Raw genomic sequence first — 115,343 nt, 5'->3', positions numbered from 1 at the left:
TAAGGCAGCACAACAAGCAATAACCGTTTGTGCGAGATCGGGGCACTCCTTGAAATTAAAGAAGCGCTCGCCACCAGTCGTACTTACTTTTTCCAGTGTTACGCCATTATTTTCAAAACGGGAACTTACACCAAAATGCCGCATGATATCCACAATTGCCCGGTCTCCCTGTAGGCTATTGTTTTTTAAACCCGGTAAAAATATGGAACTTCCTATAGGCGATAGGGCAATAACCGAATACCAATAAGAAGCGGCACTCCAATCCGGCTCAACTGTTAAAACCGACTCTTTGATTTCCTGGTGCTTGATGGTAATATTGTTTTCTTCCCAAAGGTAATCTACGCCAATTTCTTTCAGCATATCTAAAGTCATGCTTACATAGGGTTTCGATGTTAACGGACTGGATATCGTTAAAGTAAGGCCGTTGGGGAGAAAAGGTGCAATAAGCAGCAATGCCGAAAGGTATTGGCTGCTTACATCACCCCTAATAGTTATCTGATCGCTTATTTGGCTAAAAGCACCTTTAATGTCCAGTGGGGGATAACCAGCTGTGCCTGCATAATTTATGTTGGCGCCGATACCTGTTAAGGCATCAACCAAAATTCCAATGGGGCGTTGTTTCATCCGCTCGGATCCGGTGAGCAAAAAATGCCCCGGGATTAAAGAAAGGTAAGCCGTCAGAAATCGCATGGCCGTACCAGCTGGCCCAATATCTATTGTCTGTAATGTATCGATACTTTTAGTAGCGATTTGTAAGGCCTTTTGTAAGGTCGTTGTATCATCTGCATGCGATAAATTTTGAATGCGGACTTTCCCTTTACTTAATGCATTTAAAATAAGGGCCCGGTTACTTTCGCTTTTGGAACCTGTTAATGGAATCGTTGCCTTTATACAACCTCCTTGATGAGTTAAGCTTAAGATTTCCGTATCCATTAGGCCTCCACAGAAGGTTTGGCATTCATAATCAAATTTTGCTTTCTAATCGATTCACCGTGTATAAGTTCTAAAAGTTTTACGGTGAATTCCTCATCAAGATTTAATGCTTTAGCCAATTTGCTGCGTTGCTCAATAATTTCTTCCCAGCGGTTAACTTGTAAGATCGTAACTTTGTTATCCCGTTTGTATTCGCCAATCTTCTCACTGATTTTCATGCGATCGGCCACATTTTTAATAAGTTGTACGTCAAGGGCATCTATCTCTTTCCGAAGTTCGGCTAATTTATCTTCAAATGCAGGATCGTTTGACTCGGCTTTTCGAAGCGATAAGTTGTTGATGATTTCTGCTAAAGCCGCAGGAGTTACTTGTTGTTTGGCATCTGTCCAAGCCACAGAAGGATCGATGTGTGCTTCAATAATAAAGCCTTGCATATCTAAATCGACTGCCTTTTGTGCAACATATGGAATAAGCTCACGCGTTCCACAGATATGACTTGGATCGTTAATAATAGGGAGTTCTGGAGCAATGGTCTTGAGTTGAATGGCTAGATCCCACATTGGTTCATTACGAAAAGCTGTTTTTTCATACGAAGAAAATCCACGATGTATGGCTCCTAATTTTTTGATACCTGCACGATTGATCCGTTCCAACGCGCCGATCCATAAGGAAAGATCTGGATTGACGGGATTTTTTACGAAAACTGGAACATCAATGCCTTTTAACGCATCTGCTATTTCTTGAACGGTAAATGGATTTGCTGTTGATCGCGCACCAACCCATAGGATATCTACTCCGGCGGCCAAGGCTTCTTCCACGTGTTTAGCTGTAGCTACCTCAGTAGCCGTAAGTAAGCCCGTTTCTTCCTTAGCGCGCTTTAGCCATTCTAGACCAATGCTTCCTATACCTTCAAATTCGCCTGGACGAGTACGGGGTTTCCAAATACCCGCACGTAATACAGAAATTTTACCTGTGGCCGCTAGCAGATGTGCTGTTGCCACTAATTGTTCCTCCGTTTCTGCGCTGCAGGGACCTGCTATTACTAAAGGTTCTTTTCCTGTAGCTAACCAAGAGCTTAAAGGCTCGATGTCTAAATTCAATTTCATTGTTTGTTTTTTTAGTTTGTATGAAATATCCAATGGCAAGCTTGCTTTTGAAAGATATTTCCTGTGTATAAATGTTTGTTCTTATATTGTTTTCTTGATTATACTTTATCGTTCTTTACATACTCCCCTAGAATATTGAAGTTGATGGTATGCTTTAACGTTTTTCGGATAGCTGCATCGTAATTACTTTGTTTTTTCCATTCAATATCTACATAGAAATCGTATTCATTGCGTTTTCCGAGTACAGGCATGGATTGAATCTTACTCATATTGATTTGCTCTTCTGCAAAGAAGGTAAGCACTTTGGCTAAGGATCCGATGCTATTGTCTGTTTGAAACAATAAGGTAGCTTTATTTGCTTTCGGGTTTTCGGTTTTTTCTTTGGATAGGATGAGGAAGCGCGTGTAGTTCTTTTTATTGGTTTCGATGCGCCTGTCGATAATCTCTAATCCATATAGTTTTGCCGCCAGCTGATTGGCAACCGCAGCCGTATCGGTTAATTTATTTTCGGCAATTTTTTTTGCGCAGGAGGCCGTATCAGTGCCTTCCGAGACTTTGATGGTCGCATGTTCTTCTAGATAATCGGCACATTGACGTAGTGCTATAGGATGAGACTCAATTTTTTTTATCTCTTCTAATTTTACGCCAGGTAAAGCGAGTAGGTGCAGCTGTATACTGAGGTAAATTTCTCCTACGATAGGAAAGTGATAGTCGTGCAGTAAGGTATAATTAGGTAGTAAACTGCCGGCAATCGAATTTTCTATTGCCATAACTACGTAATCGGCTTCGTTTTTTCTTAATGCCTCACAGGTATGTTTAAACGTTTCACATTCAACTGTTTCAATGTCTTTTCCGAAATATTTGAAGGCTGCCTCTTCATGGAATGAAGCTCTTGTACCTTGGATTGCTACTCGTATTTTGCTCATTTTTAATTTTAAAAAAAAAGTCCCGGTTACTCACCGGGACTTTCTTATACATTTTAATTCTTTATATATGCATATTAATCCCGGCCCTTACTGCTAAAGTAAAAGTAACCAAAGAACCAATATGCACCTGTGTTTTTCATTTTTTCCTTTTGATAAGGCAAATATATGCAAGAATTATTGTGAAACAAGAAAAAAAATAAAAAAAATATATTGAAGCATTACAGAGTACTTCGTTTACGCACTAGGCGAACTAATCAAGGTTCCTTGTGTGTAATGTTCATTATGTTGTGTGGTATCTAATCCAAGATCTTCTTCTTCAGAAGTAACACGCAATGGCTGGATAAGGTTAATGATTTTAAAGATAATGAATGATACCACAAAGCTAAAAACAACGACAATTACCATTGCTTTTAATTGAGTAAAGAAAAATTCCAGATTACCATAAAAGAGCCCATCGTTGCCTGCTCCATTGACATCTTTGGTCGCAAAGATACCGGTCATTAACATACCAACCATGCCCCCTACACCATGACAAGGGAATACGTCCAAGGTGTCATCTAAAGCCGTTTTTGATTTCCATTGTACAACTAGGTTAGAAATGATAGCCGCAATGGCGCCGATAAAGATACTCTGTGGGATAGCAACGAAGCCTGCTGCTGGTGTGATAGCAACCAATCCAACAACGGCTCCTATACAAAAACCTAATACGGACGGTTTTTTTCCTTTAATAACATCGAAAAACATCCAGGATAAACCGGCTGCGCCAGCGGCGGTATTGGTAGTCCCGAAAGCAGATACAGCAAGATCTCCTGCAGATAAAGCAGATCCAGCGTTAAAACCAAACCACCCAAACCATAGTAAGCCTGTACCTATTAATACATAAGGAATATTTGCAGGCGGAACTTCTTGATGCTCCAAATGTGATTTTCTGCGCTTCAACACTAAAGCACCAGCTAATGCAGCACAGCCTGCAGAAATATGCACTACCGTTCCACCAGCAAAGTCAAGTACACCCATTTTGGCTAAAAAGCCATCAGGATGCCAACTCCAATGCGCTAGTGGCGCATAAACAAATAGGCAGAATAGCACAATAAATAGGATGTAGGAGGTAAACCTAATCCGTTCAGCAACAGCTCCGACGACTAGTCCAGGAGTAATAATAGCAAACATTAATTGAAATAGTGCAAATAAAGAAAGTGGGATGGTTGGTCCTCCTGGCCATGGTGCTCCAGAAATAACGTTGTTAAAGAATAGGTATGTTTTAGGATCGCCGATGAAGCCACCGATAGAATCACCAAAACAAAGGCTAAATCCGACGATGATCCATAAAACACTTACTATTCCTGCTGCAACTACACTCTTAATCATCGTAGAGAGCACATTTTTACGATGAACCATACCGCCGTAAAAAAAAGCTAGGCCGGGTGTCATTAAAAATACTAAGGCCGCCGCCGTGATAATCCAAGCGATATCGGCGCCATTATAAACACCTTCGCCATTAAATGCAGCTACTGGCTGAACAAAAATTGAGGCAATAGCCAATACGATCAGGATTAAAAATGGTGCTGATCGTTTAATTGAATTTGTTTCCATAATTATATATTAAGCGTTATTTTATTTTTTATATTGATGGTTTAAAATGCGTATACAGCTGCTATTGAAAACTGAGAGGCATTTTTAGTAGGGCTTAGATCTTTTTTCATAAACATTTCGCCAGATCCTTTGTCAAATCGTACTTCTGGTATTAGGGTTAATGGGCCAGCTTTTATATTACCGCTAAGTGTTACCGCTTTTACAGAACTTCCTGCTACCGTTACTTCATCCTCTTTGGTGTCCTTATTTTTAAAATATTCTCCACGAATACCTAAGCTCGCTACATCTGAAAAGGCATATTGAGCGTAAAGTGCCCCACCATGATAACCTCCTTCTTCGTCCGATATTTTGTAATTGGCGCCATTTAAGCCCAATTTGAAGGCTTCAGTAATCTGGTAAGAAGTTGTTAAATCGAAGATTGTTCCTGTTCCGCTTGCTTCGGGGGCGGAATGTCCACTAAGGAAATTAAAATAAGCATCCCATCCATCCAATGGCGAAAGGTGTAGCTGTGCGCCTACGTGTGAAACGCCGTTGAAATCTTCGTATTCATTCCAATCGTTGAAAAGTCCAACCATCAGGCTTACCTGATCAGAGAATGTGTAAGTACCTTTTATGCCCGCATTTTGAAAGGGACCCATAGAAAACAGGTAGGAAGTGGAATAATTGAAGTTTCCGGTTGGAGAGATGATTTCGTAGCCGATAAATGTGCCCATAAACCCTGCGGTCATGGAAAATTTATCTGTGAAATCATAACTTACATAAAGATTTTGTAAATGAAAGGAATCTCCACCTTTTCCGGCAAGCAAAGATTGTTCTTGTCCCCTTGGGCCGAAAGCAACCTCTCCAACGAAAGATGCTTTATTCACTTTTTTACTGATTGCTAAGTCTAGCATACCCAACGATATAGAATTCTGTTCGTTGGCAAAGGCTGTAGGGATGTTAGAAGTACCATCTTCCGACCGATAACCCGAGAAATCGTATTTGTAATACAAATCAGCAGAACCGGTAATGGTTAAGGTATTATTGTCATCGTCTTGTGCATTTGCGCCTAAGGCAGCGGCACAAAATAATAATGTTGAAGAGATTTTGGTAATGGATTTCATTTTTTGAAATTGGTTTACAGTGTTTGGATAATTTGATAATGGTGATAATGGTTTTTAACATGTTTAAATTGTCGTCATAGGCAGTTTTTTTAAGTGTTGAATTTTGATTTTTATTGATTTTGGTGATTATTTTTTAATGTTATGCATTTTTTTGGTTTGTTTTTTTGTATATATATACATATTTTTTTGTCAAATCTATAATAGTTATATCATATTTCAAAGAAATATATATTTTTTATGCTTTTTTTTTAAAAAATGCTCTTTTTATTGTTTTTTGACTATATTTTATTTTGTTTTATTATTCATTATTGGTTTTTTTCTATAAAAAATATTTTAAATATGGTGTTTTGTTGTTTTTGTTTCTTTTTTTGTTATTTTTTTTAGGTTTTAGTGTTATTTGTTGGCGGACACCTTGTATTTCGTTGGTCTAACACGGTTTGCTAAACCTGTTTTAGTCTATCCGACACCGGCTTGAAAATAATGGGGCTTTTTGGATTTTTTTCTGTATGCATGAACTTGCTATATCTTGGATATAAAAGCGAATTTGCGTAAGTTTGATACGCAGCGATAGGGTGGGAGCTTTCCTTGTACTATGTTAAACTAAGATTAATACGAGATGTTGAATTTTGTAATGTTAATCGTTGTAAGCTTGTTCACAGATGGAAGAGAACAAGAGCACGGAGGGGATTTTTTAACTGATCAACGAGGGAAATATGTCGTTATGCACGAAAGCGACTATGAGATAACGCAAGGCTATGATTTTTCTGTAGCTATTCGTGATTTCTTTAAGGAACAACCAATGGTCTTGGAAAAAAAAGATCAGCTGTTTGTTAATGGTAAGGCAAAACTGAAAAGCCATGCTGTTATTGGGAATTATGTGGCTGGTGAGGTGCTTTATCGTTTGGTCTTTGAAAAAACAACCGTTGGGTACCGATACTGGTTTACTGATCTCGCTTATCAGCCTTATGTGAAAGATCGCTATGGCAAACTTGTAAAAGCGGCTATAACACCTATTCCCTTAGAAAGGAAGTTGAGTAAGATAAACCAAAGGGTTTGGGAAAGACAGCAGGCATCTGCTTATGAAACGATCCAACTAGTATCAGAAAAATTAGATCGTTACTTACAGCAGGTGGGACAGCCGAAAACCGTTGAAATCCCTTAAGAGTGTAGAACGGTTAATGGACAAAAAAGCCAGGTACAAAATTGTGCCTGGCTTTTTTGTCAGTATTCGCTGCCATACTGACGTTTGGCAAAGCTTTGGAACACTGCTTGTTGTTGACTTATACAAAACAGCAAAATAAATTAAAATAAAATTACTATGCAGGAAAAGGGAAACATCTCAATTCATACCGAGAATATATTTCCGGTGATTAAGAAGTTTTTATACTCAGATAACGAGATATTTTTACGTGAATTGGTATCTAACGCGGTGGATGCGACACAGAAATTGAAACGATTATCATCTTTAGGCCAATTTACAGGCGATTTAGGTGATACGACCATTGAAATTTCTTTTGACGAGCAGGCTAAAACCATTACCATAAGTGATAAAGGAATTGGTATGACTGCCGAAGAAGTGAAAAAATATATTAACCAAATTGCGTTTTCTGGTGCCACTGAATTTGTAGAAAAATTTAAAGAAGCCAAAGATGCCAATGAAATTATTGGTCGATTTGGGTTAGGTTTTTATTCTGCGTTTATGGTTGCTGATAAGGTGGAGATTCAAACCCTATCCTATCAAGAAGGTGCACAAGCAGCTAAATGGATATGTGATGGCAGCACATCTTATGAAATCAGCGATAGTGATAAGACGACTAGGGGTACAGACGTTATCCTTTACATTAACAAAGAATCAGAGGAATTTTTGAATAAAGCCAGGCTTGAAGAAATCCTTGCTAAATATTGCCGATTCTTACCGGTTCCGATAAAGTTTGGTACGAAAACAACGTCTGAACCCGATGGGGAGGATGAAGAGGGAAAGCCTAAATACAAATCGGTAGAGGTAGATAATATTATTAATAATACGAATCCGGCTTGGACTAAGGCACCTGCTGATCTTAAGGATGAAGATTATTTGGCCTTTTATCGAGAGTTATATCCCTTTGCCGAAGAACCTTTGTTCTGGATTCACCTCAATGTAGACTATCCATTTAACTTAACTGGAATACTATACTTCCCTAAAATTAAAAACGATTTCGATCTACAACGAAATAAAATTAAACTTTTCTCTCGGCAGGTTTTTATTACCGATGAGGTGAAAGATATTGTTCCCGAATTTTTAATGCTATTGCATGGGGTGATCGATTCGCCTGATATCCCGCTAAATGTATCACGTAGTTTCTTGCAAGCGGATAGCAACGTTAAGCGAATCAGTAATTATATCACCAAGAAAGTAGCCGACAAATTAGGCGAATTATTTAAGACCGATCGTAAAGCTTTTGAAGAAAAATGGAAGGACATCGGTCTTTTCGTGAAGTATGGTATGGTGAGTGAAGATAAATTTGCAGAGAAGGCTAGCGATTTTGTACTACTCCAAACAGTTGATCACGAGTTTTTTACCTTAAAAGAATATGCAGAAAAGGTAAAGGATATTCAAAAGGATAAACATGATCATGTTATCTATCTTTATGCCAGTGATATGACTAAACAGGATAGTTTTATCACAACTGCCAAGGATAAAGGTTACGATGTATTGCTTTTCGATTCTCCAATAGATGGACATTTTGTAAGTTATTTGGAGCAGAAAACGGAAAAAACTCAATTGAAACGGGTTGATTCTGATGTGCTAAATAAACTGATCCAAAAAGAGGATGATAAGCAGCTGGCTTTAAGTGAAGAAGAAAGTGGGGCCATAAAAACCTTGTTCGAAAAAGCTATTCAAAAAGAGAATATGAAGGTTGAGGTGGCAGCTTTGGGAGAAGATGAAATGCCTGTAACTGTTACTATGGACGAGTTTATGCGGCGCATGAAAGATATGGCGCAGCAGGGTGGTGGAATGGGTTTTTATGGTGCTTTACCTGATAATTATAAAGTATCTGTCAATGGAAATCATCCATTAATTAAACGGATTCTTACCTCAACGGATGAAGCAGAAAAAGAAAATCTTGCGAAGCAAGCTTTTGATTTGGCTTTATTATCTAATGGTTTACTAACAGGTGCTGAATTGACTCAATTCGTGAAAAGAAGCGTCAGTTTAATTGATTAGTCCAAAGGACAATTTCTCAGCTATCATTTAGTTGATAGTGCATTCTTAATAGGTTGGGCGAGCTGGATTACCCGCTCGCCCTTTTTGTAGGTTGATCATTTTTTTGCGTTCGGTTAATGGTAAGAAACTAGTTTTAATACTACTTATGTCTGAACTCAAACGGCTTAATATTGTCATTGTAAAAATTACCTTGATTTTTTTATCAAATTTAAAAAATACAAATGTTATTTTTCTTCTTTTTTGAAGAAATAATAATTTAATTGGAATGGGAATATCTTGGTTAGAGAAGTTTAAGTCAGTGCAAAAAAAACACCCATTTTTTAAAATGAGTGTTTCGTATTTGTTCAGAAATGTCTTGAGGTTTTTATCCTAGATAAGACTTCAATATCTTACTTCGTGAAGTATGACGCAAACGTTGTAAGGCTTTGTCTTTAATTTGTCTAACCCGTTCTCTGGTTAAGTTGAAAGTTTCTCCAATTTCCTCCAAAGATAGTGGATGATTAGAGCCCAAACCAAAGAATAACACGATAATTTCGCGTTCTCGTTCGGTTAAAGTAGCTAAAGAACGTTTAATCTCCTCCGAAAGCGATTCGTCAATCAAATTGCTGTCGGTATTTGGATCATGGTTCTCGAGAACGTCCAACAAGGTGTTTTCTTCGCCTTGAACAAATGGAGCATCCATGGAAACATGACGACCAGAATTACTTAGCGTATCGGAAATTTTATCAACAGTTGTTTCTAATATATCTGCCAATTCTTCAGGAGAAGGTTCGCGTTCATATTCTTGTTCCAAGCGCGAAAATGCCTTGCTGATTTTACTTAATGAACCTACCTGATTTAATGGTAAACGTACGATACGTGATTGTTCTGCAATAGCTTGTAAGATCGATTGACGGATCCACCATACCGCATAAGAAATAAATTTGAAACCCTTCGTTTCGTCAAAACGCTTTGCAGCTTTAATTAAACCTAAGTTTCCCTCGTTGATGAGATCCCCAAGGGTTAACCCTTGGTTTTGGTATTGTTTGGCTACAGAAACGACAAAACGTAAGTTAGTTTTAGTTAAGCGTTCTAATGCGGCTTGATCGCCTTCTCTTATTTTTTGAGCTAATATTACTTCCTCTTCGGCGGTAATTAGATCTACTTTGCCAATTTCGTGCAAGTATTTATCTAACGATTGCGATTCACGGTTAGTAATCGACTGTGTTATTTTGAGCTGTCTCATTAATTATTTATGTGCCCCTTTCTTTAATAAAGTGTGCAAAATTACAAAATTTTTTATCTTATTAACGATTGAAAAATAAAAAAGTTGTCTGATTTTGAAGGTTTTATCCAATTTTTTTTGCAGTATCCCTATAGCAAAAAGTGAGCCAAATAATGGGTTGTTGCGTGTTTAAAATCGTGGCTCATTTCGTTTAGCTGGTTTTGTGAATTGGAAATGACAAATAGAATGTTTTGTCACTTAATTCGTTACATTGATAGTTTATTATTTTCATATAGCGCAGAAATAATGGTAAAGCAGAACTGCCAACATGTCTATTCAACATTAGGGTATGCGTTATTTTGCTTGTTTATGTTTAAATATTGCATTTTCACTAAGTAATGTTTACTTTTATTGATCATAAGCAAAAAGTTGGGGCTAATCAATGATTTCTACCAATAGGATGAACCAGCGTTATTATTCATTAGACGTTTTTAGAGGTGCTACCGTAGCACTAATGATTTTAGTGAACAATCCAGGGACCTGGAGTTATGCCTTTTCTCCACTTAAACATGCTCCCTGGCATGGATGTACACCTACCGATCTAGTGTTTCCATTCTTCCTTTTCGCTGTAGGTAATGCGATGGCTTTTGTTATACCCAAATTACAAGCAAAAGGGGATGCCTTTTTTTGGCGTAAAATTATCAAACGGACTTTTTTGATTTTTTTCATTGGTTTGCTGTTGTCCTGGTATCCCTTTGTTAGCTGGTCTGATGGTGAACTGATAGCGAAACCTTGGGTAAGTTCCTTACATCCAAACAGTGGTATTCGTATACTAGGAGTTTTACAACGAATTGCGCTGTGCTATGGTATTGCCTCCCTATTAGCTTATTTCTTTAAAACGAGAACCGTCATGTATATAGGTGCTGGTATCTTAATCGTGTATTGGCTAGCTTGTATGCTTTTTGGTGGGAGTGATCCTTATAGTTTAGATGGCTGGTTTGGAACTGCTATTGATATTAAATTGCTTGGTATACCTCACCTATATAAAGGCGAAGGCGTTCCTTTTGATCCGGAGGGACTTATCAGTACGTTTACTGCTATTGTGCAAGTAATTATCGGATACTTGGTTGGTACATACATTCGTTCAGCAACGGGCGAAGGGGTAAGGCTTGATAAATTGTATGGTGTGGTAAGTCGATTGATGGTTACAGCCGCTATATTGACCCTTGTAGGATTGACTTGGGGGCTCATATTTCCGATTAATAAAAAAATATGGACCAGTTCGTATGTGTTGTATACCAGCGGATTGGCTACTACTACACTTGGTGTATTGATTTGGTTCTTAGAAATTAGGGGGATAAAAAATAGCATAACCCGTTTTTTTGATGTATTTGGTAAAAACGCTTTATTTATTTTTATCGTGAGTGCCTTGATACCCAAAACACTTGCTCTGATAAAAATCAGCCAGGGAACCGATTCGGAAGGAAATCCAGTCTATACATCACCGCTTCGTTGGTTTTACTCAGAAATATATGCCAAAATTCCGGGACCGCCTGAGCTAGGCTCTTTCGCATATGCAATTTGTTTTCTTGCTGTACTTTGGGTGATCTGTTATCAGCTAGATAAGAAAAAGATATATGTTAAGGTTTAGATGTGAGATATGAGATATGAGAGACGTGGTCGTCATTTTTATTTTAGCGCGATTTACTTTATGCTAGTTATTTTTCACTTTTACTTGTAAGCTGCAACATTAACCATGTGATGAATCCATTGATCACAATCAATTCGAAACCTACGATATAACCTAAGCTGTGATTTAGCCAGTATTCAACACCGTATGAAAGAAATGGCGATAGTACACATATATAAGGTACCCAACGATCCCTAACTTGGCGTTTAGAAAGCATGCCAAATGCAAATAAGCCCAGGAGCGGACCATAAGTATAACCGGCAGCAACAAATATGGCTATAACGACCGAATCGTTGTTTATCAGGCGAAAAAGGAGAATGACCAATAACATTAAACAAGAAAAGACAAAATGTACCTTGTTTCTTGTTCTAACGAGCTTTTTGTCGTTAGGATTTGTTTTTTTATTAAAATTTAAAAAATCAACGCAGAAAGACGTTGTTAGTGCTGTAAGTGCAGAATCTGTGGTGGCAAATGTCGCTGCAGTTAAACCGAGCATAAAAATAATACCGGGAATTAATGCCAGATGATTTAAGGCTATTTCGGGATAAAGATGATCTGGCGTTCTCAACGCGTGGACATCTAAGTGATTATTGGCTGCATACAGGTAAAGTAAAGCACCTACCGACAGAAAGAAGAGGTTGATGAAAATAAAGATGCCGGTAAAGGTCAGCATGTTCTTTTGCGCTTCACCAATGGTTTTCATGCTTAGGTTTTTTTGCATGAGGTCTTGATCCAATCCGGTCATGGCTAGTGTGACAAAGATGCCACCTAAAAATTGCTTCCAAAAGTTAGCTTTGCTCTCCATAAAGTCTTCCCAAAAGAAAATTTTGGAATAGCTGCTGTTTTTGACTGTTTCGAAAGTTTCAGCTAAATTAAGGTGTAAGCTATCTGCAATAAAGTAAATGGACAATACAACCGATAATAATAGAAAAAAAGTTTGCAATAAATCTGTGATAATAATGGTTTTTAAACCTCCTTTATGGGTGTATAACCAGATCAACGCCAAGCAGATAATAATGGTGATAGCAAAGGGTATGTGCCATGCATCGAAGATAAAGCGTTGTAGTACAATGGCCACCAAGTAAAGTCGAAATGCTGAACTAATGGTTCTAGAGATTAAAAAAATCATAGCACCGGATTTGTAACTATAAAAGCCAAGGCGATGTTCGAGGTAGGAGTAGATCGATACCAAATGTAGGCGATAGTACAATGGCAAAAGTACTAGCGCAATAAGAACAAAGCCTACTGCATTTCCCAATACGAATTGAAAATAACCGAAACTTCCATTTCCCACTGCTCCAGGTACTGATATAAAGGTTACACCGGAAAGTGCTGTTCCAATCATTCCAAAGGCAACCACATACCACTTAGAACTTTTATTGGCAATAAAAAAAGTAGCATTATCGGACGACTTTCGAGAGGTTACATGTGCAATCAGGAATAGTACTCCAAAATAGATCAACAAGAAACTTAACAAGATAATTGGGGACATTTGGCTCGTGTTTAAAAGTTAACTCATTCGGATTTTTAAATATTAAGACGCATGTAACAAGCTAGAAGACATAAATAACACGTATCAACGCGCATTTGGTTGTGTGCTGCCAGCGTTGGGTGCAAATTGGCAAAGCATAACCAATAATAAGCTCTAATACACCAGTTTTTTACTTGATAGCTTTTATTTGCTGTATATGCTCAATAGCTCTACGTACACTACCGTATTTTTCTAGTAATTCATTCGCTTTTTCCTGGTTTACCCCAGCTTCTTCCATAATGATCCGTGTGCCTCTATTGAATAATTTAGTATTAGTCAGTTGCATATCAACCATTTTATTTCCTTTTACTCGTCCTAACCTAATCATGATCGAGGTGCTTAGCATGTTCAATACCAGTTTTTGGGCAGTACCGGCTTTCATGCGCGTCGATCCGGTTACAAACTCAGGGCCAGTAATCACCTCAATAGGAAATTGAGCAATTTTGGACATCGGTGTCTGCGCATTGCAAACTAGACAACCTGTTGTTATTCCTACTTGGTTGGCTGCTTCCAATCCGCCAATGACATAGGGCGTAGTACCTGAAGCTGCAATACCAAGCAATACATCTTTACTGTTGATGCTATGTTCTGATAAGTCTTTCCAAGCCTGTTGCTTGTCGTCTTCTGCAAATTCAACTGCCTTTCTAATTGCGGTATCACCACCTGCAATGATGCCTATGATCCAATCAAAAGGAACACCAAATGTCGGCGGGCACTCAGAGGCGTCCAATATCCCCAATCGTCCACTTGTGCCGGCACCTATATAGAATAATCGTCCGCCGTCTTCCATTTTCTCAACTGTAACTTTTACAAGCGCCTCGATTTGAGGAATCGATTGTTTAACAGCCAGTGATACGGTTTGATCTTCTTTGTTAATGTTTGTTAATAGATCATTAACAGACATTTTTTCTAAATCATTGTAATAAGATTCCTTTTCAGTAGTGTTGTCCATCTTCTTCTATGTGTCTAAATCACATCTTACCTTTTGCTAAATTAAGATATGCACTTTTTTGCGTTTTTATTTTTGTTTTATTATAAACACGCATGTCAAACTATTTGAGACACTAATTTTATTTTGTGGGTTCTTGCAGAAACAGATTCCCTCAATGTCGCTAGCGTTCCGGCCGTAAATTTAATTATTTCATCTATAAAAATAAGTGCTTAATAATTGATAGGTAAACGAAGAGCAAAGCTTTTCAAAATACGCCTATGTAGCTAAACACCTATGAAGAATTGCTTTTCCATTTTCGTACCCCTCACCTGCGATTAAGATTATTCAAAATCGGGATACAATAGGTACTTTTTGCGCATTTTTTTATAGGTTTCTAGTTCAGGCTTCCAGCTATCCATAATTTGTTGCTCGGTCATTCCTGCTTTAATCTGCTGAAGTAATTGGTTGTTTCCCGCTAACTTATTGAAAAAATCAGGTCGGGTAAAGAATTTGTCGCCTAGGCCTTGCTGTTTTGCGATGTGGTAAAAATCGATTAAATATTTTAGAGTGAATGTGCTTTTAGCAGCGTCTACTTGACGTAAGTCTATTCCGTAACAGCGGTTGTTTTGTTGTTCAACATGAGCGCTCATGCCTGGTTTGGTGCCTGGGGTAAAGATGAATTTACCAAAAGCCCTATTCGGGTAACCGATTACCTGAAAAGGCCAATCTGTTCCTCTCCCAATACTGACGTCCGTTGCCTCAAAAAGGCATAAAGACATATATAGACGAACTGATGTGTAATTGGGAAGGCTGGGTGACGGAATAACTGGCAACTGATAAGGTGTTTTATGATCCCAGTTTTTTAGCTTAATAACAGTAAGATCACATTTTTTATGGCCATTTAACCAACCCTCGCCATTAATCATTTGTGCTAGTTCGCCTACGGTTAGGCCATGGATCATGGCAATTTTGTGGAAACTGATATTAGATTTGAATTTGTCATCTTTTCTGACGGGACCATTTACCTGATCTCCATTGGGATTGGGTCGATCCAATATAATTATTTTCTTATGGTGGTCTGCACAGAGTTGCATGACCCGATGCATGGAAGCGATATAACTATAGAATCGTGCGCCTACATCTTGTAAATCAAAGAGCATAACATCTACGGTGTTCACGATGGAGTCTGCTTTTTCATTTTTACCGTATAAGGAATACAAAGGAAGTCCTGTTTTTTCATCCCGATCGTTGGAGACCTTTTCGCCACGTTCAATATCGCCTCTAAAACCATGCTCTGGAGCGAAAGCAAAGGCTAGATTAATTCTATTTTCAAGCAGTACATCTACTAGATGTTTTTTATCCGGACCAACAATTGATGTTTGATTACCCATTAAGCCTACTTTCTTACCTTGCAGTAAAGGTAAGTATGCATCAAGCTGGTCGGCACCAGTAAGTATCGTATGTATACTATCAGCTGTAGAAGTATTTGCGGCTATCGAACGCTTTTGAAGAGGTGATGTATTGCTTACAGACGATAGGGTGACTAAAGCAGTGCATACACCTATGAAGATGGATTTGATCATGATGGTTCAATTTGTTCGATGTAAGATACTAAAACTTCTATAAAGCCTCACATTTCTATTGGTTTTCTTAGGCGTCATAGATTTAAATCCCAATAATTTGATTTCTTTATTTATAGATAGGCACTGCGTTAATATGGAGGTCTTTAATGTGTTTTCGTATTCGTTTCATAAAACGTTTTCCGGGATCCGTTTTTTCAGTACGATAGGTCGTATCCGTCTCCTTCCACAAGGGATGCTTTCTAAAGTCATTATATTCATAATGGCCAATCACATATTCAATGGGATATTTTTTTTGGAGATATCGAATAAGTTGTTCGTTTGCTTTTAGTTGTGCTTTTGTCAATTTGGCCTTATTGCTTCCAACATTTTCAATGCCTATAGCGCAATAGTTGAGTCCAATAACATGTCTAGCAAAAGCGGTATCGGGCAGTTGTCGAAAGATAGTTCCATCCCGATCAATTAGAAAATGGGAAGAAACATTTAAAATACTGGCGTTTGTTAAATCCTTTCGAGTATTACGCAAAGTAGGGGGATTCATGGCATCATAGGATGCCTCCAAAGATGGTATTGCTGTCCAATGCAATACAACAATTTTCGGATTGATTGTGGCAGAATCAGTTGTTATCCCATGTCTATTTTTCAAGTAGTCTATGCTCAATAACCGACGTTCTTTGTTCCAAACAATCGGTTTATCGATTATTCTAAAGGTTTTTTGGGAACATCCGATACATAAAAACAAACTCAAAGGTAGAAGAAAGTAAGTTGATTTCATGCTATCAATCTTAGTTTTATTCAGTAACATTCCACCAAAGTGGGGTTAACAGTCTATATTTCTCCGTATTATCACCTACTGCATCCGGATTTCTAGTTTGTTCATTGTTTTCATAAACCATGGCCTGTATCCATTGATTTTCATTGTTCTGATCGAAAATAACCGTATTTAAATTAGTTGGCCGGGTAAATGATGGTCCGTATATTTCCTTACTATAATCCATTCTACGCATATCTACCCAAGTTTCTGGATGAAGGCAGAGTGCAATATATTTTTGACGCATAATATGGCTTAAACCTTTGTTTAAATCATTAAAATGACCGGATAAACCATCGCTAAGCTGTGCCTGCCAATATTGGTTAATAGCAGAAGATTCAACACCTAATTTTCTCATGTTGGCTTTGACACCTTCTTCGTAAGCACTCAGCGCACCTGCAACATCTGCATTCCGTAACCTTGCTTCGGCTTCAATGAATTTTACTTCTGCATAGGTAATGAACGGAAAAGGGGAAGTCTCATTCGTATAAAAACCGCTATTGCTGAATCTACTATATAAGGTAGAATCCTTCAACAACGGATCACCCGCGGATCCATCCGGTAAACGCCCTTGTCCTCCCTCCAGGCCGGCACCGGGGGAGAGCCCTCGGTATACATCATCTTTCCCAGGCTTCATGATTTTTGATATCCGTGGATCCTGATAGAGCTTGTTAGTGACCGGAAAAGAAGAAAGCATATTAATAAAGAACTGGGACCATGTCAGGTAGCGGGGGTCATCCGTGCTCGAGAAGCCTCCCCAGCTCGACCATGGGTTGCTATTGATATCGTCAACTCTTTTCGCAGCAAGGTATGGAAATTCGGCATCCATTCCATCGCCATCAAAAGCATGCTGACAGGCATCAATGATAGCATCCGGATTATATAAACCACTTTTTTTACTCAAATGGTTTAAATAACGCGCTTTAAGTGCCCAAGCAAATTTTTTCCATTTTTCAATGTCGCCACCATATATAATATCCCCGTCATTGGCATTGATGTTAATCTGGTTTTCCCCATCAAATGCAATTAAAGCTTCATCTAGTAAGGTTTGGATGCGTTCGTATACTTCCTGTTGGGTATTGAACTTAGGGGTCAGCTGGATGGGGTTAATTCCGTCATAAAAATCATCTACGACTATTGATCCGTACTGATCAGCCAGCAGGCCAAAGTTTAAGGCCATCAACGTTTTACCCACACCTACAAAGTGAAGGTTTCCTTCTTCATTGCCTAAAACAGTTAAATCTACGCAATTTGGCAAGGTATTCACATAGGTGTTTTGCCAAAGGAAATAGGAAGATGTGAAACGCCAGGTTTCCGCATTTCGATTGCTACCTGTTGTTTTTCCCGTTAAACCATATTGTGTCACACCCGCAATTTCCCTGCTTCCACGCCATTGAGCAGCACCGTTAGAAGTGGTAATGGCACCGATAATACGACTGGCTGCAGGAACTTTGGTTGGATTTTCGGGGTCAATATTGACATCTAAGTATTTTTTGCAGGCGGTCAATGCGCTTACAAGGATAATAATTATACCATATTGGATATAGCTGATTTTCATGTTGTTCTTGTTTATGTACACTGATTAAAAGATCACCCGTAATCCCAAATCCACTCCCTTCGTCGCCGGAACACCAAGGTTATCAAAACCAAAAGAACCGGAACCGCCAACACCGGCACCACTTCCCGATACTTCGGGATCAACGCCCGAATAAGGGGTAAACAATAAAAGATTCCGACCGGTAAGCGTGAACGATAGGTTTTGCAGACCGATATTATTTATTACTCTTTTTGGTAAACTATAGGTTAAACTGGCATAGCGTAATCTTGCCCAACCTCCATTTTCAACAAAAAACCGGCTGTTGTTTACGTAGAGTGTCTGGTAGAAGTCCTGATTAAGCTCAATTGCTTTTGTATTCTGTTCTCCTGTGCTCTCGATAATGCCGTCGAAAACTTTCGTTCCCCGGTCTAGGGTTTGTGTGCTTAAGCCTGAGAAAGTCATTGCCGCATCAGTTGCATTAAATACTTTGCCGCCTACGCGGAAATCCCACATAAAAGATAGTGTGAAATCTTTGTAACGGAATGTATTGGTAATGCCTGCTAACCAATCCGGATTGCGGTCACCAATCTGCGCATATTCCGCTGCAATTTGAGGTTTTCCGTCATTATCCAGCAATAACTGCCCCTGTTGATTTGTTTTCCATACACTACCATTGATGCCAAATACAGAATTATCCAAAAAAGCTGCCCCTTGTGCATAATTGCCATAAACCCAGGCATCAGACAATTCTACCCGATCCAAGTCTCCCGGTAAGGAAAGTACGGTTGCTTTGTTTTTGCTGAAGTTGATATCCGCATTCCAACTGAAATCCGTTTTCTGTATAGCCGTGATATTGAGGATACCTTCCACGCCTTCGTTTCTGATGGCTCCGCCATTCAAATAGATCAGGAATGCACCTGAAGAAGGAGGTGTCCGTGTACCCAAAATCTGGTCATCGCTTGTTGTTCTGTAGTAGGTTAGGTCTAATCCTATACGATTATTCAGAAACCTGACTTCAGCTCCATATTCATAAGAATTTGTAAATTCAGGTTTTTGGTTAGGATTACCATAATAATCGTTTACATATAATATATAACCTCTGGGATCGATCGTAAAATCATTTATATAGGTTCCCAAAATCGAATATAATTTATGTGGGAGAGCGTCTTTGCCCACTTGTGCCCATGCCGCGCGCACTTTTGCGTACGAAATAAATGCGTCGTCCTGATACGAGCCCAATTCTTTTAATAGATCGGTAAGGATTACGGATCCGCTGACAGATGGATAAAAGAAGGAATTGTTTTTCGTCGGAAGGGTAGAAGACCAATCATTTCTTCCCCTCACATTTAAAAAAGCTATTTTCTTCCAATCGGCGTTAAAATCACCAAACACCCCGATTATTCTTCTTCTGATCGTGGATTTACTTGTTCGACGATTCTCTTCCTTTACATTGTTGATGCTGGCAAGCGTGGGATCAACAAATTCAGTTCCGTTAAGATTGGCTGTTTCTCTAAAACTGGTTTCTAAGTTATGTCCAGCTGTAAAGCTTAGGTGAAAATCATCCTTAATATCTTTTTTAAATGTCGCCAAAAAAGTGGATGTCGTAATCTGATTCGTGGTGGCAGCTTCAGTAATATAGCCATTTTGGTAAGCCTGAACAACAGTTCCCGGCATGGTAATACTCTTGAATTTTTCACTATAAAAATCAGTACCTGCTCGATAAGTCAAATTCAGCCATTCTACCGGATCGTAACTGATATTACCACTGGCAATGACGCGGTCAACGTTACTTGTGATTGGTTTATTGTGAATGGTCCAATAAGGGTTATCGTTTCCGGATTCTGTTACATCCAGTCGTCTTTGTGAACCGTCTGGATTGAGGTAGTTTTTCATATCGTCACTTACGGGCCAGTTGTAAACACCCATTGCGCCATTGAAACTGCCCTGTGTGAAATACGTTCGGTCGGATTTGACATAGTTGGCTGTACCACCGACCTTCAGTTTTTCGCCGATTTTTGTATCGCCACTAAGGCGGAATGATTTCCGGTCGTAGTCATTACCTTTTATGATACCATTTTGTTTGTACCAAGCTGCCGACGTATAAACCGAACTTTTTTCGTTACTTCCACTAACAGAAACATCATGGTTTTGTGCAAACCCATTTTTAAAGAATTTGCCTAGGTTATCGTACAGCGGTTCGCTGGAACTAAGAGATGGTCCCCAGGATACCTGTACATTATCTGCACTTTCGCCTTGCTCACCTTGTTTGTACCGGTGTTGCATTTCCGGTAGTTTATTGACATCATCCAGAGAGAATGTATTCGTATAGTTTATCGTTGCATTTCCGCCAGCTCCTCTTTTGGTCGTAATGACAATGGCACCGGAGGCAGCCCTAATGCCATAAAGTGCCGCTGCCGCAGGTCCTTTTAATACCGTTAAATCTTGGATATCTTCAGGATTAATATCAAAACCACGGTTGGTTGCTGGTGCTTCGGTAGCTGTTAAACCACCTTGCGCTACAGGGGTTGTATTATCTATCGGTATTCCATCCACCACCAAAAGTGGTTGGTTGTTCCCACTGAGTGATGTCGCTCCCCGAATCATGATGTTAGCTGAAGAACCGGGAGAGCCGCCAGAGTTGGTTATTTGAACACCGGCAACTTTCCCCTGGATGGCATTGACCAGGTTAGGCTGGTTTGATTCGGAAATCTCTTTCGGTTTAACATTTTGGGTAGCGAATCCAAGACTCCTAACTTCTCGTTGAATACCGAAGGCGGTAACGGCAACTTCTTCCAATACCTGTTCGTTACCCTCTAATTCAACTGTAATGGACATTGAAGAGCCTATGGTAATTTCCTTGTGTTTGAAACCAACATAACTGAATAGCAGAACTTGATTGGGTTCAATCTCTAGTTGAAATTTCCCTTCAGCATCAGAGCTTGTCGCCACAGAGGAATCTTTTATTTTTATGGAGACACCCGGTAAGGGAGTTTTGTCTTTAGCGGATATTATTTTCCCGTTAATCAACCTTTTTTGCGCCAATAGCGGTAATGATGCAAAAAGCATTCCTGTGAAAAATAGTAGTAGTTTTTTCTTCATGTCTGGAGATGATTTTTTGGTAAATCCTGTTTAAACAAAAGCTTATGTACTGCAATGCCATCGGTAAATTCCCACGTTTACCTGTTTTCCTGAATTAAATGCCCTACAGTATTGGTTATAATTAGCTCAGCACGCCCTTTGCAAGTTGGCTGCTTTTTTTTACAAGAATATTGATAATTTAATGATTATGCAAATTTGTGCATTTTTTTTATAGGTAATTCGCATAAAAATGCTGATTAAAGGAATGAATCTGCTTTCATTGACTTGTATTGTGCCGATTATTGCTTGATTATATGGCCGCTTTTAGCACATATCGCTTTTTTATGTTGTTTATTTTTTGTGATGTATTTAGATCGCTATTGGCTAATACAATCGCTTGTGTTTTCCGGTAATCAATTGGATAATTACTGCTGACTACATTATATATTAAATAGGACCTTATTCGGATAAAAGCGAATAATATCCTATTTATCTCCTACTTTTTTTACTAAGAATTCCATTTTAATAGTATTGTTAATACAAACTTAAAGACAATAAAGGCATAAGACTTGTCAAAAATGAGCATTTGTGAATGAAGAGCGATTTATCTAAGTTTACAACCTAAACAGCGCCCGTCTATAGAGTTGGTCTGGAGATGTTGCATGCTTTCAAAGATGCTCTTTTACCAGCTATACTTACGATTTGGCACTGTATTGATGAACAGATTCTAATCAAAATATAAATAACGTTATGCTAAAAGAAGAAAGACAGGCTTTTATTATGCGCGAAGTAAATTTGCACAATAAAGTTCTATCGTCAGATTTAAGTGTGCAACTCAATGTATCAGAAGATACTATTCGTAGAGATCTCAACGAACTGGCAGAAAATGGAAAGGTACTAAAGGTTTATGGAGGAGCCTTATCGAAATCTTTTCAATACCCTTTTCAGGATAATGAAGTGTATGCACGCGAATCTAAAAAAATAATCGCTCAGAAAACACTGACTTTAATCCAAGATGGAATGACGGTGCTATTAGGAGGGGGGACTACCATGTTAGAGTTAGCCCGTATGGTGCCTGAAAAGATGCAATGTACTTTTTTTACTATTAGTCCGCTTGTTGCCTTAGAATTAGCAGAACGATCAAATGATGATGTTATTTTAATTGGAGGAAAATTAGCAAGAAGCACTAACGTAACCATTGGTTCTCAAGTAATTAATCAATTGTCTGAAATTAGGGTAGATCTTTGTCTACTAGGGACAAATAGTTTATCGGTGGAAGATGGTGTCACAGATTCTGATTGGGAGGTTGTACAAATTAAAAAAGCGATGCTTCGATGCTCACAAAAAACAGGTATTCTCAGTATTGCTGAGAAACTAAACTCTGTACAGAAAATGAAGGTTTGTAATATCAATGCGATAGATTATTTAGTCACTGATTTGGATCCAAAACAGGAAAGTTTAAGCCGGTTTGCACACGTTGTTAACGTGATTTAGCTTTTCTTTCTTCATTTTTGTGTCAATTATTCCCATGAATAACCAAAATGACTTCTGTAACAGCTTTATTTCCTCAATACTATTGAACTTATGTTGGCAATTGTTTATTATTGCTATAACAAACCAAAAAACTAAAACGAATTTGTATGAGTACTATCATTGCCGATTTAATTACAAAAGAAGAGATAAAAAATTTTAGAATAATTGACGCTCCGGAAAGTCACGCAAATGAATTGAGATACAAATTGCAAAGCGCTGTACGATTAGGTAATGAATTTAAGTCAAAATCTGAAATCATTTTTAATACAACCGAAGGGCCTAAACGGGTAGAAACTACGGTATGGATGCTTACCGATAGCTATATTCAATTGAAAAATGGAATTATGATACCTTTGAGTAGTTTGTTGGATATCGATTATTAATGTTCTTCAAAAGAGGTATATTGGATTACGAAGGAAATGTTAAGTTATATTAAATTTTCATGGTGTTGTCCTAAACTTCCATACTTGTTGTATATTGCAAAAAAAATGCAATAATGACAGGGTATGAACAATAAGTTTATCAAATCAATTTGCCAATTATTCCTCTTATCCCTTTTGTTAATCAGTGCGTGCAAAAAGGATAAATCGGCGGATGAGCCGAAAGATGAAGAATGCGGAAATACGAAGCAAACCGCCACTTCAGATAGAGTTGAATTAACTAATGATTCGATTTTTTTATACGCTAAACAGATCTATTACTGGAACGATGAATTACCCTGTTATGATCAATTTGAACCTCGCCAGTATACTTCCGGAAGCAATCTCACCAAATATGAAAACAATCTTTTAGCGATAGCACAATCCACTCAAGAAAAATATGATGTGTATACCTATCAAGATAATTCGGGTAATACGCTTTACACTAATAAGTTTTCGTATATTGAAGATGTGTCTAACGCCAATGGAATAAGTGCGGGAGTAAAAAATTTAAGTAGTAGTGTTAACTTGCAAGGAAAAGGTAATGATATTGGTATCTATGATATCAGTGCTTATGGACCTAGCGATAATGATTTTGAGCTTTTTATCAAAGCCGTTTCTCCGGGCTCACCAGCAGCTCAAGCCGGACTGACTAGAGGTACACTGATCACGAAAATTGGGAGCGAAACAATTGGTGATGATTGGGATACCGATATCCAATCGATCAATTTGTTATTCAATGACCCTTCCAGCGTACACTTGGAAGGGAAAAAGGCTGATAGTACGGCCTATTCCGTGAATTTAGAAAAGAAAGCCTATACTAGTAGTCCAATATATAAAGACACTATTTTATCCATCAGCGGAAAGAATATTGGCTATTTAGCTTATGCCCGTTTCTCGGATAGTGATAATTCTGAGGAGGCGCTGGATGACGTATTTCAAAAATTTTCTATTAAGAACATTGAAGATTTAGTTGTCGATTTGCGTTACAACGGTGGAGGCTATGTCACTACGGCCGCCTATTTAGCTAACTTAATTGTTCCTAATGGAACTTCGGGTACTATGTTTACGGAATATTATACCCAAAGCTTACAAGATGGACAGGTAGATATTTTAAAAAATCAACCTGTTCGGAATAGTAAGGGAGATATTGTGGGGACAAGTACCTATGCCGATTACGATTATACGCCCAATGGTCAGGGGAATACAACAAAATTTTCTAAAAAAGGCAATTTATCTGGTGTGAAAAATATAGTCTTTTTAGTCACGGCAAATACGGCTTCTGCCAGTGAGCTGTTGATTAATTCGCTGCGGGCTGTTCCCTCATTAACGGTAAAATTGGTAGGGACTACTACGTATGGTAAACCTGTTGGATTTTTTCCGGTGCGCTTGGAAGGTATTTATGACTTGTACTTGCCGAGTTTTACGACAAAAAATGCAAATAATGAGGGAGATTACTATAAAGGATTTACGCCAGGGGATGAGATTTCCGGTAAAAATATGGTAGATGAGATGGGACAGGATTTGGACAATTTTAGCGTTTATGATTTTGGCGATAAAAAAGAATCGTATCTGGCAGAAGCGCTAAATCAACTTGGCGTCAATACCACCATATCGACAGCGAGTCGTATCATGAGTATTCGTAGCAATCAAAATAACCAAAATGCACCAATTAATTTGTTGAAAAATAAACCTGAAAAAAAGGTATTTAAGGGCATGATTGAAACCAGAATCGGTAACTAAAACATTACCTTGTTTTTATCGATTTGAATTTGACTGGAAAGTTTACTGTCAATCGTTTTTATAATTTCCAAAATACCATCAACAGCTTGTACATAAAACGTTTGATTTATATTTTCGTAAGTATCAGTAGGTTGATGGTAATCTTTATGATCTTCCACGCCAAAATACAAGAAAGGTATTTTTTTGGCATGAAAAGCACCTTGATCACTCTGATTCGTCCAATCATCATGCCCCATAGAAGGGTTATCATGCCCCAAAAGAATTTTGAGGCTCGATTGGTTGCTATTGATGTATTTTTTTAGTTGGGGATAATAATAGGTACCGCAAGCGTAGAGTTCGCCTGTATCGTTATGGGCAATCATGTCCATATTGATATTTAGCTTTATACGCTCCAAAGCAAGTGGTGGATCGGCAACAAAAGCTTTTGCCCCCTTTAATCCCATTTCTTCAGCGTCAAAAGCTGCAAATATTAAGGTGAAATTAGGCTTGTTTTTAGCGAAATACTGCGCAAATTCCAGTAGGGCCGCTACACCTGAGGCGTTATCGTCGGCACCGGGATAAAGTTGGCTGCCTTTTTTTCCTAAATGATCATAATGTGCAGATAGCACGATGGCTTCTTTTATTTTTCCCGGGATATAGGCAATTACATTTTCGCCGATGTGACTTGAATCGCTTTTTTCACTCAACGTAAACGATTGGATATAGTCTGTAAAAGAAGGAAAAGACTGAAGATCTAAATTTTTAAATCGTTCGATAATGAATTTCCGGGCTTTTTCAGCACCAGCTGTTCCCGTACGCCTTCCTTCAAATTCGGTTGACGAAAGCGTTTTTACATCTTTCAAAACTTGCGACTCATTTTGTGCACCCCGTTGTTCTTTTACGCTGGCACAGCAACTCACACAAAACAATACAATCAGGAGCGGAAGCTTTTTAAATAGCATGTCCATACTGGTGTTTTTTTAAAACAAACATACGAATTAAGTTATAGGTTTTACGTTATAAGTTTTACGTTTAAATAGATAATCAGTAACGAGTAATCAATGATCAGTACCCGCATAGTTTTTTCTCATTCATCATTTCATCACTACTTAACCACTTAACCATTATCACCTCTAGCTCCATTAACTAATTGGCTAATTATTTCATTGGCTAATTAGACTTCCCGCATATCTACCGCAACGACGCGAGAAATGCCTTGTTCCACCATGGTTACACCATAAATAATGTCTGTACTGGCAATCGTTCGTTTATTATGGGAAACAATAATAAATTGGGATTGATCTGAAAATTTACGGATGATCTGGTTGAATTTATCAATATTAGTGTCGTCTAAAGGTGCATCAACTTCATCAAAAATACAGAAAGGGGCTGGTTTTAGCAGATACAGGGAAAATAGGAGGGCGGTAGAGGTAAGTGTTTTTTCTCCTCCCGAAAGCTGGTTAATGGATAGTGGCCTTTTCCCTTTCGGCCTGGCCATGATTTCGATATCGGACTCTAGCGGTAAATCGGGATTACTGAGTACCAAATCGCATGAATCTTCTTCGTTGAACAGTGATCGGAATACATGGATAAAATGATCGCGCACTTGCGTAAATGCTGCCATAAATTTGTCACACGCAGTATCATCGATTTCCTTAATGGTTTCTAGTAAAGAGGTTTTGGCGTCAAAAAGGTCCTGTCGCTCTTTCTGTATGAAGGTATAGCGTTCATTCATTTCCTGAAAAGCCTCCAAAGCCATGGAATTAATGGCGCCAAATTCTTCAAGCTGCCTTTTGAGCTTCTCGGTGCGATGCTTTAGCTCTTCTTCACTTTCTGCCGTTGGTGCTTGCGCTTCATCCAATAGATCATTAATATCGACATCAAACTCTACCGAAAGCCGCTCTTTTAACGTATTCAGATCAAGTTTAAGACCAGTTTTTTTGTCTTTGATTGCTGTTGCCAATATATCGATGTGTTCTTTACGTTTACGTAAAGAGGCAATCTCTTCTTCCTTTTTATGAATGGCTCCCCGCATAGCATAGTATTGTTGCTCGGCTTCCTGCAATGCTTTTTCAAATGCTTCTTTCTGCGCATACATTGCTATTAAATCTTCGTCAGAATGATCTACATGCTGTAGGGTATCTTTAATGGCTTCTTTTACAGCTTCATATTCAGCGGTATACTGTGCAATACGTTTTTCTAAGTTCTCTTGTTGGCTTTCCCGGTATTCCAAATCTTTCATTATCCCTGAAACCCGATTTTGCTGTTGATGAAATTGGATGTTTTCCTGGTTATAGGCAGAGGATAGTGTCGTTAGCCGTTCAGATAATTCATTGAAATTTTCCTGAAAGGAATGTAGTGCTTCTGCCCGGGCTTTCTGCTGTTCTTGTAACCGGACTAACTTGGGCTCTGCCGTGGCTAGCTCATCGCGAATAGCATTAATTTTCTCTTCAATAGCTACTTTCCGGTCTTTACTAGTGTTAATAAAGGAAAGGTATTGTTCTTGTTTGGTCTGTACAGACACCAATTCATTACTCAATCGGTTCAATTGCAGCTTACTTTCTTCTAAATAAGCTTTTTTAGTCGTTGCTTTTAAATCATTCAATAATCTCGTCTCTTCCTCAATCAGTTGTTGGGTTTTTTCCAGTTGCTGACTTAATTGTTTGATTTCTTTATGAAGATTATCTAGGTTTTTTGCTCTGCCAATGCGTTTACCTTCGAACAAACCAACAGAACCACCGCTTAAACCGGTATGGAATTTGGCAAATTTACCCGTCCGATGAAGAATGGTCACAGGTGCTTTGGGTAAAGGGGTCTCTAATTCGTGCTCATCTTCCGTGTCTAATATATACACTTGATGGAGTAGACGTTGAATCAACGGTTGATAAGGAGTGTCGGTGTCTACCACTGCTAAAGCGGGGATAAGCTTTTCATCTCTTAGGTCGTCAACCCTTGTCGTTGGTGCTTCCAAACCATCTAAAATAAAGAAATTGGCACGGCCTCTTGAAGCACTTCCTAATAGTTGGATCGCCTTTATTGCTTCTTCTTGTTTATTAACCACATAATGGTTCATCACCGGCTCTAAAAAGTTTTCGATGGCTACTCTATAGGCTTCTTTACAGAATAAAATATCCGATAATAAGGGATAAGATTTGGCCCAACCGGCATTCTTACGGAGAAACCGTATAGATTCTGGATAACCCTCGAGATTGTCTACCAATGACTTGGTTAGGTTGTATTCATTCTGTTTAGCGTCTAATATCCTATTATCCCGTATGACCGTTTCTTTGAGAGATTGTATATGTAACGTTTTCTGCTCTATTTGTTGCTGTAGCGCTTCTTCAAAAGCGAACGTTTCTTGATAGTTGTCCTGTAGGCTAGCGACACGAGCTTCCAGGTCAACGACAACCTTGGTAAATTCATTGAGCTCAATTTCTTTAGCTTCTGTATCTACAATATTGCGTTCACTTTCTTGGGATAAAGCATCTTTTTGAATATGCAAAACGGCGATTTCCTTTTCTAATTTATAGCTTTCGTTTTGCAAATGATTGTTTTCACGGATAAAATCATCTAGCTTGACCTTCGCTGTTTGTTGTTGCCCCCTTAACTCATCTACATTTGCTTTTTGATCCTGCAAAACATGTTTTATGGCATCCAGTTTTTCCTGTTCCAGCAAATGCTCTTCATGGAGCCTTTTCATGTTATAAAGAACATGGTTAATCTGCTGTTTATCATTAGCCAGTTCTTTACTCAATCGTTGCTCCTTATCGTTTAGATTGCGTAGTTGTTCGTTTTTGATCTTCTTTTCACTCTCATAGGCCCGTATTTTTGACGTATATTCATTGGCTGCTTTTTGCTGAACCGAAAGATTTTTTTCTTCGGTTAAACTTTCTTGTTTTAATTTTTGTAAAGCAGCTTCTAAGGTGTCTAGTTGTGCACTAACTTTATTCCGTTCATCTTCCTGCGACGCCTGTTGCTCATCTAATTCGCTTAGTGAAATTCGGAAGCCACTTATTTTAAATGAAGCAAGGGCTATACTGAGTTCTTTATATTGCGCTTTTAACCGGTAGTAGCGTTCTGCTTTTTTCGCTTGGTTCTCTAGGGTTTTTAAATTTTTCTCAATTTCAAATAATAAATCCTCGACGCGACTTAAATCGGTCTCCGTGTCTTTGAGTTTAGTTAAGGTTTGCTTTTTTCTAACCTTATATTTGGAGATGCCTGAGGCTTCTTCAAAAAGTGCTCTTCGTGAATTTTCTTTGTTGTTGATGATCTCGTCAATCATCTTCAATTCGATAATGGAATACGAATCATTGCCAATTCCCGTGTCGAGAAACAAATCGGTAATATCCTTTAATCGGCATTGCACATCGTTTAACCGGTATTCACTTTCTCCAGAGCGGTAGAGTTTTCGCGTAATCGTTACTTGAGAGAACTCGGTGGGAAGAATGTTTTTAGTGTTATCAAAAGAGAGGGATACTTCAGCTAAATTAGCAGCTTTGCGCGTTTTAGTACCGTTAAAGATGATGTTTTCCATCTTTTCGGAACGTAAATTTTTGGTTTTCTGTTCACCCAGAACCCATCGGATAGCATCCACAACGTTTGATTTTCCACAACCGTTTGGTCCTACAATGGCTGTTACTCCTTCGTTGAAATTAATGGTAATCTTATCGCCAAAACTTTTAAAACCTTTAATTTCTAAGCGCGTAAGTTGCATTCGATTATTAAAATTAAGGTTGCGAATTTAATGAATATTCTTATCTTTAACCTTATGGAAACTGTTTTACCCTTTATTATAGCCGCCTTGGTGTTTGGATTTCAGGTATATTCCAATTTTAAGAAGGAGCAGGAAAAGGCAAAAAAGCGTGTCCAAACTCCACCAAAACATAAGTCTATAGCAAAAGGTCCTGTTAGCTCCCCGACGCAACCGGTAAAAGAAAAGCATCCGGTGTACGTTCAAACGATCGACGTGAAGGATGAAGCGGAGGAAGTCAAACGTGCCCGAAAAATTCATCAGGCACATGCCCACGCTTTTAAGCGTTTGGACCCTTTTATGCTGGATGAGCAGCAGGAAGAAAATGCCGATTTTGATCTACGCGATGCGGTGATCAAATCGATCATTTTGGAAAGACCATATAAGTAATACAAAGTAGATCGTCCCAGTATTTAGATAAGTGTATTCAGTATGCCAAATAGCCTTATAGCTAATCTATCATCACAAATTTATCTGCGTCTTGTATAAAAGGGAGTTTTTCCCTGATCTGTTTTAGATCGTGTGGATAAAGGGTGAATGTATATAAATCTTCATCCTCTGGCTTATAGTAAACCACACCACCATCTGGTGCTACACACATAGAGGCACCGGAATGATAAACCTGATTGCCGTCATAACCTACACGGTTTACACCGATAACATAGGACTGATTTTCGATAGCCCTCGCAGGTATCAAAGCCCGCCAATGTGCAATTCTTGCATCTGGCCAACTCGCGATGTACAGCAAGATGTCATAAACATTATTTAGGTTTCTACTAAAGGCTGGAAAACGGAGATCATAGCAGGTTTGTAGGCAAACTCGCCAACCATTGATCTCTACAATTACTCGTTTTTTCCCCGCTGTAAACACTTTTTCCTCCCCAGCCATGGAAAACAGATGCCGCTTATCGTATTTATGAAAAGAACCATCCGGTTTCATCCAAATAAAACGGTTGTAATACTGTCCTTGGTCTTCGATAATTAAACTTCCAGCCACGGTGCAATCGTATTTCTTCGCTTGCTCCAGCATCCAATAAATGGTTTTCCCATCCATCTTTTCTGCACATTTCGCTACGTTCATGGTAAAACCAGTATTGAACATTTCGGGTAAAATGATAAGATCGGTTTTTTCTTTTAATGAAGACAGTCTGAGTGCTAAATTTGATAAGTTTTTTTCCGTATTTTCCCAAAAAAGGTAAGCTTGAAATATCGTTATTTTTAGAGGTTTCATCTGTTTATATTTTGTTTTTATCCATGGAATACAATTTTCTTCTCACTGGTTTATTCTTTATATCTATGGATATTTCATATCGTATATGTTATAGGACATTATTTATCATATATAATGCACCGTATTTGATTTGTAGAATATTATAAATATTTGTGTACTAACGATTAACGAAAATCACTTGTACTAAAATAGCTAAAGTTTATCAATAACATTGCCAAATATGTAATCTTTTTTGTTTATGATTTCAGCCAAATGATTCATTTACTTTGGTTAAACGAGCAATTGCTTGTTCTAACGTTTCCTGTTTTTTTGCGAAACAGAATCGTATAAAGTGCTTATCCAATCGGTTTTTATAGAAAACCGAAAGCGGAATCGTTGCAACACCATGTTTAATCGTCAGTTCTTTTGTAAATTCGATATCGCTTTTTTGACTAATCCTGTCGTAATTGGCCAGTAAAAAATAGGATCCACCGGAGGGCAATACCTCAAAAGGAGTTGTAGCCAGTGCGTCGGCGAAATAATCTCTTTTTTGCTGGAAAAAGTCTGCTAACGATAAATAAGCGTCTTCATGCCTCAAAAAATCGGCCAATGCATATTGTATGGGGGTATTGACACTGAAAACGAGGTATTGGTGCACCTTTCTAAATTCAGTTGTAAGTTTAGTTGGGGCTAAACAATATCCTACTTTCCAACCCGTTATATGGAACATCTTTCCGAAAGATGAAATGACAAAGCTCCGTTCTTTAAGTTCAGGATAATTGGCCACACTAATATGCTGTTTATGATCAAATACGACCTTATCGTATACTTCATCACTGACAATAAAAATGTCGGTACCACGGGTGAGTTTGATGAGTTGCTGCATGTCCTCATCGCTGAATGTGCGTGCCGTCGGGTTATGCGGCGTATTCATGATAATCAGCTTCGTTTTATGTGAAAATACTTTTTTAACGTCATCCCAATTAATCGAGAAATCATTTGGTAGTAAACTTACTGTCTTTACTAGACCACCGCATAAATCTACCGCTGGCGCGTAACAATCATAAGCTGGATCAAAACAGATGACTTCATCATCAGGGCGTATGATACATGCAATAGCGGTAAAAATGGCTTGGGTAGCCCCGGCAGTCACCGTTATTTCGTTATCTGGATGATAGACGGATTGTTGTTGTTTCTCCACCATTTCTGCAATGCGTTCTCTTAGCTGTTGTACACCGTGCATGGGTGCATATTGGTTATACCCCTTCTTCATGTAACTATAGGTTAGGTCAACCAATGCTTTAGGACAATCAAAGTCGGGGAAGCCTTGCGAAAGATTGATAGCTTGGTGTTGATTGGCCAAGGCTGTCATGGTACTGAAAATAGAGTTATTTAAATTGGGCAGCTTGGAAATAATATTAATCATAAATATTTAGATATGCTATAGGGCGATGTTTGCTTTATTTTTTTAAATTAGTTGCTGATATAAAGATAACATTGTTTTAATGAATATTTCTAATGGATTATAACAGATTTTTAGTGTTATTATTGTTGGTGCTTGGATTTACATCGTGTAGTAATCCGAAGAAAAATAAAGCAATACCTACCGTGGGTTTTATCGAAGCTTTTGAAGATGCTACCATAGCGGATGCACGCAAGGGCTTTGTCGATGCGCTCACAGCAGCTGGATATGATGAAACCAAAGGAACAGTCCGCATTTTATATAAGAATGCGCAGGGTGATATGAATACCATGAATCAGATTGTCAGCTACTTACAGACAACGGATGTTGATTGCATCGGTACAAGTACTACGCTTTCTACTTTATCTGCCGTTCAACGTATTAAAGACGTTCCTATCTTTATGTGCGTAACAGCCGTTCCAGAGATATTAGGCCTGAAAACCAAGGATAAAGAAACACCTAAGAATCTCTTTGGTGTAGGTGAAGATTTGAATTATATCGATACCTCTTTTGCCATTATCCAACAGGTTGTACAACCAAAAAGCCGGCACAAACTTCGTATAGGTATGATTTACAACCAAGCCGAACAACAATCGGTAACAGCTTATAAGCGATTGGACGGATTGGCTAAACGGTATGGTGTAGAGTTGGTTGCTTTACCCCTTAACACGTCTGCAGATGCTCAATTAGTTGTTAGGGGATTACTAAATAGAAAGATAGACGCCTTTTTTGCTAATCCAGATAATACCGTTTTTGCAGCATTTGAGACCATTTTAAATAATTGTAACACGAATAATATTCCTGTATTTACCAGCGAAATCGGTTTGGTAAAGCGGGGAGCGGTTGCTGCATATGGCGCGGATATTTATCAATGGGGTTATCAGGCAGGAACGCAAGCAGCTCTTTTTCTAAAACAACACCAAACGAATGCCTTGAAGATTGAAAAGGTTAAAGTACGTAAACGAGTATACAATGGTGTTGCAGCAACGCGTTTTGGATTTAATTTTCCTGCTACTTTTGAAAGGCTTTAATTAATTGCTGTTTACGTAATGGATTTTTATTTAGCGGCTATTGTTCAAGGGCTTTGTTTGGTTCCTATGGGATTAGGGATTTATATTACCATGAAAATTTTTAACTTTCCGGATATTACTACAGATGGAAGTTACACCTTAGGAGCGGTTATCTGCGCTGTTGGCTTAACCCACCATGTTCCACTATCGATCTTAATACCTTTGATTTTTTTTGGTGGGGCTATTGCTGGCACCTTGACAGCGTGGGTGCATACTCGGTTAAAAATAAATGCTTTGTTGTCCGGTATTTTAGTAATGACTGGTTTGTATTCGATAAATTTAACGCTGCTTGGACGATCCAATATCCCCTTATTAGCCTATACTAATTTGTTTACTCCCATTTTTGATATCAATCCGCTTTTAAACCAACTGGTGATTACGGCGAGTATGGTTCTTTTGCTCATTTGCGGATTAAGTTATCTCTTGCGTACCGATTTTGGTATAGCCATGCGAGCAACTGGGAATAACGAAGTAATGGTTCGCTCTTTAGGTGTTAATACAGCTACTATGAAATGGATCGGACTGGCATTGACTAATGCGATGGTTGCATTTAGTGGCTCACTAATGGCACAATTTCAAGGCTTTACGGACATTAACATGGGGATCGGAATTGTTATCAGTGGCTTAGGATCTGTCATGATCGCAGAAGCAATCATTCGTTGGTTTGCTACGGAAAAAATAGGGATTCATTTACTTTTTGTTGCGATGGGGGTTATTATTTTTCAATTAGTGCTTGCATTCACGTTAAGTATAGGTATAGATGCTACTTTGCTCAAACTATTGACCTCCTGCTTTGTACTACTCATCGTTGCCTTACCTACTGGTAATTGGTTTAGTTCATTAAAACGTTTTTATTAATTATGCTAAACATACAACAGGTAACCAAAACTTTTTTTTTGAATAAACCCAATGAAATTAAAGCGTTGGATAATCTAACGCTAACCATTAATTCAGGAGATTTTGTGGTAATCGTGGGAGCCAATGGTTCAGGTAAAAGTACATTACAGCATGTAATCTCCGGTAACCTTGAAGCAGACGCTGGTGCGTTAACTTTAGATGGTCAATCTATCGGTAATTTGCCTGATTATAAACGCAGTAAATGGATAGCAAGGGTTTTCCAAAATCCGCTACAAGGTACTGCACCAGACTTATCGATAGTAGATAACTTTAGGTTAGCCGCCTTGCGGGGAGAAAGGAAAAAAGTTAAAATCGGTACCGATCAGGTGTTTACGCATCGGGTTCAGGAACAGGTGCGTTTATTAGGTATGGGATTGGAAGATAAAATACATCAACCGATGGGTTTATTGAGTGGAGGGCAACGACAAGCATTAACTTTGCTGATGACTGTTATGAACGATGTCAAGTTGCTATTGTTGGATGAACCAACAGCAGCCCTCGATCCACGTTCTGCAAAAAAAGTAATGGAACTAGCACACGAATTAATCCAAAAATACCGCTTAACCGTATTGTTTATTACCCATAACATGAAAGAAGCGTTAACGTATGGCGATAGGCTTATTCAGCTAGCTAACGGACGGATTAAAAGGGATTTAACCAAGCGAGAGAAGGATATTTTAAAACCACAGGATTTGTATGAATGGTTTAATGAGGATTGATTGCTAGTATTGGCTCCATTGGTCTTTCATGGCTATTGTGGATAATGCATTTCATTATAAATCCCAGCGTAGAATCCAAGTTAAAATTGGTATATTCGCGTCATGCTGAGCGCTCATGGTATTTATAAGTCTTACGGGACGCTTCAAATTTTAAAGGGAGTAGACCTCGAAGTACAAAAAGGAGAGATTATTAGTATTGTCGGAGCTTCGGGTGCTGGTAAAAGTACTTTTCTCCACATTCTCGGTTCTCTAGATATGCCCGATAAAGGTACCGTTCTATTGAATGGTACCGATCTGTCCAAACTGTCTACAACCAAGTTAAGCGCTTTCCGTAACGCACATATTGGTTTTATCTTTCAATTTCATCACCTCTTACCTGAATTTACTGCTTTAGAAAATATTTGTATCCCAGCTTTTATAGCGGGGGAGGACAAAAAAGCAGCCGAGAAGCGTGCTAAAATGCTGTTGGAGATGCTTAATATTGGCAGTCGCGCAGATCATAAACCAACTACATTATCAGGAGGAGAGCAACAGCGGGTTGCCGTTGCTCGGGCGTTAATGAACAATCCGGAAGTTATTTTAGCTGACGAACCTTCAGGAAATTTAGATTCTGAAAATGCAACAGCTCTTCATCACCTTTTTGTTGAACTTAGAAACCAACTGCAGCAAACGTTTGTAATCGTTACCCATAATGAACACCTTGCTGAAATCTCTGATCGTACCGTGCACATGAAGGACGGCTGCGTGATTTAATTTTTTTGAAAATGAAGCTATTGATCACTGGGGGAATGAGTGCCTTTGCACAACGCGTAGCCCGTTCAATTCCGGAAGGTAATGAAATCATTTTCGGAGATGCTATTGCGATACCGGAAGTATTGGTAAAAAGCGGAAAATACCAGGTCATTCCCTTTTACCGTAGTCCAACCTTTAGCCACGAATTATTGAAGCTGGCGCTAAATGCTGATATCGAGGTTATTGTTCCGCTAAGGAAGGAAGAAATTAGATCATTGGCCGAAAGCAAAGTGCTGTTTGAAGAGTATGGTATACAAGTGGCTGTTCCTTCATTAGAAGCGTTAAAAGAAGTCTCGTTCGTCGCAAATCCAGATAAAGTCATGCAGCCTGTATTGGTTTTGAGAGGAAAGCGTTTTCAGTCGGAAAAAGAAGCTATTGCTTTAGACGATCGATCAGGAGTGTGTTTGGTCGCTGATTCAGGGGAAGACCTATTTTTTTGTTGTCTTGAAAGTGATTAAATGGAGATACTAACATATAAGGAATTAGATTCGCATAAAAAGGCATTTATTTTTGAATTGGACGATGTATTGTATCCCGAACGTGATTATCTTTTACAGGTATATTATCTCTTTGCCCATTTGTTGGAATATACCGAAACGGTACCACCAGCAGAGGATCTAGTCGCTTTTTTTCAAAAAGCTTATACATACCATGGTGCCGCAGGTATTTTTGATCGAGCCGCAGACGCCTTTGGGATTGATGCTAACTATCGGGCGCAATTTAATCGCTTACATGTCCAGGCAAAATTACCTTTACCCTTACTTTTATTTGGAGAGGTAGAAAACCTTTTAAAAGCAATTGTCTCAGCAGGGAAACGGGTGTTTATTTTAACTAAAGGAAATCCGCTGATGCAGCTCAATAAACTAAAACAACTGGCTTGGGGTGAACTTGCTAAAGCTATTAAAACGTATTTTTATGATGAATTGGTTATTCAAGGATATCAGCAGCCATTAATACCTATATTACAGGAAAATCATCTTGAATTAGCAGATGTACTTCTTTTTGGAAAGGAAGATACGATAAAAGATACAGATTTAGAGCATCAGGTAGATTACTTACCTATACAAAAATTCCTTAATTCGAAGCATAACCACATCGGTTAAGATGTGTGTATTACCTTATTTAACGACAGTGGTTTATGGAATATATTTACGCTCCTGCTTGCTTGGTAGATAATCTTCGTTCTGCTTAAAAACCGCCTTAGCGTTTGCGGTTTGCATTGGGAGGCACTACCTTTGAAGCAATTCTCTATCGCGAGAGCTTTTATGAATAAAATGGTTTTTACTTTAGGGTATTATTCGTGTTTGCTATCAATGGTATTCATGAACTCGGTTCACTCGGTTCATGAGCTCATCGCTGCGCTCTTCGGTTTTGTTACCTTTTTTCGCGGTGAAAAAGTAAAATAAACAGGTTCTATTTTAAAAAATACAGTTAGTTAGCTTGCATAATTCTTAGCATTGCGATATTCAGTAAAAGATTTCGTAACTTGCTATTAGATTTTAATATGTTTATATTACAATCGCTGTTCTGCCTGATAATAGGGCGTTTAATTCTTGATATTTATGAATAAAGGCAAACAACCAACTATTAAAGAAATCGCCAAACGATTAAAAATTTCTACATCAACGGTTTCCAGGGCCCTTAATGATCATCCAAGTATCGGTTTGGTAACCACTATGCGTGTTAAAAAGCTAGCAGAGGAATTAAATTATGAACCGAATAGAACAGCTATCTTCTTTAAGCAGCGGAAAACCTTTACCATTGGTGTCATTTTACCTAGCCTATCCGAAGCTTTTTTTTCTGCAGCGATCAGCGAAATTGAAAATTTAGCCAACAGCAATAACTATACGGTCATTCTTGGCCAGTCTTTAGATGACCCTGAACGCGAGCTGCGCATTATTAATACGATGAAAGGACATCGTGTCGATGGCATTATTTTATCATCTGCAAAGAATACTCGTGAATTTGATTATATAGCTGTCTTGCAGCAAGCAGGAATACCCGTTGTTTTTTTCGATTGCGTACCCGATTTGGTCCATACGAATGCTATTGTAAGCAATTTAAAAACGGGTATGCATGAAGCAATCGATACCTTTGTTTCATGTGGTCATCACGCAATTGCATTTATTAACGGTCCGGCCCACTTACCAGCAAGCAAAGAACGCGAAGAAGCCTTTGTCGAAGCGTTAGCTAACCATAATATCTCTTTAAACAAAGATTATATCGTATATACCGATCTGTCTGAAAAAGGTAATGAACAAGCTGTACTCGAATTGCTTAATCTGAGCACTAGGCCATCTGCTGTCATTTCTTTTAATGATTATGTTACCTTAGATGCCATGAATGCTGTTAGAAAAAAAGGATTAACGGTAAATCAGGATATTTTCTTTATTAGTTATGCTAACTATCCCATTTGGAAATATATGGAAAATCCGCCGATGGCTTCCATAGAACAGTTTCCCGGAAAGCAAGGTGCTTTGGCGTTACAAATGTTGTTCGACTTAATCGACAAAAATGTAGCAGGTGGAACAGAGGATACGAGTTTAACAGACGGACAACGCATCGTTTTAGAATCTAAATTGGTTAATCAACACCTCTAATAATCCATTACAAAAAGGACAATGGCCAAAAAATAGATACGCTATCGGCCTGACGGATAGAGGACTCAATATATCGATTATGAACCTTGATTTTAATAAGCATGAAGATGCTAATAAGCAGGCTGTTTATAAGCTAAAAAGTCGTTTAAAGCAAGTTTTCTTAGGCGGGGGGGCGGAGGCTGCTAAAAAGCAACAGGAAAAAGGCAAACTATTGGCAAGAGAACGTATTGCCTATTTACTCGATCGTGATAAACCTTCATTGGAAATTGGAGCATTGGCTGGCGAGGATCTTTATCCAGAACAAGGTAGTTGCCCTTCTGCTGGTGTTGTTGTAGTGATAGGGTACATTGCAAACCGGCAATGTATTGTCGTTGCGAATGACGCTACGGTAAAAGCGGGTGCATGGTTTCCAATAACCGCAAAGAAAAATCTTAGAGCACAGGAAATAGCCCTGGAAAACCGTTTACCGATTATCTATTTGGTCGATTCGGCTGGTGTTTATTTACCCCTGCAAGATGAAATTTTTCCGGATAAAGAGCATTTTGGACGAATCTTTAGAAATAATGCACGCATGAGCAGCCAAGGTATCGTGCAAATAGCAGCTATTATGGGAGCTTGTGTGGCTGGCGGAGCCTATTTACCGATTATGAGTGACGAAGCCATGATTGTCGATGGAACGGGCTCTGTATTTCTGGCGGGATCTTATTTGGTGAAATCGGCTATTGGTGAGGACGTGACGAATGAAATTCTTGGTGGGGCAACGACGCATTGTGAAATATCGGGTGTCACGGATTATAAATGTCCGGACGAGAAAAGTTGCTTGGATAATATTAAAAATATCATCTCTAAAATCGGAGCACCGCTTACTGCTGGATTTAATCGTGTAAAACCAGTCTTACCCGCTTTGGATAGCGAAGCAATTTATGGGTTACTTCCCGATTCAAGGGAAAAGCCTTATGATATGTTGGATATCATTTTGCGTTTAGTAGATCATTCCGACTTTGAAGAATATAAAGCCCTATATGGTAAAAGTATCATCTGTGGTTTGGCCCGAATTGATGGTTGGGCAGTAGGCATTGTAGCCAATCAGCGGAAAGTGGTTAAAAGCAAAAAGGGGGAAATGCAAATTGGTGGGGTGATTTACTCTGATGCGGCCGATAAGGCAACTAGATTTATAATGAACTGTAATCAAAAAAAGATTCCCTTGGTCTTTTTGCAAGATGTAACAGGTTTCATGGTGGGTAGCAAATCCGAACAAGGAGGTATTATTAAAGATGGGGCCAAGATGGTAAATGTTGTGGCCAATTCGGTAGTTCCGAAATTTACATTTATCGTTGGCAACTCTTATGGAGCAGGTAACTACGCCATGTGCGGAAAGGCTTATGATCCGCGTTTAATTTATGCTTGGCCATCGGCCAAAATAGCCGTAATGGGAGGAGAACAAGCAGCCAAAACGTTATTGCAAATACAGAAAGCAACTTTAAAGTCGCGAGGGGAACAATTGAGTGAACAGGTAGAAGAGGAACTTTTAAATGATATAAAAGCTAAATACCATAAACAAACGACACCCTATTACGCTGCCGCGCGTTTATGGATAGATGGCATTATTGACCCGTTGGATACCAGGCAGATTGTATCGATGGGTATTGAGGCGGCCAATCAATGTCCAGTAACAGAGCCCTTTAACGTAGGGGTAATACAGACGTAGGTATTAGCTAATGAAATGATTGGCCAATTTTGATAATTAGTTAATGAAAATGAACATAGAGCGAGTGTTGACGCACAACCCGCAACTCAAGTGGCAACGCATACCTAAAAACAGCAGTTAAAGAGCGCTAGGAAATTTACAAATGATAAACGCAAGGCTTTAGGAGAATCCGTATCTTTGCATCAAAAAACACAAATTACATGGCTGAAGAAATAGAACACGTTAAGTGCTTAATTATAGGTTCGGGCCCAGCGGGTTATACTGCAGCAATTTATGCGGCACGTGCTGATTTGAAACCGGTATTGTATACCGGAATAGTTCCTGGAGGGCAATTGACGCAAACAACTGATGTAGAGAATTTTCCAGGTTATCCGGCCGGTATTATGGGACCGGAAATGATGGAGGATTTTAGAAAACAAGCAGAACGGTTTGGTACGGACATCCGTTTTGGATACGCAACGGCGGTAGATTTTTCTGGTCCGATCCATAAGGTTACCATTGATGAAATCAAGATTATCTATGCTGATACTGTAATTATAGCCACTGGTGCTACAGCAAAATGGCTTGGTCTACCTAGTGAACAAAAGTATAACGGTTTTGGTGTCTCCGCTTGTGCGGTGTGTGATGGTTTCTTTTTTAAAGGGCAGGATGTTGCCATTGTAGGCGCAGGAGATACAGCTGCTGAAGAAGCGACTTATCTCGCAAAACTTTGTAATAAAGTACATATGCTGGTAAGACGGGATGAATTCCGAGCTTCTAAGGCTATGCAACATAGGGTATTCAATACACCAAATATTGAAATCCATTACAATACAGAGGCAGAGGAAATCTTAGGAGATGGTAAAACTGTCAATGGTTTACGGGTGATGAATAATCAAACGAAGGAGCAACGCATCCTCAATATCACCGGATTTTTTGTAGCTATTGGCCATAAACCAAATACAGAGATTTTTGCTGGATGGTTGGATATGGATGAATCTGGCTATTTATTGACAAAAGCGGACAGTACCCAAACCAATATAGAAGGAGTGTTTGCTGCAGGCGATGTACAAGATCATATTTATAGGCAGGCTGTAACTGCTGCAGGCAGTGGTTGTATGGCTGCTTTAGAGGCAGAGCGATATCTGTCTGCAAAAGAACATGCGCTTGTAGAAACGGCTAACTGATATTGATTTTGATGACTATCGGGGAGTTCACCTAAGAAACGTAACACTTCTCGTTATATTGAGTGAAGCGCCTCATTCGTCATATCGAGCATAGTCAAACCGACCGTAGGGAGCTCATCAATGCCTTTAAAACGAATACTAGTAGATAGACAGTTGTTTGTTTAATGGGTCTTCCGCTGCGGTTAAGATGAGGTGTTTAAACTCCTCTTGGTGATTTGTCTGATAGTCATTTTAATTTTTAAATACCTCGTAATATCTTCCGATTTATTTTGCTACAACCTTTAATCCAATAATAGAGGCGATCAGGGTAAAAATAAAAAACAATCGCCAAAAATCAGCAGGTTCCTTATACCATATTATGCCTACAATAGCTGTTCCTACGGCCCCAATACCGGTCCAAACAGCATACCCCGTACCGATAGGAATATGTTGAATAGCTTTATTTAGTAACAGAAAGCTACATATGATACAGACAAAAAAACCAATAGACCACTTCACATTACTAAAATTATTAGACAATTTTAAGCAAGAAGTAAAACCGATCTCAAACAGTCCTGCAATTACAAGGTAAACCCAAGCCATAGTGTTGTTTTTTAGGTTATGGAATATTCAAATATTTATGTGTTTGTAATGATATTTCCCATTGAGGATGAGCCTTTACATAGTCAATAATCAATGGTGTCATTTGCTGGGCTTTTGACCATTCTGGTTGGAGGTATAATTTCTTTCCTGCAGGCATTTGCTTCGCATAGGTTTCCCCCCAAGCGAAGTCGCTTTTATTGAAAACAATGACTTTTAATTCACCGGCAGCCTCGATTACTTCAGGTAAGGGGGCTTTAAATTTTTTAGGCGATAAGCATATCCAATCCCATTCACCACTCAATGGATATGCTCCAGAAGTTTCCATAAAGGTTTTTATACCCGCTTTATGCAAGCCCTTGGTTAGATAATCAAGATTATAAATCAACGGTTCTCCACCAGTAATAACCACTGTTTTTGCAGGATATTGTGCCGCATGATCGATGATGGTATCGGCCTTTGTCAAAGGATGTACATTGGCGTCCCAACTTTCTTTTACATCACACCAATGGCAGCCTACATCGCAGCCCCCTAAACGTATAAAATAAGCTGCCTTCCCGGTATGGTAACCTTCACCCTGAATGGTATAAAATTCTTCCATCAATGGAAGAAGAGAGCCATCTGTTGGAACCTCATTCGAAATCATGCGGCAAAGGTAACTAATTTTTGAGTTTCCCTTGTCAATTGCTCGTAATCAATAAATCATCAAGATTAGACGAAATAAAAAAGCTGTGGAACCTTTGCTCCACAGCCAACCAATTATCCAAACACCATGACTTCTTTTTAGAAGCCACTATCATCTAATGCGAACACATCTTTGCGTTCTTTCCATTTTCCATTCGTAAAATCAGGAATTTCAACTGATTTATTTCCTTCAGCTAAAGATTGGGTAGACAAAGGTGTAATGACGCTCATCGAAACGGAATCGTAGACATCAATTGGCGTTTGCCTATTTTGTTTAACCGCTTCAATAAAACCGTTAAACACAAACCAATCCATTCCACCGTGTCCAGCTCCAGCTGCATCATTGGCGTATTTTGCCCATAGGGGGTGATCATACTTTTTTAACCATTCGTCAGCATTATCCCATACATCATCCTTAGCCGATTTTCCTTCAATATAGATGGTGTTACTTACATCCATCCACAGTCCGTCAGTTCCTTGTACCCTAAAACCTAGTGAATAGGGCCTAGGTAAATGGACATCATGTGATAATAAAAGGGTTTCTCCATTGGCGCAATTGATCAATGTCGTAGTGACATCCCCATTTTTATAATGGATTTTCGCATTGGGATGACCTGGCGACTGTTTTTGCACATAATCAGCCAATCCTCTTGCTTTGCTTGAAAAAGACACCATATTCGTCATGCGATTACCGTGGTTGATTTTTGTATAGTGCATGAGCGGGCCTAAACCATGAGTAGGATATAGATCCCCATCTTGATCAATATTAAACTGGGTACGCCATTGTGCTTCACTAAAAGCCTTTGGTCCATATTCCACACCCCCTCCATAAGGTTGTGTGCCATTATTGAACAGTACTCCTCGTAGATCATGCTGGTAACCACCTTCTAAGTGAATCAGCTCACCGAAAAGCTGCTGCCTCACCATGTTAAGAACGGCCATCACATCGCGGCGATAACAAACATTCTCCAACGTCATATAGGGCTTTCCGGTTTGTTCTGATGTTTTTACTACTTCCCAGTGATCGTCTACCGTCAAACCAGCAATTACTTCGCAGCCAACATATAAACCTGCTTTCATGGCATCTACTGCTTGAGGCTTATGAAATTGCCAAGGTGTAGCGATGACAACAGCATCTAATTTCTCCTGATCGAGCATTTTCTTATAGGCGTCTTCACCTCCTGTATACTCTTTAGGTAATTTTTTATTTGCTTTTTGGAATTGTTTTCTACAGCTTGCCAGCGAACTTTCTTGTGTGTCACATATTGCAACAACGTCGATATCATCTCTTCTAAGCGCTAATGCTACATGGTTTCGTCCACGCATGCCTACACCTATAAAAGCTAAACGAATCTTGCTTTTCCCTTGTGCCAGAGCAGTCGTGTGTGATAAAATGCCAGTTGCTGCGGCGGCCATTGATCCTGATTTAATAAAACTCCTTCTATTCATTAGGTATTGTTTTGATTATTAGGTACTAACGCGTGGGCTTTCTTTATGAAAAACACATGCACTGAACAAACATATAAAAAACAATCCAATAAAAAACCATGCAACCGATTGCTCTATTTTCAAAAAATTGCGCAATCGGTTGTGTTTTTAATTATGTATGAAGTTGTTTTTCATTTTTGCATATTGCAGAAAATTACAAAAACTAGCCGTTTGTTGTAATTTTAATGATTATCAGCTTAAAATTTTAAACGTATATTAATGACCAATACAAATAATAACGCGTTAGCATTTTTACCTATAGTGAATTTTTTTGCGATATCGGGTAAACCTGTCCAGATCATGCCTTTTGGTACAGGGCATATTAATGATACGTATAAAATTGTTACCGATACGAATGATGGGCCAAATTATATGCTTCAGCGAATTAATAACCATGTATTTAAGGATATTGATCATCTAATGAAGAATATTGCAATGGTATGTAAGCATATTAAGGAGAAATTAGCTTTGGATGGCGTACAAGACATTGAACGTAGGGTATTAACGCTTATTTCGACAAAGGAAGGCAAGTTATACCATAAAGATGAGGACAATCGTTATTGGAGGATCTTCATTCTTATTGAAGATACGAAAACGTACGATATTGTAGAGACAACCCAACAAGCTCGGGAAGGTGGGAGGGCATTCGGTCAATTTCAAGCGATGCTGGCCGATCTCAACCCGCGTGATATTTACGAAGTCATTCCCAACTTTTTAAATATTGCCAGCAGATTAAGGGACTTTAGGGAAGCCTTGCACAAGGATGCAGTGAAGCGGGCGTCTAACGTCGACCAAGAGATCGATTTCATTTTAGAGCGGGAAAACAAAATGAATACTGTCCTTCATATGGCTGCGAAATCACAGATTCCTTTGCGTATAACCCATAACGATACCAAGTTTAATAATGTGCTGCTCAATCGTCAGGATGAAGCACAATGTGTCATCGATTTGGACACGGTGATGCCGGGTTATATTGCTTATGATTTTGGCGATGCTATACGTACCATTATTAATACAGCTGCAGAAGATGAGGAAGACCTCAACAAAGTGCAATTAAATATTTCCTTATTTCAAGCCTATACGGAAGGTTATTTGGAAACAGCTCACCATTTTCTCTATCCTATGGAGGTGAAATCGCTAGTAGATGGCGTTTTATTATTACCTTATATGCAAATGGTACGTTTTCTGACCGATTATTTAAATGGGGATACCTATTATAAAATAAGTCATTCAGAGCATAATCTTCAACGAACAAGGGCACAGATGAAATTGGTCAGTGAAATTGAGCAACACGAATCTTTATTACGAAATATTGTAGAAAAGGAAGCGAACGTTTACCTTACTTGAAATACTTAATCATGCAGTTGATCATTCCTTACGTATCGGACATTAACCTAAATTCATCGGGGGTAGCGCTTCGAGAAAGCCTGCGTAAATTTGAAAGTCACCCTATAGCTCGTGTAAATTGGCAAGTATACCCTTATACACCGGCAGTGGTTTTTAAGATAGCTCATAATCTGGATGGCATTATACTCCAATATCAGGTTAATGAACGCTGTTTTAAAGCTTGTTATACAGGGATTAATGAACCGGTTTATAAAGATAGTTGTGTAGAGTTTTTTATTTCATGGGATCAGGAAAACTATTACAATTTTGAGTTTAACGGTATAGGCACTGTCTTGGCAGGCTATGGCCAATCAGACAAGGCTTCCAGAATTTTTTTGCCCGAGGTGCTTATTGAAGCTATTGAAACGGATGCTACCATCCACGGCAAGAAGGGAGATTTTACGTGGGATCTATTCATTCATATTCCGTTTAATACTTTTGTTTATGATCAATTAGAGACGATTAAAGGAAAAAAATGTACGGGAAACTTCTATAAATGTGGTGATGATTTACCTGTCCCGCATTTCCTTTCTTGGAATGCCATTGACGCACCAGAACCAAACTTTCATTTACCCGAATTTTTTGGCGAATTGGTTTTTGGGGAATAGAAGAGGTGATGAATCGTTATGTTGCTGGGTATTGAGTAATCATAATTTATTAGCCTCTTGCTCAAAAACGGTATCGATTTGATGACGCTGTCTATCTTGTCCTGCTTTTACCGCTAGCTGATCGCAGCGTTCATTTTCCGGATGACCAGCATGACCTTTTACCCAAACAAATTTTACCTGATGTAATTTATATACCTGTAAAAAGCGCAACCAGAGATCACTGTTTTTTTTTCCTGCAAACCCTTTATTAAGCCATCCAAACACCCATTTTTTTTCAACGGCATCTACCACATATTTTGAATCGGAATAGATCGTGACTTCATTTCCAGGTTTTTTTAAGGCTTCCAAACCTTTGATAACGGCTAGCAGTTCCATGCGGTTATTGGTTGTTTTTCTAAACCCTTCTGCTAACTCTTTATAGTATTTTCCGGCTTTTAAGATAACCCCATATCCTCCCGGCCCAGGATTGCCACTTGAAGCGCCATCGGTAAATATTTCGATCATCGGCGCAAACTTAATAAAAAGGGGCGATACTCATAGCTCATCACTCCACAAATTGATCTTTTAAATCTTTTAATTTATTGATAAGTTCTTGTAGCTTTTCACTTTCCTTTCTAATATATACTTTCATCAATACAAAGTAGCAGATGAGAAACCAAATGACAGTTGCTACAACAAATATAATTAAGGTCATTCGAGAGACATAGAAAGACATTTCTATGAGGTATAGTGCAAATGCTACGGATAGGCAAACGGTATAAACCGTATAATTTTGAGTGTTGAGTTTGTAACGATGTTTTTTGTATGCTTGTAAATAGGAAATATAAACTTCCGGTTTATTTAGAAGATTTTCGCTGTTATGGATAGCACGATAATCCTTTATTTGAATAAGCATGTAATAAACTAAACATATGAGTACAATCAGCATAGAAAGTTGGGTGGTCCAGGTATAAAATGGTATAGTAATAAAAATATAAAAGGTTATCAGTACGATGACTGCAACACTAATAACATGGCTCAAAAGTTTTGCCGTATATTTATTCTTTGTTTGTTTTATCGTATTTCGGATAGCATTGTAGCTAACACCATCATGTTCCTGCTGCACATGCCAAAGCTGTTTTAATTCATTAAAATCTTTCATGACGATTATAAATTTCAGTTAGCTTATTTTTAATGCGATGTATTTTTACCCGAAGATTCCCCTCGGATATCCCGGATATGTCGGCAATTTCTTGATAGGGTATCTCATCTAATACCATAGTGATAATAATCCGTTCATTTTCTTCTAATTGCGAAATGCATTTATAGAGTTGATTGACTTGTTCCTGTTTTTCTGAAACATCTTCTGCTTTTGTTTCGATAATCCGCTCGTTGATCTCATCGGTTGCTTTTCTTTTTTCAACGCGTAAATAAGATAGACAAGTGTTTACGGCAATACGATAAATCCAAGTAGATAATTGCGATTGATTTCTAAACTTATCAAGGTTTTGCCAAACCTTGATAAAGGTTTCCTGCATAAGATCATTGGCCGAGTCACTATCTCCGGTATAACCATAACAAAGGTGATAAACCTTCTTGCTATTTTGATCAAAAATTTCCTTAAATAGTGCCTCTTTTTGCGCCATTTTTACTTTAACTAAACGATTAGACTACGTATAATGGGCGATGTTACAAACTTACTTTATTTCAAGTGTTAAGTGAAAATTAAAAAGAAAAAATAGAAAGCTAAAGCACAGAAAGGGTACTTGAATGTGCAATGCTTCATCCTAAAGTTTGCGTAGGGGCTTCGTGAATGTCAAGCATTTTATCTAAGTTTGCGGAATTCCGCAAAGTAAAACGTATTATATGAAGTCAAGAGCCACCGTAATATTCCTGCTATGTACCCTTAGTATCGTTGCCATATTATACGCTGTAGATTTTATTTTTCATGTGATTCCAGAAAGTGTACTGTTCGTTTTCAGGTGGCTTGCTGTTTTAGGATTAATCGTTTATGGCTTTAAGAAAAAAACATTAACTGCGTGGATTTTGATCGCGTTGGTTATTGGTGCAAATATAGGTCACGATTGGCCGCATATAGGTATAGGCATGCAGGTGGCTAGTAAAGCTTTTTTAAAATTAATAAAAACCATTGTTGCGCCTTTGATTTTTGGAACGTTGGTTTATGGAATAGCTGGTCATTCCGATATTAAACAAGTGGGTCGGATGGGATGGAAGTCGCTCCTTTATTTTGAATTGGTCACCACCATTGCGTTATTCATTGGCTTGGCCGCCATTAATATTAGCCAAGCGGGTATGGGAATTAAACCGCCAAAGAATCAACATGAAGAGCTAACTAATGTTAAACCGCAAACGGCGGCCGATATTATCTTGCATATTTTTCCTGAAAATATAGCTAAATCAGTAGCAGAAGGAGAAGTGTTACAGGTTGTGATTTTTAGCGTAATATTCGGACTTGCATTAATTATGGTACCCGAAAAAAAACGGGCGCCCATGGTAAATTTTGTAGAAAGTCTTTCCGAAACGATGTTTAAATTTACCAACATCGTCATGTATCTCGCCCCAATTGGTGTAGGTGCAGCAATGGCTTATACGGTAGGGCATATGGGCCTAGGCGTACTCGTTAATCTTTTCCAGCTTTTAGTCACACTATATGCATCTTTGATTGCTTTTATTTTATTGGTATTTCTGCCGATAGCACTTTTAATTGGATTACCTCTAACGCGTTTTATAAAGGCCGTAGGAGAGCCCATCTCCATAGCATTTGCTACCACCAGCTCTGAAGCGGCGTTGCCCAGGGCTATGGAAGCGATGGAAAGTATTGGCGTACCTCGAAAGATCGTTGCTTTTGTTATGCCCACCGGTTATAGCTTTAACCTCGATGGTACGACGTTATATCTTTCGTTAGCAAGTGTATTTGTAGCGCAAGCTGCCGGCATCCATATGTCTTTTGGAGAACAGCTCTTAATGGTTTTTACACTCATGATCACCAGCAAAGGAGTGGCTGGAATTCCTAGAGCCTCGTTAGTGATATTGATGGGTACTGCCGCATCTTTTCACTTACCCGTTTGGCCTATCTTTATTATTCTAGGTATCGATGAATTAATGGATATGGCAAGAACATCGGTTAACGTACTGGGAAATTGTTTAGCCTCAGCAGTCATCGCTAAGTGGGAAAATGAATTTGACCCCAATGCACCGACCAACAAAACGCTTTTAGAAGTAAAAGTACCTCATAATGATAGTCGTACACAACAGACTGAATAAGTATTAATCGCTAATAACAAAAGTGTCGTAAACTATAAATTTGTAAATTGTTGACCATATGAGTGATCGCGCAAGAAAAATTTTTCTGTATATCTGTATTATTGTGCCTTTTTTAGGTTATTGTATATTTTACTATAGCCAAATGATTAAAAATGCACCTTTCCGGTTTTCAGATTTTGAATCCATCACCTTTAGTTATGGACCGCCTGATCGGATGTTCACCACTTTTGATTCGAAAACGACCAATTATCAATACGTTAATAAAAGCGATTCTGTTGTTAAAACAACCTTAAAATTGAGACAGGATGATTTACTTTATTTACACCGGAAAGCGGTAGAATACGGTTTCTGGAATTTTCCCGATGATATGACCGTTCCTGGAAATACAGATAGCACAGCAAATGTGATGCGTTTTTTATTAAAGTTTACCTATAAGGAAAAAAGCAAACAAATGATTTTTGATACCAATTATCCTGGCGATCCAAAATTACGCGATGCCGCAAAAACGATGATTACTGAAGTTCAGGGCATTTTAAAAGATGCTGAGGATCGAAAATAAGTTGTGCGAAATCCGTTTGTATCTTTCAATTATTTGATATATCTTTGCGCTTCGAATTTTTAACATAAATTAATTTTTAAACAATTAACAATGTACGCAATAGTAAATATAGCCGGACAGCAATTTAAGGTTGCAAAAGACCAGCATCTTTTTGTGCACCGTCTACAGGGAGATGAAGGCGCTAGTATTGAATTTGACAATGTACTGTTAGCAGAAAATGGTGGCAAGTTTACAGTTGGAACTCCAAGTGTGGCTGGTGCTAAGGTTTCAGCTAAGATTTTGTCACATTTAAAAGGGGATAAAGTAATCGTTTTCAAAAAGAAACGTCGTAAAGGCTACAAAAAGAAAAACGGACATCGTCAACAATTTACGAAAATCCAGATTACGGATATTACGTTATAAGATTATTTTAAATGAATAGGGATTCCCTGTTATAAATAAATTAAGATATGGCTCATAAAAAAGGTGCGGGTAGTTCGAAAAACGGCCGCGAATCACATAGCAAAAGATTAGGAGTTAAGATTTTTGGTGGTCAAACAGCAATAGCTGGTAATATTATTGTCCGCCAAAGAGGTACAAAACACCACCCTGACAAAAATGTAGGTATCGGTAAAGACCATACGCTTTTTGCTTTAATTGACGGAAAAGTTGTTTTTCGCAAGAAAGCAGACAACAGATCATACGTTTCTGTAGTGCCAGTAGAGGCTACAGGAGAAGCTTAAATATACCGTTAGCAATAAAAAAGGGCTATGTGCATTCGAGTGCACATAGCCCTTTTTTATTGTTGGCAAAATTTTATCTTACTAAGCGACTTGTCTATTTTACTTCCTGATTAATCTTAGACGGAAATAACTTAATTTGATATTCGTAAATACCAGGCATTTTGTCTAAGTTTGTACTAATTTTATGATGACTAATCATTCTTGGCAGTAATCGCCGCTGCTCTGAAAAAACCAATACATACAGTTTTGCAATTTCGAATTTAGTAAAGACTTGCTGATAGCCAGTGTTTTGTGATTTTTTTAACGTAAACCGGTTTTTCGTAACAGTTTGCTGTTGTGTGTTTTTTCAAAGAATTGTAATATATGTTATTAAAATTATTAAAAAATATGTTAAATCTTGCAAATATTGAATAATATTTCTTTAATTTGTAAACATTTATAATTTGTTAAAATTTAGCTAGTAAAAAATAAATTTATGTGTGGAATTATTGGTGCATTTGATTTAAAAGTTAAATCGCAAGATTTACGAGCTCAAGTGTTGGAAATGGCGAAGAAGATTCGTCATCGTGGTCCGGATTGGTCGGGTATTTTTAGTTCGGATAAAGCGATATTAGCTCATGAGCGATTGGCTATTGTTGATCCACAATCTGGAAAACAGCCATTATATAGTGAAGACGGAACGGTTGTTCTTGCCGTTAATGGTGAAATTTACAATCACCGTTTGCTTCGTCAACAACTTCCAAATTATAATTTTTCCACTAATTCTGACTGTGAAGTTATCTTAGCGCTTTATAAAGAAAAAGGTCCAAAGTTTTTAGAAGATTTGAACGGCATTTTTGCATTTGCACTTTATGATACCGTAAAAGACGTTTACCTCATCGCCAGAGATCATATTGGTATTATCCCCTTCTACATGGGATGGGATAAGAAAGGCAATTTCTACGTTTCTTCGGAATTAAAAGCACTGGAAGGCATTTGTAATAGTATTCAGGAGTTCAAACCGGGGCATTACATTTATAGTGAACAGGGTCAAGGGCTACAACAATGGTATAAGCGTGATTGGGAAGACTATGAAAATGTTGCTACGAATGTCTCCGACATAGCGGTATTGAGAAAGGGATTGGAAGATGCTGTTCACCGTCAAATGATGTCTGATGTGCCTTATGGTGTATTACTATCTGGAGGGCTAGATTCATCGATTATTGCAGCTATCACTAAAAAATTTGCTTCCAAACGCATCGAATCTAATGATACCGAGAATGCATGGTATCCTTCTTTACATTCATTTGCCGTTGGATTGAAAGGTTCGCCGGATTTAGCTGCTGCTCGAAAAGCTGCCGATCATATCGGAACCATACATCATGAAATTCATTTTACTATCCAAGAGGGTTTAGATGCGATAAGAGACGTTATTTATCACTTGGAAACCTATGATGTTACCACTATCCGGGCTTCTACACCCATGTATTTATTGGGCAGGGTCATTAAGTCTATGGGCATAAAAATGGTATTGAGTGGAGAAGGGTCAGATGAGTTATTTGGAGGCTATTTGTATTTCCATAAAGCACCTGATGCAAAAGCTTTCCATGAGGAAACGGTTCGCAAATTGGGTAAACTTCATCTATACGATTGCTTGCGGGCAAATAAGTCTTTAGCAGCGTGGGGTATTGAGGGTAGGGTGCCCTTTTTGGATAAAGAATTTATGGATATTGCCATGCGCCTTAATCCGGCGGATAAAATGGCGGGCAATGGGAAAATGGAAAAATGGATTTTGCGTAAGGCTTTTGAAGATTATCTTCCCGAAAGTATCGCCTGGCGTCAAAAGGAACAATTCTCTGACGGGGTAGGTTATAGTTGGATCGATACTTTAAAAGAACAGGCAACAAGATCTGTGTCGGATGAAGAGTTGGCTAATGCTAAATATCGTTTCCATATTAATCCGCCAATGTCTAAAGAGGAGTATTTGTATCGGAGTATTTTTAGTGAACATTTTCCTTCTGATTCTGCTGCGGCATGTGTACCTTCAGTGAAATCTGTGGCGTGCAGTACACCTGAGGCATTAGCTTGGGATGCTTCTTTCCAAAATCTCAACGACCCGTCTGGTAGAGCTGTAGCGAGCGTGCATAACGAAAGCTACAATAAAGAAAAGGCTTTAGCGGAATAGCTAAGTAGTGATAGTAGTTGTTGAGTAGTGATATAGTATTTTATAACTTAACTACTCTACAACTTGACTATTTAACTCCATCACTAACCATAAAGCTCTTCAATTGCCTTGGCATATAGCTTTTCAATAACCCGTCTTTTGGTCTTTAATGTTGGGGTTAGTTCTCCGGTATCTATACGGAATGGCTTTCGTTTCACCTTAAAAGACCTAATACGTTCAAACTTGGCCAATTCATTAGAAAGTTGCTTGATATCGTGTTCAATCCAGTCGATAATGGCGATGTCTTCAATAAAAGGATTTATTTGCTCGAAAAAGCTGTCTTTCAGATTGAATGTTTCTTTAAGTAATTCCTGTTGTGGTACAATAATGGCTGTTATGTATTCTCGGCCATCTCCAATAAGGAAAATCTGTTCAATTCGCTTACTTTTCAAATAGGTGTTTTCCACCGGTGTGGGGTAGATGTTTTTGCCATAGGCATTAACCAGCATATTTTTTAACCGATCGGTAATCTTGAGGTTTCCTTTATAAAATTTACCAATATCACCGGTATGGAACCAACCATCCTTATCGATGACATGCTTTGTCTCCTCCGGTTTATTCCAATAACCTTTCATCACACAATGTCCCTTGATGATAATTTCGCCTTCTTCACTATCATAGCTTGGATCAAAATGTTCATGCGTCTGTTGCGTATAAATTTGATTCGTATCGGTATCTTGAATACCAACGGTTATTCCCGGTAGAATTCGTCCTACTGTTCCGTATACTTGTCGATTAAATTCCGTGACAGCTACTACCGGTGAAGTTTCCGTTAAACCATAACCTTCTAAAATTTTTATTCCAATATCGCCGAAAAATTCACCTACATTCTTTGGAAGGGCTCCTCCGCCAGAAATCATGAATTTTAACTTTCCTCCGGTTTTATCTTGTATTTTAGAGAAAACCAGTTTTTTTGCCAATCTAAATTGAGCATTTAACAATGGTCCTGGCGCTTTATTTGCTACTTTTCTTTCCCGGTATTGCTTTCCTTTTTTTAGTGCCCATTTAAATATCTTCGCTTTCGCTAAACCACTTTCTGTTCCATTTTTGATAGCCTTATCGTGAATTTTTTCCAGCAAACGAGGAACAGCACAAATGACGGTAGGTTTTACATCAACCATGTTTTTAGCAAGCAAATCGATGCTTTGGGCAAAGGCTATTTTTGCGCCTGTAGCCATACAAACATGGTAAGTGGCTGTACGTTCAAAGACATGCGATAGAGGTAAGAAGGAAAGAAATGTTTCGTGTTGATCAACTTCTACGATTTGATCTAAACAGGCGCTTACATTTTTGGTTAAATTGGCGTGGGTCAGCATAACGCCCTTTGGGGTACCTGTGGTTCCGCTAGTATAAATGAGGGTGGAAATATCGCTTATTAAAATCCCTTCCCGTGCACTAGTAATATCGTTAGCATACTGTTTGGTAAGCGATTTACCAGTTTTAAGTACCTCATTGAACGGAATGACCCCCGCTTGGAGCGCTAATCCGTTCAGGTATTTCCCGTATCCGTCAAAAGTAGGTATAATGCGGATGAGCGATGGACAGTTATTGGCAATCTTTATTATTTTCCTAAAGAGAAAAGGTGTATTGGTAATAATGGTGCGTGCACCAGAATCATTCAAAATGTATTCTGTATCGGCTTCTGGGAGGGTAGGGTAAATGGATACATTAACAACACCGATTTGTTGTATTCCTTGATCAAAATAGACGTAATCGGGCCCGTTTTCTAATAATAGAGCTGCGCGATCACCCTTTTTTAAACCAATTGAAAGTAAATAAGCAGAAACGGCGTGAATATGTTCAAAAGCTGTACGATAACTGATTTCGCGCCACTTGCCTTCATAATAATGAATAAGAAATGGATGCGTTTCAGGATGAATGTTTTCTACTACGTTCCTGAGCAAATCAGGAACGGTCATGTCACGATTAATTGGATTCATGTATAGGGTTTAATTAGCGCTTCTGCTGGTATTATCGTTTAACCATGTATTTTATGGTGAAGCAAACATAACTAACTTTCGCTTTTTTCACAAGGAGCTTTTACTTTTATAGGTACTGAATCGCTGATTATTCGATAAATTGTATATACCATATCCATGAATATCAAATAATACATAGAAGATAAATTGCTTATAACAGTTAATCATGCGCCGTGAAGTTTTATTATTACTTTAGGTTCGTGAATGCAAAGCATTTTATCTAAGTTTGCTATCCAAAAAAATAAACAATGGTAACATATAACCAATTTACGGTAAAAAATGGTTTGCGGGTGCTTATTCATGAAGATCATTCGACCCCTATGGCCGTACTTAACTTATTGTATGATGTTGGTGCGAGAGATGAAGCTCCAGATCAAACTGGATTTGCTCATTTATTTGAACACCTCATGTTTGGGGGGTCAGTAAATATTCCACAATTCGATTTACCTTTACAACGTGTTGGTGGTGAAAGTAACGCTTTTACAACGAACGATCTCACTAACTATTACATGACGCTTCCAGCCATCAATTTGGAAACAGCTTTTTGGCTGGAAAGCGATCGTATGCTTAGCTTAGCTTTTAGCGAAAAGAGTTTAGAAACACAGCGACAGGTGGTATGTGAAGAATTTAAACAGCGCTACCTGAACCAACCATATGGTGATGTATGGCTCAAATTACGGCCCTTAGCTTATAAAAAACACCCTTATCAATGGGCAACCATAGGGAAGGAGCTCGCTCACATTGAGCAAGCCACCATGGATCAAGTCAAGACGTTTTTCAAAAAGCATTATACCCCACAGAATGCCATTATGGTCGTTGCAGGAGATGTGCATACCGATGAAATTAAAGCGCTAACAGAAAAATGGTTTGCCGATATTCCGGCTGGGGAGAAATACCATCGAGCGATTACTCCAGAACCCAAACAAACAAAGGCTAGAAGAGAAATCGTTGAAGCTGATGTACCTGTGAACAGCATTTATATAGCTTTTCATATGGGAGATAGACGATCTAAGCAGTATTATATTGGTGATTTAATTTCGGATATCTTATCAAGAGGTAAATCTTCTAGGCTTTATAGAAGACTGATAAAAGAGCAGTTGCTATTTAGTGAGATAAATGCGTATCTGACGGGTAGTATTGATAATGGATTGTTTATTCTTGAAGGGAAACCGCTGCCTCATGTAACACCTGAACAGGCTGAAGAAGCAATTTGGGATCAGTTGATCGATTTACAACGATTTCCTGTATCCGACTATGAATTGGAAAAAGTCAAAAATAAAATCGAATCAACTATGGTATTTGCAGAATTATCGATATTGGACAAAGCTATGAACTTGGCTTATTTTGAGTTACTTGGTAATGCCGATTGGTTAAACCAAGAAATCGGAACATACCTAAAAATTGATGCGTCGGCTATACAGGAAGCAGCAACTGCATTATTTCAAAAAGAAAACTCCTCTACTTTATTATATTTAGCGAAGACAAACGATGGAACGAATAACAGCACCAACATTTAAGAATATAGAACAAGTTAACTTATTAAATCCTCATGAAGAACGGCTAGACAATGGTATAGCTTTATTTGCGTTTGAAGCGTGCGAACAGGACTTAGTCAGAATAGAGTGGGTTTTTAACAATATCAGTTTTGATCATTTAGTTAACCCTGTACTTAATATGGGTTTAGCAGGGATGCTTTTGGAAGGAACGAAGCAACATTCAAGTGCTGAAATAGCTGAAAAGATTGATTTCTATGGTGCATTTCTCCAGCCAGAGTATTCTTTTGATCATACGGCGCTTACACTATATGTACTGCACAAACATATTAATCATGTGCTACCGCTCATTAAGGAAATTCTAATTGATAGTATTTTTCCAGCACATGAATTGGACACATACATTCGTAATAACAAGCAAAATCTTTCGGTATCACTTAAGAAAAACGATTTTATCGCCAGGAGGACATTCAATCAGGCTATTTTTGGAAGCGGTAGATACGGGTTCAGTCCAGAACTAAACGATTATGATACCCTTTGTCGTGAAGATTTGCAAAGACTCTACACACACCAGATTTGTCCGAGTCAATGTACCATATATATTGCTGGAAAAGTAACATCAGAAACGATTTCATCAATAAATAGATTATTTGGACAGGCATGGAAGGATGAACCCATCGTTGATGTAAGTACCTATGCTATTCCTCAGGTAAACACGGAAGATAAAGTGATCCTCATTAAAAAGCCAGATGCACTACAATCTGCCATCCGGATTGGTTGTGCTAGTATTAATCGCGCACATCCGGATTTTTCGGCTTTGCAATTGGTCAATACGATTTTGGGGGGATATTTTGGTTCTAGACTAATGACTAATATTAGGGAAGAGAAAGGGTATACCTATGGCATTGGTTCGGGAATCGGTGCTTTAAAACACGGTGCTTTTTTTACCATAGCTACCGAAGTGGGAGTGTCTGTTACCCAAGAAACCCTGACTGAAATTGAATCAGAAATTAACCGATTGAGGACGTCACCTATCGAAAATGAAGAGTTAGATTTGGTCAAGAACTATATCGGTGGAACCTTTTTAGGCTCATTGGAGAATGTGTTTTCGCATGTAGATAAATTCAAAAATGTACATACCGTAGGCCTTGACCTGACCTATTACAAAAACCATTTAGACGTTATTAAAAGGAGTACAGCTGATGACATTTTGGCTATAGCCAATAAATATTTAGATTATAAAAAAATGGTTAAAGTAGTTGTTGGCCGCTTAGAGTATTAGCAATACAAATGCTTGTTACTTACCTCTCAATTGGTTTGGCGATTTTCCATATCGTTTTTTAAAAGCTGTAGAAAAATGGTTATAATAGCGATAACCCATCCTGTTTGCAATATCTTCAATGGTTAAATTGTTGTTAGCAACGTCTATTAATAAGTCATATGCAGTTTGTAACCGAAGATCTGTAACATATTCGTGTATGGTTTTACCAAATAGCAACTGAAAGCAGGACTGCAATTTGGTACGATTCATAAAAGCTATAGAAGACAGCTCGTCAATGGTATAAGAACAGGATAGATCGTTAGCCAGCATTCGTTTTATTTTATGTAAGCTTTCGGTATCAACAACAGAAATACACCTGTTCAGCACATCCTTTTTTGTATTTACCTGATGAAGCGTCAGACTAAGCAATTCCAACAGCTTACACTCGACATAGATTTTCTTAATATCTCCTTGGGTTGGCGTTTGATACAATTGATAAACTGCCCTAGAAATTTCAGTGGTAATGGGATAACTTCTATGTCCTAACATAGCTGATTGATTGTTTTTAATAGCATCTCCAAATTCACCAAGTACCGATAGCTGTTTACCCACATTTTTTTCTAACCAATACCTCGAGATTTCTATATGAACACTGAAAGCATCTTTGCAAATTGGAGAAGATAAGCTGCCGGATAATCTAGGTACATAAAAAAAAGTAAATTCCCCTGCATCGGTATAAAGTGCTAATTCATCGGGATGATGCGGATCATAGTAGGTAGCGCCGCCGTAAAGTTCGAAATGCAGCTGCATGTACGGTTCATCAGTACTCACGTGAATCAAGCGTGTTTGCTTATAATCCTTTTTATAAAAGGTAATATAAACCCCATCGATGTGAATCAAGCGTTCGTGATGCACAAAGTCTCCCGTTTTAAAATCACGTTGATCCTCCGCTATTTGGAGTCCGTCTTCTAGTAAGAAATTCTCTGTAAGGTTTCGGACGAAATGGTTTTCGATCAAACCATCATCGCTGAGTTCAATCTTCATATGCCACTAGCGTAAAAAATGCATTTTTTGTATATAATACTGTCAATACCGTATATCCTTAATTTTATATTTGCCTCATTATTTAAAATCAGTCTTAATAACAAAAGTAATGTTTTTAAACCAAGCCTGTATGAGATTTTTGCTACTTTTCTTTATGTTGCTGCTATCCCCATTGTTAAAAGCACAAGCTGTTGATGGAATAATAAGCGGTCGCATTGCCTTTGAAAACGATGAACCAATAGCGGGTGCTTCCATTCGTATAGCTGGATCTAAGCAAGGTACCAAGTCTGACAGCAATGGTCGGTTTGTTTTAACTGTGCCCTCAGGAGCCTCTTATCGCTTGCAAATAAACTATATGGGTACGGCTAAGCGTACCATCAATGCAGATCTGACGAAGCAAAAGGAAACAACCCTCCAAATAACCCTATTCGAAAGTACTAATGAGCTCGATGAAGTGACCATACAAGGGCAAACGACCACGCAAAAAGCGAAAACGCAAATTGTAAAAGCAGAAGTGGTGGATACAAAAGCCCACCAGCAGGAAGCATCCACGCTGGTTGAACTTATGAATCGATCGGCAGGTATCCGCATTCGGCAATCGGGTGGTCTGGGATCCGACAATAATATTATGCTGAATGGTTTTCAAGGGAAATCGATCAAAACCTTTAAAGACGGTGTGCCGACTGATTATCTGGGGGCAGCGTTTAACCTATCTACTCTTCCAGTCAATATGCTGGAGCATGTGGAGGTATATAAAGGCGTATTGCCCACCCAGCTGGGTGCCGATGCACTGGGAGGTGCTGTTAACTTGGTGTCCCGTTTAGGCACACAGCCTTATCTTGCTGCATCCTATGAGTTAGCTTCTTTCAATACCCACCGTGCTACCATAAACTGGTATCATCGCTCAGATAACAGTAAATTATTTGGTGGTTTGGATGCCTTTTTCAACTATTCGGACAATAGTTATCAAGTAACGGCGGATATTCCGAACGAAGAAACGGCCAACGTTATTCCTGAAAAAGTAAAACTCTTCCATAATGCGTATCGGCAATGGTATGCAGAGGCTTATGGTGGCTGGAAAGATGTTTTCTGGGCAGATGAATTTCGTTTGGGCATAACCACTTTCTATATGAAACGCGATAATCAATTTGCTGCCTTGATGGAAAGGCCCTTTGGTGCCGCTTACAGTAGACAAAAGGCACCTATTATCCCGACCTTACGCTATAAGAAGTCTTTATTGAACGGAAAGTTAATTTTTGATCAGTTTGCTGTATACAGCAGCATCAACAATCTTTTGGTTGATACTTTATCTGGTTCGTACGATTGGTATGGCCAATATCATGCACCTGTGGATGCCGGTAAAAGAGGCGAGTCGGGCAATGCGAGTTTAGCAGACATCCGTTTCTCTAACCTTACTACTCGAACAGGGATCAATTACCAATTAAATGAGCAGCATGGCTTAACCTTCAATTTGGTTTTTAACGACTATAACCGTAAGGGATCTGACCCCTATGGTGCCGTTAGTGCCGGCGAGAACCCTGTCGACTTGCAAAGTCTTCCGGCTGATTATACGAAAGTAGTGGGGGCGTTGGGACTCAGTTCGACGTTCTTAGAAAAGCGTTTGCAAAATCTGGTGCAGGTAAAATATTATCAAGCCAATGCTGTAGGGCAGGAAGTGAACCTCTCTACTGGAAGATTGCGGGAGGAAACATCAAAAGCCAAAAGTTCTACTTTTGGTGCAGCAGAGGCATTGAAATGGAACATTAACCCTAACACCTTTTTCAGGCTTTCAGGAGAATACGCGACACGCCTGCCGGAGCAGCAGGAAATCCTTGGTAATGGGAACTTTGTTTTGGCCAATTTCGGTCTTAATCCAGAGCGCAGTGTAAACGGAAATTTGGGTTTTGGCTATAACAAGGGTAATCATTACGGTGTAGAAGTAAATAGCTTCTACCGTATTACTAAAGATATGATTATATCGGTTCCGGTAAACCTCATTTATTCTCAAAGTTCCAATGTCGAGCAAGTACGTGGTATTGGTTTGGAAACAGATGCTTATGTACAAGCATTCAAGTGGTTGCGCCTCAATGGAAACTTTACCTACCAGGATTTTCGTCTGTACCATGTCACCGAACCCTCTATTCTCTACCTAGAGCGTGCCAGATTGCGTAACGTACCTTATTTCTTCGCTAATTTGGGAGCTACCTTTAACGTTAATAACACCATATCCAACGGTGACCATTTACAAGCCTACTGGTATTTCAGTTATGTGCATGAATATTACCTGAACTATATTCCAAAAGATACCGAGCCGGATGGTTTTCTAGGACTTTGGGGCGACGCAAAAATTGATGCACCAAATATTATTCCCGGCCAAAATGTGCATACTGTAGGTGTGGTATGGAATCCTTCTCCAAGTCAGCCTTTATCCATCAATTTGGAATGTAAAAACCTATTTGATGCCGCAGTATATGATAATTTTCGCATACAGAATGCAGGCAGAAGCTTTCATCTCAAGTTAAACTATATTTTAAATTATTCACATAACAAATAAATCAATACAATATGAATCGTAAAATTTTTAAATGGGGAGTTTTTTTATGGATTGGCGGCATGCTGCTGGTTTCCTGTTCTAAAGACGACAAAAACGGTCCCGATGATGACCAGAATCAGGCTACTGGTAAATATGTGCTGCTTACTGCGGAGAGTGGATCTGGATCAGCCGGTTATTATGCAGCCTACGATGCATTACCGAATGGAAACGTAGACAATATTGGCGGTTACTCTTTACAAGCAAGGGCCTATGGTGGATTCCGCCACTATGGCAACTGGATTTTCAACCGTGCTACCCTGGCAGGTGAAACCGGTGTCGTGCGCTATAATGTAGGTGCTTCTGGAAAATTGGAACAAACTGGATTCATTAAGTGTGGAAGCTCTGCACAAAACCTAGTGGTAGATGAAAATACAGGTTTCTATTTTGATGCCGACAGGGGCAAGACCAAAATCCAAAAGTTCAATCCGACCTCCATGCAGCGTACCGGTGAAATAGACCTGAGTCCGCTTATTGAAAAAGGTAATGGCATCAGTACCAATGTGTATACCGGTAATCAAACCATTGCTGCGAAGGAGGGTAAACTCTACGTGAACATCACTTACTCTCGCACGGGTGGAAGCGGACATAACGACAATACCCGCAATTTTACCATGGCAGTGATCGACATAGCTACCGAAAAATTGGAGAAGACCATTACGCACAAATTTGTAAAAAATCAAGGACATTCACCTTCCGAATTTCCAGCATGGACGCAAGGAACAGACGGTACACTCTATTTTGTAACGACTGGTTGGGATTACGATGAGCAAAATATTATGGTACCTCAACCATCAGGTGTTTACCGTATCAAAGCGGGAGAAACCGATTTTGATCAGGATTGGTTCCTGGACGGTGAAAAATTAGATATAAAAGACGGACAGCTATGGAGTGTACGGGAATTAAACGGTAAACTGTATGTGGATGTTTCCAAAAAGCCTGTTGAGCTTCCTTCTTTCGGTAATTTAGCTGACCCGATGTATACCGTATATGCGGTTGACCCGAACAGTATGGCAGCTACAGAAATTACCGGTTTCCCACTTACCGTTTTCGGGCACTCTACCGGTAATCTGGAAGTGGTTGACAACAACCTCTTTATCCGCGTCATCAGTACAGCAAACAATTATAATGGATACTATCAGCTCAATGCAGATGGTAAAACGGCAAGCGCAGCGTTCAACGTAAGCCGTGGCGGTCAGGCGAAAGGTTTTACTCGGTTAACGGGAGAATAAAATTTAGGGGATAGCTGACCATGACAAGTAACAGCCGCAAAGGAAAATCAATAGGACGTCGTGTAAACGAGTGGTTACACCTATGGTTAGGATTGATTTCCGGACTGATGGTGTTTTTCGTCTGTCTATCGGGGGTGTTGTTTGTTTTTCACGATGAAGTGAACAACTTTATTAACCGTGATGCACGTTTTGTAACGGTTCCGGAACATCCCGTAAGGGTGTCTCCGGATACCATATTGGCGAACTTGCGCAGACAATACCCAACGGTCAGAACTAATCTGTACACAGCATATGCTGATCCACGTAAAGCAGTAAAAATCATGTGCTCCACACCTAACCCTAATCAACCGATGCTGGGACTGGGAAGCGCATACGCCAATCCGTATACTGGCGAAATCCTGAAAATAGACAATACCTATGGTATTTTCCGTTTACTGGCTGCTTTCCACATGAATCTACTTCTAGGAAATGTAGGTTCGCAATTGGTTCGTATTGCGACAATCACTTTCTTGATAGAATTAATCAGTGGTTTTATCTGGTGGTGGCCAACCAAATGGAATAAGTCAACACGGGATAAAAGTTTCAAGGTTAAGTGGAACGCAAAATGGAAGCGCCTCAATATCGATTTGCATAACGTATTAGGCTTCTACTCCCTTCCTTTGGCTATGGTACTGACTGTCACTGCGCTGATTCTATGCTATAAACCCGTTAAAGATTTTTTCTTCTGGACGTTCGGGCATAAAGGTACAGACAAAACGGTTTTTCAGGCACTTCCGCAAGCTGATAGTACCAAGAACGCTTTATCTTTAGATCAACTGTTACAGGGCTATCAATCGGAATTGGGTATATACGCACAGCTGTCTATAGGTGTTCCAAATCCCCGAAGTGGCGCTGTTATGTTACGTATGGAGCATGAATCCAGTATGGTAACATATCGTGGCAAGCAACTATATCTTGATATTTACACGGGGAAAAAGCTGGAAAGTTTACCACTCGAAGCAATTCGGGAGGCGAAGATGATGAATACCAATATTGCCCTGCATATCGGCACATGGTACGGACTTCCGGTGAAGATAATTACCTTTGTGGTCTGTCTCATTTGCACCAGTTTGCCCATTACGGGTTTCCTGATCTGGTATAATCGAAAATTTAAAAAGAAAAAGGGTACAACAAGACGGAAGCCAACCTTAGAGACGATAGGCACCGCATAAATAATAAACATAATAATATAACCATGATGAAGACAATGAAATTACTAACGGTATTACTGTTAGGTGTTTTTTCCTTACAGGAAATTCAGGCACATGCCTTATGGGTTAGTACTGCACATTCGGGAACCAAAGGGGTGTCCCATGACGTGAAAGTATTTTTTGCAGAGCCAGGAGAAAAGTGGGAACCATTAGATGGTGATGAATGGAAATTGGTAGAAGGTTTTGAGTTGTGGTTGGTTAAGCCTAATGGGGAAAAGAGTCGTCTGAAACTCTTCCCTGAGGATGATCATTATGCTGCATCATTTACTCCAGAAGTAGATGGCTTATATGGTGTGGAGTTGAAGCATGAAAAGGTAGGTGTATTAACATTTGAGAAAATGCCTCCTTTCATTCCTTACTTTTATGCAAGTGCCGCTATAATCGTAGGAAAAGGTTCCTTGGCGCAATTAAAGAAAAGCGACTTACCCATTCAAGTTGTTCCACAATGGAATGGATCATCAAAAGTAGATGGGTTTACTATTGTTATCAAAGACGGCGGTAAAGGAAAAGCGTTTGTTGTAACCCCAAATGGAGCGGTAAAACAGCTCGGTGAGGTGGCTTCTGGAACACAAACATTTGAAGCAAAAGAATCGGGCACGTATCAAGTAGAGCTGAGTGTACAAGATAAAAAAGGTGGCAGCTTTGAAGGTAAGGAGTATAAGGCAGCCTTTTATACAGCGACTACTGTTTTTGAAATACCTTAAAAGTTCGGTCTGGTAGTTGTTGCTTATTAACGCAGCACATGTTAACGATCGTCACCATGATATGCTAAAATTTGGTCATTTACGTAAAATATTATGAAGAATGATAAGGTAGCAGCTATCCTAGCCGATAGTACCACTAAACTGGGGCGCAAACCAAAAGCATTGGAGGAAGCCTTGCTCGCTCTTTTGGCACAAAAGAATCAGGCACTTACCGGTGAGGATATCTTTCTCGAATTATATAACGGTGGTATGCAGGTTAGTTATCCTACCGTTTATAATACGTTAAGACGATTGAAGCATGTGGGTATTCTACAAAAACGGCTTCATATGGGCAGAAAGTTTTTTTACAGCGTTTAAAAAGGTGTTTCAAAAGCATTTATCTGTCATTTAGCTATAACCCCAAGTCTTCGGGGAAACAGGGACTCCAAGAAGTTCAGCAAGGTTAAATTCAATAATCGAACGAGGATGTCTCCTATGTTTGTTCCAAGCAAATGTAGGAGACATCTTCTTTTGAAGCATCCTCTTTTTCTGAGTACGATGAAATCTAGAATATAAAATTAGTACTCAAGAAATTAGAATCGTGATGATTGACAATTTCATTAATTAATCCCTTATTTGTTTCGTTCATTTTGGTCGCCACTAAAGAGCGTATTGAAAATGAACGTAGTGCATCTACTACAGAGAGTGTCCCCTCCGCGCTATCCTTACGTCCAGTAAAGGGGAATTTGTCTGGACCACGTTGGCACTGACTGTTAATATTTACCCTACTTACTAAGTTCACGAAAGGATCTATTAAAGAGGCTATCTCTTTTGCATCATTGCTAAAAATGCTGACCTGCATACCATGAGGCGAATCGATCTGGTATTGAATAGGTTCTTCGATAGAGTCATATGGGATTACAGGAATAATAGGGCCAAATTGTTCCTCGCGATACAACTTCATCTTTTCATTTACCGGATAAACAATAGCTGGGTAAACAAAGGAAGCGATGTTGGTACCACCATTCTCGTTTACAACATGCGCACCATGCGAAATTGCATCGTCAATACACGTTTTTAAATATTCCGGTTTGCCAGGCTCAGGAAGTGGTGTTAAGCTTACCCCTTGTACCCAAGGCATACCAAATTTAAGTTGTGCCACGGCAACACTCAACTGTTTCAAAAAGTCGTCTGCAATAGCTTTATGAACAAAAACAATTTTAATTGCAGTACAGCGCTGCCCATTGAATGAAAGCGCTCCGAGTATCGTTTCGCTAACCGCTAATTTGATATCGGCATTTTTGGTTACAATGGCAGCGTTCTTAGCATCCAAACTTAGCACTGCTCTTAAGCGATTGATTTTGGGATGCCTTTTCTTTAAATCGTTAGCAACTTTACTAGACCCAATAAATGCCAGCACATTTATTTTTCCAGTTTGCATTAATCCTGGGGTGATGTTGGCTCCGCGTCCGTAGATTGTATTGACAACACCTTTAGGGAAAGATTCCTGGAAAGCTTTTAATAGAGGATAATGTAAAAGCGTACCATGTTTTGGTGGTTTAAACAATAACGTATTCCCCATGATAATCGCCGGTATTAGCGTTGTGAAGGTCTCATTTAGCGGATAGTTAAATGGCCCCATACATAACACTACGCCGATTGGCGAGCGCCTGATTTGAGCAACAACACCTTCTTCCATCTCAAATCGAGAAGATTGCCTATCAATGTCTTTTAAAGCGTCTATCGTTGCGTTGATATAGTCTATTGTCCGATCAAATTCTTTGGCCGCATCGGCATGTGATTTCCCGATTTCCCACATAATCAATTTTACGACTAAAGAACGCTGCTCGTTCATTTTAAAGACAAATTTTTGCAGGCATTTAATCCGGTTGTCTATGCTCATAGTCGGCCATTCACCACGACCATTATCATAGGCCTTGACCGCCGCATCCAGTGCTTCCATGGCTTCTTTTTCGGTACATATTGGATATGTTCCAATAAACTTTCGGTACAAGTTACCCTCTTTGTCGGGAACACAAACTGGCGAATATACTTCGCTAACGGGACCATCCCATTTAAGCATTTCGCCATTGCATAGGTATTCCCTTTGGTGGATTTCCTCGGGAATGCTAAATTCAACCGGTATGTCGCTTTCCGGTATAAATACAGCTTTTAATTGATCACTAAATTCCATTTTATTGTTTGAATATTGATTTATTAAGCCATAAAGAGCATTATCAGTAAAAAGCTTCTTTATGTCAGGATGCCGTGAAAATAGCTATTTATATGATAATTTCATATTAAATATGGTTTGAATGTGCTAAACCTGACAATAATTTCACGAAATCGTTTGCGGCTTTTTAACCTAAATAAGGTATGAAACGCACTATTAGGTAAGATAGCTCATCAATACCAGACACCTTCGTAAATCGTTGTTAAACCTATGCTATCGAAATGCGGAATTCATTAAATAAGCTCCGTTATAAATTCGTCTTTTGGTTTTCTGACCTTTTTCAAGTTTACCAGCCAGTCATTATTTTCATCACGATAACCTAAGGGTAATAGGGTAACACTTTTTAATCCTTTCTGATCTAAGGCCAATAACTTGTCTAGTTTAGCATTATCAAAGCCTTCCATTGGGGTAGCATCAACCTTCAGTTCTGCTGCAGCTGCAATCGCGATCCCAAATCCAATGTACGCTTGCCTGGCGGCATGTTCAAAATTCTCCGCTGGTGTCCGATTAGTATATAATGCAAGCAATCTATGCTTATAATCATCCATTGCATTCATAGGCAACCCTCTCGTTGTTACAATATGTGAAAATATCTGTTCAATGCGCTGTTGGGTATAATTATCCCATGCTGCAAAGACCAATACATGTGAGCTGTCTGTGAGCTGACTTTGATCAAAAGCTACTTCCCGTATTTTTGCTTTTAATTCAGGATTGCTTACAACGAACACTTCATAAGGTTGGAGACCGGATGAGGTTGGAGCTAAATGTACAGCTTGTAAAATAATATTAACCTTGTCTTGGGAAACTGCTTGCCCATTCATTTTCTTTGTGGCATAACGCCAGTTTAAAGCTTCTAATAATTCCATTTTCTATGTGTTTGATAGTTGCAAAGCTCATAAAAACACTTTACTTTTGAAAGTGATTATTGTTTTGGAAGTACTTTCCTTCGAGAAACTATGTATTGTCTATTATATTATGGAAGCTAACAACAAATCGATTACGGATACCATTTGCCGAGAAAAACTTCGTGCTGTGCATGACACCTTAGACGTTTTAGGTGGAAAATGGAAAATTGAAATTATTGCCTCCTTAAGTTTCGGTAAAAGACGTTTTATGGAACTACAACGAGAAGTAGAAGGCATTGGTGCTAAAATGTTATCTAAGGAGCTTAGTGAATTGGAAATCAACGGACTAATTTCAAGAAAAGTATGTGATACGCGTCCCGTCACGGTGGAATATGAGTTATCCAACTATGGTACAACACTTCAACGAATCATTGATGAAATGATGAATTGGGGCTTAAAACATCGCGAACGTATCAAAGAGCAATGTCATCAAAAACAGTAAGATTATTTTTTGGTCAGATCTATCTGGAATAATTGCGTAAGCATGGCATAAAGTTCTGGGTGATGTTCATGCAATTTTTCCGGCTTTTCAAAAAAGTATTCAGAAACCACTGCAAAAAACTCCGCTTGATTGGTGAGCGCATACGCATCAATATCCGACTTTCCGGCTTGGATTTTTTTCATTTCTTGATGCATAAGATGGATCCATGGAATCACGTAAGATCTATCGAGGAGATTTTCGGGTATACCATCAATGCTCCCATCATTTTTATCAATCAAATGTACAAATTCATGAATGGCCGTATTATGATCTCCTGCTTGCACCGAAAATCCTTTATATAAGGCCTCTTTTGACAGAATCATCTGTCCGTTCATATAGCCTTCGCCCACCATACCCAACGTATTCCGATGAGCACCTTGAAATTGAAAAGCTTCGTTAAACGTATCTGGATAGAGTAAAATATTCGTTAAATGCTGGTAGTGCCAATGAGGGAAAGCAAAAATGGGAATAATGGCGCTCGCACCAATCAATATCCGATCAATATCCGTTACGGTTGTTCCTATACCCTCAATACGTATTTCTTTCAAAAACTGGAGCACTTCATCAAGAAATCGCTCTTTTTCAGCTTTAGCTAGTTTTCTATAGAATAAAACGTGTTTTGCTAGTAATTGCTCATAATAGCCTTTATCAATACCAGCGTTTTTGCGTTTATGGTTGATACGGCTATAAAGTAATGCTAGTATAAGCAAAAGAATTATGGCTAAAAAAATATAAGAGATTAAAGGCATTCTGGATTGATTTACTTCTTTTCTTTAGTTGATTCCTTTTCTTGATCCAGCTTATCTTTTAATTTCCATCGCTTAACCAGAACCATAGAAGAATATTTTTTAAGATGGTATTTTTCCGGTTCGCCAATGAGGAAACCGAATGCTTTCATTGATGGGATAGCATCAAATAGTACCTTAACTACAGCGGTTAATGGCAACGCTAAAATCAGTCCGGCCAAACCAAACAACATGCCTCCAAGTAAAATGGCAATAACCGCCATTAATGGATTAATGCTAACTTTACTACCAACGATATTAGGCGTAATAAAATTACCTTCCAGGAATTGAACAACTTGGAACCATCCAATAACACCGATAGCGTACCAGTAACTATCTTTGGTTGCCAAGGCAAATAATGCCGGTAAAAGTGAACCAATTCCGATACCGATGTACGGTAATAACATCAATAGTGACGCTAACGTGCCAAAAAACCAAGCATATGGAATTCCCATAACCAGAAGTCCTACTGTATTCAGTACAGCAACGATCGCCATTACTGTTATTAGCCCTAATAAATAACTCTGTACAACGCTGTATATCCTATTCAAGGTTTCATGAACCTTATCCTGAGGAGTACTTTTAAAGGCGTGAAAAAAGAATTCGCGGAAAAAATCTCTATAGTAAAGTAAGAAAAAGGAAAATAAAGGAACAATAACAACACCAGCCAATATACCACCTACTGAACCAAAGGCAGCAGATAAATAACTTCCTGCATTTGCCAAAGCTTTATTGGAAAGTTCTTTGATTTTAGCTGTTACCTCACCAGGTTCAACGCCAAATTTTATCGTTACCCATCGTTGTATGGCATTAAAAATGGTGAGAAATTTATCCTGCAAGTCTGTGCCGTTGTGGCCAATTACCAAGACCTGATGGATGATAAACCAAATGAGCGCAGCAATAATTAATATTGCCAAGATAACTGACAGGATAGCGGATAATGCCCGATGCATATTAAACCGTTCTAAGAATTGCGTTACCGGATAAAGAGATATAGCAATTAAAATGGCAAACATCAAGGGAACCAAAACACTTTGTAAAAAAAACAAAATGGCAATAATGAGTATTAGAGCCAATAAGCTCGAGGCCAATTCATAAGAATAGGGTTTTTTATTCGGAGAGTCAGTCATGTCATTTTCTGTTAAGGCGTAACACTAATAAGACTTAGCATTAAATCCACCTTGTAACAAAAAAATAATGTTATTGTTTGAGAAAATTTTGACCACAGCACACTGCCGATATTGAGGATGTCTATATAAGATCAATTAGTCGTATTCGACTGTTCGCGAATGTCCGGCATTTTAGCTAAGTTTGAACGTGTAAAAATAAATGTTTTGGCTTATTATTATAAGCCAAAACAATTGCTTAGCAATAGCAAATTAATTACCATCTGAATGAAAAAAAGCATATTCTCAAAAGGTGTATACTGATGATTGAATGGTATAAACTATTTCTGCAACAGTTGTTGGATACGCCGCTGTTACAATGGATAGGAGTTGCTTTTGGCGTTTTCGAGGTAGTATTGGCTAAGGCTAATAAAATAGGATTATATCCTTGCGGGATTATTAGTATTCTGATTACCCTATATGTACTTTATGAAGCAGGCTTGTATGCCGAGATTTTACTAAACCTCTATTATCTCGTTATGAGCATTTATGGATGGTATTATTGGATTCGAAAACCCAACAACCATGATGTACCTATTACTACTTCGACTAGTAACGATTGGTTAATCTGTATAGCAATGCTTGTGATAGGTTTTCCTTTGTTATACCTATCCTTAGTAAAATTTACCGATTCTGTTGTTCCAATATGTGATGCCTGGGTGAGCATTACCGCTTGGATAGGGATGTGGCTTTTAGCAAAACGGAAAATTGAGAATTGGATTTGGCTCAATTGTAGCAATGCTTTTGCTATTCCTCTTTTTATCTACAAAGGATTGTTGCTTTATGCATTGCTTACCCTATTTCTTTTTGTTTTAGCAATATTCGGTTATATTTCTTGGAAAAAGAAACTTCGACAAACACAGCACATGGCAGGCACCGTGTAAAAATTTAATAATGGATCTTTTAGAACAACTATCTTCAGTTAGCGGCATCTTACAGCAAGAATGGCGTCACGCAGAAAAGATAACGCAATTAACCACTAAACAGCTGGAGCTCATCCATCAATATAAATGGTTTAATTTATTTGTACCAAGAGCATTTAATGGACTGGAACTTACCTTACCGGAAGGTTTACGTATAGAGGAAGCCTTAGCTCAACTTGATGGAAGTTTGAGCTGGACAGTAACGTTATGCAGCGGAGCCAATTTGTTTGTTGGTTATCTCGACTTCGGCCTCGCAAAGCGTTTATTTCGTGATCCTAAGGTGTGTTTAGCCGGTAGCGGGAAAGCAAGCGGTCAAGCGCATCTTAACGAAAAAGGGTATACGATCTCCGGCCAATGGAGTTATGCAACGGGTGCGCCACACGCTACAGCCTTTACCGCAAACTGCCAGTTAATGGCTGATGGCAAACCATTACTTAATGAAAGGGGAGAGCAGGTCATAAAATCCTTTGTTTTCTTCGATAATGAGGTACAGCTATTAAATGATTGGCAGACGATGGGATTAAAAGCGACAGCAAGTTGTTCATTTAAAGCAAGTAACGTATTGGTGGATGAAAGCCGTTGCTTCGAAATCCATCCAAGCGGGGCCAAGCTACCTCATGCCATTTACCGCTATCCTTTTCAACAACTAGCCGAAACAACGTTGGCGGTAAACACGCTAGGGATGGCTTTGCGGTTTTTACAATGTTGTGAAGAACTATTTTTGACCAAATACATACAGACCGATAGGTATATGGTGAATAAGGTTAATCTTAGGAGTAGCATTATCGAGGCAAAGGAAGCGGTAAAAAATTGGAAACATACTTTTTACGATCTAGTAACGGAATCTTGGGAACAACTGGAGACACAAGGACAGATTGACGAAATGCTATTAAACCGCTTAAGTGATTGCAGTTTGGAGATGGTAAGGGGAATAAGACAATGGATCGCTTTCCTTTATCCATATTGTGGTATGTATGCAACACATCCTGAGGCAGAAATCAATTATATCTTCCGTAATCTATTTACGGCTAGCCAACATAACTTGTTAGTGTAATCTATTCCAATCTTAGCTTACAAAAAGCGTAGCAAGAGGTTCTCTTCTATCGTGCCTAGTGTAACGTGTAAACGTCACTTCGACCAAGTGGAGAACCTGAAGGCTCAACAATTTAAATCTATATAAAGATGGGATTCTTCAACTGTACTCGAGATAATAAGTGGGTATTGGTATTTTGGTAAATCTTTCGATAATCAAAAACATACCGTCAATGAGGCCAGCCTTTGGTAAAATTTTAATAGTAGTAAAACAATTTTTGTTCAAGAATACTTTTATAGCTACAAATTGCTTATAGAAGCTGTAGAAATATCCATAAATTATTTTATCAATTCCTTCAATGAAAGTTGTTTATATAGGTACTTATGTGCCCCGGGAATGTGGGATCGGTACTTTCACTAAAAATCTATTACGTTCAACCAAACAAATCATTTACGAAACACCGGTAGAAAGCATTGTTGTTGCATTAAACGATGCTGAGAATATCTCGGACTATCCAGATGAAGTAAAATTCATTATTAATCAGGATCAGCAAGAAGATTATATACAAGCGGCTGATTTCATCAACAATAATGGAGTAGACTGTTGCATCTTAGAACATGAATATGGCATTTTTGGAGGCCAAAGCGGACTTTATATTCTCCCTTTACTTCACCGATTAAAAGTACCAATAGTAGTGACCTTTCATACGGTATTAGAACGCCCATCTTATAATGAAAAGGCCGTGTTAATAGCCATTAGTAAAATGGCTAATGCGATCGTGGTTATGAGTAATAAAGCCATACGGTTATTGCAGCGGATTTACCATGTATCCGTTGAAAAGATTTTTTGCATTGATCATGGTGTACCCACATTTAATAAATCCCAAGTTGCCGCTAAGGAAGAATTGCAATTAACCGGTAAACGCGTTTTATTGACATTTGGTTTTCTGGGGCGGAATAAAGGCATTGAAACCGTGATCAAATCGTTGGTAGAAGTAGTTAAGCGCTTTCCTGATACGCTTTATGTTGTATTAGGAAAAACACATCCCAATGTGCTTAGACATTCTGGAGAAGAATACCGCAATTACCTGAAACAACTTGTTACGGAGTTAGGGCTGAATCATCACGTTTTATTTATAAATGAATTTATTGCACAGGATATACTTGCAACTTATTTATCAGCATGTGATATTTACATCACGCCCTATATTAATGAGGCACAAATTACCAGTGGTACCTTGTCTTATGCCATAGGAGCGGGAGCGGGAGTACTTTCAACACCTTATTGGCATGCAAAAGAGCTCTTAAAAGATGGGAGAGGTCGATTGTTTGGTTTTAAAGATGTAGATGGTTTGAGTAGCCTACTATTAGAATTATTAGGAGATCACGAAAAATTGAGCGAACTACGAGCAAGAGCGCTAGCTTATGGCCAAGAAACCACCTGGCCCAAAATCGCAGCGAAGTACCTTAAACTTTATGATGAGATTATTGCTCGGGCACATGTCCATAAGAAAGATTTTTCCGAAGTAAACATCAATGATTTACCCCCTTTTTCCTTAGAACATGTTAAACGCTTAACCAATCCGGTGGGCATTATACAGCATGCTACTTATGCTATTCCCAATTATAAGGAGGGCTATTGTTTAGATGATAATGCACGGGCACTTTTGTTAACCTTGATGGCTTATCAGCAATTTAACGACCCAGACGCATTAGCCTTAATCCCTACTTACCTTGCGTATATACATTATATGCAAAAGGAAGATGGGTTATTCCGTAATTTCATGGGATTCGACAATCAATTCACAGAAGCAGTAGGATCGGAAGATGCTTTTGGAAGAACAATCTGGGCCCTGGGTTATTTATTTGCGCATGCTCCCTGCGATGGCTATTATCAACTCGGACGCCAGCTATTTTTCAATGCTGCTAAGCATTTTGAACGTTTAGATTCTATACGGGCTATCGCTTATACCATTATAGGTATTTGCCATTATTTAGAGCACCAACCCAACGATGAAGGTATGATTGAGCGCATGCGTGCATTGAGCTTCCGTTTGGTCAACGCATACGAAAACAATAAAACCGATAAATGGCATTGGTATGAACCTTTATTAGCCTATGATAATGCCATTTTACCGCTCGCACTTTTGCAAGCAGTGAAATTTTTAAATGACGACACGATTCAAACAGTGGCCATGGAAACCTTAGATTTTTTGGAAAAAATATGCTTAAAAAATGGATATTTATCGATTGTTGGAAATCAGCAGTGGTTTTATAAAGATCAGCATGTAAGTAAATTTGGGCAACAACCTATCGATGTGTTGGCTACCGTCATGATGTTTAACCAAGCATATGTTTTAACGGCAAAAAAGGAATATCTTGAAAAAATATTTGTTTCCTTTAAATGGTTTCTTGGAGAAAACGATTTACGCATAACCATTTACGATCACGAAACAAAAGGTTGCTGCGATGGTCTGGAGGTTTATGGTGTTAACCGGAATCAAGGTGCAGAAAGCACGCTTGCTTATCTGATTTCCTATTTAACGGTATATAAGACCTATAACAGCCTTTAAAATGGCCTCGGATTAACGTCTTAATTCTTGTAACAAATCATCCACAGGGATAGTGGCATAGGTTGATGCACAATCAGACATCGCATAAGGTAACACCACATGTCCGTTATGGATAATAGAGCCACAAGAATAAACAACATTTGGTACATAGCCCTCGCGCTCGTGATCATTAGGGCTCAATAGGGGAATAGTCATTCTTCCGATTTCTTTTACCGGATGTTCTAAATCAAATAAAGAAGCACCCAATACATATTCACGCATCGGTCCGACGCCGTGTGTAATGACTAACCAACCATCTTTTGTTTCTAAGGGAGAACCGCAGTTCCCTAACTGAACAAATTCCCAAGGATGTTCTGGTGTCTGTATCAGCTTGGCAGGCTCTCGCCAAACATTGATTGTATCCGAAAAGGCGATATAGTTATTTTCTCCATCAATTCGACATAGCATGGCATATTTTCCGTTTATCTTCCTCGGAAAAAGCGCTATCCCCTTATTTTGGGCAATTTCACCATGGAAAGGCAATACTTGAAAGTGATAAAAATCACTGGTAATTAAAAGTTTGGGAAGTATCGCTACTCCGTCATAAGCTGTATAGCTCGCATAATAAATGATTGATCCGTCATCGTCAGTAAATTTAACAAATCGCGCATCTTCGATTCCTCTTTTTTCCGTATCGGCAATAGGAAATATAACCCGTTCAGATAGCGATGTATCCAATGAAAAGGTCATTTCGTAATGAGAAGATGCCAACCACATGATTTCTCGTAAAAAAACCAATCCCTCCTGATTTAGCACAATTTCAGTCTTCGTTTCTTCAACATATCGTTTTAATTCTTCGTAGGTAAAGGTATCGGTTAGTTTATCAGCAATGATATCGTAAACATTGCCGTATAAGCAATGCATTTCTTTTAATTTTTTGAGAAAACTTTTTTTATGGTAAATGTGATTTTTAATTTGTGATGGCTTATCGAGCATGTTTCCTACATGCTCCATCCGGATATGTAAATTGGCGTCAATGATGGCCGATCGAAAAACAATGGAAGAAACATGTCCTTCTCCAGTTGCCCTAAAACTCAAAATAATCCGCTTTTCACCATCGGCTAGTTGTGTTTGATCTAAATCTTCAACAATGGAAGGATTAAAGAACGCAGCTGCTTCGATAGAATATTCCATGGTAAAATAAGAGCCAATGACCAATTTTTGAGTTAAATTGAGGCTGTTGGGGTCAATATTTAACGACTTAAAACAGTTACTTAAACGATTAAAATGCTTTTCAAAAATACTAACAATACTTCGATGTCTTTTTGAATAGCCCCTTAATACCTGTGCTAAAATTTCTTTTTGTTGGTCGTCAGTTAAATGGAGTACGCGTTGTATAATTTTTATACTCCGTTCATCGCTGATATAAAAAAAACGAGCAATAATACGTTTGGAATCTGGTTGAAAAAAGATGTTTTTTCTGGTGATATGAACAGGCATCTATTGATCAAATTTAGTTAAGCTAAAAGCTATTTTTTAAAAGAAAATCGCATATTCAACGTATTCAACAGCTAAATATGCGACTATAAAACGATGTACAGCTAATGGTATAGAAGCTACTCTTCCACGATCTGCGCATCAGGAGCATTTTTCTTAACAGAATTAATGCCATTATCCCTTCCTGACGCTGATTCATAAAGCTCGCTAGTACCAATAATCTGACCATTCCTCGCTTTTAAATTAAAATAAAATTTCCCATTACTCGATTGTTTGCTGTCAAAACGCTCATCCAATTTAGCATTTTCTTTAACAGAGGAAATCCCATTATTACATGCAGATTTGGTTGTGTACTGTTCGCTAGATAAGATAACTTGACCGTTATCCGCTTTCAGATTAAAATAAAACTGGCCATTTTTAGCGACTTTTAAAACAAATTTTCCCATAACAAAAAGTTTGATAGTTAAACAAACATAATAATTAAGTTGTTTTATTCCAATGTTTTATTGGTTAAATTCCTTCTGTTATATCTACACTTGCATATCCAATGCAAGTTATCTAAGTTTAGACCTTCTAAAAATCGCAAGAAATGAAATATTTAAGTTTAACCGTATTGGTCCTTTGTTTGCTAAATGCCTGTAAAGATCCAGAACTACAAAAGGAAGAAGCTTTTCGTCTGCTGAAAGAAAATGGAAGATTTCCATTGACCCACACGTATAATATCTATACAAAAGACTCAGAAGACGGTAGAAAATTAATAGATGCAGGATTAGAAAAAGAAGGCGTAGTTACGGTAGAGCGAAATCGTAAAACTGGTGATAACCATGCTCCTATAATTGAGTTTACGGAGAAAGCGAAACCCTATTTACTGGCTCCGGATAAAGGTCAGCTAAGCTCCGTTCAGAAAGTAATGACTGGGGAAGAAGTGCTAGACGAAATCACGGCCTTGAAAATGAATCCGGAGAAAACGGCTGCCGCTATTAATTACACCACGAAGTTCATTCGGATAACACCATTCGCCGTACTGGATAAAGCTAAATTCGATAGCAAGAAAAATTATCAGGCAAAATTCGTATTAACGAAACAAGGTTGGGAATTACAACAAAATTAGTTACAAGGTAATCGTGTATTGTTTTTGTTAACTATTAAGATATTCTTACCTAATTTGTGAAATACAAATACCCCCATTGTTTATAAAGTGATATAATACATTGATTATTTTATATATATGAAAAAAATATTATAAATATGAAATATCACTAAAGTTCTGTTTATATTTGCAGTCCTATGTCTTGGCCATTCGGCCTTTTTTAATAATTTATAAGGCCTCTAATCTCCTTAGAGGCCTTATTTTTTATTTCATTCGTGGACTTATATGGTTTTGGTTATTGGGAAGTTTTGGTTGTTGGGAAAAATGTAAAAGCTAAAAGTTACCCGTTAAATCGCGGATAACAACGGAAGCTGCAACAGCACCAAATGTGGCAGGGATATAAGACATGGTGCCATAAGCAGATTTTTTATAATGGCTTCCATCCGTATAAATGAGTGAAGCTGGGTCTGGACGTTCTGACGAAAAAACGACTTTTACGCCTTGATAAATATCATGTTTCTTCAATTTTTTTCTCAGGTGTTGTGCAAGCGGGCAATTGTATGTTTCGGAGATATCGGCTACTTGTAGTTTTGTTGGATCAATTCTTCCTCCAGCTCCCATAGCGCTTACAAATTTCAATTTTCTATCATAAGCCTGTCGTATAAAAGCCAGCTTAGGCGTTATACTATCTATAGCATCGATGGCATAGTCGGGATTGCGATCTAATAAACATTCAATACGTTCACGCGTAATGAAATCATTGACCACATTTATTTTCACCTCCGGATTAATTGCAGAAAGACGCTCGGCCATAATGTTTGTCTTCGACAAACCGTGGGTAGTAAAAAGTGCGGGAAGTTGGCGGTTGCGATTGCTGGGATCAACTATATCTCCATCAATAATAGTCATTTCTCCAACACCACTTCTGCAAATAAATTCAGCTGCAAATGAACCAACACCTCCTAAACCTAAAATCATAACGTGACTGTCGCACAATAACTTTAATCGATCTTTCCCTAATAGAACTTCTGTCCTGGAGAGCCAAGAAATGTCTTGCATATATGTTATAAAAAATGTTTATGAAGTTATTATTTTATTAAAATTATGTTCTACTTCTTCCAAAAGAATTGCCTGAGGTATGTTAAGCAGTGAGGCTGCTTTTTCATAGACCTGATGAATCGAGTACTGATTATTATCTGTTTCAAAGAAAAGCTGGGTTAATGGGCACGATAGGAGTGAATCCGTATGCTGATCCTTTAAAATAGCTCCTCCAAAAGAGAGGTAATATCCTTTCTTCGTTAACATTGCAGCAAGCGTTTGCTTTTTATTAAAACCATGAAAGATTACCGGAACTTGGTTTTTTTCGGTTTTTAAAATGGCCATTACCTCTTCAAAGGCTTTGACGCAATGAATAATCAAAGGCTTTTTTACCCAATTGGCTAAGGATACTTGAGCAGCAAAAATTGTGCATTGCAATTGCCAATCTACAGAACATAACTTATCTAAACCGCATTCTCCAATAGCGGCAACAGGAGACAAAGATGCATAATGCTTCAATTCATCCAGTTGTTGTTTCCAAGAAGCTAATGTGATATCCCAAGGATGTATTCCTATTGAGCAATAAGGATATAAATATTGTGTTTGATACTGTTGTCGTAAATTGTAAATACAAATATCTGCTTCGCTGATTAATTGGTGGGTATGAATATCAATGTATGTTGGCAAAGTATAAAAATTATAAAACCTATAACGTTTTTTCGCCTTCTCCCTGCATATCTTGATTGGACGCTGTCAATTCATCATCTTTATGAAGAACTAAAGCAGCCAGCAACTTTTGCTTTTGGGCAACAATTTGTTTAAATGCAGTTAAAAATTTATCGGGTAAAGGTGTCGTTTCATGAAAATTCTGTTTAAGTGCATCTACTTGCGCACCATTTTTCCAAAAGCGATAACATACGTGGGGGCCAGTTGCCAAACCGGTACTGCCGACATAACCTATTACTTGTCCTTGTTGCACGTGCTGTCCGTTTCTAACTGCTCTTCTGCTCATATGCAAATATTGTGTAGTATAGGTTCCATTGTGTTTTATTTTAACGTAATTACCATTGAATTTGGTAAACGCAGAGGCAATGACTACGCCACTGCCAGTAGCAATGATAGGCGTTCCGGTGGGCGCTGCATAATCTGTACCTAAATGCGCTTTCCAGACTTTTTGCACAGGATGCAAACGCCTTTTGGTATACCGTGAAGTTATTCTGCTAAATTTAAGAGGAGCTTTTAAAAAAGCACGTCTTACACTATTGCCCGTTTCATCGTAGTAATCACCTTTTGAGGTGCTGTCACCTTTAAAATAAAAAGCAGATAGCGCCTTCCCTTTATGGGAAAAAACCGCGGATAAAATACGACCGGCATCTACTGGTTTATTATCCACATATTGCCTTTCGTACTCGATTTTAAACCAATCGTCACTTGCAATTCTATAAAAATCAACCGCCCAGCCATAAATTCCTGCCAATTGTATGGCTAACAAAGGATCAGCGCCTCTACTTTGCAATGCATCATATAGCGAACTATTAATGGTACTGGCTACCGTTTCTATCTTGGTTATGACTTCTTTTTTACCCGCATATACATTTAAGGTATCTCTTAAATCATAGACAATATAGTCGATCGGATTGGGCTGATAAACAAAATACGCAACCTTATCGGGTTGTCCTTTATAGGTAAAAACTGCATATGGATTACCAACTGCAATTTTACGGACATCAAATACAGATTTTGATTTACGAGCTATTTTACTCACCGTAACAGCATCTATGCCATAAGCATCTAACATATTGGCCAGAAATTCATTCCGTTTAACTTCCTCGTATTTTACATCAAAAGAATCGACAGCAATATCAAATTGTTTGGGTAGTACCGGAGTTGCTTTTACCAGGTTAGTATCGGAAACAGGTTTTTCTACAATAGGATTATTATTAAATCCAAAGAAAAAAAAGAAAGTCGCACCTAATGCTATAACTATAACTAGGGATAATAAGAATAAACGGTTCTTTTTGTTAAAATTCATGCGATACTGGTTAGGGCGATTTTCCCTGAAGTTTCTATTATGCTAAAATCTAAATAATGTATAAGAATAACAAGAAAAGAAGAAATTTATTACGTTGCTCACGACAATTTTTGTAAATACAAGACGGGTATCTTTCTAGTGGGTGGTACTACTTATTTTTTGCTTGATCTTAACGGTTAATCACAATAAAGAATAAATACCATCGTTATATAAAGTAAAAAATCGCAAGCTTTACTCATGATCCATTAGAGGTGCACATCTGTAAAGCCTGCGATGATTTATATAAAAATCTTAGTTTTATAATTGATTAGTTAGACAAATATAGCGCTTGTAACAGAAAGCACGAAAAATATTTTAAAATTAAGTAAGTAAACACTCACCTTTTTGTTTCGTGGAGCGGACATGTTGGTATTGTTATACCTGGTATTTATGTTTGACCAAGGCAACAATTTCTTGTAAATTGTCAATTTCTCCTGCAGCCTCCTTTTTCCATAAACTATCTATTAAAAGCAATAGAAACTGCGTTTCCAAGATAGGATTTTCTATTTTCAAATCGGTAAAAGCTCGTGTAATAATTGGATGAACGGGCTTCATGAAAAGCATATGTTGCTGTCTGGAGAACTCATGATGAGAAAGTCGCTCTTGTAACTTCCAAAAGAGTGGTTCTTCACTGACTAGTTTCTGAGGTAATTCGATCATATGACGTAAAAAAGACTTAGCATCATGATAGGTGAGCATTCCCTTATTTTGCAGTAACACTCGTCTGTACCCCGATTTAATTAAATGAAATAACAATTTATCTTTATTTTCAAAATGTTTAAAAATAAGTGCTTCAGAAACGGAGGCTTCTTTTGCAATTAACTTCGTAGAAGTATCGGCATAACCGTTTTCTGCAAATAACAAAAGTGCTGCTTGCATTATTTTTTCTCTTCTATTTGCACCCTGTTTCTTCATAAATTCATCAACAATTCTTTCTAACGCTTATATGCGCACTTCCTATGCAAAGATATCCATCTTCGTTTATTTTGAAGATAAAAATTTATCGATTAAATAGTTTCCCCATCAGCTTATCATCCTTGGTATTAGTTAAATGGATATTTGCATAATATCAACAAATATGCTGATTATATATTTTGCTGTTAAATTTTTAGCGTATAAGCTAAAAATATGTTAATTTAGGCCGCCTCTTGTATCAGTAATCTTATGGACACCAGCTATAAAAGAATCATAATAAAAATTGGATCTAACGTCCTTACTAAGGATAACGGTCTGCCAGATGAGGCACGAATACAGCATATTGTTGACCAATTGGCACAGATCAAAAAAAGCGGAATTGACGTTATATTAGTATCCTCTGGAGCAGTCGCTTCAGGGAGGAGCTTAATAACGATACGCGAAAATAAACAGACGGTAGCGGTTAGGCAGTTATTATCTTCCATTGGTCAGGTAAAATTGATTAATACATATGCTAAACTATTTGATAAGCATGGCATATTGTGTGCGCAAGTATTGGTTACGAAAGAAGATTTCCGTGATCGGGTTCATTACCTGAATATGAAAAATTGCTTTCATACCTTGTTGCAGCATCAAATCATTCCGATAGTTAATGAGAATGACGTTGTGTCCGTTACGGAGTTGATGTTTACCGATAATGATGAATTAGCAGGTTTAATTGCCTCGATGTTGAATGCTGATGCCTTAATCATCCTATCTAATATTGATGGAATATTTGATGGCAACCCCAATTTACCGGGAACCAACATTATTGAACAGATACACGATAATGTCTATAATTTCTCGACAATTATCCAACCTGAAAAATCTACTTTTGGTAGGGGAGGGATGATCACTAAAGCATCCATGGCCAAGAAAGTAGCAAAATTGGGTATTGGGGTACATATTGCCAATGGCAAAAAGGACGACGTTCTGCTGAAGCTATTTTCTGGAAAGTTGGTGCATACCTATTTCATACCTGAAAAGCGGAAATCGGGAAAGAAAAAGTGGATAGCTCATGCGGAAAATGCTGCAGCTGGAATAGTGAAATTAAATGAAGGAGCCAAACAGGCTATCACATCAGGAAAAGTAACTAGTTTGCTTCCTGTAGGCGTCGTTGCGGTAGAAGGTGATTTCAAGAAGGGCGACATTATCAAACTATTTGATGAGAATCATACCCTCTTAGGCTGGGGAATCGCTCAATATAGTGCAGAAAAAGCACGGGAAAGAATTGGCTTGAAAAATCAAAAACCATTGGTTCATTATGATTACCTTTATTGCATTTAATGGTCTACACCTAAAAGCATCCGCATAAGTTGGTTGTTAATTTTAAGTTATAAATTTATGTTTATCTTAGCACGTATTACTGATTACTTAAATTTTTTTTACTTTTGAATTATTGATGTCGTGTTTGCTCTTAAGGCATCAATAGGCCCTTCGGGGTTGTTGAATATATTATTTGTTTTAAATTAAAGGCATCAATGAACCCTTCGGGGTCTTGACTTTTCTCATGAATTATCTACACTACTTTCAGGAAGCAAAAGATGCGCAGCAAGTGATGATAAACTTGTCTCACGAAAAAATCGATCGGGTATTGGTCGATCTGGCCGATGCAGTTGAAGCCAACATGTTGTTCATCTTGGAAGAAAACCAAAAGGATTTGGATCGAATGTCAACTAGTGATCCAAAATATGATCGGTTAAAGTTAACCGACCAACGTATACATGACATCGCAAATGATATTAGAAACATTGCCAAATTGGCAAGTCCGATTGGTGAAATGATAGCAGAGAAAGTACTTCCCAATGCATTAGCGTTAAAAAAAGTTCGCGTTGCACTGGGCGTAGTAAGTGTTATTTATGAAGCGAGACCAAATGTTACCCTAGATGTGTTTACTCTTTGCTTTAAAACCGGAAATGTGACGGTTCTAAAAGGAGGAAGTGATGCCGAGTTTTCGAATAAAGCACTTGTTCAGGTTATTCATAAGGTACTTCAAGAGCATCGTATAAACCCAAATGTGGTAATTCTTTTGCCGACAGCGCGTGCAGCAACTGAAGCCTTATTACAGGCCGTAGGCTACATCGATGTACTAATACCAAGAGGTAGCCAGCAATTGATCAACTATGTCCGCGATCATAGTAAGATTCCTGTGATTGAAACGGGCGCTGGAATTGTACATACTTATTTCGACATTACAGGCGATTTGGAGAAGGGTAAAGCGATTATCCAAAATGCAAAAACACGTAGAGTGAGCGTTTGCAATGCATTGGATTGTCTAATTATACACAGGGACCGTTTGAAAGACTTGCCCGCCTTGGCCGCTCCGTTAGCAGAAAAAAATGTTGAATTATTTGCTGATGAGGCAAGCTATGCGTTGCTTTTAGGTAATTATCCAGCAGCTGATCTCCATCATGCTGATGAAACACACTTTGGAACGGAATTTCTTTCCTTAAAATTAGCTATAAAAACGGTAAATAATTTAGAGGAAGCCATGGCACATATCCATAAATATAGCTCGCAGCATAGCGAAGCGATCATTGCTGAAGATTCCGAAACTATTGATCGTTTCTTATCAGGTGTAGATGCTGCAGCTGTCTATGCTAATGTGTCAACAGCATTTACCGATGGTGCTCAGTTTGGTCTTGGAGCCGAAATAGGTATCAGTACACAAAAACTGCACGCTAGAGGGCCGATGGCGTTGGAAGAATTAACTTCTTATAAATGGTTGATTCGGGGAGACGGACAAATAAGGGCATAGAACGGTTTTTACCGCAGGTGTATAACTAAAATGACTATCTTTGCCAGATAGTTGGTTTTTAATGACTCAATCGTTAAAATGAAAAAGGGAATTTGGTGCAAGTCCAAAACTGTCCCGCAGCTGTAAGTTCCGTAACCGAAATTTCTCAAAGCCACTGTTTCCATAAATGGGAAGGCGAAATGTAGGGGAACAAGTCAGAATACCTGTCAACTACAATTTATCAAAGCTTTCGCGGATTGAAGCTGAAGATGAAGTACGCCTGGGGTGTTAGCTCCCTGGCTATCTGTGCTTTTACCTTCTTCCGCCTATATTCATAATATCTTAGATATGACTAGTAGGTTTACCTCAAAAAAGAAGTACTTATTTTTGGTTGCTTTGTTTACCCTTGCAGCTTGTGACAAAAATGAGGACACAGCTCCTGTTGGCCCTCCCATACGGCCAATTACCGATGCCAGTAATGCTTATGTAACAACACTTATTGAATATCGACCTGGGCCAGGGCAAAGTATCAATACCAGTTTTGGTAATGAAGAGGCGGCCAAGTCTATCCTTGGTGGTAAGGAATCCATGGTATCATTGGGTGCCTATGGAGGCTATGTGGTGTTAGGATTCGATCATTCGATAATCAACCTGGCCGAGTCACCTGATTTTATCGTTTACGGGAATGCCTTGGATAAAATGGCTGAACCTGGTGTCGTTTGGGTGATGCAGGATGAAAATGGCAATGGATTGGCCGATGATACCTGGTATGAAATTAAGGGTAGTGCCTATACCGAAGAGGGCTATAGACGGGATTATGAAATAACCTATACCCGGCCATCGGGAGAGCATAAAGATGTTCCCTGGAAGGATAACCTGGGAAACAGCGGCTTTGTAAAGTGGAACAGTTATCATACCCAAAACTATTATCCCGAATGGATTCAAGAAGATACGTATACACTAAAAGGAAGTCTGCTTCCCGATACGCGTATCAAAAGAGATGGTATGATTACTAGTATGCCATTCGACTGGGGTTATGCCGATAATGCTGTCGATGGTGATCAAATCGATATTGCTAATGCCATTGATAATAAAGGAAATCCGATTAAATTGGAGGCTATTGATTTTGTGAAAATTCAAACGGGTATTTCTGCAGACCTTGGCTTGCTTGGTGAATGTTCTACCGAAGTAAAAGGAGTTGCGGATCTACAGGTGCTTTAAAGAGATATCCGACCTATGAAAAGGTGTTGGTTGGTTGTTTTTAATTTCGTCCTGATAACCGGCTGTATTAAACAGTTATATGCCCAACATGCTATGGATACCGTAATGGTGTATACCTTTAAAAACAGTACCTTATTGTCATCACCAACCCCCGTTCAGCGACTATCTGGTCAACAGTTAGAAAGACTTGGAAGTCTAAGCGTAGCCGATGCAACACGCTTCTTATCGGGTATTCAGCTGAAAGATTATGGAGGGATAGGCGGACTTAAAACGATTAATGTACGCAGTATGGGGGCCAATCACACAACGGTTTATTTAGATGGCTTACCGATAAGTAATGCGCAAAACGGACAGGTAGATCTTGGAAAATTTGCTTTGGATAACATAGCAAAGATCAGCTTATATAGTGGCGACAGACCGCTTTTACTCCAACCAGCAAAAGCCTATGCCTCAGCATCGTCCATCTATTTGGAAAGCCAGCTACCCGCTATGGAGAATGGGCAAAAACAATCGCTAAAAGCGGTATTAAAAACAGGTTCGTTCGGTTTATTTAATCCTTCATTACAATGGCAAAAACAATTAAGCACCAGAACAACTGCTTCCTTGAGTACGGCTTACACACAGGCAAATGGTAGGTATCGATTCCGCATTTATGACACCAATTATGATACCATAGCGACACGAGAAAATACCGATATTCGCTCTCTTAGGACTGAATTATTTCTTAACAGTGAATTACCTGACGGTAACTGGAATACCCATGCCTATTTTTACCAGTCAAAACGGGGACTACCAGACGCGGTTGTAGCCAATAAATTTAAACCGATAATGCTAGGATTAGGGCAGCGGCAAAATGATCGGAATATTTTTTTACAGACATCTATACAGAAGAAATTTAATCGTTACCACATGGCTGTAAAGGCAAAATATGCTAACGATTATACTTACTATACTGATCCTACTATTGTTAAACTTGAAGGCCCTTTGGAAAACCATTACCACCAACAGGAAACCTATTTATCCCTTGCTAATAGCTATGATTTAACCAAAGGATGGGGCTTTGCACTAAGCGGTGATTGGCAATGGAATAAATTAAATGCAGATTTGGATAATTTCGCTTATCCAACACGTAATACTGTATTAGTGGCAAGTGCCACTCGGTATAAAAGTGATCGATTAACCTTACAATCGAGCCTATTGGTAACATGGGTGCAAGATGGTACAAAATATAACCAAGCGGCAAGCCGTAAAACAAAAATGAGTCCGGCAGCATCGCTTTCCTGGCAGCCTTTTTTCCAAAAAGACTTTTTCTTACGGGCTTTTTATAAGCGTATTTTTCGGATGCCTACCTTTAATGATCTATACTATACTGCCATTGGTAACACCTTGCTTGATCCAGAATATGCTCATCAATTTGACGCCGGATTTACTTTTGCCAAAACGTTTAATCAGCAATCGGGTTATATTAACCTGCAAACAGACGGCTATTATAATTTGGTGACCAATAAAATTGTGGCTACACCCGCAGCCAATCAATTTAGGTGGATCATGTATAACCTTGATCGTGTTTCGATTAAAGGTATAGACGTGGTACTAAAAGGTGGATTAAGCCTTTCCCGTGACTTAAAACTGGATGTTGGAATCAATTACAGCTATGAAGACGCCCGCATTAAAACCGATGCAACTAGTGGCATGAAGTATAATGCAGGCGAACAGGTACCCTACATCCCATGGCATAGTGGATCGTTTATTATGCAAGTCGACTATAAAAATTTTCTACTAAATTATAGCTTTGTATATACAGGAGAACGGTATAGCCAGGCTGCCAATAGTTCAGAAAATTATTTGCAACCCTGGTATACACATGATCTCGCTGTTGGAAAAGGCTGGTTGATAGGCCATAGAAAAATGCGTGTAATGGGCGAAGTTAATAACATTTTTAACCAAGCATACGAGGTTGTAAAAAGCTTCCCTATGCCCGGTAGATCGTATCGTTTAACCCTAATATTTAATTATTAATTTTTATGCATAAGCGTCGTTGCGGTTCCTTCTTTTGGCTGAGCATCTGCATAAGCTTTCTGGTAGCCTGTAGAAAAGATACTGTACCTTCAACCGAGGAGGGATTCACCTTTACAAAAGGCCTATACTTATTAAATGAAGGCAATATGTCAATGAATAAGGCCTCCTTAGATTTCTACGATTTTACCACCGGTATTTATGAACGTGATGTATTTAAAAGAGCCAATCCAGAAGTAGTTTTGGGACTAGGGGATGTGGGAAATGATATTCAATTATATGGAAGTAAATTGTATGTGGTTGTCAATGCATCGAATAAAGTGGAAGTATTGGATGTACACACGGCAAAACGCATCAAACAAATCGAAGTACTTAACTGTCGCTATATTGCATTTGACCAGGGTAAAGCGTATGTAAGTTCTTATAATAGCAAGATCGATTTAGATTCCAATTCTCCATATGGAGAGGTAGTAGAAATCGATACGACGACGTTAATGGTAACCCGAGAAGTGACTGTTGGTCGACAACCCGAAGGCCTGGCTGTTGTTGGTCGTAAACTTTACGTCGCCAATTCGGGTGGTTATAATCCTTCCAACTATGAACACACGGTGTCGGTAATTAATTTAGATGCTTTTAAAGAAATCAAACGAATTGAGGTTGGAATCAACTTAGATCAGCTTAAAGCTGATCGCTATGGAAACATATGGGTAAACTCGAGAGGCGATTATCAGGGAAAACAAGCTAATTTCTTTATGATAAATACAAAAACGGAAGAGGTCAGTTATACGTTTAATAAAGCGGTAAGTAACTTTTGGATTGATCAGGATAACATCTATACATATAGCAGTGAATGGAACTATCAGACGCAAAAGAACACAATTAGCTACCAATGGTATGCATTAGCTGATTCCCATCAAGGAATGCCTTATATAACCGATGGAACAGAGAAGGAAATCGCCTTGCCCTACGGTATTGCCGTTGACCCACATTCAAAAGATATTTATTTAACCGATGCCAAGAATTATGTAACACCTGGAACACTATATCGTTTTAGTGCCAACGGAAAATTAATTGACACGTTCGAAACGGGAGATATTCCTGCACATATGGTATTTTTGGGTTTATAGAAAAGAAAATGACTTTTGGAAAGGCATCTAGTTTATATGAAGGATATAGAAATTGCGGTAAAGTTAATGTAGATTTAGTTGGATATGGTCGGGATGACGACTCCACTAGGATTAGAATCGCATGTTTATGTCCTCTTCAGCAATTTATCTGATAGCCATAAAGAACATACTGATTAATCCTTTCTGTATTTGTATTGTCAAATAGCTAACATAATGCAAAACTTGGCAATGGATTTGACACAGAAAAAGAAAAATATGCGTTAAAATCAATAGTTTTGCGCTGTTAATTTTTTTACCATGAAGAAAAAAATTAGTTATCTTTTTTTAATAGGTTTACTTGCTGCATTAACATTACATGCGCAAGAAGATCCAGATCAGAACCCCAATGCGGCTAAAAGTGCGGCACGTTATCAAGCCATAAGTGATTCTCTGTTGGCTGGACAGGGGACTACTTATCAACAAACGTACAAGGCCTATGATTGGTACGAAGCCAAACAGGAGCGTAAAGCTTTAAGACGGGAAAGAAGGCATCAGGAAAGAATGGCTAATCCTTATTATGGATACGACAATTGGTTTTATCCTTCTATTGGATTTAGTTATTGGGGTGGTAGGCACAGTCACTGGGGATGGTCTCCCTATATCGGCATTAATACCGGAGGATATTGGTGGTAAAACCTTACTTCTGGTTCTCCTTCTATGAATCATTTTAAAATAACGGGATGATGGATAATTTATCCGTATCGTTGCGGTTATATGCTAAATTAAAAATAAAAACTCCATAAAATATGAAATTCAAACGTCTAATATCTCCAGCACTATTTGCTGCTTTATGTATTATTTGCTTTTCCTGCGCGCGGCAGGTAACTCGGGTTAGTCCGGAAGAGACTATTGACATTAGTGGTAACTGGAATAATTCCGATTCGCGAATGGTTGCCGATGAAATGACCAAAACAATATTGGGCGCATCGTGGTTAGGTGACCATCTGGAAAAGAATGGAGGCAAAAAGCCTACCGTCATCGTTGGGCTCATGCAAAATAAAAGTCATGAACACATTGACGCTGAAACCTTTGTAAAAGATGTGGAACGTGCATTTATACAATCGCAACGGGTAAGGTTAGTACAAGGAGGGAAAAAGCGGGAAGAATTACGTGCAGAGAAAGCTGATCAACAGGAAAATGCATCCTTGTCAACCATGAAAAAATTTGGTTTAGAAAACGGTGCAGATTATATTTTACAAGGTTCCATTAATTCCATAGTCGATGCACATAAAAAGCAGAAAGTAGTTTATTATCAAGTAGATCTAGAACTTACCGATATCCAAACAAATGAGGTCGTTTGGATTGGCGATAAGAAAATAGCAAAATACGTAAAAAATTAATCTGCACATCGACCCTGATATGAACAAACAATATTTTAAAACATCAAAAATATGGATCTTGCCCGGGGTTATATTTTTGATGTTTGGTTGTGCCAGTTATCATAATAGGGTAGCATCTTACTATCAGAAAATAGCAGCTGGTGATTACCAAGCGGCTGAACAGGATCTAACTAAAAACGCTTTATTAAAAAAACCGAGGAACAAGCTACTATACCTTATGGAAATGGGGCGAGTCAGCCAGCTTAATGGAGAATATGAGGCAAGTAACCGTTACCTTAACGAAGCAGACCGTTTACTCGAAATCGGACTAAGCAATGCCAAGGACGCTGTTGTTGGGGCACTTGTCAATCCTATGAACCAAAACTATAAAGGAGAGGATTTTGAAAAGTTTATGCTGCATTACTACAAAGCACTTAATTATATATATCTCCATAATACAGAAGACGCAATTGTAGAAGCGAGGCGCATAACCTTACAGTCCCAAGAACAAACGGATAAATATAACAACCGAAAGAACAGGTATTCTACCGATGCGTTTTCTTTAATGTTACAAGGACTCATCTATGAACGCGATGGTGATGTGAACAATGCCTTTATTGCTTATCGAAACGCTGTTGAAACCTATTTAAAATCTGATGACAGTACCTATTATGGAACGCCTTTACCAAGTAGCTTAAAATATGATGTCATGCGTATGGCCTATTTAAATGGCTTCCATTCCGAATTGCAGTACTTTGAAAAAAAATTCCATACGTCTTATACGCACTATACACCAGGACCCGGCGGTGAATTGGTGCTGTTCTGGGAAAATGGACTTGCACCGATCAAAGAACAGGAAGATATTATCTTTTCTCTTATAAAGGGAGATGATGGAGATTTCGTCTTCACGAATGCTACGGGAACGATTTTTATTCCGTTAGATCGCCATGCAGCAGGTTCCTTTAATCTAAATGATATCCATAGCGTTCATATTGCGTTACCAAAATACGTTTCCAAGCTACCTTACTACACCGATGCTGAGCTGAAATTAGATAGCAGCACGTATTATTTTGAGAAAGCAGAAGATATCAATGAGTTGGCCGTAACCACGCTAAAACAACGGTTCGCCAAAGAATTAGGAACCACTTTAACCCGTTTGGCCGTAAAAAAAGGGGCCGAATATGTGCTTAAAGAAACGGCTAAAGGTACCGGTAAAAATGGGAAAGATAATGCATTGCTGGAAGGTTTAGGCTTCGGCGTGCAGTTATATGGGCTTTTATCAGAAAAGGCAGATACGCGAAATTGGCAATCTTTGCCCAGTCAGATAGCTTATACGCGCGTACCGCTTAAGCCAGGGGAGAATAAACTGCTTATACAATTAACCAGCAGTGATGGCCAAAGCCATACGGATACCATCCGTGTAAAAGGAAACGGTTCCCTGCAATTCTATAGTTATTCTAGCTTACGCTAATGATTGGAAAAATTCTTTTCAGAAAACTCCAATTTAACAAACCAAACATGTATTAATATGCGATCGGCTTCCAACTTTTGATGGGTTTTACATGGAAGTTATCAAGACGTTGTTGTCTTCTATTTCTTCGACCTTAACCTAGATTTTAGTATTCACTGGTCTCGTGAAAAACAATGTCAGGATATTCCCGCATAGTGGATTCAATATCCCATTTAGAATTGGAAAGATAGACTGGTCGGTCCTCTTTATCGTAAGCAATCCGATTAGCCTGAGACCGTTTCAATCGTTCCAATTGCTCTGTTTTTTCAGAACTAATCCAACTGGCCTTGGTAAAACTTATTGCCCTAAAGTTGCAGGAAGCTCCATATTCATGTAATAGACGGAACTTGATCACTTCAAACTGAAGCTCGCCAACTGTTCCCACAAACTTCCTACTTCCCAGGTTTTGCACAAATAATTGAGCAACACCCTCATCCACTAGCTGACTAATGCCTTTCTCCAATTGCTTGGTTTTCATTGGATCGGTGTTTTCCAGTTCTTTAAATATTTCAGGAGAGAAACTAGGGATACCCATGTAACGCATTTGTTCACCTTCTGTTAAGGTATCGCCAATCTTAAAATTACCCGCATCATATAGCCCGATAACATCTCCTGGCCAAGCTTCCTCTACCAAGCTTTTGGCATCAGCCATAAAGCTGGTGGGAGAGGAGAACTTTAATTTTTTTCCTAGCCGGATATGCTGATAGAACTTGTTTCGTTCAAATTTTCCGGAACATATCCGACAAAATGCAATTCTATCCCGATGATTGGGATCCAGATTTGCATGAATTTTAAATATAAATCCAGAGAATTTGTCTTCTTCTGGGTTTACGATTCGTTTATCTGTTTCCCGAGGTTGCGGACTGGGCGCTATTTCAATAAACGTGTCTAATAATTCTTCAATACCAAAATTATTAATAGCACTACCAAAGAAAACCGGTGCTAGATAACCAGAACGGTAAAGTGCAAGATCAAAAGGCTCATATACACCTTCTACCAATTCTGCTTCTTCACGCAATTTCTGAGCAGCGTTTTCGCCTACTTGATTTTCGAGCTCCTTGCTTGAAATGTCTTCCAGCTGAATATAGTCATGGGCAATTTGTTTTTTATAGTTGCCACTGAAGAGCTTCAACTGTTTTTTATAAAGATGGTAAACGCCAGCAAAAGTACTTCCAATACCTATCGGCCAGCTGAGCGGGCGCGTAGAAATGTTAAGTTCTTTCTCAATCTCTTCCAATAAATCAAAAGGGTCTTTTCCCTCCCGATCCATTTTATTGATGAATACCATTACCGGAATGTGACGCATCCGACAGACATGCATTAACTTCCTCGTCTGTTCTTCTACGCCTTTTACACAATCAATAACTAATATAACAGAATCTACCGCCGTTAATGTACGATAAGTATCTTCTGCAAAATCCTTGTGCCCTGGTGTATCCAAGATGTTGATTTGACACCCTTTATAAGAAAAACCCATGACCGACGTAGCTACAGAAATACCCCGTTGCTTCTCAATTTCCATGAAATCGGAAGTTGCCGTTTTCTCCGCTTTATTCCGCTTTACAGTTCCAGCTTTCTGTATGGCTCCTCCGAATAAGAGTAATTTTTCCGTCAAGGTTGTTTTTCCGGCATCAGGGTGACTAATTATACCGAATATTCTACGTTTACCTATTTCTGCTTTTAAATCGTTCATGTATATATAATAGTATTTAGTACATCGTACTAAAGTATCTAGCAAATATCCTGCGGCTTTATTAGTTTTTAGTGCCTTCTGCCGACACTGGGTGAATCGAACATTTCACATCAACTGCACTCCAAGAAGGGTGCAAAGGTAAACATTATTTTTTGGAGAACAATTGCCTCGGTCGACTTATAATTATACATGCATTCACTTAGCTTTGGTACCAGAGAACTAGGGTTTTACTTCCTACCAATTTCTGAATTAAATAGGAATTAAGTCGGACCTTATTAGGACTTTGTTCGGACCTTGTTCGGACATCATTCGGATAAAAGCGAATTATTTCCGATTTATATCCTTATTTTTTACCTATTATTTTTATGTTAATATAGAATTTGGTAGGCACTTGGCCACACCTTGGTATATAACAAAGGCGTTAAAGAACAATTATAGGAAGAGTAATTGCTCAACAGAGAAATTCTATTCTGCTCAATTTTCACCTTAAAGAGTTGCTGTCTGTATTGGGAAGTACTGATAAATTACTTTTTACTTACAAAATAGCTATTTTATTTAACAGAAATACCAATAATAGTCGTATATTTGCCCGGCAAATAGTAACCCCTATACATATTTGCCATGCATTTAGATCCAGAAAAATTCGTAGCAGAAGGTCTCACCTACGATGATGTGTTATTAATTCCTGCTTACTCTGAAGTACTACCGCGCGACGTAGATACCAGTACGCAATTGACGAAAAAAATCCGTCTGAATATCCCTTTGATTTCTGCCGCAATGGATACGGTTACCGAAGCCGATCTAGCTATTGCTTTAGCACAGGCTGGAGGAATAGGTATTCTGCATAAGAACATGGGTATAGATGCACAGGCGAATGAAGTCCGAAAAGTCAAGCGTTCAGAAAGTGGCATGATTCAAGATCCGGTTACACTACATCAGGAAGCTTTGGTGAAAGATGCCCTAAATATCATGAAGGAAAATAAAATTGGAGGGATACCGGTGGTCGATCAAGAACGGAAACTAATTGGTATTGTTACCAATCGTGATCTCCGTTTCCAGAAAAATATGGAACGCCCCATTCGCGAATTCATGTCCAAAGATAATCTTGTCGTAGCACCAATTGGTACCACTCTTTTAAAAGCAGAAGAGATTCTGCAATCGCACAAAATTGAAAAATTGCCTGTGGTGAATAGCGACGGCAAGTTGGCGGGCTTGATCACCTTTAAAGATATTCAGAAGTTTAAGCATTTTCCAAATGCCGCAAAGGATAAGCATGGACGATTATTGGTGGGCGCTGCAGTTGGTGTAGCTGCTGATAATTTGGAAAGGGTAGCAGAATTAGTAAAAGCAGGTGTTGATGTCGTTACTGTCGATACGGCACACGGCCACTCTAAGGGAGTGATCGATATGGTTAAAAAAGTTAAACAAGCATATCCTGATCTACAGGTGATAGCTGGCAATATTGCTACTGCTGAAGCAGCTATCGCCTTGGCCAAGGCCGGAGCTGATGCGGTTAAAGTAGGTATAGGGCCAGGTTCTATCTGTACAACAAGAATTGTGGCGGGCGTAGGTGTACCCCAGTTGTATGCTGTATTTGAATGTGCAAAAGCATTGAAAGGAAGCGGTGTACCCGTAATTGCTGATGGTGGTATTAAACAAACTGGGGATATTGTAAAAGCAATTGCTGCTGGTGCCAGTACGATAATGGCAGGATCGCTATTCGCTGGAGTAGAAGAGTCGCCCGGTGAAACCATTATCTATGAAGGCCGAAAATTTAAATCTTACCGAGGTATGGGGTCCGTTGATGCAATGGCCAAAGGTTCTAAAGATCGGTATTTTCAGGATGAAACCGATGTAGTCACCAAGCTTGTTCCGGAAGGTATTGTTGGTAGAGTCCCTTATAAGGGAACACTAGCCGAAATTGTTTACCAATATATTGGAGGTCTACGAGCTGGAATGCATTATTGTGGGGCAGCAACCATTGAGCAATTACAAACAGCGAAATTTGTGAAGATTAGTGCCGCAAGTATGCGCGAAAGCCATCCGCATGACATCACGATTACCAAAGAAGCACCCAATTACAATAGTAGGCAATAATAAAAAACGATTTAGCAAAACAAACCTGTAGAATAGTTCGCTCTACAGGTTTGTTTATTTTATAAGGAAGCTCTATAACCAAAATGTTATAAAACATTTTCTTTGGAGAAACATCCATCACTTAGTGTAATATGTACAGACTGATAATCAATCAGTTATGCTAAATACTTCATAATGACTGTCAAAAGTGATAGTCGAAGCACCTCTATAAAAGTTAAAAGAAAATAAAGCAGTATTTTGGTTTTTTTAAAAAATCGCCTACATTTAGTAAATTTTCTTTGGCTTTCGAAGAGGAGTAAACCAAAGACTGGCAGCTTTGAATGGAAAAGCTTGTTAGGTAAAACTAATGCATTTTAATAATGACTAAATTAACTTTTATACAAACACGACCAAAATCTTATTGTAAACCCGTCTTATGAACTCGATTACTCGTGCCAAATTATCCTTCATGATGTTCCTGGAATTTTTCATCTGGGGCGCATGGTTCGTCACATTAGGAACATTCCTTAGTAAAAATTTAGGGACTACAGGATTTCAGACCAGTCTAGCTTTCCTTACTCAATCAATCGGTGCAATCATTGCGCCTTTCATTATTGGTCTTATAGCAGATAAATTTTTTTCTGCACAAAAAATTTTAGGTGTTCTCCATCTTATTGGAGGGGCATTATTATGGTTGGCGTCGTCATCCATCAGTTTTGATCGACTTTTTCCTATCATTGTGGTATATATGATTTTATATATGCCAACCCTTGCGCTAGTCAATTCCATATCTTTCAGACAAATGAAAGATCCAAGTAAAGAATTTTCTACTATTCGCGTTTTAGGCACCATCGGCTGGATTATCGCAGGTCTTGTAATCGGCTGGCTTGGCTGGGAGCAAAACAATCAACTTGCCTTAACATTTAAAATGGCAGCTGGAGGCTCATTTTTATTAGGAATTTTCAGCTTTACCTTACCAGCTACTCCACCGCTGAAAAAGGATGAAAAAACTTCTGTCAGCGAGATTTTAGGTTTAGATGCGTTACGTTTACTCGCTAATAAATCTTATTTATTGTTTTTTATCTCATCCATTGCAATTTGTATTCCACTACAGTTTTATTACACATTTGCCAATCAGTTTTTCAATGAGGCAGGAATGAAAGCCGCTGCAGGGGTACAATCGTTAGGCCAGGTATCGGAGACATTGTTTATGTTATTGATCCCGGTATTTTTCATTCGATTAGGCGTGAAGAAGATGTTAGCTATCGGAATGATTGCCTGGGCACTGCGTTACGCTTTATTTGCTTATGGCGATGCGGGTGCCAATTATTGGATGTTAATCATCGGTATTGCCCTCCATGGAATCTGTTATGACTTTTTCTTCGTTACAGGGCAAATCTATACGGATAATTTGGCAGGAGAGAAGTTTAAATCGGCGGCTCAAGGTTTAGTTACCCTAGGAACTTACGGTGTGGGAATGCTGATTGGTGCTTTTGTTTCAGGCCCCATTGTTGATGCTTACGCGATAGGTACAGAGGCGCACGACTGGAAAAGTATCTGGTTGATTCCAGCAGGAATAGCTTTATTAGTAACGGTATTATTCTTCCTTCTCTTTAAAGATAAGAATTCGGCAACAAAACCGTTATCAGAAGAATAACATGTTGACACTAATTAAATAAAATTCTAAAACAACAAAATAAACGCAATCAATTATGGCAGATAATGTATATGATGCGATAGTAATCGGATCAGGTATCAGCGGAGGCTGGGCGGCCAAAGAATTAACAGAAAAGGGATTGAAAACCATCATGCTTGAACGCGGTATGAATGTTGAGCATGTCAAAGACTATGACGCTCCGAATAAAAATCCATGGGATTTTCCGCATAGAGGCGGAAGAACGCAAAAGATGATTGAAGATTATCCAGTGTTAAAAAGAGATTACCCACTAAATGAAATGAATTTAAATTGGTGGGTAAATGAGAAGGAGAGCCCTTATGTAGAGACCAAACGCTTTGATTGGTATAGAGGTTATCACGTAGGAGGTAGATCGCTTATGTGGGGTCGTCAAAGTTACCGTTGGAGTGATCTTGATTTTGAGGCCAATTTAAAGGATGGTCATGGCACGGATTGGCCTATTCGTTATAAAGATATTGCGCCTTGGTACAGTTATACTGAAAAGTTTGCTGGAATAAGTGGTAACCGAGATGGGTTGGCTGTATTACCCGATGGTGATTTTATGCCTCCTATGGAAATGAATATTGTAGAAAAGGATATCGCGGCACGCGTAAAAGAATACTATAAAGGCGAACGCAATTTTATTATAGGGAGAACGGCTAATATAACGGTTCCTCATAACGGACGGGTAAACTGCCAATACCAAAATAAGTGCTGGTTAGGTTGTAATTTTGGAGCGTATTTCAGTACGCAATCAGCAACCTTACCTCCTGCCATGAAAACAGGTAACTTAACCTTACGTCCTTGGTCTATTGTTACCAAAATCATTTATGACAAAGACACTAAAAAAGCGAAAGGTGTAGAAATTGTAGATGCTCAAAATAATCAGACCTATGAATATTTTGCAAAAGTAGTTTTTGTTTGTGCTTCCGCCTTTAATTCTACGTGGGTATTAATGAATTCGGCAACTGATATTTGGCCTGATGGTCTTGGTAGTAGCAGTGGAGAATTAGGGCATAATGCAATGGATCATCATTTCCGTTGTGGAGCCAGTGGGACGGTTGAAGGATATGAAGATAAATATTATTTCGGTAGAAGGGCTAATGGTATTTACGTTCCCAGATTCAGAAACGTAGGTAATGATAAGCGCGATTATATACGTGGTTTTGGTTATCAAGGAGGAGCGAGCAGATCAGGTTGGAGTAGAGATATTGCCGAAATGAACATTGGAGGAGAATTCAAGGACGAGCTTTGCGAACCAGGGTCATGGAGTATTGGCTTGGGTGCTTTTGGAGAAATTCTTCCTTATCATGAAAATAAAATTTCGTTGGATAAAAACGTGAAAGATAAGTGGGGATTACCGGTACTAAATATGGACATGGAAATCAAGGAGAACGAATTGAAAATGCGCAAAGACATGATGGAAGATGCTCGTGAAATGTTAGAAAATGCGGGTGTTAAGGATGTTCATACCTATGACAATACGTACGGCTTCGGTCAAGGTATCCACGAAATGGGTACAGCAAGAATGGGTACAAGTCCGAAAAATTCTGTCTTGAATAAGAACAATCAGGTATGGGATGCGCTAAATGTTTTTGTTACCGATGGTGCCTGTATGGTCTCTGCTAATTGCGTAAACCCATCATTAACCTATATGGCGTTAACTGCTAGAGCAGTAGATTTCGCCACAAAAGAATTAAAAAAAGGAAATATTTAATCTAATTAACGCTTATAAAACCATGTCTGATACTAATAAAAAAAAGGAGATCAAAACGAATGAATCAAGAAGGAACTTCATAAAATCTGGCGCCTTAGCTGCAGCAGGTTTTATGATTGTTCCCCGACACGTATTGGGAGGGGTAGGCTTCGTTGCCCCTAGTGACAAACTGCAAGTGGCAGGTATTGGAGCTGGAGGTAAGGGCGAGAGTGATATCCATGCCTTCTTTGAAAGTGGAAAAGCAGATATCGCTTATCTCTGCGATGTAGATGATAGACGAGCAGCTTCTTCTGTAAAAAGATTCCCTAAAGCAAAGTACTACAAAGATTTCAGGGAAATGTTAGATAAAGAGCAGAAACATATTGATGCTGTATCCGTGTCGACACCTGATCATAATCATGCGATCATTGCTTTAGCTGCCATGCAGTTAGGAAAACACGTTTATGTACAAAAGCCACTAACCCATGATGTATGGGAAGCACGTGTACTGACAGATGCTGCTAAAAAATATAAAGTGGTGACGCAAATGGGAAACCAAGGAGCATCAAATGATGGTCCAAGACAGGCTCGCGAATGGTATGAAGCGGGTATCATTGGCGATGTACATACGGTATATTGTTGGACAGACAGACCTGTTTGGCCTTCAGGTATACAATGGCCGACTCAAAAAGCAGAAATTCCAAAAGAGTTGGATTGGAATTTATGGTTGGGTACCGCTCCGCAAAAAGATTATGTAGATAAATTGGTTCCATTTAACTGGCGTGGTTGGTGGGATTATGGCACTGGAGCACTAGGAGACATGGGTTGCCATCTTTTGGAAATGCCATTCAGCGTCTTAGGCTTAAATTATGTTCAAGATGTGCAAGCAAGTGTTGGTACCGTATATGTTGACGAATTTAAACGTGGATATTTCCCTGAAAGTTGTCCGCCATCCAGCCATGCGACATTAACATTTCCTAAGGGGCAGCGTACCAGTGGACCAGTAACGTTACATTGGATGGATGGAGGGATTCAACCTGAACGTCCTGAAGAGTTGGAACCTAACGAAATCTATGGTGACGGTGGTAATGGTATTTTGCTTATTGGTACCAAAGGAAAAATCTTAGCTGATACCTATGGAAAAAATGCACGTTTATTACCAACGTCAAAGACAGCAACCGTTAACGTTCCGAAAAAATATGAACGTGTACCGGGCCAAGAAGGCGGACATTATGCACAATGGGTTGAAGCCTGTATAGCAGGTTATGGAAAAAAACCGGTAAGTTCTCCATTTGAAATTGCTGGTCCGCTAACAGAAGCCTTATTAATGGCTAACTTAGCTATTAGAGGTGCCGATCTGCGCATAGATAATCAGTATCCAGGAAGAAACATTAAATTGGTTTGGGATAATAATGCCATGAAGGTAACGAATTTTGATGCCGTCAACCAATTTGTTAAACGGAATTACCGTTCTGGATGGGATATTAACTATACAATATAACGTTAAAACGAATTAAACATGAATAGAAGAGAGGCCTTAAGCCGTGTTGCTTGGATTATGGGAGGTACCGTTATTGGTGCCAATCTCTTCCTAGAGGGCTGTACGCGGCCTGCGTCAAAAGACGTAGCGAGCTTATTTCAGGAAGATCAAATAGATTATCTAGGAGATATCGCTGAAACTATTTTGCCACAAACGTCATCACCTGGGGCTAAGGAAGCTGGTGTGGGCGCATTTATCCCAGTAATGGTGCGCGATTGTTATACCCCTGAGGATCAAAAAGTTTTTCTAGAAGGTTTAGGAAAACTGGAAAAAGCAGCTAAAGATAAGTATAGTAAAAATTTTCAGGAATTAACTAAAGAAGATCGAACTGCTTTGTTAACCGAAATCGATAAAGAAGCTAAAGAATATAATAAGAATAAGAAAGAAGGCGAACCTAATCATTATTTTGGTATGATTAAACAACTTACCCTTCTTGGTTTCTTTACTTCGGAATTGGGGGCAACAAAAGCATTACGGTATGTGATGATTCCAGGTCGTTACGATGGTAACTTGCCCTATAAAAAAGGAGATAAGGCTTGGGCTACCTAGCATGAATTGCTGATGCATAGTATTATTTAACTAATATAAGGCTATCCTGCTTTTAGGGTAGCCTTATTCTATTTACAATCGTATAGCCCTTCTAATTCCCTATGTCGACTATATTTAGGTTTAAACAATTTGAGATTGATCAAGAGGGAAGTGCCATGAAGATCAACACAGATGGTATTTTATTAGGAGCTTTAGTAGAAAAAAAGGATCCCGTACATATATTGGATATCGGAACAGGTACAGGAGTCATTGCTATGATGTTGGCACAACGGTATCCAAAAGCAATCATTGATGCTATAGAAATTGATGAACCTTCTTTTATGTTATCCAAAAAAAATTTTGAACAGTCGATTTTCTCTGAGCGAGTCTTTCCGCATCACGGCGCTTTTCAACATTTTCATCCAACAAAAAGCTATGATCTTATTATTAGCAATCCACCCTTTTTTCTACAGGCACTCCAAAACACCGATAGACGTAAGTCGACTGCACGGCATACAACGGTTACCTTTTATGATGATTTAATCCGGAAAGCCATTGATTGGTTAACTATAGGAGGGACATTACAAATGGTATTACCGCTTGGTTTAGCCGATTACATCTTAAAACAGACAAAAGATACCGACCTTGTTTTGGAGAAAACCATTTGCTTACGATCTTTTGTCGAAAGCCCACCTTTTCGAAAAATTATTTCTTTACGAAAAAGAGGACTACAAGACGTAATAGTGCCAGAAGAACACTATTTTACCCTTTATCAAAATAGAGGAACTCATTCAACAGCGTATCGTACACTATTACAACCATTTTTTCTGAATTTTTGACTATATAATTTTAAATCGCTGAATTTTGTACGTAACCATCTTAGCTAATGCAAAAAGTAATATTAGTAAACGAAGCCGATGAAATAATCGGTAGCATGGAAAAACTGGAAGCCCATAAAAAGGGGGTACTTCATCGTGCTTTTAGTATATTCATTTTTAACAACAGCGGAGAATTGTTATTACAAAGAAGAGCCTTAGAAAAATACCATAGTGGTGGTTTGTGGACAAATACCTGCTGTAGCCATCCGTCACCTATAGAAGATACATTGAAAGCGGCTGAAAATAGACTTGTGGAAGAAATGGGCTTTCGTGCGAAGCTTCAATTTCTATTTTCTTTTATTTATCAAACAAACTTTCCCAATGGATTAATTGAACATGAATTAGATCATGTATTTGTTGGACATTATAATGGCCCGGTAACGATTAATAGGGAAGAGGCTATGGATTACCAATGGATGTCTTACAAAGCATTGCAAGAAGCTACTATTCAGTACCCGCAAAAGTTTACTTTTTGGTTTCTGAAAATCTATGAGAAGGTAATGCGGCAACACAACATTACGGACAAATAATCTTCTTGTGTTAGACGGGTAAATTTCAACTGGTCTCCTTTTCTTGCAAATGGTGTTAAATTGCCGCTAATATATCTTTAAAGTAAATTGGTCTTCTTGATAATAGTTATTTGTGCTTAAATAACGATAGCGTTTAGGAAAAAAATTGAACCCAATACAAGTGCTATATTTTTGCCCTAAATAAACCCTCAATGGCAGAGTAGAGATCGATAATTTTACTTGGATATACATGTATTATTTATTTTGTATATCAAGTAAAATTATCTAAGTTTGCACGCACGCCCGGGTGGCGAAATTGGTAAACGTTGCGGTCTCAGAAGCCGTTGAGCTTAGCTCTTGAGGGTTCGAGTCCCTCCTCGGGCACCAAGCGTGTAAATAGATTACCCCTGCGCGAGTGGCGAAATTGGTAGACGCACCATCTTGAGGGGGTGGCGCCCTAAGGGCGTGGCAGTTCGAATCTGCTCTCGCGCACCAACGAAAAAGAACCTTTGCAAAAAGCAAGGGTTTTTTTATGCGATGGCGGGCCACGTTTATACTTGAGAATGTCAATGCATAAAAAAAGGCTGACCATTATCCGGTCAACCTTTTTACGATCACTTATTTATATTTAATCTTCTGAATGTAGCATATCCTTATGATCATCGGGGTTGTAATTCGCCTGCAGTTCTTCTAATTTTTTCTTGCCATAGGCTAATCGAGTAATTAGCACAAAAAGTACAGGTACAATAAATATCGCCAATAGTGTAGCGGCGAGCATCCCGCCAAAAACCGTCCATCCGATCGTTTGCCGTGACATTGCACCAGCACCATGAGATAACATTAATGGTATAATACCCAAGATAAAGGCCATTGAGGTCATGACAATTGGTCGGAGCCTTAATTTAACAGCATCTATGGTAGCTGCTAATAATTCCATGCCCATATCTACCCGTTCTTTAGCAAATTCGACAATCAGAATAGCATTTTTCGCCGCGAGACCAATTAAGGTTACCAAACCAATCTGTGCATAGATATTGTTATCTAGTTTGGGTAGGAAGGTCAGTGCGAGAATAGCGCCAAACACACCTACTGGAACGGACATCAAGATGGAGAATGGTACAGACCAACTTTCATATAATGCAGCAAGTAAGAGGAAGACGAAGACAATACAAAGAGCAAAAATCATAACCGTCTTATTGCCCGCTTCTTTTTCCTGCAAACTTAGCCCTGCAAAACTGGTTGTATAACCATTCGGTAACGTTTGGGCGGCGACTTCCTCCAATGCTTTCAATGCGTCACCACTACTATAACCGGGAGCAGCATTACCACTTATTTCAATAGATCGGAAGATATTAAAGTGGTTAATGATAGATGGATTTTCAACAACCTTATAGTTTACTAATGTACCTAAGGGAACAGAAATTCCTTTAGTATTTTGTACATACAGATTGTTGATGTTTTCAATGTGTTGACGGTAACTTGTGTCGGCTTGCGTTACCACGCGGAAAGTACGGCCATAGAGTACAAAGTCGTTCACATAGCTGCTACCGAAATAGTTTGAAATGGTGCTATATACGGCATTAATGGGTACACCCATTTTCCGTGCTTGCTCACGATTTACTTCTACTTTATAATTTGGTGTTGACGTGTTAAATAAGGTATAAGCCATTGCAATTTCGGGACGTTGATTAGCCGCCATCAAAAATTTACCAACTACACCTTCAAAAGCTTTTACATCACCAGTCTGTTGCTCTTCTATTTCCAAAGTAAATCCTCCCGTTGTACCTAAACCGGGGATTGGTGGTGGTGAAGCGGCAATCAAGCTACCTTTAGGATTAGCCATATATTTACCCATCAGTTGTTGGGTAATTTCCGTGACCGACCGATGACGTTCCTCCCATGGCTTTAATTGAATAAAGCAAGTAGCAGCACTGGATTTGAAAGCCCGGTTCAAGATATTAATTCCCGAGATTGACGTTATATTCTTGACTTCAGGAATTTCTTTTTGAATATATTGAGTTATTTCATCTAAATATTCATTCGTTCTGGCTGCAGAAGCTCCCTCTGGTAAAGAAATTCCCATGAAGAATATACCTGCATCTTCTTGCGGAATAAAACCGCTTGGCTTGGCCGTAAACATACCGTAAGTTCCGACAAAGATACAGATAAGGATAATCATCACGAATGGTGTCTTTTTAATACACCATTGTACGCCTTTTGAATATTTCTGCGTTATGCGATGAAACCACGTGTTGAATAAGTAAAACAAGCGATCTAGTCCCCTTGAATCTTTATCTAACTTCATCGGTTTCAGCATGAGCGAACAAAGAGCCGGTGTTAACGATAGCGCTATGAATGCAGAAAGCAGTACAGAAACAGCGATAGTAATGGCAAATTGTTGATATAGTTTGCCAACCATACCGGGGATGAACCCTACCGGAATAAACACCGCAGCTAATATTAATGCAATAGCAATAACTGGTGCGGTGATATCACTCATGGCTTTCTTCGTCGCCTCCTTAGCGGAAAGATGTTCATTATCAATATAGTGCTGCACAGCTTCCACAACCACAATGGCATCATCCACCACTATACCAATGGCCAATACGAATGCCAGCATCGTTAGGGTATTGATCGAAAATCCTAGCAATATGAAGAAAATAAAGGTACCAACAATAGACACGGGAATGGCCAATACCGGAATAAGGGTAGCGCGCCAGCTTTGTAAAAACACGAACACAACAACGGTAACCAATACAAGCGCTTCAATTAAGGTATGGATAACCGAACTGATAGAAGCCTTTACCATTGTGATGGTTTCATAACTGATCACGTAGTCCACGTCATCTGGGAATGATTTTTTCAAGGTTTCCAATGCTTGTTCAATCCCTTCGGCGGTTTCTACTGCATTACCTCCAGGCATCTGATTAATCATCATCATGGAGGACACTTGACCATTTACCTTAGACGTAGTTGAGTAAGCAAATTCTCCCAATTCAATTCGGGCGACATCTTTTAAATAAACCAACGATCCATCGGCATTCGTTTTCACAATAATGTCTTTGAATTGATCTGGTGTAATTAAATCGCCATCTAAGATTACATTAAACTCGAAAGCCTGCGATTTAGATTGAGGTTTTGCACCAACACTACCCCCAGGAATACGTAAATTTTGCTCTTGGATAGCGGCATTAATGTCTGCAGGAGTTAAGTTTAAATTGGACAACTTATCAGCATCTAACCATACCCGCATACTAAAAGGTTGTCCAAAAGGTGTTACATCCCCAACACCCGGAACACGTAGCAAGGCATCTTTGACATAGATTTGAACGTAATTTGATAGGAATTTCTCATCATGCGTGCCCTTGGGAGATACCAGTCCAGCCACCATCAAAATATCATTGTTGGCTTTTCTGGTAACAATTCCTAAACGCCTAACTGCTTCAGGCAGAGCTGGTTCTGCAATACCTACACGGTTTTGAACATCGAGAGTAGCGATATCAATGTCTGTACCTACATCGAAAGTAACCGTGATAGACGATCGACCATCGGAAGTACTATTGGATTGCATATAGGTCATTCCAGGTGTACCATTAATCTGACTTTCAACAGGAGTAGTTACGGTTTGCTCTACTGTTGCTGCATCAGCACCGGTATACGTTCCGGTTACGGTTACAGTGGGAGGAGCAATATCGGGATACTGGCTAATAGGAAGCGTCGTAATCGCAATTGCACCTATAATAACGAGGAGTATAGAAATGACAATTGCTGTTACTGGCCTTTTTATAAATACTTCAGATATCATGTTTTGCTTGTTATAAACTATTTCTTACTTGAACCTTGTCCTTGCCCTTGTGGAGCTTGTTGCTTTGCAACCTCACTTTGGTCAACAACCTTCGCACCGGGTTGCAGGTTTTGCGTTCCTTCAACGACAATTTTTTGTCCTGATTTTAATCCTTCGTTAATTACAACCTTGTCTGCTATCTTTGTTCCCAACGTAACTGGTTGCGATATAACCGTACTACTATCTGTTACCACATAGACCTTAAACTCGCCTAATTGCTCAATAACAGCTTGATAAGGAATAACCGGCATTTTAGCGGTTGAATTAGTAGCAACTAGTACATTGGTATTCATTCCCGCTCTCAATGCGTTATCTTGATTTTGGAATGAAGCTCGAACGGTAATTGTTCCGGTGGAAGGATCAACGGCCCGATCAATTGCTGTTATCGTACCCGGTTTGCTATACGTTTCGTTTCCAGAAAGTTGCAAGGTAATCACCGAATCCTTTAGGGTTGATGCTCCATTTTTTTGTAAATCAACGAATTGTTTAATATAACGTTCATTAACTGGAAAATCCACCGCAATAGGATTTGTGGAAGAAATCGTATTGATCAATGTGGAACCCGCAGTAACCAAAGCTCCAGTACGAACCTGAGAAATGCCAACCGTACCATTGAAAGGGGCGCGGATAACTGATCGATCTAGATCGGTGGTTGCCGAAGTCAATGCTGCTTGTGCGGAAGTAACTTGTGCTTGCGCATTATTCAAATCCGTTAAGGCATAATCTAATGTCTGTTTGGCAATAGCGTCTTGTTCTGCCAAACGCTTGTATCGTTCAACATCTTTGCTAACCTTAGTAAAATTTGCCTGCGCTATCGTCAAGCTTGCTTTTGCCTGTTCTTGCGCTGCTTGATAACGCGTGCGGTCAATTTCATAAAGTTTTTGTCCTTTAGTTACTGTAGCACCGTCTGGAACCAAGATAGCCGTAACATAGCCATTAACTTCCGCGCGTAATTCTGTTTGATTTAAGGCTACCACCGTACCAGGAAAATTACTAACGTTTTTAACAACCTCTTCTGGAACGGTAGCTATGGCAACAGGTACTGGACCTCCTGCACCTGGACGTTGCTGTGCTTGCTGGTTTTTATTACCACAGGAAGATAACATGAAGCCCCCAGATAAAATAGCCAAAAAATGTATTAAATTTCTATTCATGTTTTTTCGTTTTATTGCTGATTAAAAGTGATATTACCCAACGCTTGCTGTACATCCAATTTACCTGATAGAACAGCATACAATGCATTTAAATAGTTAATTTGTGTTGTCCTAAGATCTGTTTCTGCGGTCATTAAATCTAGATACGTTTTGATACCTTCATCATATTGCAATTTAATGGTATTATATACTTCTTTTGATAACTCCACATTCTCTTTAGCTGTCTTCCAATCGTTCATATTCGATTTATAAGTAGCCATTGCCTGTTGATAATCGGTATTCAATTGATTCTTCAAATTGATTAAATCCCAATCAATTCGTTTTTCCTGTAATTTCGACTTTTTAATCTCTTGAATACGCTTGGTTCCTTGAAAGATAGGCAAGGATAGCGTTACGCCAAAAACAGATCGCGGGTAATCCTGATCATAAAGAGAAGAAAAACCACTGTTTGTACGCCAATCCCATGCATAATTGTAAAAGGCAGATAAGTTAGGCAGAAATGTCCATTTATTGTATTGGGTATTAATGTGCTGCAGGTTTTGCTGCGTTAATAACTGTTGATATTCAATTCGCCTTTCTATTTGGAGTGCTTCGGTAGTATCGACAACCATTTCTTCTTCCATACGTTTTCCATCGTAAGACAGTTCTAGCGGATGGTTAATATCTACACCAACTAATTCTTTGAGATACGCATATTTATATTTAAGCATTTCTACTGTCCGTTTTTTTTCAGCTTCGGTATTGCTTAAGGTAATCTGTGCACGCTTGAAATCCGTTTTGTCCACCAATCCGGTTTCATACCGAGCGTTAGCGTCACTCAGTTGTTTTTTGATCCGAGTGATATTTTCATCTATAATTTTTATTTGCTCTTCGCTGGTTAAGACATCATAAAAAGCTTTACTTACCGCTACGGTCATATTAATTTTGGCATTTTCTGTATTCTGTGCATTCTGCAGTTTAACGTATTTAGCTGCTTTTGATGCTTGGATTAAAGATGGATCCAGAATTTTTTGATCGGCCTGTAAAACCGCAGCAGAAGTGTGTTTTTGCCCAATCTTGACGACCTGATCGCCAAAAGCACTTGTTGGAATCTTTATGTTATAGTTATAATTGGCATTAGCACTAATCTGTGGAAACCATCCGGACAATGCCGAAGCCACATCTCTTTTGCCAATTTCTTCATCAATAAGCGCTTGTTGCACAGTTGCTTGGTTTTGTAAAGCATAATCTACACACTGCTGCAAAGTGGCTTGTTGTGGCAAGTCGCTACTTCGCGCCAATGTATCCTGTGCCTTTGCCCCTAATCCAGGGAGTGTTAAAAATAGTAAACCTAAAAATGAATACTTCATATGTAATGTATAATAAATGCTATAGAAAATATGTTCTTAATTGCTCCTGCTTCTTAAACCTTCCCATAAAATATCGGCCATGTCTGCTAATTTTTCTTCAGTAAATGTATGAAATCCATTATTATGTTGTTTAGCTGCTGAAATTAATCCACCCATATATAAACAAGCAATAATATTGATGTCATAAGGCTTGATATATTGATCACGAATAGCACGCTGAAAAAAACCTTTAAAATGATCTTCATATAACTTGTTTTGATCAGAATGGATCATTCGTTGAAACGGACTTGAAAAAAATTGCTCCATAAAGGAAAGCACCTTTGGATTTTGAGTGAAATAATGGTACAAGTTAATCCAAATACATTTAAAACCGACTTCATATCGGGTAGAAGTAAGGTCTTTAATCTTAAAAATTTGATCGGAAATGGTTTTCCGTACATATTCAAACAATTCCATAATCATGGTATCCTTTGAATCAAAATAATGATAAATAGTACCAGCTGCAATACCGGCACGTTTGGCTAATAAACTCATGGGAACCCCCATTAAACCATGCTCATCTATAAGATCAAGCATATTCTCTAGAATAATTCTTTTCTTTTCCTGATTGTTTTCCACTTCCAATTGAACGTTCATTCGGTCGCCAAAGCTAAGAAATATTTATTAGCTGTATATTATGCAATTAATTTGTGACAGAAAAAAGATATTTAAATTACAAAAGAAAAATATAATTGTTTTATCGGATTGATAATCAATACATAATATCTTTATTGGCCTTGAAGTGAGCTATCGTTTTTTGGTTTTAAATTGCTTTAATAAAGATTTTGTTTTCTTATCGACGACCAGCTTCCCGCTAATTTCAGCTTGATTAAATAAAAGTGCATCCCAATCTGCTGTGCCTTTCCACAACATTTTTTTAATTTCCGAGAGCGCAAGTGGTGAATAACTAACCAATCGTTCACAAAAATCTTTTAATAATGTGTCCATTGTATGAATATCCTGACTCACGACTTGAAATAAGCCCGCCTCTAGGCCCCACTGAGCGGATTTGAATACATCTGGTTGTAGCGTTAATTCAGTTAACTTACTCAAGCCTATTTTTCGTTGAATGACTGGCGCAACAACAAAAGGGCCGATACCTATGGATAATTCACTAAGTTTTATTTGTGCATGGATAGTGGCAAAACAATAATCGCAAGCAGCAGCTAGACCAACAGCTCCTCCTACGGCTTTTCCTTGTATGCGTCCGACCACAAGTTGATTGGCCAGACGAATAGCATTAATTACATGTACAAAGCCATTAAAAAAGGTTTTTCCTTCTACTGCATTTTCAATGGATAATAGTTCGTCAAAATTAGCCCCAGCACAGAAAGTGCGGTCACCTTCGCTTTGCAGAACGATAAGCTTTATGGTCACTGTTTTACCAAGACGCCTAATAAGCGCTGCTAAACGAGACAAAAGAGCACTTGGTAGGGCATTGTGGGCAGGATGGGAAAAGGTAATGTAGGCAACCTTACCATCAATGGTCGTTGCTACAGTTCCAGTATCTAAATGATGTTTCTTCATGGCTTCTTTGTTATGATTTTTCCATTTTTCAATTTCAAGAGCCGATCAACGGTTTCCGGAATATCTTCTACATAATGACTTACATAGATAATGGTTGCCGCTGTATGTTTACATATTTCGTCAATAATCATTTTAAAATAATCCCGTTGCTCAGTAGACAAACCCTGACAAGGCTCATCTAAAATTAAAACTGGCGGTTTTTTCACGAGGGCTCTTGCAAGTAAACACAGTCGTTGTTCGCTGGTAGATACGGTTCTTAATCTCTTTTTTTCCAGTGATTGAATGCCAAATATATTCAACCATCGTAAAGCTTCTTCCTCCTGTTGCTTACTCGCTTTCCTGAATAGTCCGTCAGTATCATAAAAACCAGAAATAATGACCTGTAAACAAGTTTGATCTGCCGGAAAGTACTGATGCAACTCTGGTGATACAAAGCCTATCTTTTTCTTAATATCCCAAATACTTTCGCCAGAGCCTCTTTTTCTATCAAATAATATGATGTGATTGGCATAAGCTTGCGGATTATCACCATTAATTAAACTGAGGAGCGTTGATTTTCCGGCTCCATTATGCCCTTGTAAAACCCAACGTTCACCTTGAAGAATTTCCCAATTGATATGATCGAGGATTTGCCTATCGTCATATTTCACAGATACATCCTTCATATATACGATTTGATTAAATTTTTGAAAAGAGTAGTGGGCTAATTCCTCTCTTAATAAATCACGATTTCCCAGAAACGGATCTTGAACGGTCAACGTATCCAGTTCTTTTAATATAGTCTCTTTAGGACCTTGCTTAAGCATTTTCCCTTTTTCCAATACGGCAATATGGGTAATTGCCTTTGGGATTTCAGTAGGGGAGGTGCAAATGATGATATGAACGCCTGATGCGATAATACGTTCAATAATTCTATCAAAATTAGCACGAGTTGCCGCATCTAAACCAATTAAGGGTTGATCCATTAATAAAAGTTTTGGATTTCTTAATAAGGCAAGGGCGATGGTCAGTCTTCGGGTTTCACCATTGGATAATTTAATGATGGATTTATCTAATAAATACTCCAATCCCAACGCTTCGGTTACGCTATTTACCGTCCAATAGCCTGCTAAAGCACTTTTTACACGAGTTAGGTAGTCGTAAACCGTATCGGCATCATCGGCATCCATACTATTGAAACGTTGTTGGTAATAAAAACCTTGTACATGCGCCTTATTTTTAAATTGGTGTCTAGGTGTTGTCAGCGCTAATAAATCTTGATGGCTGTGGGACATACCATCTAGGCGATTAAGCGTCAGGTATTCATGGGCGTAATGATGCTGTATTGCCCCATGGCTGATGGCCAGTTTTCCGATAATGGTATTTAGAAAAGCAGATTTGCCTGCGCCCGAACTTCCTACTAGCGCCCAATGCTGCCCTTCATGAATATTAAAATTGATTTGTTGGAGAATGTATTGTCCATTAAGTTTAACGTCTACATCTATTAACGAAAGTAATTGCTTATTATCCATTTGCGCTTGTTTATAGGAAGCAAACTTAGATAAAATGCATTGCAGTACAAAACAGGAGACGTAAGCCTTTTATATTTAATATAACGGTTATTTGGCTTTCTTTTTGGTTACGATATAAATTGAACCTTTTCCTGTAGCAGCATCTTTTACAACGTTCATCGAATCTATAGTATTTGGATCTAGCTGTTCAAAGTCATCACGCTTAATGGATACACCGTTCACGAAGAATTTGGTGCCTTTCGGAATTTCGCTTTTTATATCAACTTCGTTTTCTGCATGTATATTTGTTACGGAATCTGCATTCTTTTTAGTTTCCCCATGCTTTACTTTGGTTGTAATTAACACGACGCCATTTTTCGCTCTCGTTCCATAACGTGGGCCATAAACAGCCCATGCTGACGTGTCTTTTAAAACTTCAATACGCTCAATGTTGTTTGGGTTAACCGCATTTAACGTACTAATAGGTTTACCATCTAGTATATAAAGTGGATCACCTAGTTTGATTCCGGGAATCCGGGCGCCTTCTTTTTTGTCTACAGAATCTTTCCTAACCTTTATTTTCGTTATTCCCACCGACCGGCTTTTTGTCGTGTCTTGTTTGGGGTTTTCAGCTATCTTTAATGGTTTTGAATTGCCTATTGTGTTTTTTGTGGAATCTTTGAGATTATTTTCAGTAGCTGATAATTGCTTGCTGACTAAATTAGATGAGATATCCTGTGTTTCCTCATAGGCTTTACTAATCGTAAAAATCAGTGCTAAGACAATGATTAGTGGTAAAACCAACACATACTTGCCTAAATTTATCTTAGCTGATTGCCGTTTATTCATCATACGAATTCTTTTTTTAAGGGTTTGCATACTGAAATGATTCCCAATGATCATGTGCTTATCGCTAGTCATAATGTGAACTAAACTGTATTGATAGGATTTCCTATCAACGCCGCTAGCTAAAACTTTTCGGTCGGTAATGAATTCCAGATTTTCTTTAATGGCTTGACGCATGAACCATGTTGTCGGATTGAACCAAAAGCCTATTGTTAAAAGTTCTACAAGTAGAACATCTAGAGTATGTAATTCTTGAGTATGGACCAACTCATGCTTAAATATATCATCCAAATCTGCATCCTTATGCAAGGATGGGTTGACATAAATAGTTTTCCAAAATGAAAAAGGATTAATTTTTAGCAAAACCTTGCGGTAATCGTATGTGGTATATCGGCTAGGTTCCGATTGTTTATGAATACGCCACAGTGTAAAAAGTCTGATAAAAAATCGAACAGCGAAAAAGGAAACGGTTAACCAAAATAAACCGACAGAAACATCCCAACCATCAATTTTCGGACTTACTTCGCTGGTTAGTTCTTGCCAGTTAACCATAAGAACAGCCGTAGATTTTAAATACTCTTGTCGCTGTAAAAAACTAGAGATATCCAATAGGGGATACATAAGCGCTATTAAAGTCCCTGCAAGTAAGTAATATCTATTCAGCATATAAAATGTTAATTTCCTTAAGAAAAAATAATAACCTAAATAGAAGAGAGTTAATACAATATTCGCTTTTAATAAATAAATGATTAATTCAGGCATAATTATTCATCTTTTTGATTATCAATCATTTTTAAAATATCCTTTAATTCGTCTGCACTTATTTTGTCTTCCTGGGCAAAAAAACTGACGAGTTCTTTATAAGAATTTTTAAAGTAATTACTTACAAAACCGTTCATGAATTTCTTTTGGTATTCTTCTTTGACAATTACAGGCTCGTACCGATAAGCATTGGCATATTTAACTCCTTTAACATAACCTTTACGTTCTAAGTTTTTCATTGTTGAAGCTAAGGTTGTATAGGGTATTTTTTGTCCTTGCATTTGGTCTAAAAGTTCTTTTACAAAGCCACCTCCATTTTTCCAAACCAGCTGCATAGCATCTTCCTCTTGTGCTGTTAATTTTTCCATGCTATTTATGTTTATTTCGTAATACTACGAATAAATCGTAAATAAGACAAGTTTTTTAAAAAAAATATAGAAAACAATAGATGGTAGCTATTTGTTGATAGAGATGTAAAAAACCTCAGATGAAAGCTAAAACATTCTTATATTTAATTGTCATGGTATCCATTGGCATTTTTGGCGCCTGTGGTAGCCGAACAGGTGATCAGCATTTAAGTGCCTCCGACACAACCGCCGTTCAAGCCCAGGGCATTATTTTAGAAAATGATACATTAGCTGCAATCTTTGCCCACTATATCGCTTTAAAGGATGCTCTAGTGGCTTCTGATGCTAAATTATCAGGTGAAGCTGCCGATAGATTATCCGAAAGCTTAAAACCCATACATGGCTGTGAAAATACAGCGGTTCTAGCTCAGGAAATAGCCAATTCAACGGATTTAACGTTACAACGTTCAGCCTTTTCGACAATTAGCACAGATCTGATTGCTTTATTTCAGCACGCACCTCTTCATGCAGGAGAGATATATGTTATCCATTGCCCAATGTATAATAATAAGGCTGGTGCTGACTGGTTATCGACTTCATCTGCCATTAAAAATCCGTATTTTGGAGACGAAATGCTTACATGTGGTACAGTGACTCAAGAAATTAAATAGTGCCTCTTTTTTAAATTACGGTCATCCTAAATTAATATATCGTAAATTAATTGAAATATTTGTTGCCTGTACTATGTTTTAAGGCTTTTTTTTTTAGTTTTGTTTACAAACCATAGAAATTATTATGTCAGAAAAAGTTTCAGTAACTATAGGAGATAAGCAGGTAGAATTACCAATTGTTATTGGTACAGAAAATGAAAAAGCGCTAGATATTTCAAAAATTAGAGCAGAAACAGGTTTCATCACACTTGATCCAGGTTTTAAGAATACAGGTGCCACAACTAGTGCAATCACTTACCTTGATGGCGAGAATGGCATTCTTCGATATAGAGGTTATCCTATTGAGGAATTAGCCGAGAAATCGTCTTTCCTAGAAGTTGCTTATTTACTTATATATGGTGAGTTACCAAAAGAGAAGGAATTTAAGGACTTTCAAAAAATCGTAAGTCGGCATACCCTCATTCATGAAGACATGAAAAAATTTTTTGAAGGTTTCCCTACCAAATCACATCCAATGGGACAACTTTCAGCGTTGGTAGGAGCTTTATCCGCATTTTATCCTGAGTCCTTAAATCCAGATGCATCAGAAGAGGAAGACAATCTTACCATCATAAAATTACTGGCAAAATTTCCGACGATTGTTTCATGGATCTATAAAAAGTCTTTGGGACATCCAGTCATTTATCCAAAGAACAGCTTGGATTATGTAAGCAATTATCTTAATATGACCTTTGGGCAGGTAACAGAAGAGGTAACAATTGACCCAATCGTTACTTCAGCGATGAATAAGTTACTTATCTTACATGCCGACCATGAGCAAAATTGCTCGACATCTACCGTTAGAATGGTGGGTTCGTCTAATGCCAATCTGTTTACTTCGGTATCTGCTGGTATATCGGCTTTGTGGGGGCCGCTGCATGGTGGTGCAAATCAAGCGGTCATTGAGATGTTGGAGAGAATTAAAGAAGATGGTGGCGATTCTGAGAAATGGTTAGCGAAAGCAAAAGACAAGAATGATCCTTTTCGTCTAATGGGATTTGGACATCGTGTATATAAAAATTTTGATCCGCGAGCCAAGATTATTAAAAAAGCATGCGACGATATTTTAGATAGTCTGGGAGTAGAAGATCCTGTATTAGACATTGCAAAAAAATTAGAAGAAACGGCTTTAAGTGATCCTTATTTTGTCGATCGGAAGCTTTATCCAAACGTTGACTTTTATTCTGGAATTATATATCGCGCTCTTGGCTTCCCTACCGATATGTTCACGGTTATTTTTGCCTTGGGTAGGCTTCCAGGTTGGATTGCTCAATGGAAGGAAATGCGTACGAACAAAGAGCCCATAGGCCGTCCTAGACAAATTTACACTGGTCCCGGAAAACGTGATTACGTGGCCATGAAGGATCGGTAAAGCAAGATATAAATATACAAATAGGGAGGTTAATCACCTCCCTAACTTTTCCGATTGCCACTAACCAATGCTATAATACCTCCTCCAACAAGTATCGCTCCGATATACGGTGGCCAATTAATCTGTTTCTCTTTATCGGCTTTAATTTCTACAGGTCCCAAATCGGCAACTTTTTCCTTTTTAGTATACGAAAAACCTGTCCAAACAAGCATAATTACTCCTGCAACGATTAATATAATTCCTAGTATTCGCATATACCTAAATTTATCTTTTTAATGGTAACAAGAAATTCGACTCAAAGTTTTTTATCT

General features: G+C 38.6%; 96 protein-coding genes, 2 tRNA genes and 1 riboswitch (1 of these 99 only partly in view). Of the genes, 54 read left to right on the top strand and 44 right to left on the bottom strand.

The features are described from left to right. The 5 genes from ABD930_RS08005 to ABD930_RS07985 form a co-directional block, all read right to left on the bottom strand. Nucleotides 1–933, bottom strand: the 5' portion of a protein-coding gene (locus tag ABD930_RS08005) for a 3-phosphoshikimate 1-carboxyvinyltransferase (RefSeq protein ID WP_345231197.1). It extends 327 nt beyond the left edge of the window; 933 of the gene's 1,260 nt are visible here — the first part of the coding sequence; the start codon lies at nucleotides 931–933; its stop codon lies off the left edge, out of view. Then, nucleotides 933–2,039, bottom strand: a complete 1,107-nt coding sequence (locus tag ABD930_RS08000) for a chorismate mutase (protein WP_345231196.1) — start codon at nucleotides 2,037–2,039, stop codon at nucleotides 933–935. Before ABD930_RS08000 ends, ABD930_RS08005 begins: the two co-directional genes overlap by 1 nt. 98 nt (nucleotides 2,040–2,137) lie before the next feature. After that, entirely contained in the window at nucleotides 2,138–2,965 is an 828-nt protein-coding gene (locus tag ABD930_RS07995) for a prephenate dehydratase (protein WP_345231195.1), read from the bottom strand. Nucleotides 2,966–3,199: 234 nt separating this feature from the next. Next, a complete protein-coding gene (locus ABD930_RS07990) occupies nucleotides 3,200–4,558 on the bottom strand; it encodes an ammonium transporter (RefSeq protein WP_345231194.1) in 1,359 nt (452 codons plus the stop codon). A gap of 41 nt (nucleotides 4,559–4,599) precedes the next feature. Then, a complete protein-coding gene (locus ABD930_RS07985) occupies nucleotides 4,600–5,661 on the bottom strand; it encodes an outer membrane beta-barrel protein (RefSeq protein WP_345231193.1) in 1,062 nt (353 codons plus the stop codon). A gap of 616 nt (nucleotides 5,662–6,277) precedes the next feature. Here ABD930_RS07985 and ABD930_RS07980 point away from each other — a divergent pair. Continuing rightward, complete coding sequence (locus ABD930_RS07980) at nucleotides 6,278–6,823, top strand: hypothetical protein (protein WP_345231192.1); 546 nt, start codon at nucleotides 6,278–6,280, stop codon at nucleotides 6,821–6,823. A gap of 156 nt (nucleotides 6,824–6,979) precedes the next feature. Further along, a complete protein-coding gene (gene htpG, locus ABD930_RS07975; protein ID WP_345231191.1) occupies nucleotides 6,980–8,866 on the top strand; it encodes a molecular chaperone HtpG in 1,887 nt (628 codons plus the stop codon). Nucleotides 8,867–9,230: 364 nt separating this feature from the next. Here htpG and ABD930_RS07970 read toward each other — a convergent pair whose 3' ends face one another. After that, entirely contained in the window at nucleotides 9,231–10,091 is an 861-nt protein-coding gene (locus ABD930_RS07970; RefSeq protein WP_013666518.1) for a sigma-70 family RNA polymerase sigma factor, read from the bottom strand. A gap of 421 nt (nucleotides 10,092–10,512) precedes the next feature. Here ABD930_RS07970 and ABD930_RS07965 point away from each other — a divergent pair, with 421 nt between their 5' ends. Then, on the top strand, nucleotides 10,513–11,721 hold the full coding sequence (locus tag ABD930_RS07965; RefSeq protein WP_345231190.1) for an acyltransferase family protein: 1,209 nt from the start codon (nucleotides 10,513–10,515) through the stop codon (nucleotides 11,719–11,721). 67 nt (nucleotides 11,722–11,788) lie between these two features. Here ABD930_RS07965 and ABD930_RS07960 read toward each other — a convergent pair whose 3' ends face one another. The 6 genes from ABD930_RS07960 to ABD930_RS07935 form a co-directional block, all read right to left on the bottom strand. Continuing rightward, nucleotides 11,789–13,252, bottom strand: a complete 1,464-nt coding sequence (locus tag ABD930_RS07960) for a sodium:solute symporter (RefSeq protein ID WP_345231189.1) — start codon at nucleotides 13,250–13,252, stop codon at nucleotides 11,789–11,791. Between the two features lie 169 nt (nucleotides 13,253–13,421). After that, nucleotides 13,422–14,243, bottom strand: a complete 822-nt coding sequence (gene murQ, locus ABD930_RS07955; RefSeq protein ID WP_345231188.1) for an N-acetylmuramic acid 6-phosphate etherase — start codon at nucleotides 14,241–14,243, stop codon at nucleotides 13,422–13,424. 320 nt (nucleotides 14,244–14,563) lie between these two features. Further along, entirely contained in the window at nucleotides 14,564–15,805 is a 1,242-nt protein-coding gene (locus ABD930_RS07950) for an exo-beta-N-acetylmuramidase NamZ family protein (protein ID WP_345231187.1), read from the bottom strand. Between the two features lie 106 nt (nucleotides 15,806–15,911). Beyond that, nucleotides 15,912–16,577, bottom strand: coding sequence for an N-acetylmuramoyl-L-alanine amidase (locus ABD930_RS07945; protein ID WP_345231186.1), 666 nt, complete (start codon nucleotides 16,575–16,577; stop codon nucleotides 15,912–15,914). A 16-nt stretch (nucleotides 16,578–16,593) separates the two neighbouring features. Then, nucleotides 16,594–18,171: a SusD/RagB family nutrient-binding outer membrane lipoprotein gene (locus ABD930_RS07940; RefSeq protein ID WP_345231185.1), complete on the bottom strand. Its 1,578-nt coding sequence runs from the start codon at nucleotides 18,169–18,171 to the stop codon at nucleotides 16,594–16,596. Nucleotides 18,172–18,195: 24 nt separating this feature from the next. Beyond that, nucleotides 18,196–21,249 carry a SusC/RagA family TonB-linked outer membrane protein gene (locus ABD930_RS07935; protein ID WP_345231184.1) on the bottom strand — a complete coding sequence of 1,018 codons (3,054 nt, stop codon included), beginning with the start codon at nucleotides 21,247–21,249 and terminating at the stop codon, nucleotides 18,196–18,198. Between the two features lie 729 nt (nucleotides 21,250–21,978). On the opposite strand from ABD930_RS07935, the gene ABD930_RS07930 reads away from it, so the two are divergent. The 3 genes from ABD930_RS07930 (at nucleotide 21,979) to ABD930_RS07920 (ending at nucleotide 24,923) form a co-directional block, all read left to right on the top strand. Then, on the top strand, nucleotides 21,979–22,722 hold the full coding sequence (locus ABD930_RS07930; RefSeq protein WP_345231183.1) for a DeoR/GlpR family DNA-binding transcription regulator: 744 nt from the start codon (nucleotides 21,979–21,981) through the stop codon (nucleotides 22,720–22,722). Between the two features lie 146 nt (nucleotides 22,723–22,868). Next, nucleotides 22,869–23,144 (top strand): hypothetical protein, encoded by a 276-nt coding sequence (locus ABD930_RS07925; RefSeq protein ID WP_345231182.1) that lies wholly within the window; start codon nucleotides 22,869–22,871, stop codon nucleotides 23,142–23,144. 123 nt (nucleotides 23,145–23,267) lie between these two features. Further along, nucleotides 23,268–24,923, top strand: a complete 1,656-nt coding sequence (locus ABD930_RS07920; protein ID WP_345231181.1) for a S41 family peptidase — start codon at nucleotides 23,268–23,270, stop codon at nucleotides 24,921–24,923. Here ABD930_RS07920 and ABD930_RS07915 read toward each other — a convergent pair. Further along, entirely contained in the window at nucleotides 24,920–25,870 is a 951-nt protein-coding gene (locus ABD930_RS07915; RefSeq protein WP_345231180.1) for a M20/M25/M40 family metallo-hydrolase, read from the bottom strand. The two genes, ABD930_RS07920 and ABD930_RS07915, sit on opposite strands and share 4 nt — an antisense overlap. Before the next feature lie 206 nt (nucleotides 25,871–26,076). Continuing rightward, nucleotides 26,077–29,616 carry a chromosome segregation protein SMC gene (gene smc / locus ABD930_RS07910; protein ID WP_345231179.1) on the bottom strand — a complete coding sequence of 1,180 codons (3,540 nt, stop codon included), beginning with the start codon at nucleotides 29,614–29,616 and terminating at the stop codon, nucleotides 26,077–26,079. Nucleotides 29,617–29,670: 54 nt separating this feature from the next. On the opposite strand from smc, the gene ABD930_RS07905 reads away from it, so the two are divergent. Next, nucleotides 29,671–30,042: a hypothetical protein gene (locus ABD930_RS07905; protein WP_345231178.1), complete on the top strand. Its 372-nt coding sequence runs from the start codon at nucleotides 29,671–29,673 to the stop codon at nucleotides 30,040–30,042. A gap of 61 nt (nucleotides 30,043–30,103) precedes the next feature. Here the strand turns inward: ABD930_RS07905 and ABD930_RS07900 are convergent, their stop codons facing one another. After that, nucleotides 30,104–30,883 (bottom strand): amidohydrolase, encoded by a 780-nt coding sequence (locus ABD930_RS07900; protein WP_345231177.1) that lies wholly within the window; start codon nucleotides 30,881–30,883, stop codon nucleotides 30,104–30,106. Nucleotides 30,884–31,127: 244 nt separating this feature from the next. Further along, nucleotides 31,128–32,288 (bottom strand): methionine aminotransferase, encoded by a 1,161-nt coding sequence (locus ABD930_RS07895; RefSeq protein ID WP_345231176.1) that lies wholly within the window; start codon nucleotides 32,286–32,288, stop codon nucleotides 31,128–31,130. Nucleotides 32,289–32,380: 92 nt separating this feature from the next. On the opposite strand from ABD930_RS07895, the gene ABD930_RS07890 reads away from it, so the two are divergent. From ABD930_RS07890 to trxB, 9 genes are all read left to right on the top strand, one after another. After that, on the top strand, nucleotides 32,381–33,355 hold the full coding sequence (locus ABD930_RS07890; protein ID WP_345231175.1) for an ABC transporter substrate-binding protein: 975 nt from the start codon (nucleotides 32,381–32,383) through the stop codon (nucleotides 33,353–33,355). A gap of 18 nt (nucleotides 33,356–33,373) precedes the next feature. After that, the gene (locus ABD930_RS07885) at nucleotides 33,374–34,252 is read left to right on the top strand and encodes an ABC transporter permease (RefSeq protein ID WP_345231174.1); all 879 of its coding nucleotides are present in this window, start codon (nucleotides 33,374–33,376) and stop codon (nucleotides 34,250–34,252) included. Between the two features lie 2 nt (nucleotides 34,253–34,254). Further along, nucleotides 34,255–35,010, top strand: coding sequence for an ABC transporter ATP-binding protein (locus ABD930_RS07880; RefSeq protein ID WP_345231173.1), 756 nt, complete (start codon nucleotides 34,255–34,257; stop codon nucleotides 35,008–35,010). A gap of 102 nt (nucleotides 35,011–35,112) precedes the next feature. Next, nucleotides 35,113–35,763 (top strand): ABC transporter ATP-binding protein, encoded by a 651-nt coding sequence (locus ABD930_RS07875; RefSeq protein WP_345231172.1) that lies wholly within the window; start codon nucleotides 35,113–35,115, stop codon nucleotides 35,761–35,763. An 11-nt stretch (nucleotides 35,764–35,774) separates the two neighbouring features. Beyond that, nucleotides 35,775–36,260, top strand: coding sequence for an ATP-grasp domain-containing protein (locus ABD930_RS07870; protein WP_345231171.1), 486 nt, complete (start codon nucleotides 35,775–35,777; stop codon nucleotides 36,258–36,260). Then, on the top strand, nucleotides 36,261–36,905 hold the full coding sequence (locus tag ABD930_RS07865; protein ID WP_345231170.1) for an HAD family hydrolase: 645 nt from the start codon (nucleotides 36,261–36,263) through the stop codon (nucleotides 36,903–36,905). A gap of 459 nt (nucleotides 36,906–37,364) precedes the next feature. Continuing rightward, entirely contained in the window at nucleotides 37,365–38,402 is a 1,038-nt protein-coding gene (locus ABD930_RS07860) for a LacI family DNA-binding transcriptional regulator (RefSeq protein ID WP_345231169.1), read from the top strand. Nucleotides 38,403–38,481: 79 nt separating this feature from the next. Continuing rightward, entirely contained in the window at nucleotides 38,482–40,110 is a 1,629-nt protein-coding gene (locus tag ABD930_RS07855; RefSeq protein WP_345231168.1) for an acyl-CoA carboxylase subunit beta, read from the top strand. A gap of 200 nt (nucleotides 40,111–40,310) precedes the next feature. After that, on the top strand, nucleotides 40,311–41,276 hold the full coding sequence (trxB, locus tag ABD930_RS07850; RefSeq protein ID WP_345231167.1) for a thioredoxin-disulfide reductase: 966 nt from the start codon (nucleotides 40,311–40,313) through the stop codon (nucleotides 41,274–41,276). A 264-nt stretch (nucleotides 41,277–41,540) separates the two neighbouring features. On the opposite strand, the gene ABD930_RS07845 is transcribed toward trxB, so the two are convergent. From ABD930_RS07845 to ABD930_RS07835, 3 genes are all read right to left on the bottom strand, one after another. Next, nucleotides 41,541–41,858 (bottom strand): DMT family transporter, encoded by a 318-nt coding sequence (locus tag ABD930_RS07845; protein WP_345231166.1) that lies wholly within the window; start codon nucleotides 41,856–41,858, stop codon nucleotides 41,541–41,543. A 16-nt stretch (nucleotides 41,859–41,874) separates the two neighbouring features. Further along, nucleotides 41,875–42,501: a 7-carboxy-7-deazaguanine synthase QueE gene (locus ABD930_RS07840; RefSeq protein WP_425571113.1), complete on the bottom strand. Its 627-nt coding sequence runs from the start codon at nucleotides 42,499–42,501 to the stop codon at nucleotides 41,875–41,877. A 137-nt stretch (nucleotides 42,502–42,638) separates the two neighbouring features. Then, nucleotides 42,639–43,988: a Gfo/Idh/MocA family protein gene (locus ABD930_RS07835; protein WP_345231165.1), complete on the bottom strand. Its 1,350-nt coding sequence runs from the start codon at nucleotides 43,986–43,988 to the stop codon at nucleotides 42,639–42,641. A 258-nt stretch (nucleotides 43,989–44,246) separates the two neighbouring features. On the opposite strand from ABD930_RS07835, the gene ABD930_RS07830 reads away from it, so the two are divergent. Beyond that, nucleotides 44,247–45,374, top strand: a complete 1,128-nt coding sequence (locus ABD930_RS07830) for a phosphotransferase enzyme family protein (RefSeq protein WP_345231164.1) — start codon at nucleotides 44,247–44,249, stop codon at nucleotides 45,372–45,374. Next, nucleotides 45,371–46,021 carry a carbohydrate-binding family 9-like protein gene (locus ABD930_RS07825; protein ID WP_345231163.1) on the top strand — a complete coding sequence of 217 codons (651 nt, stop codon included), beginning with the start codon at nucleotides 45,371–45,373 and terminating at the stop codon, nucleotides 46,019–46,021. Before ABD930_RS07830 ends, ABD930_RS07825 begins: the two co-directional genes overlap by 4 nt. Before the next feature lie 39 nt (nucleotides 46,022–46,060). Here ABD930_RS07825 and rnhA read toward each other — a convergent pair whose 3' ends face one another. From rnhA to ABD930_RS07810, 3 genes are read right to left on the bottom strand one after another with little or no spacing between them, the layout of a single operon-like run. Further along, the gene (rnhA, locus tag ABD930_RS07820; RefSeq protein ID WP_345231162.1) at nucleotides 46,061–46,525 is read right to left on the bottom strand and encodes a ribonuclease HI; all 465 of its coding nucleotides are present in this window, start codon (nucleotides 46,523–46,525) and stop codon (nucleotides 46,061–46,063) included. Between the two features lie 40 nt (nucleotides 46,526–46,565). After that, nucleotides 46,566–47,162: a hypothetical protein gene (locus tag ABD930_RS07815; RefSeq protein ID WP_345231161.1), complete on the bottom strand. Its 597-nt coding sequence runs from the start codon at nucleotides 47,160–47,162 to the stop codon at nucleotides 46,566–46,568. Next, nucleotides 47,149–47,646 (bottom strand): RNA polymerase sigma factor, encoded by a 498-nt coding sequence (locus ABD930_RS07810; protein WP_345231160.1) that lies wholly within the window; start codon nucleotides 47,644–47,646, stop codon nucleotides 47,149–47,151. Before ABD930_RS07810 ends, ABD930_RS07815 begins: the two co-directional genes overlap by 14 nt. A gap of 220 nt (nucleotides 47,647–47,866) precedes the next feature. Between ABD930_RS07810 and ABD930_RS07805 the strand changes: the two genes are divergently transcribed. The 5 genes from ABD930_RS07805 (at nucleotide 47,867) to asnB (ending at nucleotide 52,730) form a co-directional block, all read left to right on the top strand. Beyond that, a complete protein-coding gene (locus ABD930_RS07805; protein ID WP_345231159.1) occupies nucleotides 47,867–49,285 on the top strand; it encodes a dicarboxylate/amino acid:cation symporter in 1,419 nt (472 codons plus the stop codon). A 142-nt stretch (nucleotides 49,286–49,427) separates the two neighbouring features. Then, nucleotides 49,428–49,844, top strand: a complete 417-nt coding sequence (locus tag ABD930_RS07800; protein WP_345231158.1) for a hypothetical protein — start codon at nucleotides 49,428–49,430, stop codon at nucleotides 49,842–49,844. Between the two features lie 90 nt (nucleotides 49,845–49,934). Then, nucleotides 49,935–50,246: a 50S ribosomal protein L21 gene (gene rplU / locus ABD930_RS07795; protein WP_345231157.1), complete on the top strand. Its 312-nt coding sequence runs from the start codon at nucleotides 49,935–49,937 to the stop codon at nucleotides 50,244–50,246. Nucleotides 50,247–50,293: 47 nt separating this feature from the next. Next, nucleotides 50,294–50,566, top strand: a complete 273-nt coding sequence (rpmA, locus tag ABD930_RS07790) for a 50S ribosomal protein L27 (protein WP_345231156.1) — start codon at nucleotides 50,294–50,296, stop codon at nucleotides 50,564–50,566. A gap of 475 nt (nucleotides 50,567–51,041) precedes the next feature. Further along, entirely contained in the window at nucleotides 51,042–52,730 is a 1,689-nt protein-coding gene (gene asnB, locus ABD930_RS07785; protein WP_345231155.1) for an asparagine synthase B, read from the top strand. 83 nt (nucleotides 52,731–52,813) lie between these two features. Here the strand turns inward: asnB and ABD930_RS07780 are convergent, their stop codons facing one another. Then, a complete protein-coding gene (locus ABD930_RS07780) occupies nucleotides 52,814–54,709 on the bottom strand; it encodes an AMP-dependent synthetase/ligase (RefSeq protein WP_345231154.1) in 1,896 nt (631 codons plus the stop codon). 287 nt (nucleotides 54,710–54,996) lie between these two features. On the opposite strand from ABD930_RS07780, the gene ABD930_RS07775 reads away from it, so the two are divergent. Then, entirely contained in the window at nucleotides 54,997–56,265 is a 1,269-nt protein-coding gene (locus ABD930_RS07775) for a M16 family metallopeptidase (RefSeq protein WP_345231153.1), read from the top strand. Further along, on the top strand, nucleotides 56,237–57,523 hold the full coding sequence (locus ABD930_RS07770) for a M16 family metallopeptidase (RefSeq protein ID WP_345231152.1): 1,287 nt from the start codon (nucleotides 56,237–56,239) through the stop codon (nucleotides 57,521–57,523). Before ABD930_RS07775 ends, ABD930_RS07770 begins: the two co-directional genes overlap by 29 nt. Before the next feature lie 15 nt (nucleotides 57,524–57,538). On the opposite strand, the gene ABD930_RS07765 is transcribed toward ABD930_RS07770, so the two are convergent. Next, the gene (locus tag ABD930_RS07765) at nucleotides 57,539–58,546 is read right to left on the bottom strand and encodes a helix-turn-helix domain-containing protein (RefSeq protein WP_345231151.1); all 1,008 of its coding nucleotides are present in this window, start codon (nucleotides 58,544–58,546) and stop codon (nucleotides 57,539–57,541) included. 130 nt (nucleotides 58,547–58,676) lie between these two features. Here ABD930_RS07765 and ABD930_RS07760 point away from each other — a divergent pair, with 130 nt between their 5' ends. The 5 genes from ABD930_RS07760 (at nucleotide 58,677) to ABD930_RS07740 (ending at nucleotide 64,679) form a co-directional block, all read left to right on the top strand. Continuing rightward, nucleotides 58,677–61,100, top strand: a complete 2,424-nt coding sequence (locus ABD930_RS07760) for a TonB-dependent receptor (protein ID WP_345231150.1) — start codon at nucleotides 58,677–58,679, stop codon at nucleotides 61,098–61,100. Nucleotides 61,101–61,111: 11 nt separating this feature from the next. Beyond that, nucleotides 61,112–62,368: a DUF4374 domain-containing protein gene (locus ABD930_RS07755; protein WP_345231149.1), complete on the top strand. Its 1,257-nt coding sequence runs from the start codon at nucleotides 61,112–61,114 to the stop codon at nucleotides 62,366–62,368. Nucleotides 62,369–62,388: 20 nt separating this feature from the next. Continuing rightward, nucleotides 62,389–63,579: a PepSY-associated TM helix domain-containing protein gene (locus ABD930_RS07750; protein WP_345231148.1), complete on the top strand. Its 1,191-nt coding sequence runs from the start codon at nucleotides 62,389–62,391 to the stop codon at nucleotides 63,577–63,579. 23 nt (nucleotides 63,580–63,602) lie between these two features. Further along, nucleotides 63,603–64,322: a hypothetical protein gene (locus ABD930_RS07745; RefSeq protein WP_345231147.1), complete on the top strand. Its 720-nt coding sequence runs from the start codon at nucleotides 63,603–63,605 to the stop codon at nucleotides 64,320–64,322. Nucleotides 64,323–64,415: 93 nt separating this feature from the next. Then, nucleotides 64,416–64,679, top strand: coding sequence for a transcriptional repressor (locus ABD930_RS07740; RefSeq protein WP_345231146.1), 264 nt, complete (start codon nucleotides 64,416–64,418; stop codon nucleotides 64,677–64,679). Between the two features lie 187 nt (nucleotides 64,680–64,866). Here ABD930_RS07740 and ABD930_RS07735 read toward each other — a convergent pair whose 3' ends face one another. Together ABD930_RS07735 and ABD930_RS07730 are read right to left on the bottom strand one after the other, a co-directional pair. Continuing rightward, on the bottom strand, nucleotides 64,867–66,495 hold the full coding sequence (locus ABD930_RS07735; RefSeq protein ID WP_345231145.1) for an NADP-dependent glyceraldehyde-3-phosphate dehydrogenase: 1,629 nt from the start codon (nucleotides 66,493–66,495) through the stop codon (nucleotides 64,867–64,869). 272 nt (nucleotides 66,496–66,767) lie between these two features. Further along, complete coding sequence (locus ABD930_RS07730; RefSeq protein WP_345231144.1) at nucleotides 66,768–67,400, bottom strand: nitroreductase family protein; 633 nt, start codon at nucleotides 67,398–67,400, stop codon at nucleotides 66,768–66,770. 52 nt (nucleotides 67,401–67,452) lie between these two features. On the opposite strand from ABD930_RS07730, the gene ABD930_RS07725 reads away from it, so the two are divergent. Further along, complete coding sequence (locus tag ABD930_RS07725) at nucleotides 67,453–67,881, top strand: winged helix-turn-helix transcriptional regulator (protein ID WP_345231325.1); 429 nt, start codon at nucleotides 67,453–67,455, stop codon at nucleotides 67,879–67,881. Nucleotides 67,882–67,883: 2 nt separating this feature from the next. On the opposite strand, the gene ABD930_RS07720 is transcribed toward ABD930_RS07725, so the two are convergent. After that, complete coding sequence (locus ABD930_RS07720; protein WP_345231143.1) at nucleotides 67,884–68,630, bottom strand: M90 family metallopeptidase; 747 nt, start codon at nucleotides 68,628–68,630, stop codon at nucleotides 67,884–67,886. A 50-nt stretch (nucleotides 68,631–68,680) separates the two neighbouring features. Continuing rightward, complete coding sequence (locus ABD930_RS07715) at nucleotides 68,681–69,835, bottom strand: AI-2E family transporter (RefSeq protein WP_345231142.1); 1,155 nt, start codon at nucleotides 69,833–69,835, stop codon at nucleotides 68,681–68,683. 299 nt (nucleotides 69,836–70,134) lie between these two features. Here ABD930_RS07715 and pnuC point away from each other — a divergent pair, with 299 nt between their 5' ends. From pnuC to ABD930_RS07700, 3 genes are all read left to right on the top strand, one after another. Then, nucleotides 70,135–70,755 (top strand): nicotinamide riboside transporter PnuC, encoded by a 621-nt coding sequence (gene pnuC / locus ABD930_RS07710; RefSeq protein WP_345231141.1) that lies wholly within the window; start codon nucleotides 70,135–70,137, stop codon nucleotides 70,753–70,755. Between the two features lie 10 nt (nucleotides 70,756–70,765). Beyond that, nucleotides 70,766–71,848, top strand: a complete 1,083-nt coding sequence (locus ABD930_RS07705; RefSeq protein ID WP_345231140.1) for an acyl-CoA dehydrogenase family protein — start codon at nucleotides 70,766–70,768, stop codon at nucleotides 71,846–71,848. A gap of 337 nt (nucleotides 71,849–72,185) precedes the next feature. Next, entirely contained in the window at nucleotides 72,186–74,399 is a 2,214-nt protein-coding gene (locus ABD930_RS07700; protein WP_345231139.1) for a glycosyltransferase family 4 protein, read from the top strand. A gap of 12 nt (nucleotides 74,400–74,411) precedes the next feature. Here the strand turns inward: ABD930_RS07700 and ABD930_RS07695 are convergent, their stop codons facing one another. Together ABD930_RS07695 and ABD930_RS07690 are read right to left on the bottom strand one after the other, a co-directional pair. Then, complete coding sequence (locus tag ABD930_RS07695; protein WP_345231138.1) at nucleotides 74,412–75,878, bottom strand: glycoside hydrolase family 130 protein; 1,467 nt, start codon at nucleotides 75,876–75,878, stop codon at nucleotides 74,412–74,414. 116 nt (nucleotides 75,879–75,994) lie between these two features. Then, the gene (locus ABD930_RS07690; protein ID WP_345231137.1) at nucleotides 75,995–76,321 is read right to left on the bottom strand and encodes a YegP family protein; all 327 of its coding nucleotides are present in this window, start codon (nucleotides 76,319–76,321) and stop codon (nucleotides 75,995–75,997) included. 143 nt (nucleotides 76,322–76,464) lie between these two features. Between ABD930_RS07690 and ABD930_RS07685 the strand changes: the two genes are divergently transcribed. Continuing rightward, nucleotides 76,465–76,986 (top strand): hypothetical protein, encoded by a 522-nt coding sequence (locus ABD930_RS07685; protein WP_345231136.1) that lies wholly within the window; start codon nucleotides 76,465–76,467, stop codon nucleotides 76,984–76,986. A gap of 312 nt (nucleotides 76,987–77,298) precedes the next feature. Here ABD930_RS07685 and ABD930_RS07680 read toward each other — a convergent pair whose 3' ends face one another. From ABD930_RS07680 to ABD930_RS07665, 4 genes are all read right to left on the bottom strand, one after another. Next, the gene (locus ABD930_RS07680; protein WP_345231135.1) at nucleotides 77,299–78,024 is read right to left on the bottom strand and encodes a tRNA threonylcarbamoyladenosine dehydratase; all 726 of its coding nucleotides are present in this window, start codon (nucleotides 78,022–78,024) and stop codon (nucleotides 77,299–77,301) included. 18 nt (nucleotides 78,025–78,042) lie between these two features. Continuing rightward, nucleotides 78,043–78,690, bottom strand: a complete 648-nt coding sequence (locus ABD930_RS07675) for a TatD family hydrolase (protein ID WP_345231134.1) — start codon at nucleotides 78,688–78,690, stop codon at nucleotides 78,043–78,045. A 19-nt stretch (nucleotides 78,691–78,709) separates the two neighbouring features. After that, complete coding sequence (locus ABD930_RS07670; RefSeq protein ID WP_345231133.1) at nucleotides 78,710–80,035, bottom strand: M23 family metallopeptidase; 1,326 nt, start codon at nucleotides 80,033–80,035, stop codon at nucleotides 78,710–78,712. Between the two features lie 414 nt (nucleotides 80,036–80,449). Beyond that, the gene (locus ABD930_RS07665; RefSeq protein WP_345231132.1) at nucleotides 80,450–80,989 is read right to left on the bottom strand and encodes a TetR/AcrR family transcriptional regulator; all 540 of its coding nucleotides are present in this window, start codon (nucleotides 80,987–80,989) and stop codon (nucleotides 80,450–80,452) included. Between the two features lie 249 nt (nucleotides 80,990–81,238). Between ABD930_RS07665 and proB the strand changes: the two genes are divergently transcribed. The 8 genes from proB (at nucleotide 81,239) to ABD930_RS07625 (ending at nucleotide 90,958) form a co-directional block, all read left to right on the top strand. Further along, nucleotides 81,239–82,315, top strand: a complete 1,077-nt coding sequence (proB, locus tag ABD930_RS07660; RefSeq protein WP_345231131.1) for a glutamate 5-kinase — start codon at nucleotides 81,239–81,241, stop codon at nucleotides 82,313–82,315. Between the two features lie 223 nt (nucleotides 82,316–82,538). Further along, entirely contained in the window at nucleotides 82,539–83,786 is a 1,248-nt protein-coding gene (locus ABD930_RS07655) for a glutamate-5-semialdehyde dehydrogenase (RefSeq protein WP_345231130.1), read from the top strand. A 35-nt stretch (nucleotides 83,787–83,821) separates the two neighbouring features. Beyond that, nucleotides 83,822–84,011, top strand: a riboswitch (cobalamin riboswitch). A 102-nt stretch (nucleotides 84,012–84,113) separates the two neighbouring features. Next, nucleotides 84,114–84,986, top strand: coding sequence for a cell surface protein (locus ABD930_RS07650; protein ID WP_345231129.1), 873 nt, complete (start codon nucleotides 84,114–84,116; stop codon nucleotides 84,984–84,986). A 15-nt stretch (nucleotides 84,987–85,001) separates the two neighbouring features. Next, nucleotides 85,002–87,005 carry a TonB-dependent receptor plug domain-containing protein gene (locus tag ABD930_RS07645; protein WP_345231128.1) on the top strand — a complete coding sequence of 668 codons (2,004 nt, stop codon included), beginning with the start codon at nucleotides 85,002–85,004 and terminating at the stop codon, nucleotides 87,003–87,005. A 5-nt stretch (nucleotides 87,006–87,010) separates the two neighbouring features. Next, nucleotides 87,011–88,129, top strand: a complete 1,119-nt coding sequence (locus ABD930_RS07640; protein ID WP_345231127.1) for a YncE family protein — start codon at nucleotides 87,011–87,013, stop codon at nucleotides 88,127–88,129. 297 nt (nucleotides 88,130–88,426) lie between these two features. Beyond that, a complete protein-coding gene (locus tag ABD930_RS07635; protein ID WP_345231126.1) occupies nucleotides 88,427–88,801 on the top strand; it encodes a hypothetical protein in 375 nt (124 codons plus the stop codon). Nucleotides 88,802–88,914: 113 nt separating this feature from the next. Continuing rightward, nucleotides 88,915–89,508 (top strand): penicillin-binding protein activator LpoB, encoded by a 594-nt coding sequence (locus ABD930_RS07630; protein WP_345231125.1) that lies wholly within the window; start codon nucleotides 88,915–88,917, stop codon nucleotides 89,506–89,508. 19 nt (nucleotides 89,509–89,527) lie between these two features. Continuing rightward, complete coding sequence (locus tag ABD930_RS07625) at nucleotides 89,528–90,958, top strand: COG3014 family protein (RefSeq protein ID WP_345231124.1); 1,431 nt, start codon at nucleotides 89,528–89,530, stop codon at nucleotides 90,956–90,958. 145 nt (nucleotides 90,959–91,103) lie between these two features. Here the strand turns inward: ABD930_RS07625 and ABD930_RS07620 are convergent, their stop codons facing one another. Then, a complete protein-coding gene (locus ABD930_RS07620; protein WP_345231123.1) occupies nucleotides 91,104–92,690 on the bottom strand; it encodes a peptide chain release factor 3 in 1,587 nt (528 codons plus the stop codon). 621 nt (nucleotides 92,691–93,311) lie between these two features. Here ABD930_RS07620 and guaB point away from each other — a divergent pair. The 9 genes from guaB to ABD930_RS07575 all read left to right on the top strand — a co-directional run bounded on the left by guaB (nucleotide 93,312) and on the right by ABD930_RS07575 (nucleotide 102,087). Further along, a complete protein-coding gene (gene guaB, locus ABD930_RS07615) occupies nucleotides 93,312–94,787 on the top strand; it encodes an IMP dehydrogenase (protein ID WP_345231122.1) in 1,476 nt (491 codons plus the stop codon). 415 nt (nucleotides 94,788–95,202) lie between these two features. Beyond that, nucleotides 95,203–96,423: a nucleoside permease gene (locus ABD930_RS07610; RefSeq protein ID WP_345231121.1), complete on the top strand. Its 1,221-nt coding sequence runs from the start codon at nucleotides 95,203–95,205 to the stop codon at nucleotides 96,421–96,423. Nucleotides 96,424–96,478: 55 nt separating this feature from the next. After that, nucleotides 96,479–98,158, top strand: coding sequence for a GMC oxidoreductase (locus ABD930_RS07605; RefSeq protein ID WP_345231120.1), 1,680 nt, complete (start codon nucleotides 96,479–96,481; stop codon nucleotides 98,156–98,158). Between the two features lie 22 nt (nucleotides 98,159–98,180). Then, on the top strand, nucleotides 98,181–99,638 hold the full coding sequence (locus tag ABD930_RS07600; RefSeq protein WP_345231119.1) for a Gfo/Idh/MocA family protein: 1,458 nt from the start codon (nucleotides 98,181–98,183) through the stop codon (nucleotides 99,636–99,638). A gap of 18 nt (nucleotides 99,639–99,656) precedes the next feature. Further along, a complete protein-coding gene (locus tag ABD930_RS07595) occupies nucleotides 99,657–100,226 on the top strand; it encodes a gluconate 2-dehydrogenase subunit 3 family protein (RefSeq protein ID WP_345231118.1) in 570 nt (189 codons plus the stop codon). 101 nt (nucleotides 100,227–100,327) lie between these two features. Further along, nucleotides 100,328–101,044, top strand: a complete 717-nt coding sequence (locus ABD930_RS07590) for a tRNA1(Val) (adenine(37)-N6)-methyltransferase (protein ID WP_345231117.1) — start codon at nucleotides 100,328–100,330, stop codon at nucleotides 101,042–101,044. A 47-nt stretch (nucleotides 101,045–101,091) separates the two neighbouring features. After that, complete coding sequence (idi, locus tag ABD930_RS07585) at nucleotides 101,092–101,613, top strand: isopentenyl-diphosphate Delta-isomerase (protein WP_345231116.1); 522 nt, start codon at nucleotides 101,092–101,094, stop codon at nucleotides 101,611–101,613. A gap of 280 nt (nucleotides 101,614–101,893) precedes the next feature. After that, nucleotides 101,894–101,979: transfer RNA gene (locus tag ABD930_RS07580), tRNA-Leu, on the top strand. Nucleotides 101,980–102,001: 22 nt separating this feature from the next. Continuing rightward, nucleotides 102,002–102,087, top strand: a tRNA-Leu gene (locus tag ABD930_RS07575). A 133-nt stretch (nucleotides 102,088–102,220) separates the two neighbouring features. Here ABD930_RS07575 and ABD930_RS07570 read toward each other — a convergent pair. From ABD930_RS07570 to ABD930_RS07535, 8 genes are all read right to left on the bottom strand, one after another. Beyond that, nucleotides 102,221–105,397 (bottom strand): efflux RND transporter permease subunit, encoded by a 3,177-nt coding sequence (locus ABD930_RS07570; RefSeq protein ID WP_345231115.1) that lies wholly within the window; start codon nucleotides 105,395–105,397, stop codon nucleotides 102,221–102,223. Nucleotides 105,398–105,414: 17 nt separating this feature from the next. Continuing rightward, nucleotides 105,415–106,590, bottom strand: a complete 1,176-nt coding sequence (locus ABD930_RS07565; RefSeq protein WP_345231114.1) for an efflux RND transporter periplasmic adaptor subunit — start codon at nucleotides 106,588–106,590, stop codon at nucleotides 105,415–105,417. A gap of 11 nt (nucleotides 106,591–106,601) precedes the next feature. Further along, nucleotides 106,602–107,939 carry a TolC family protein gene (locus ABD930_RS07560; protein WP_345231113.1) on the bottom strand — a complete coding sequence of 446 codons (1,338 nt, stop codon included), beginning with the start codon at nucleotides 107,937–107,939 and terminating at the stop codon, nucleotides 106,602–106,604. Between the two features lie 36 nt (nucleotides 107,940–107,975). Beyond that, nucleotides 107,976–108,575, bottom strand: coding sequence for a TetR/AcrR family transcriptional regulator (locus ABD930_RS07555; protein WP_345231112.1), 600 nt, complete (start codon nucleotides 108,573–108,575; stop codon nucleotides 107,976–107,978). 150 nt (nucleotides 108,576–108,725) lie between these two features. Next, a complete protein-coding gene (locus ABD930_RS07550) occupies nucleotides 108,726–109,505 on the bottom strand; it encodes an enoyl-CoA hydratase/isomerase family protein (protein WP_345231111.1) in 780 nt (259 codons plus the stop codon). Beyond that, nucleotides 109,502–111,016, bottom strand: a complete 1,515-nt coding sequence (locus ABD930_RS07545) for an ATP-binding cassette domain-containing protein (RefSeq protein WP_345231110.1) — start codon at nucleotides 111,014–111,016, stop codon at nucleotides 109,502–109,504. Before ABD930_RS07545 ends, ABD930_RS07550 begins: the two co-directional genes overlap by 4 nt. An 87-nt stretch (nucleotides 111,017–111,103) precedes the next feature. Next, entirely contained in the window at nucleotides 111,104–112,603 is a 1,500-nt protein-coding gene (locus ABD930_RS07540; protein ID WP_345231109.1) for a M56 family metallopeptidase, read from the bottom strand. A 2-nt stretch (nucleotides 112,604–112,605) separates the two neighbouring features. Then, nucleotides 112,606–112,971: a BlaI/MecI/CopY family transcriptional regulator gene (locus ABD930_RS07535; protein ID WP_345231108.1), complete on the bottom strand. Its 366-nt coding sequence runs from the start codon at nucleotides 112,969–112,971 to the stop codon at nucleotides 112,606–112,608. 119 nt (nucleotides 112,972–113,090) lie between these two features. Between ABD930_RS07535 and ABD930_RS07530 the strand changes: the two genes are divergently transcribed. Together ABD930_RS07530 and ABD930_RS07525 are read left to right on the top strand one after the other, a co-directional pair. Beyond that, nucleotides 113,091–113,621, top strand: coding sequence for a DUF3347 domain-containing protein (locus tag ABD930_RS07530; RefSeq protein ID WP_345231107.1), 531 nt, complete (start codon nucleotides 113,091–113,093; stop codon nucleotides 113,619–113,621). A gap of 124 nt (nucleotides 113,622–113,745) precedes the next feature. After that, complete coding sequence (locus ABD930_RS07525; RefSeq protein ID WP_345231106.1) at nucleotides 113,746–115,032, top strand: citrate synthase; 1,287 nt, start codon at nucleotides 113,746–113,748, stop codon at nucleotides 115,030–115,032. Between the two features lie 41 nt (nucleotides 115,033–115,073). Here ABD930_RS07525 and ABD930_RS07520 read toward each other — a convergent pair whose 3' ends face one another. Continuing rightward, nucleotides 115,074–115,286 (bottom strand): hypothetical protein, encoded by a 213-nt coding sequence (locus tag ABD930_RS07520; RefSeq protein ID WP_345231105.1) that lies wholly within the window; start codon nucleotides 115,284–115,286, stop codon nucleotides 115,074–115,076. Nucleotides 115,287–115,343: the final 57 nt, after the last annotated feature.

This window comes from Olivibacter ginsenosidimutans (genome assembly GCF_039542865.1).
GTDB classification, from domain to species: Bacteria; Bacteroidota; Bacteroidia; order Sphingobacteriales; family Sphingobacteriaceae; genus Olivibacter; species Olivibacter ginsenosidimutans.
The sequence above is the reverse complement of the archived record's forward strand: the minus strand, read 5'-3'. Positions and strand labels throughout refer to the sequence as shown.

Excerpts from the sequence above, each read along its gene's own strand:
- ABD930_RS07655 (WP_345231130.1), top strand. The coding sequence starts at position 82,539 with ATGAATTATCTACACTACTTTCAGGAAGCAAAAGATGCGCAGCAAGTG.
- pnuC (WP_345231141.1), top strand. The coding sequence starts at position 70,135 with ATGATTGAATGGTATAAACTATTTCTGCAACAGTTGTTGGATACGCCG.
- ABD930_RS07970 (WP_013666518.1), bottom strand. The coding sequence starts at position 10,091 with ATGAGACAGCTCAAAATAACACAGTCGATTACTAACCGTGAATCGCAA.
- ABD930_RS07805 (WP_345231159.1), top strand. The coding sequence starts at position 47,867 with ATGAAGTCAAGAGCCACCGTAATATTCCTGCTATGTACCCTTAGTATC.
- ABD930_RS07995 (WP_345231195.1), bottom strand. The coding sequence starts at position 2,965 with ATGAGCAAAATACGAGTAGCAATCCAAGGTACAAGAGCTTCATTCCAT.
- ABD930_RS07855 (WP_345231168.1), top strand. The coding sequence starts at position 38,482 with ATGAACCTTGATTTTAATAAGCATGAAGATGCTAATAAGCAGGCTGTT.
- ABD930_RS07760 (WP_345231150.1), top strand. The coding sequence starts at position 58,677 with ATGAGATTTTTGCTACTTTTCTTTATGTTGCTGCTATCCCCATTGTTA.
- htpG (WP_345231191.1), top strand. The coding sequence starts at position 6,980 with ATGCAGGAAAAGGGAAACATCTCAATTCATACCGAGAATATATTTCCG.
- ABD930_RS07690 (WP_345231137.1), bottom strand. The coding sequence starts at position 76,321 with ATGGGAAAATTTGTTTTAAAAGTCGCTAAAAATGGCCAGTTTTATTTT.
- ABD930_RS07535 (WP_345231108.1), bottom strand. The coding sequence starts at position 112,971 with ATGGAAAAATTAACAGCACAAGAGGAAGATGCTATGCAGCTGGTTTGG.
- ABD930_RS07715 (WP_345231142.1), bottom strand. The coding sequence starts at position 69,835 with ATGACTGACTCTCCGAATAAAAAACCCTATTCTTATGAATTGGCCTCG.
- ABD930_RS07600 (WP_345231119.1), top strand. The coding sequence starts at position 98,181 with ATGTCTGATACTAATAAAAAAAAGGAGATCAAAACGAATGAATCAAGA.
- ABD930_RS07775 (WP_345231153.1), top strand. The coding sequence starts at position 54,997 with ATGGTAACATATAACCAATTTACGGTAAAAAATGGTTTGCGGGTGCTT.
- ABD930_RS07610 (WP_345231121.1), top strand. The coding sequence starts at position 95,203 with ATGAACTCGATTACTCGTGCCAAATTATCCTTCATGATGTTCCTGGAA.
- ABD930_RS07905 (WP_345231178.1), top strand. The coding sequence starts at position 29,671 with ATGGAAACTGTTTTACCCTTTATTATAGCCGCCTTGGTGTTTGGATTT.
- rpmA (WP_345231156.1), top strand. The coding sequence starts at position 50,294 with ATGGCTCATAAAAAAGGTGCGGGTAGTTCGAAAAACGGCCGCGAATCA.
- ABD930_RS07875 (WP_345231172.1), top strand. The coding sequence starts at position 35,113 with ATGCTGAGCGCTCATGGTATTTATAAGTCTTACGGGACGCTTCAAATT.
- ABD930_RS07985 (WP_345231193.1), bottom strand. The coding sequence starts at position 5,661 with ATGAAATCCATTACCAAAATCTCTTCAACATTATTATTTTGTGCCGCT.
- ABD930_RS07845 (WP_345231166.1), bottom strand. The coding sequence starts at position 41,858 with ATGGCTTGGGTTTACCTTGTAATTGCAGGACTGTTTGAGATCGGTTTT.
- ABD930_RS07980 (WP_345231192.1), top strand. The coding sequence starts at position 6,278 with ATGTTGAATTTTGTAATGTTAATCGTTGTAAGCTTGTTCACAGATGGA.
- ABD930_RS07740 (WP_345231146.1), top strand. The coding sequence starts at position 64,416 with ATGAAGAATGATAAGGTAGCAGCTATCCTAGCCGATAGTACCACTAAA.
- ABD930_RS07670 (WP_345231133.1), bottom strand. The coding sequence starts at position 80,035 with ATGAATTTTAACAAAAAGAACCGTTTATTCTTATTATCCCTAGTTATA.
- ABD930_RS07885 (WP_345231174.1), top strand. The coding sequence starts at position 33,374 with ATGGATTTTTATTTAGCGGCTATTGTTCAAGGGCTTTGTTTGGTTCCT.
- ABD930_RS07530 (WP_345231107.1), top strand. The coding sequence starts at position 113,091 with ATGAAAGCTAAAACATTCTTATATTTAATTGTCATGGTATCCATTGGC.
- ABD930_RS07735 (WP_345231145.1), bottom strand. The coding sequence starts at position 66,495 with ATGGAATTTAGTGATCAATTAAAAGCTGTATTTATACCGGAAAGCGAC.
- ABD930_RS07895 (WP_345231176.1), bottom strand. The coding sequence starts at position 32,288 with ATGATTAATATTATTTCCAAGCTGCCCAATTTAAATAACTCTATTTTC.
- ABD930_RS07630 (WP_345231125.1), top strand. The coding sequence starts at position 88,915 with ATGAAATTCAAACGTCTAATATCTCCAGCACTATTTGCTGCTTTATGT.
- ABD930_RS07525 (WP_345231106.1), top strand. The coding sequence starts at position 113,746 with ATGTCAGAAAAAGTTTCAGTAACTATAGGAGATAAGCAGGTAGAATTA.
- ABD930_RS07945 (WP_345231186.1), bottom strand. The coding sequence starts at position 16,577 with ATGAAATCAACTTACTTTCTTCTACCTTTGAGTTTGTTTTTATGTATC.
- ABD930_RS07965 (WP_345231190.1), top strand. The coding sequence starts at position 10,513 with ATGATTTCTACCAATAGGATGAACCAGCGTTATTATTCATTAGACGTT.
- ABD930_RS07680 (WP_345231135.1), bottom strand. The coding sequence starts at position 78,024 with ATGCAAGACATTTCTTGGCTCTCCAGGACAGAAGTTCTATTAGGGAAA.
- ABD930_RS07650 (WP_345231129.1), top strand. The coding sequence starts at position 84,114 with ATGACTAGTAGGTTTACCTCAAAAAAGAAGTACTTATTTTTGGTTGCT.
- ABD930_RS07695 (WP_345231138.1), bottom strand. The coding sequence starts at position 75,878 with ATGCCTGTTCATATCACCAGAAAAAACATCTTTTTTCAACCAGATTCC.
- ABD930_RS07545 (WP_345231110.1), bottom strand. The coding sequence starts at position 111,016 with ATGGATAATAAGCAATTACTTTCGTTAATAGATGTAGACGTTAAACTT.
- ABD930_RS07765 (WP_345231151.1), bottom strand. The coding sequence starts at position 58,546 with ATGAAGATTGAACTCAGCGATGATGGTTTGATCGAAAACCATTTCGTC.
- ABD930_RS07815 (WP_345231161.1), bottom strand. The coding sequence starts at position 47,162 with ATGAAAGATTTTAATGAATTAAAACAGCTTTGGCATGTGCAGCAGGAA.
- ABD930_RS07520 (WP_345231105.1), bottom strand. The coding sequence starts at position 115,286 with ATGCGAATACTAGGAATTATATTAATCGTTGCAGGAGTAATTATGCTT.
- ABD930_RS07565 (WP_345231114.1), bottom strand. The coding sequence starts at position 106,590 with ATGAATAGAAATTTAATACATTTTTTGGCTATTTTATCTGGGGGCTTC.
- ABD930_RS07685 (WP_345231136.1), top strand. The coding sequence starts at position 76,465 with ATGAAATATTTAAGTTTAACCGTATTGGTCCTTTGTTTGCTAAATGCC.
- ABD930_RS07930 (WP_345231183.1), top strand. The coding sequence starts at position 21,979 with ATGCTAAAAGAAGAAAGACAGGCTTTTATTATGCGCGAAGTAAATTTG.
- ABD930_RS07560 (WP_345231113.1), bottom strand. The coding sequence starts at position 107,939 with ATGAAGTATTCATTTTTAGGTTTACTATTTTTAACACTCCCTGGATTA.
- ABD930_RS07835 (WP_345231165.1), bottom strand. The coding sequence starts at position 43,988 with ATGAATAGAAGGAGTTTTATTAAATCAGGATCAATGGCCGCCGCAGCA.
- ABD930_RS07605 (WP_345231120.1), top strand. The coding sequence starts at position 96,479 with ATGGCAGATAATGTATATGATGCGATAGTAATCGGATCAGGTATCAGC.
- ABD930_RS07590 (WP_345231117.1), top strand. The coding sequence starts at position 100,328 with ATGTCGACTATATTTAGGTTTAAACAATTTGAGATTGATCAAGAGGGA.
- smc (WP_345231179.1), bottom strand. The coding sequence starts at position 29,616 with ATGCAACTTACGCGCTTAGAAATTAAAGGTTTTAAAAGTTTTGGCGAT.
- ABD930_RS07830 (WP_345231164.1), top strand. The coding sequence starts at position 44,247 with ATGACCAATACAAATAATAACGCGTTAGCATTTTTACCTATAGTGAAT.
- ABD930_RS07960 (WP_345231189.1), bottom strand. The coding sequence starts at position 13,252 with ATGTCCCCAATTATCTTGTTAAGTTTCTTGTTGATCTATTTTGGAGTA.
- ABD930_RS07865 (WP_345231170.1), top strand. The coding sequence starts at position 36,261 with ATGGAGATACTAACATATAAGGAATTAGATTCGCATAAAAAGGCATTT.
- ABD930_RS07950 (WP_345231187.1), bottom strand. The coding sequence starts at position 15,805 with ATGATCAAATCCATCTTCATAGGTGTATGCACTGCTTTAGTCACCCTA.
- ABD930_RS07770 (WP_345231152.1), top strand. The coding sequence starts at position 56,237 with ATGGAACGAATAACAGCACCAACATTTAAGAATATAGAACAAGTTAAC.
- ABD930_RS07935 (WP_345231184.1), bottom strand. The coding sequence starts at position 21,249 with ATGAAGAAAAAACTACTACTATTTTTCACAGGAATGCTTTTTGCATCA.
- ABD930_RS07625 (WP_345231124.1), top strand. The coding sequence starts at position 89,528 with ATGAACAAACAATATTTTAAAACATCAAAAATATGGATCTTGCCCGGG.
- ABD930_RS07800 (WP_345231158.1), top strand. The coding sequence starts at position 49,428 with ATGATTAAAAATGCACCTTTCCGGTTTTCAGATTTTGAATCCATCACC.
- ABD930_RS07550 (WP_345231111.1), bottom strand. The coding sequence starts at position 109,505 with ATGAAGAAACATCATTTAGATACTGGAACTGTAGCAACGACCATTGAT.
- ABD930_RS07920 (WP_345231181.1), top strand. The coding sequence starts at position 23,268 with ATGAACAATAAGTTTATCAAATCAATTTGCCAATTATTCCTCTTATCC.
- murQ (WP_345231188.1), bottom strand. The coding sequence starts at position 14,243 with ATGGACAACACTACTGAAAAGGAATCTTATTACAATGATTTAGAAAAA.
- ABD930_RS07750 (WP_345231148.1), top strand. The coding sequence starts at position 62,389 with ATGACAAGTAACAGCCGCAAAGGAAAATCAATAGGACGTCGTGTAAAC.
- ABD930_RS07570 (WP_345231115.1), bottom strand. The coding sequence starts at position 105,397 with ATGATATCTGAAGTATTTATAAAAAGGCCAGTAACAGCAATTGTCATT.
- ABD930_RS07645 (WP_345231128.1), top strand. The coding sequence starts at position 85,002 with ATGAAAAGGTGTTGGTTGGTTGTTTTTAATTTCGTCCTGATAACCGGC.
- ABD930_RS07810 (WP_345231160.1), bottom strand. The coding sequence starts at position 47,646 with ATGGCGCAAAAAGAGGCACTATTTAAGGAAATTTTTGATCAAAATAGC.
- ABD930_RS08000 (WP_345231196.1), bottom strand. The coding sequence starts at position 2,039 with ATGAAATTGAATTTAGACATCGAGCCTTTAAGCTCTTGGTTAGCTACA.
- guaB (WP_345231122.1), top strand. The coding sequence starts at position 93,312 with ATGCATTTAGATCCAGAAAAATTCGTAGCAGAAGGTCTCACCTACGAT.
- ABD930_RS07890 (WP_345231175.1), top strand. The coding sequence starts at position 32,381 with ATGGATTATAACAGATTTTTAGTGTTATTATTGTTGGTGCTTGGATTT.
- ABD930_RS07840 (WP_425571113.1), bottom strand. The coding sequence starts at position 42,501 with ATGATTTCGAATGAGGTTCCAACAGATGGCTCTCTTCTTCCATTGATG.
- rplU (WP_345231157.1), top strand. The coding sequence starts at position 49,935 with ATGTACGCAATAGTAAATATAGCCGGACAGCAATTTAAGGTTGCAAAA.
- ABD930_RS07620 (WP_345231123.1), bottom strand. The coding sequence starts at position 92,690 with ATGAACGATTTAAAAGCAGAAATAGGTAAACGTAGAATATTCGGTATA.
- ABD930_RS07730 (WP_345231144.1), bottom strand. The coding sequence starts at position 67,400 with ATGGAATTATTAGAAGCTTTAAACTGGCGTTATGCCACAAAGAAAATG.
- ABD930_RS07640 (WP_345231127.1), top strand. The coding sequence starts at position 87,011 with ATGCATAAGCGTCGTTGCGGTTCCTTCTTTTGGCTGAGCATCTGCATA.
- ABD930_RS07900 (WP_345231177.1), bottom strand. The coding sequence starts at position 30,883 with ATGAAACCTCTAAAAATAACGATATTTCAAGCTTACCTTTTTTGGGAA.
- ABD930_RS07860 (WP_345231169.1), top strand. The coding sequence starts at position 37,365 with ATGAATAAAGGCAAACAACCAACTATTAAAGAAATCGCCAAACGATTA.
- ABD930_RS07665 (WP_345231132.1), bottom strand. The coding sequence starts at position 80,989 with ATGAAGAAACAGGGTGCAAATAGAAGAGAAAAAATAATGCAAGCAGCA.
- ABD930_RS07755 (WP_345231149.1), top strand. The coding sequence starts at position 61,112 with ATGAATCGTAAAATTTTTAAATGGGGAGTTTTTTTATGGATTGGCGGC.
- ABD930_RS07915 (WP_345231180.1), bottom strand. The coding sequence starts at position 25,870 with ATGGACATGCTATTTAAAAAGCTTCCGCTCCTGATTGTATTGTTTTGT.
- ABD930_RS07555 (WP_345231112.1), bottom strand. The coding sequence starts at position 108,575 with ATGAACGTTCAATTGGAAGTGGAAAACAATCAGGAAAAGAAAAGAATT.
- ABD930_RS07990 (WP_345231194.1), bottom strand. The coding sequence starts at position 4,558 with ATGGAAACAAATTCAATTAAACGATCAGCACCATTTTTAATCCTGATC.
- trxB (WP_345231167.1), top strand. The coding sequence starts at position 40,311 with ATGGCTGAAGAAATAGAACACGTTAAGTGCTTAATTATAGGTTCGGGC.
- proB (WP_345231131.1), top strand. The coding sequence starts at position 81,239 with ATGGACACCAGCTATAAAAGAATCATAATAAAAATTGGATCTAACGTC.
- idi (WP_345231116.1), top strand. The coding sequence starts at position 101,092 with ATGCAAAAAGTAATATTAGTAAACGAAGCCGATGAAATAATCGGTAGC.
- ABD930_RS07940 (WP_345231185.1), bottom strand. The coding sequence starts at position 18,171 with ATGAAAATCAGCTATATCCAATATGGTATAATTATTATCCTTGTAAGC.
- ABD930_RS07540 (WP_345231109.1), bottom strand. The coding sequence starts at position 112,603 with ATGCCTGAATTAATCATTTATTTATTAAAAGCGAATATTGTATTAACT.
- ABD930_RS07700 (WP_345231139.1), top strand. The coding sequence starts at position 72,186 with ATGAAAGTTGTTTATATAGGTACTTATGTGCCCCGGGAATGTGGGATC.
- ABD930_RS07745 (WP_345231147.1), top strand. The coding sequence starts at position 63,603 with ATGATGAAGACAATGAAATTACTAACGGTATTACTGTTAGGTGTTTTT.
- ABD930_RS07780 (WP_345231154.1), bottom strand. The coding sequence starts at position 54,709 with ATGAATCCAATTAATCGTGACATGACCGTTCCTGATTTGCTCAGGAAC.
- ABD930_RS07635 (WP_345231126.1), top strand. The coding sequence starts at position 88,427 with ATGAAGAAAAAAATTAGTTATCTTTTTTTAATAGGTTTACTTGCTGCA.
- ABD930_RS07870 (WP_345231171.1), top strand. The coding sequence starts at position 35,775 with ATGAAGCTATTGATCACTGGGGGAATGAGTGCCTTTGCACAACGCGTA.
- asnB (WP_345231155.1), top strand. The coding sequence starts at position 51,042 with ATGTGTGGAATTATTGGTGCATTTGATTTAAAAGTTAAATCGCAAGAT.
- ABD930_RS07880 (WP_345231173.1), top strand. The coding sequence starts at position 34,255 with ATGCTAAACATACAACAGGTAACCAAAACTTTTTTTTTGAATAAACCC.
- ABD930_RS07595 (WP_345231118.1), top strand. The coding sequence starts at position 99,657 with ATGAATAGAAGAGAGGCCTTAAGCCGTGTTGCTTGGATTATGGGAGGT.
- ABD930_RS07925 (WP_345231182.1), top strand. The coding sequence starts at position 22,869 with ATGAGTACTATCATTGCCGATTTAATTACAAAAGAAGAGATAAAAAAT.
- ABD930_RS07705 (WP_345231140.1), top strand. The coding sequence starts at position 70,766 with ATGGATCTTTTAGAACAACTATCTTCAGTTAGCGGCATCTTACAGCAA.
- rnhA (WP_345231162.1), bottom strand. The coding sequence starts at position 46,525 with ATGATCGAAATATTTACCGATGGCGCTTCAAGTGGCAATCCTGGGCCG.